Annotated in this window: 110 protein-coding genes and 1 pseudogene (2 of these 111 cut by a window edge); 56 read left to right on the top strand and 55 right to left on the bottom strand. The window is 68.2% G+C overall.

What is annotated here, in order from left to right; genetic code table 11:
* Positions 1-196, top strand: partial view of a GNAT family N-acetyltransferase gene (locus DIE12_RS07355; protein ID WP_124486148.1) — the final stretch only. It extends 365 nt beyond the left edge of the window; 196 of the gene's 561 nt are visible here — the last part of the coding sequence; its start codon lies off the left edge, out of view; the stop codon is at positions 194-196.
* Positions 197-310: 114 nt separating this feature from the next.
* Positions 311-787 carry a DUF523 domain-containing protein gene (locus DIE12_RS07350; RefSeq protein ID WP_409333439.1) on the top strand — a complete coding sequence of 159 codons (477 nt, stop codon included), beginning with the start codon at positions 311-313 and terminating at the stop codon, positions 785-787.
* A 102-nt stretch (positions 788-889) separates the two neighbouring features.
* Here DIE12_RS07350 and pcaF read toward each other — a convergent pair whose 3' ends face one another.
* Entirely contained in the window at positions 890-2,092 is a 1,203-nt protein-coding gene (gene pcaF, locus DIE12_RS07345) for a 3-oxoadipyl-CoA thiolase (protein ID WP_124486146.1), read from the bottom strand.
* Positions 2,093-2,318: 226 nt separating this feature from the next.
* Here pcaF and DIE12_RS07340 point away from each other — a divergent pair, with 226 nt between their 5' ends.
* Entirely contained in the window at positions 2,319-3,107 is a 789-nt protein-coding gene (locus DIE12_RS07340; protein WP_185500311.1) for an IclR family transcriptional regulator, read from the top strand.
* Positions 3,108-3,345: 238 nt separating this feature from the next.
* Here DIE12_RS07340 and DIE12_RS07335 read toward each other — a convergent pair whose 3' ends face one another.
* On the bottom strand, positions 3,346-4,677 hold the full coding sequence (locus DIE12_RS07335) for an MFS transporter (RefSeq protein WP_044845778.1): 1,332 nt from the start codon (positions 4,675-4,677) through the stop codon (positions 3,346-3,348).
* A 63-nt stretch (positions 4,678-4,740) separates the two neighbouring features.
* Positions 4,741-5,931: a M20 aminoacylase family protein gene (locus tag DIE12_RS07330; protein WP_044845779.1), complete on the bottom strand. Its 1,191-nt coding sequence runs from the start codon at positions 5,929-5,931 to the stop codon at positions 4,741-4,743.
* Positions 5,932-6,159: 228 nt separating this feature from the next.
* On the opposite strand from DIE12_RS07330, the gene DIE12_RS07325 reads away from it, so the two are divergent.
* The 3 genes from DIE12_RS07325 (at position 6,160) to DIE12_RS07315 (ending at position 8,515) form a co-directional block, all read left to right on the top strand.
* Positions 6,160-6,798 (top strand): TetR/AcrR family transcriptional regulator, encoded by a 639-nt coding sequence (locus tag DIE12_RS07325; RefSeq protein ID WP_124486144.1) that lies wholly within the window; start codon positions 6,160-6,162, stop codon positions 6,796-6,798.
* 45 nt (positions 6,799-6,843) lie between these two features.
* Positions 6,844-7,827 carry an MDR family oxidoreductase gene (locus DIE12_RS07320; RefSeq protein ID WP_124486143.1) on the top strand — a complete coding sequence of 328 codons (984 nt, stop codon included), beginning with the start codon at positions 6,844-6,846 and terminating at the stop codon, positions 7,825-7,827.
* 109 nt (positions 7,828-7,936) lie between these two features.
* Positions 7,937-8,515 carry a peroxidase-related enzyme gene (locus DIE12_RS07315; protein WP_044845836.1) on the top strand — a complete coding sequence of 193 codons (579 nt, stop codon included), beginning with the start codon at positions 7,937-7,939 and terminating at the stop codon, positions 8,513-8,515.
* A gap of 205 nt (positions 8,516-8,720) precedes the next feature.
* On the opposite strand, the gene DIE12_RS07305 is transcribed toward DIE12_RS07315, so the two are convergent.
* Together DIE12_RS07305 and DIE12_RS07300 are read right to left on the bottom strand one after the other, a co-directional pair.
* On the bottom strand, positions 8,721-9,596 hold the full coding sequence (locus tag DIE12_RS07305; RefSeq protein WP_124486141.1) for an SDR family NAD(P)-dependent oxidoreductase: 876 nt from the start codon (positions 9,594-9,596) through the stop codon (positions 8,721-8,723).
* A 186-nt stretch (positions 9,597-9,782) separates the two neighbouring features.
* A complete protein-coding gene (locus DIE12_RS07300; protein ID WP_124486140.1) occupies positions 9,783-10,361 on the bottom strand; it encodes a TetR/AcrR family transcriptional regulator in 579 nt (192 codons plus the stop codon).
* A gap of 203 nt (positions 10,362-10,564) precedes the next feature.
* Here DIE12_RS07300 and zwf point away from each other — a divergent pair, with 203 nt between their 5' ends.
* The gene (zwf, locus tag DIE12_RS07295; protein WP_124486139.1) at positions 10,565-12,040 is read left to right on the top strand and encodes a glucose-6-phosphate dehydrogenase; all 1,476 of its coding nucleotides are present in this window, start codon (positions 10,565-10,567) and stop codon (positions 12,038-12,040) included.
* A gap of 184 nt (positions 12,041-12,224) precedes the next feature.
* Here zwf and DIE12_RS07290 read toward each other — a convergent pair whose 3' ends face one another.
* A complete protein-coding gene (locus tag DIE12_RS07290; protein WP_124486138.1) occupies positions 12,225-13,169 on the bottom strand; it encodes a LysR family transcriptional regulator in 945 nt (314 codons plus the stop codon).
* A 101-nt stretch (positions 13,170-13,270) separates the two neighbouring features.
* On the opposite strand from DIE12_RS07290, the gene DIE12_RS07285 reads away from it, so the two are divergent.
* The 5 genes from DIE12_RS07285 to DIE12_RS07265 all read left to right on the top strand — a co-directional run bounded on the left by DIE12_RS07285 (position 13,271) and on the right by DIE12_RS07265 (position 17,947).
* Entirely contained in the window at positions 13,271-14,473 is a 1,203-nt protein-coding gene (locus DIE12_RS07285) for an MFS transporter (RefSeq protein ID WP_124486137.1), read from the top strand.
* A 29-nt stretch (positions 14,474-14,502) separates the two neighbouring features.
* On the top strand, positions 14,503-14,826 hold the full coding sequence (locus tag DIE12_RS07280; RefSeq protein ID WP_124486136.1) for a MoaF-related domain-containing protein: 324 nt from the start codon (positions 14,503-14,505) through the stop codon (positions 14,824-14,826).
* Positions 14,827-14,842: 16 nt separating this feature from the next.
* Positions 14,843-15,811 (top strand): LLM class oxidoreductase, encoded by a 969-nt coding sequence (locus DIE12_RS07275; RefSeq protein WP_124486135.1) that lies wholly within the window; start codon positions 14,843-14,845, stop codon positions 15,809-15,811.
* 149 nt (positions 15,812-15,960) lie between these two features.
* The gene (gene dkgB / locus DIE12_RS07270) at positions 15,961-16,767 is read left to right on the top strand and encodes a 2,5-didehydrogluconate reductase DkgB (RefSeq protein ID WP_124486134.1); all 807 of its coding nucleotides are present in this window, start codon (positions 15,961-15,963) and stop codon (positions 16,765-16,767) included.
* Positions 16,768-16,831: 64 nt separating this feature from the next.
* The gene (locus tag DIE12_RS07265) at positions 16,832-17,947 is read left to right on the top strand and encodes an alkene reductase (protein ID WP_124486133.1); all 1,116 of its coding nucleotides are present in this window, start codon (positions 16,832-16,834) and stop codon (positions 17,945-17,947) included.
* 124 nt (positions 17,948-18,071) lie between these two features.
* On the opposite strand, the gene DIE12_RS07260 is transcribed toward DIE12_RS07265, so the two are convergent.
* The gene (locus tag DIE12_RS07260; protein WP_124520235.1) at positions 18,072-18,737 is read right to left on the bottom strand and encodes an O-methyltransferase; all 666 of its coding nucleotides are present in this window, start codon (positions 18,735-18,737) and stop codon (positions 18,072-18,074) included.
* Positions 18,738-18,785: 48 nt separating this feature from the next.
* On the opposite strand from DIE12_RS07260, the gene DIE12_RS07255 reads away from it, so the two are divergent.
* The 7 genes from DIE12_RS07255 to DIE12_RS07225 all read left to right on the top strand — a co-directional run bounded on the left by DIE12_RS07255 (position 18,786) and on the right by DIE12_RS07225 (position 25,765).
* Positions 18,786-19,463, top strand: coding sequence for a TetR family transcriptional regulator (locus DIE12_RS07255; protein WP_124486131.1), 678 nt, complete (start codon positions 18,786-18,788; stop codon positions 19,461-19,463).
* Between the two features lie 538 nt (positions 19,464-20,001).
* On the top strand, positions 20,002-21,390 hold the full coding sequence (locus DIE12_RS07250) for an NCS2 family permease (protein WP_124486130.1): 1,389 nt from the start codon (positions 20,002-20,004) through the stop codon (positions 21,388-21,390).
* A gap of 239 nt (positions 21,391-21,629) precedes the next feature.
* Positions 21,630-22,223 carry a hypothetical protein gene (locus tag DIE12_RS07245; RefSeq protein ID WP_124486129.1) on the top strand — a complete coding sequence of 198 codons (594 nt, stop codon included), beginning with the start codon at positions 21,630-21,632 and terminating at the stop codon, positions 22,221-22,223.
* Positions 22,224-22,253: 30 nt separating this feature from the next.
* Positions 22,254-22,466, top strand: a complete 213-nt coding sequence (locus DIE12_RS07240) for a hypothetical protein (protein ID WP_124486128.1) — start codon at positions 22,254-22,256, stop codon at positions 22,464-22,466.
* A complete protein-coding gene (locus DIE12_RS07235) occupies positions 22,463-23,383 on the top strand; it encodes a LysR substrate-binding domain-containing protein (RefSeq protein WP_044845852.1) in 921 nt (306 codons plus the stop codon). Before DIE12_RS07240 ends, DIE12_RS07235 begins: the two co-directional genes overlap by 4 nt.
* Positions 23,384-23,608: 225 nt before the next feature.
* Complete coding sequence (locus DIE12_RS07230) at positions 23,609-24,391, top strand: ABC transporter substrate-binding protein (protein WP_044845853.1); 783 nt, start codon at positions 23,609-23,611, stop codon at positions 24,389-24,391.
* 258 nt (positions 24,392-24,649) lie between these two features.
* Positions 24,650-25,765, top strand: a complete 1,116-nt coding sequence (locus DIE12_RS07225; protein WP_124486127.1) for a succinylglutamate desuccinylase/aspartoacylase family protein — start codon at positions 24,650-24,652, stop codon at positions 25,763-25,765.
* Positions 25,766-25,913: 148 nt separating this feature from the next.
* On the opposite strand, the gene DIE12_RS07220 is transcribed toward DIE12_RS07225, so the two are convergent.
* On the bottom strand, positions 25,914-26,720 hold the full coding sequence (locus DIE12_RS07220) for a MetQ/NlpA family ABC transporter substrate-binding protein (RefSeq protein WP_044849040.1): 807 nt from the start codon (positions 26,718-26,720) through the stop codon (positions 25,914-25,916).
* A 307-nt stretch (positions 26,721-27,027) separates the two neighbouring features.
* On the opposite strand from DIE12_RS07220, the gene DIE12_RS07215 reads away from it, so the two are divergent.
* The 9 genes from DIE12_RS07215 to DIE12_RS07175 all read left to right on the top strand — a co-directional run bounded on the left by DIE12_RS07215 (position 27,028) and on the right by DIE12_RS07175 (position 36,029).
* Positions 27,028-28,188, top strand: coding sequence for a porin (locus DIE12_RS07215; protein WP_124486126.1), 1,161 nt, complete (start codon positions 27,028-27,030; stop codon positions 28,186-28,188).
* A 223-nt stretch (positions 28,189-28,411) separates the two neighbouring features.
* Entirely contained in the window at positions 28,412-28,672 is a 261-nt protein-coding gene (locus DIE12_RS07210; RefSeq protein WP_044849042.1) for a DUF2866 domain-containing protein, read from the top strand.
* A gap of 135 nt (positions 28,673-28,807) precedes the next feature.
* Complete coding sequence (locus tag DIE12_RS07205; protein ID WP_124486125.1) at positions 28,808-29,191, top strand: DUF6232 family protein; 384 nt, start codon at positions 28,808-28,810, stop codon at positions 29,189-29,191.
* Between the two features lie 71 nt (positions 29,192-29,262).
* Complete coding sequence (locus tag DIE12_RS07200) at positions 29,263-29,490, top strand: hypothetical protein (protein WP_124486124.1); 228 nt, start codon at positions 29,263-29,265, stop codon at positions 29,488-29,490.
* Between the two features lie 267 nt (positions 29,491-29,757).
* Positions 29,758-32,034, top strand: a complete 2,277-nt coding sequence (locus DIE12_RS07195) for a TonB-dependent hemoglobin/transferrin/lactoferrin family receptor (protein ID WP_124551111.1) — start codon at positions 29,758-29,760, stop codon at positions 32,032-32,034.
* Between the two features lie 49 nt (positions 32,035-32,083).
* Positions 32,084-33,175: a hemin-degrading factor gene (locus DIE12_RS07190; RefSeq protein WP_124486122.1), complete on the top strand. Its 1,092-nt coding sequence runs from the start codon at positions 32,084-32,086 to the stop codon at positions 33,173-33,175.
* A complete protein-coding gene (locus DIE12_RS07185; protein ID WP_124486121.1) occupies positions 33,172-34,080 on the top strand; it encodes a hemin ABC transporter substrate-binding protein in 909 nt (302 codons plus the stop codon). The genes DIE12_RS07190 and DIE12_RS07185 overlap by 4 nt, the downstream gene beginning before the upstream one ends.
* Positions 34,081-34,095: 15 nt before the next feature.
* Complete coding sequence (locus DIE12_RS07180) at positions 34,096-35,184, top strand: iron ABC transporter permease (protein WP_124486120.1); 1,089 nt, start codon at positions 34,096-34,098, stop codon at positions 35,182-35,184.
* Entirely contained in the window at positions 35,154-36,029 is an 876-nt protein-coding gene (locus DIE12_RS07175) for a heme ABC transporter ATP-binding protein (protein ID WP_409362220.1), read from the top strand. The genes DIE12_RS07180 and DIE12_RS07175 overlap by 31 nt, the downstream gene beginning before the upstream one ends.
* Positions 36,030-36,065: 36 nt before the next feature.
* Here DIE12_RS07175 and DIE12_RS07170 read toward each other — a convergent pair whose 3' ends face one another.
* Positions 36,066-36,677: a trimeric intracellular cation channel family protein gene (locus tag DIE12_RS07170; protein WP_124486118.1), complete on the bottom strand. Its 612-nt coding sequence runs from the start codon at positions 36,675-36,677 to the stop codon at positions 36,066-36,068.
* An 8-nt stretch (positions 36,678-36,685) separates the two neighbouring features.
* Positions 36,686-38,803 carry a penicillin-binding protein 1A gene (locus DIE12_RS07165; RefSeq protein WP_124486117.1) on the bottom strand — a complete coding sequence of 706 codons (2,118 nt, stop codon included), beginning with the start codon at positions 38,801-38,803 and terminating at the stop codon, positions 36,686-36,688.
* Positions 38,804-39,044: 241 nt separating this feature from the next.
* Between DIE12_RS07165 and DIE12_RS07160 the strand changes: the two genes are divergently transcribed.
* On the top strand, positions 39,045-39,839 hold the full coding sequence (locus tag DIE12_RS07160; RefSeq protein ID WP_124486116.1) for an aminoglycoside phosphotransferase family protein: 795 nt from the start codon (positions 39,045-39,047) through the stop codon (positions 39,837-39,839).
* A 141-nt stretch (positions 39,840-39,980) separates the two neighbouring features.
* Here the strand turns inward: DIE12_RS07160 and DIE12_RS07155 are convergent, their stop codons facing one another.
* Genes DIE12_RS07155 through DIE12_RS07145 form a run of 3 tightly spaced genes read right to left on the bottom strand, consistent with a single transcriptional unit; the run spans position 39,981 to position 42,799 of the window.
* Positions 39,981-40,976 (bottom strand): NAD(P)H-quinone oxidoreductase, encoded by a 996-nt coding sequence (locus DIE12_RS07155; RefSeq protein ID WP_124486115.1) that lies wholly within the window; start codon positions 40,974-40,976, stop codon positions 39,981-39,983.
* The gene (locus DIE12_RS07150) at positions 40,973-41,350 is read right to left on the bottom strand and encodes a carboxymuconolactone decarboxylase family protein (protein WP_124486114.1); all 378 of its coding nucleotides are present in this window, start codon (positions 41,348-41,350) and stop codon (positions 40,973-40,975) included. The genes DIE12_RS07155 and DIE12_RS07150 overlap by 4 nt, the downstream gene beginning before the upstream one ends.
* 12 nt (positions 41,351-41,362) lie before the next feature.
* Entirely contained in the window at positions 41,363-42,799 is a 1,437-nt protein-coding gene (locus DIE12_RS07145) for an NAD-dependent succinate-semialdehyde dehydrogenase (protein WP_124486113.1), read from the bottom strand.
* Between the two features lie 379 nt (positions 42,800-43,178).
* On the opposite strand from DIE12_RS07145, the gene DIE12_RS07140 reads away from it, so the two are divergent.
* Positions 43,179-44,114 carry a LysR family transcriptional regulator gene (locus DIE12_RS07140; protein WP_124486112.1) on the top strand — a complete coding sequence of 312 codons (936 nt, stop codon included), beginning with the start codon at positions 43,179-43,181 and terminating at the stop codon, positions 44,112-44,114.
* Positions 44,115-44,221: 107 nt separating this feature from the next.
* On the opposite strand, the gene DIE12_RS07135 is transcribed toward DIE12_RS07140, so the two are convergent.
* The 6 genes from DIE12_RS07135 to DIE12_RS07115 all read right to left on the bottom strand — a co-directional run bounded on the left by DIE12_RS07135 (position 44,222) and on the right by DIE12_RS07115 (position 48,833).
* A complete protein-coding gene (locus tag DIE12_RS07135) occupies positions 44,222-44,719 on the bottom strand; it encodes a hypothetical protein (RefSeq protein ID WP_124486111.1) in 498 nt (165 codons plus the stop codon).
* 89 nt (positions 44,720-44,808) lie between these two features.
* Positions 44,809-45,645 carry a bifunctional allantoicase/(S)-ureidoglycine aminohydrolase gene (locus DIE12_RS07130; protein ID WP_124486110.1) on the bottom strand — a complete coding sequence of 279 codons (837 nt, stop codon included), beginning with the start codon at positions 45,643-45,645 and terminating at the stop codon, positions 44,809-44,811.
* Between the two features lie 700 nt (positions 45,646-46,345).
* Entirely contained in the window at positions 46,346-46,786 is a 441-nt protein-coding gene (locus DIE12_RS07125; protein ID WP_124486109.1) for a hypothetical protein, read from the bottom strand.
* A 377-nt stretch (positions 46,787-47,163) separates the two neighbouring features.
* On the bottom strand, positions 47,164-47,823 hold the full coding sequence (locus DIE12_RS07120) for an isoprenylcysteine carboxylmethyltransferase family protein (RefSeq protein WP_124486108.1): 660 nt from the start codon (positions 47,821-47,823) through the stop codon (positions 47,164-47,166).
* A gap of 166 nt (positions 47,824-47,989) precedes the next feature.
* A complete protein-coding gene (locus DIE12_RS38010) occupies positions 47,990-48,157 on the bottom strand; it encodes a hypothetical protein (protein ID WP_185500310.1) in 168 nt (55 codons plus the stop codon).
* 256 nt (positions 48,158-48,413) lie between these two features.
* A complete protein-coding gene (locus DIE12_RS07115; protein WP_044848523.1) occupies positions 48,414-48,833 on the bottom strand; it encodes an HIT family protein in 420 nt (139 codons plus the stop codon).
* Positions 48,834-49,122: 289 nt separating this feature from the next.
* Here DIE12_RS07115 and DIE12_RS07110 point away from each other — a divergent pair, with 289 nt between their 5' ends.
* Both DIE12_RS07110 and DIE12_RS07105 read left to right on the top strand, forming a co-directional pair.
* Positions 49,123-50,310 carry a hypothetical protein gene (locus DIE12_RS07110; RefSeq protein ID WP_185500309.1) on the top strand — a complete coding sequence of 396 codons (1,188 nt, stop codon included), beginning with the start codon at positions 49,123-49,125 and terminating at the stop codon, positions 50,308-50,310.
* A gap of 203 nt (positions 50,311-50,513) precedes the next feature.
* Complete coding sequence (locus DIE12_RS07105) at positions 50,514-51,917, top strand: serine hydrolase (protein ID WP_124486107.1); 1,404 nt, start codon at positions 50,514-50,516, stop codon at positions 51,915-51,917.
* A 66-nt stretch (positions 51,918-51,983) separates the two neighbouring features.
* On the opposite strand, the gene DIE12_RS07100 is transcribed toward DIE12_RS07105, so the two are convergent.
* The 4 genes from DIE12_RS07100 to DIE12_RS07085 all read right to left on the bottom strand — a co-directional run bounded on the left by DIE12_RS07100 (position 51,984) and on the right by DIE12_RS07085 (position 55,144).
* Positions 51,984-52,607, bottom strand: coding sequence for a glutathione S-transferase family protein (locus DIE12_RS07100; RefSeq protein ID WP_044848521.1), 624 nt, complete (start codon positions 52,605-52,607; stop codon positions 51,984-51,986).
* 141 nt (positions 52,608-52,748) lie between these two features.
* Positions 52,749-53,219: a DUF2269 domain-containing protein gene (locus DIE12_RS07095; protein WP_124486106.1), complete on the bottom strand. Its 471-nt coding sequence runs from the start codon at positions 53,217-53,219 to the stop codon at positions 52,749-52,751.
* Positions 53,216-54,469 (bottom strand): SDR family oxidoreductase, encoded by a 1,254-nt coding sequence (locus tag DIE12_RS07090; RefSeq protein ID WP_124486105.1) that lies wholly within the window; start codon positions 54,467-54,469, stop codon positions 53,216-53,218. Before DIE12_RS07090 ends, DIE12_RS07095 begins: the two co-directional genes overlap by 4 nt.
* A 141-nt stretch (positions 54,470-54,610) precedes the next feature.
* Complete coding sequence (locus DIE12_RS07085; RefSeq protein WP_006760784.1) at positions 54,611-55,144, bottom strand: GbsR/MarR family transcriptional regulator; 534 nt, start codon at positions 55,142-55,144, stop codon at positions 54,611-54,613.
* Between the two features lie 206 nt (positions 55,145-55,350).
* Between DIE12_RS07085 and fabV the strand changes: the two genes are divergently transcribed.
* Positions 55,351-56,553, top strand: a complete 1,203-nt coding sequence (gene fabV, locus DIE12_RS07080; protein WP_124520236.1) for an enoyl-ACP reductase FabV — start codon at positions 55,351-55,353, stop codon at positions 56,551-56,553.
* A 57-nt stretch (positions 56,554-56,610) separates the two neighbouring features.
* On the opposite strand, the gene DIE12_RS07075 is transcribed toward fabV, so the two are convergent.
* Positions 56,611-57,315 (bottom strand): SDR family oxidoreductase, encoded by a 705-nt coding sequence (locus DIE12_RS07075; protein WP_044848517.1) that lies wholly within the window; start codon positions 57,313-57,315, stop codon positions 56,611-56,613.
* A gap of 337 nt (positions 57,316-57,652) precedes the next feature.
* Here DIE12_RS07075 and DIE12_RS07070 point away from each other — a divergent pair, with 337 nt between their 5' ends.
* Complete coding sequence (locus DIE12_RS07070) at positions 57,653-58,237, top strand: TetR/AcrR family transcriptional regulator (RefSeq protein ID WP_124486103.1); 585 nt, start codon at positions 57,653-57,655, stop codon at positions 58,235-58,237.
* Positions 58,238-58,268: 31 nt separating this feature from the next.
* Here the strand turns inward: DIE12_RS07070 and DIE12_RS07065 are convergent, their stop codons facing one another.
* Both DIE12_RS07065 and DIE12_RS07060 read right to left on the bottom strand, forming a co-directional pair.
* Positions 58,269-58,847 carry a hypothetical protein gene (locus DIE12_RS07065; RefSeq protein ID WP_124486102.1) on the bottom strand — a complete coding sequence of 193 codons (579 nt, stop codon included), beginning with the start codon at positions 58,845-58,847 and terminating at the stop codon, positions 58,269-58,271.
* A gap of 178 nt (positions 58,848-59,025) precedes the next feature.
* The gene (locus DIE12_RS07060; protein WP_044848514.1) at positions 59,026-59,556 is read right to left on the bottom strand and encodes a GNAT family N-acetyltransferase; all 531 of its coding nucleotides are present in this window, start codon (positions 59,554-59,556) and stop codon (positions 59,026-59,028) included.
* A gap of 196 nt (positions 59,557-59,752) precedes the next feature.
* Here DIE12_RS07060 and DIE12_RS07055 point away from each other — a divergent pair, with 196 nt between their 5' ends.
* From DIE12_RS07055 to DIE12_RS07045, 3 genes are all read left to right on the top strand, one after another.
* Entirely contained in the window at positions 59,753-60,130 is a 378-nt protein-coding gene (locus tag DIE12_RS07055) for a helix-turn-helix transcriptional regulator (RefSeq protein WP_124486101.1), read from the top strand.
* Complete coding sequence (locus DIE12_RS07050) at positions 60,093-60,578, top strand: SRPBCC family protein (RefSeq protein ID WP_124486100.1); 486 nt, start codon at positions 60,093-60,095, stop codon at positions 60,576-60,578. Before DIE12_RS07055 ends, DIE12_RS07050 begins: the two co-directional genes overlap by 38 nt.
* 118 nt (positions 60,579-60,696) lie before the next feature.
* Positions 60,697-61,173, top strand: a complete 477-nt coding sequence (locus DIE12_RS07045) for an SRPBCC family protein (protein ID WP_044848511.1) — start codon at positions 60,697-60,699, stop codon at positions 61,171-61,173.
* A 28-nt stretch (positions 61,174-61,201) separates the two neighbouring features.
* On the opposite strand, the gene DIE12_RS07040 is transcribed toward DIE12_RS07045, so the two are convergent.
* The 4 genes from DIE12_RS07040 to DIE12_RS07025 all read right to left on the bottom strand — a co-directional run bounded on the left by DIE12_RS07040 (position 61,202) and on the right by DIE12_RS07025 (position 66,005).
* Positions 61,202-62,332, bottom strand: coding sequence for an amidohydrolase (locus tag DIE12_RS07040; RefSeq protein WP_124492197.1), 1,131 nt, complete (start codon positions 62,330-62,332; stop codon positions 61,202-61,204).
* Position 62,333: 1 nt separating this feature from the next.
* Entirely contained in the window at positions 62,334-63,641 is a 1,308-nt protein-coding gene (locus DIE12_RS07035; protein ID WP_124486098.1) for an MFS transporter, read from the bottom strand.
* Between the two features lie 85 nt (positions 63,642-63,726).
* Positions 63,727-65,022: a CaiB/BaiF CoA-transferase family protein gene (locus DIE12_RS07030; protein WP_124486097.1), complete on the bottom strand. Its 1,296-nt coding sequence runs from the start codon at positions 65,020-65,022 to the stop codon at positions 63,727-63,729.
* Positions 65,019-66,005, bottom strand: a complete 987-nt coding sequence (locus tag DIE12_RS07025; RefSeq protein ID WP_124486096.1) for a hydroxymethylglutaryl-CoA lyase — start codon at positions 66,003-66,005, stop codon at positions 65,019-65,021. The genes DIE12_RS07030 and DIE12_RS07025 overlap by 4 nt, the downstream gene beginning before the upstream one ends.
* A 173-nt stretch (positions 66,006-66,178) precedes the next feature.
* Here DIE12_RS07025 and DIE12_RS07020 point away from each other — a divergent pair, with 173 nt between their 5' ends.
* The 4 genes and pseudogenes from DIE12_RS07020 (at position 66,179) to DIE12_RS07005 (ending at position 69,106) form a co-directional block, all read left to right on the top strand.
* Positions 66,179-67,000, top strand: a complete 822-nt coding sequence (locus tag DIE12_RS07020; RefSeq protein ID WP_124486095.1) for an IclR family transcriptional regulator — start codon at positions 66,179-66,181, stop codon at positions 66,998-67,000.
* Between the two features lie 134 nt (positions 67,001-67,134).
* Positions 67,135-67,773 carry a 2-hydroxychromene-2-carboxylate isomerase gene (locus DIE12_RS07015; protein WP_044848505.1) on the top strand — a complete coding sequence of 213 codons (639 nt, stop codon included), beginning with the start codon at positions 67,135-67,137 and terminating at the stop codon, positions 67,771-67,773.
* A 39-nt stretch (positions 67,774-67,812) separates the two neighbouring features.
* Positions 67,813-67,979, top strand: a pseudogene (locus DIE12_RS39020) (MFS transporter); the annotation flags it as partial.
* Positions 67,980-68,410: 431 nt separating this feature from the next.
* Entirely contained in the window at positions 68,411-69,106 is a 696-nt protein-coding gene (locus tag DIE12_RS07005) for a phosphatase PAP2 family protein (protein ID WP_044848504.1), read from the top strand.
* Positions 69,107-69,242: 136 nt separating this feature from the next.
* Here the strand turns inward: DIE12_RS07005 and DIE12_RS07000 are convergent, their stop codons facing one another.
* Both DIE12_RS07000 and DIE12_RS06995 read right to left on the bottom strand, forming a co-directional pair.
* Positions 69,243-69,902: a glutathione S-transferase family protein gene (locus DIE12_RS07000; protein WP_124486094.1), complete on the bottom strand. Its 660-nt coding sequence runs from the start codon at positions 69,900-69,902 to the stop codon at positions 69,243-69,245.
* 129 nt (positions 69,903-70,031) lie between these two features.
* Positions 70,032-71,102 carry an MBL fold metallo-hydrolase gene (locus DIE12_RS06995; RefSeq protein ID WP_124486093.1) on the bottom strand — a complete coding sequence of 357 codons (1,071 nt, stop codon included), beginning with the start codon at positions 71,100-71,102 and terminating at the stop codon, positions 70,032-70,034.
* Positions 71,103-71,336: 234 nt separating this feature from the next.
* Here DIE12_RS06995 and DIE12_RS06990 point away from each other — a divergent pair, with 234 nt between their 5' ends.
* Together DIE12_RS06990 and DIE12_RS06985 are read left to right on the top strand one after the other, a co-directional pair.
* Positions 71,337-72,242 (top strand): HTH-type transcriptional regulator ArgP, encoded by a 906-nt coding sequence (locus DIE12_RS06990; protein WP_124486092.1) that lies wholly within the window; start codon positions 71,337-71,339, stop codon positions 72,240-72,242.
* A gap of 159 nt (positions 72,243-72,401) precedes the next feature.
* Positions 72,402-72,614: a DUF1059 domain-containing protein gene (locus DIE12_RS06985; protein WP_044848500.1), complete on the top strand. Its 213-nt coding sequence runs from the start codon at positions 72,402-72,404 to the stop codon at positions 72,612-72,614.
* A gap of 112 nt (positions 72,615-72,726) precedes the next feature.
* On the opposite strand, the gene ltaE is transcribed toward DIE12_RS06985, so the two are convergent.
* Positions 72,727-73,740, bottom strand: coding sequence for a low-specificity L-threonine aldolase (ltaE, locus tag DIE12_RS06980; RefSeq protein WP_124486091.1), 1,014 nt, complete (start codon positions 73,738-73,740; stop codon positions 72,727-72,729).
* Positions 73,741-74,287: 547 nt separating this feature from the next.
* On the opposite strand from ltaE, the gene DIE12_RS06975 reads away from it, so the two are divergent.
* From DIE12_RS06975 to DIE12_RS06965, 3 genes are read left to right on the top strand one after another with little or no spacing between them, the layout of a single operon-like run.
* The gene (locus DIE12_RS06975; protein WP_124486090.1) at positions 74,288-75,709 is read left to right on the top strand and encodes a cytochrome ubiquinol oxidase subunit I; all 1,422 of its coding nucleotides are present in this window, start codon (positions 74,288-74,290) and stop codon (positions 75,707-75,709) included.
* Between the two features lie 29 nt (positions 75,710-75,738).
* A complete protein-coding gene (cydB, locus tag DIE12_RS06970) occupies positions 75,739-76,746 on the top strand; it encodes a cytochrome d ubiquinol oxidase subunit II (protein WP_124486089.1) in 1,008 nt (335 codons plus the stop codon).
* Positions 76,718-76,897 carry a hypothetical protein gene (locus tag DIE12_RS06965; RefSeq protein ID WP_044848496.1) on the top strand — a complete coding sequence of 60 codons (180 nt, stop codon included), beginning with the start codon at positions 76,718-76,720 and terminating at the stop codon, positions 76,895-76,897. The genes cydB and DIE12_RS06965 overlap by 29 nt, the downstream gene beginning before the upstream one ends.
* Positions 76,898-77,002: 105 nt before the next feature.
* Here the strand turns inward: DIE12_RS06965 and DIE12_RS06960 are convergent, their stop codons facing one another.
* The 8 genes from DIE12_RS06960 to DIE12_RS06925 form a co-directional block, all read right to left on the bottom strand.
* Positions 77,003-77,290: a helix-turn-helix domain-containing protein gene (locus DIE12_RS06960; RefSeq protein ID WP_044848495.1), complete on the bottom strand. Its 288-nt coding sequence runs from the start codon at positions 77,288-77,290 to the stop codon at positions 77,003-77,005.
* 14 nt (positions 77,291-77,304) lie between these two features.
* On the bottom strand, positions 77,305-78,621 hold the full coding sequence (locus tag DIE12_RS06955) for a type II toxin-antitoxin system HipA family toxin (RefSeq protein WP_124486088.1): 1,317 nt from the start codon (positions 78,619-78,621) through the stop codon (positions 77,305-77,307).
* Between the two features lie 120 nt (positions 78,622-78,741).
* Positions 78,742-78,936, bottom strand: a complete 195-nt coding sequence (locus tag DIE12_RS06950; protein WP_044848494.1) for a YqaE/Pmp3 family membrane protein — start codon at positions 78,934-78,936, stop codon at positions 78,742-78,744.
* Positions 78,937-79,221: 285 nt separating this feature from the next.
* Positions 79,222-79,677, bottom strand: a complete 456-nt coding sequence (locus tag DIE12_RS06945) for a TIGR00725 family protein (RefSeq protein ID WP_124486164.1) — start codon at positions 79,675-79,677, stop codon at positions 79,222-79,224.
* Positions 79,678-79,747: 70 nt separating this feature from the next.
* Entirely contained in the window at positions 79,748-80,578 is an 831-nt protein-coding gene (locus DIE12_RS06940; protein ID WP_124486087.1) for an ABC transporter permease, read from the bottom strand.
* Positions 80,579-80,588: 10 nt separating this feature from the next.
* Positions 80,589-81,677: an extracellular solute-binding protein gene (locus DIE12_RS06935; RefSeq protein ID WP_124486086.1), complete on the bottom strand. Its 1,089-nt coding sequence runs from the start codon at positions 81,675-81,677 to the stop codon at positions 80,589-80,591.
* A 35-nt stretch (positions 81,678-81,712) separates the two neighbouring features.
* Positions 81,713-82,744: an ABC transporter ATP-binding protein gene (locus tag DIE12_RS06930; RefSeq protein WP_124486085.1), complete on the bottom strand. Its 1,032-nt coding sequence runs from the start codon at positions 82,742-82,744 to the stop codon at positions 81,713-81,715.
* 7 nt (positions 82,745-82,751) lie between these two features.
* Complete coding sequence (locus DIE12_RS06925) at positions 82,752-83,603, bottom strand: ABC transporter permease (RefSeq protein ID WP_124486084.1); 852 nt, start codon at positions 83,601-83,603, stop codon at positions 82,752-82,754.
* Positions 83,604-83,765: 162 nt separating this feature from the next.
* Here DIE12_RS06925 and DIE12_RS06920 point away from each other — a divergent pair, with 162 nt between their 5' ends.
* Complete coding sequence (locus DIE12_RS06920; protein ID WP_044845028.1) at positions 83,766-84,662, top strand: LysR family transcriptional regulator; 897 nt, start codon at positions 83,766-83,768, stop codon at positions 84,660-84,662.
* 79 nt (positions 84,663-84,741) lie between these two features.
* On the opposite strand, the gene DIE12_RS06915 is transcribed toward DIE12_RS06920, so the two are convergent.
* Positions 84,742-86,418, bottom strand: coding sequence for an alkaline phosphatase family protein (locus tag DIE12_RS06915; RefSeq protein ID WP_124486083.1), 1,677 nt, complete (start codon positions 86,416-86,418; stop codon positions 84,742-84,744).
* Positions 86,419-86,721: 303 nt separating this feature from the next.
* On the opposite strand from DIE12_RS06915, the gene DIE12_RS06905 reads away from it, so the two are divergent.
* Positions 86,722-86,943, top strand: coding sequence for a hypothetical protein (locus DIE12_RS06905; protein ID WP_185500307.1), 222 nt, complete (start codon positions 86,722-86,724; stop codon positions 86,941-86,943).
* A 65-nt stretch (positions 86,944-87,008) separates the two neighbouring features.
* Here the strand turns inward: DIE12_RS06905 and DIE12_RS06900 are convergent, their stop codons facing one another.
* Together DIE12_RS06900 and DIE12_RS06895 are read right to left on the bottom strand one after the other, a co-directional pair.
* On the bottom strand, positions 87,009-90,839 hold the full coding sequence (locus DIE12_RS06900) for a DUF748 domain-containing protein (protein ID WP_124486081.1): 3,831 nt from the start codon (positions 90,837-90,839) through the stop codon (positions 87,009-87,011).
* A 152-nt stretch (positions 90,840-90,991) separates the two neighbouring features.
* A complete protein-coding gene (locus DIE12_RS06895; protein ID WP_124486080.1) occupies positions 90,992-92,431 on the bottom strand; it encodes a DUF1254 domain-containing protein in 1,440 nt (479 codons plus the stop codon).
* Between the two features lie 379 nt (positions 92,432-92,810).
* On the opposite strand from DIE12_RS06895, the gene DIE12_RS06890 reads away from it, so the two are divergent.
* Positions 92,811-95,663, top strand: a complete 2,853-nt coding sequence (locus DIE12_RS06890; protein ID WP_124486079.1) for a heavy metal translocating P-type ATPase — start codon at positions 92,811-92,813, stop codon at positions 95,661-95,663.
* 198 nt (positions 95,664-95,861) lie between these two features.
* Here DIE12_RS06890 and DIE12_RS06885 read toward each other — a convergent pair whose 3' ends face one another.
* From DIE12_RS06885 to DIE12_RS06875, 4 genes are all read right to left on the bottom strand, one after another.
* The gene (locus DIE12_RS06885; protein WP_124486078.1) at positions 95,862-96,341 is read right to left on the bottom strand and encodes an N-acetyltransferase; all 480 of its coding nucleotides are present in this window, start codon (positions 96,339-96,341) and stop codon (positions 95,862-95,864) included.
* Between the two features lie 207 nt (positions 96,342-96,548).
* Entirely contained in the window at positions 96,549-96,704 is a 156-nt protein-coding gene (locus DIE12_RS38005; RefSeq protein ID WP_167359264.1) for a hypothetical protein, read from the bottom strand.
* A 175-nt stretch (positions 96,705-96,879) separates the two neighbouring features.
* The gene (locus DIE12_RS06880; RefSeq protein WP_124486077.1) at positions 96,880-98,340 is read right to left on the bottom strand and encodes a flagellar hook-length control protein FliK; all 1,461 of its coding nucleotides are present in this window, start codon (positions 98,338-98,340) and stop codon (positions 96,880-96,882) included.
* Positions 98,341-98,444: 104 nt separating this feature from the next.
* On the bottom strand, positions 98,445-99,143 hold the full coding sequence (locus tag DIE12_RS06875) for an MgtC/SapB family protein (RefSeq protein ID WP_124486076.1): 699 nt from the start codon (positions 99,141-99,143) through the stop codon (positions 98,445-98,447).
* A 114-nt stretch (positions 99,144-99,257) separates the two neighbouring features.
* Here DIE12_RS06875 and DIE12_RS06870 point away from each other — a divergent pair, with 114 nt between their 5' ends.
* The gene (locus DIE12_RS06870; protein WP_124486075.1) at positions 99,258-100,367 is read left to right on the top strand and encodes an AGE family epimerase/isomerase; all 1,110 of its coding nucleotides are present in this window, start codon (positions 99,258-99,260) and stop codon (positions 100,365-100,367) included.
* Here DIE12_RS06870 and DIE12_RS06865 read toward each other — a convergent pair.
* Positions 100,340-101,968 carry a methyl-accepting chemotaxis protein gene (locus tag DIE12_RS06865; protein ID WP_124486074.1) on the bottom strand — a complete coding sequence of 543 codons (1,629 nt, stop codon included), beginning with the start codon at positions 101,966-101,968 and terminating at the stop codon, positions 100,340-100,342. The genes DIE12_RS06870 and DIE12_RS06865 overlap by 28 nt on opposite strands.
* Before the next feature lie 269 nt (positions 101,969-102,237).
* On the opposite strand from DIE12_RS06865, the gene DIE12_RS06860 reads away from it, so the two are divergent.
* Positions 102,238-102,681: a PaaI family thioesterase gene (locus DIE12_RS06860; RefSeq protein WP_044845017.1), complete on the top strand. Its 444-nt coding sequence runs from the start codon at positions 102,238-102,240 to the stop codon at positions 102,679-102,681.
* A 31-nt stretch (positions 102,682-102,712) separates the two neighbouring features.
* Here DIE12_RS06860 and DIE12_RS06855 read toward each other — a convergent pair whose 3' ends face one another.
* From DIE12_RS06855 to DIE12_RS06830, 6 genes are all read right to left on the bottom strand, one after another.
* Positions 102,713-103,420 carry a hypothetical protein gene (locus DIE12_RS06855; RefSeq protein ID WP_124486073.1) on the bottom strand — a complete coding sequence of 236 codons (708 nt, stop codon included), beginning with the start codon at positions 103,418-103,420 and terminating at the stop codon, positions 102,713-102,715.
* The gene (locus DIE12_RS06850; RefSeq protein WP_124486072.1) at positions 103,417-104,022 is read right to left on the bottom strand and encodes a hypothetical protein; all 606 of its coding nucleotides are present in this window, start codon (positions 104,020-104,022) and stop codon (positions 103,417-103,419) included. The genes DIE12_RS06855 and DIE12_RS06850 overlap by 4 nt, the downstream gene beginning before the upstream one ends.
* Positions 104,023-104,027: 5 nt before the next feature.
* Complete coding sequence (locus tag DIE12_RS06845) at positions 104,028-104,588, bottom strand: hypothetical protein (RefSeq protein ID WP_124486071.1); 561 nt, start codon at positions 104,586-104,588, stop codon at positions 104,028-104,030.
* Entirely contained in the window at positions 104,585-105,262 is a 678-nt protein-coding gene (locus tag DIE12_RS06840) for a PAAR domain-containing protein (protein WP_124486070.1), read from the bottom strand. Before DIE12_RS06840 ends, DIE12_RS06845 begins: the two co-directional genes overlap by 4 nt.
* A 179-nt stretch (positions 105,263-105,441) precedes the next feature.
* Entirely contained in the window at positions 105,442-106,491 is a 1,050-nt protein-coding gene (locus DIE12_RS06835) for a CaiB/BaiF CoA-transferase family protein (protein WP_124520237.1), read from the bottom strand.
* A gap of 198 nt (positions 106,492-106,689) precedes the next feature.
* Positions 106,690-107,454 (bottom strand): IclR family transcriptional regulator, encoded by a 765-nt coding sequence (locus tag DIE12_RS06830; protein WP_124486068.1) that lies wholly within the window; start codon positions 107,452-107,454, stop codon positions 106,690-106,692.
* A gap of 134 nt (positions 107,455-107,588) precedes the next feature.
* Here DIE12_RS06830 and DIE12_RS06825 point away from each other — a divergent pair, with 134 nt between their 5' ends.
* From DIE12_RS06825 to DIE12_RS06805, 5 genes are all read left to right on the top strand, one after another.
* A complete protein-coding gene (locus DIE12_RS06825) occupies positions 107,589-108,371 on the top strand; it encodes a crotonase/enoyl-CoA hydratase family protein (protein WP_124486067.1) in 783 nt (260 codons plus the stop codon).
* A gap of 70 nt (positions 108,372-108,441) precedes the next feature.
* Positions 108,442-109,659 carry a CaiB/BaiF CoA-transferase family protein gene (locus tag DIE12_RS06820; RefSeq protein WP_124486066.1) on the top strand — a complete coding sequence of 406 codons (1,218 nt, stop codon included), beginning with the start codon at positions 108,442-108,444 and terminating at the stop codon, positions 109,657-109,659.
* Positions 109,656-110,456: an enoyl-CoA hydratase/isomerase family protein gene (locus tag DIE12_RS06815; protein ID WP_124520238.1), complete on the top strand. Its 801-nt coding sequence runs from the start codon at positions 109,656-109,658 to the stop codon at positions 110,454-110,456. Before DIE12_RS06820 ends, DIE12_RS06815 begins: the two co-directional genes overlap by 4 nt.
* A 94-nt stretch (positions 110,457-110,550) precedes the next feature.
* A complete protein-coding gene (locus DIE12_RS06810) occupies positions 110,551-111,603 on the top strand; it encodes a porin (RefSeq protein WP_124520239.1) in 1,053 nt (350 codons plus the stop codon).
* A 10-nt stretch (positions 111,604-111,613) separates the two neighbouring features.
* On the top strand, positions 111,614-112,259 hold the 5' end (the start) of the coding sequence (locus DIE12_RS06805) for an MFS transporter (protein WP_124520240.1). 677 nt of this gene lie beyond the right edge of the window; the window shows 646 of its 1,323 coding nt (coding positions 1-646); the start codon lies at positions 111,614-111,616; its stop codon lies off the right edge, out of view.

The following is a 112,259-nucleotide window of genomic DNA, read 5'->3' as shown; positions in this document are numbered from 1 at the left end:
CGGCGAGCATCTCTATCGCGCGGCCCGCGCGCAGGCACGGACGATGGGCGCCGCACGGCTCTACGTGTCCGCGACGCCGTCGCAGCGCACGATCGACTTCTACCTGCGCCTCGGTTTCACCGTCAGCGCATCGCCCGACCCGGCGTTGTACGCGCTCGAGCCGGAGGACATCCATCTGGAAGCGCCGACGGCCTGACGCGCGCGAACGCCACCCGCGCGCAACATTTCCGCTCGCCCGACAACACCCGCACGGAGAACGACATTGCAGAACCCGCCGCAGCCGCCGGTCACGCCGAAGATCCTCGTCAGCATGTGCGTGCTCGGCCACCCCGTCCGCTACAACGGCTCGGCGAGGACCGCCGCGCATGACACGCTCGCACGATGGCGGCGCGAAGGGCGCCTGGTGCCCGTGTGTCCGGAACTGGCAGGCGGATTGAGCGTGCCGCGTCCGCCCGCCGAGATCGCGGCAGGCGAATCGGGGCAACGCGTGCTGTCGGGTGCCGCGCGCATCGTCGACGTGCACGGCACCGACGTGACGGCCCCGTTCGTCGACGGCGCGCACACCGCGCTCGCGCTGGCACGCGCGCACGACTGCCGCTTCGCGATCCTGGCGGACGGAAGTCCGTCGTGCGGAAGCAGCTTCATTTACGACGGGAGTTTTGCGGGCCGGCGGCATGCCGGCGCCGGTGTGACGGCGGCGTTGCTGCGCCAGCATGGCATCGAGGTGTTCGCGGATACCGAGATCGACGCGCTCGCGGCGCGCATCGCGCGGCTATCACGAGGCTGAATGACGATGTGGCCGACACGACGATCTTCTCGTGCCGGCCACATCGTCCGGAAAGGTACGGCCAAGCGGCGCGCATTCCGCGCGCTTCGCCGCATCGCGCGATCAGACGCGCTCGATCGCGATCGCGATACCCTGGCCGACGCCGATGCACATCGTGCACAGTGCGAAGCGGCCGTTGGTGCGATGCAGCTGGTACATCGCGGTCGTCACGAGACGCGCGCCCGACGCGCCGAGCGGATGGCCGAGCGCGATCGCGCCGCCGTTCGGGTTCACGCGCGGATCGTCGTCGGCGACGCCGAGCATGCGCAGCACCGCGAGACCCTGCGACGCGAACGCCTCGTTCAGCTCGATCACGTCGAACTGATCGATCGTCATCCCGAGCCGCGCGAGCAGCTTCTGCGTGGCCGGCGCCGGGCCGATGCCCATCACGCGCGGCGCGACGCCAGCCGTCGCGATACCGAGCACGCGCGCACGCGGCGTCAGGCCGAAGCGCTTCGCGGCTTCCGCGTTCGCGAGCAGCAGCGCGGCGGCGCCGTCGTTGACGCCCGACGCGTTGCCGGCCGTCACCGAGCCGTCCGGGCGCACGACGCCCTTCAGCTTCGCGAGTGTCTCGAGCGACGTTTCGCGCGGATGCTCGTCACGCGCAAAGACGACCGGATCGCCCTTCTTCTGCGGAATCGTGACCGACACGATTTCCTCGGCAAGCGTGCCGTCCTGCTGCGCACGCGCGGCCTTCTGCTGGCTGCGCAGCGCGAACAGGTCCTGATCGGCGCGGCTGACGTTGTAGTCGACAGCGACGTTTTCGGCCGTCTCCGGCATCGAATCGACGCCATGCAGCTGTTTCATCAGCGGATTGACGAAGCGCCAGCCGATCGTCGTGTCGTAGATGTCGGCCTGGCGCGCGAACGCGCTGGCGGCCTTGCCCATCACGAACGGCGCGCGCGTCATGCTTTCGACGCCGCCGGCCACCATCAGCGCGGCCTCGCCCGACTTGATCGCGCGCGCGGCCACGCCGACCGCGTCCATCCCGGAACCGCACAGGCGGTTGATCGTCGAACCCGGCACGCCCTCCGGCAAACCCGCGAGCAGCGCAGACATGCGCGCGACGTTGCGGTTGTCCTCGCCGGCCTGGTTCGCGCAGCCGTAGATCACGTCGTCGATCGCCGTCCAGTCGACGTCGCGGTTGCGCTCGACGAGCGCCTTGAGCGGCACCGCGCCGAGGTCGTCGGCGCGCACGCCGGAGAGCGCGCCGCCGTAGCGGCCGATCGGGGTACGAATCGCATCACACAGAAAAGCTTCGGTCATCAGTGTCTCCGGTCTCATGCAAGCTGGGAAGTGAGTGAAACGCGCCCCTTGCTTTGCCCGCCGGGATGCGCTTAAATGTTCTATATACGAACATAAGATCGTGTATCGAACGCTCAACGCATCATAGGGAGTGCGGGGACGACCTGTCAAGCGCCCGGTCCGCCGTGCGGTTGGCGTGTCAGGCCCCATGCGCTATCTTCTCGGCTGCACGACAATCCGACCGTTCATGACAACCGAAGACATCCAGACGAAACCGGGCGACTCTTATGTGCAGTCGTTCGCGCGCGGCCTCGCGGTGATCCGCGCATTCGACGCCCAGCGCCCGGAGCAGACGCTCACCGAGGTCGCCTCGGCCACCGGGCTCACGCGCGCCGGCGCACGCCGGATCCTGCTGACGCTGCAGACGCTCGGCTACGTCGAGGCGGACGGCCGGCTGTTCCGGCTCACGCCGAAGATCCTCGAGCTCGGCTTCGCGTATCTCACGTCGATGCCGTTCTGGAATCTCGCCGATCCGGTGATGGAGCAGTTGTCCGCGCAGATCCACGAAAGCTGCTCGGCCGCCGTGCTCGACCGCACCGAGATCGTCTACGTGCTGCGCGTGCCGACCCGCAAGATCATGACGATCAACCTGTCGATCGGCAGCCGCCTGCCCGCGTACTGCACGTCGATGGGCCGCGTGCTGCTGTCCGCGCTCGACGACGCGGCGCTCGACGAAACGCTCGCGCAGAGCGGCATCCGCGCGCATACGCCGCGCACGATCACCGACATCGGCGAACTGAAGGCGACGATCGCACAGGTGCGCCAGCAAGGCTGGGCCGTGGTCGACCAGGAACTCGAAGTGGGCTTGATGTCGATCTCCGCGCCGATCCGCAACCGGCGCGGACAGGTGATCGCCGCGATGAACATCAGCGGCAACGCGCAGCGGCACACCGCGAAGCAGATGGTGAGGGAGTTTCTCGGGCCGCTGCAGCAGGCCGCGCAGACGGTGTCGGAACTGGTCGCGCGGCGCGGGTGAGCGGTGACTTCGCCCGCCGGATCGGCAACACGGTCATTCGCGCATATAAACGCGGATAGCGCGGATATAAAGACGGGCGGCATAAGCCGCCCGCTCAACCCTCAGACTCTGCTTGCAACGTCCTTCTCTCGGAACGCGGAGCTCCCTCCGCATCGCCCAATTAAAGGATGCGGCACAGCCCCGTCAATTTGACGAGAACGAAATTGCACCGCGTCGCTTCGGACAGCGGCATCCCGCATCAGTCCATCGACTCGCGCGCCGTCTCGCGCAGCATCGCGACCGCGATCAGCGACAGCACCACGCACGCGGCCACATAGCCGGCCGGCGCGAGCTTGCTGCCCGTCGTCTTCACCAGCCAGGTCGCGATCAGCTGCGCGGTGCCGCCGAAGATCGTCACCGCGAGCGCATACGCGATCGAGATGCCCGTCGCGCGTACATGGCGCGGCAGCGATTCGCACATCAGCGCCATTTCGGAAGCCGACCCGAGCGAATAGAACAGCAGCATCAGCGCGGTCAGCGGCAGGATCACCGACAGCGTCGGATGATGGTTCATCAGCCAGAACGCCGGGAACAGCAGCAGCACCAGCACGCCGCGCCCGACGAAGATCGGCAGGCGCCGGCTGCCGAGGCGATCCGACAGCCAGCCGAACAGCGGACACGTCACCAGCATCACGCAGCCCGACGCGACGCCGACGAACATCGACAGCTTCATCGGCAGCCCGAGCGTGTGGATCGCATAGGTCGGCATGTAGAAGGTCAGGATGTAGGTCGACACCGTGCCGCCCATCACCGTCAGCATCAGCAGCAGCACCGTGCGCGTGTGCTGCGAGAACAGTTCGCGCAGCACGCCGCGTTCGATCCCGTGGTGGTTGTCGCCGGGCGCATCGTCCGCGAGCCGGCGCCGCAAGTACATGCCCACCGGCGCGATCAGCACGCCCACGAGGAACGGCAGGCGCCAGCCCCAGCCCTCGAGCGCGTCCTTCGTCAGCGTGTTCGACAGCAGCGCCGCGAAGCCCGAACCCATCAGCGCCGCACCGCCCTGCGTCGCGAGCTGCCAGCTCGCGCGGAACGCGCGATGCGACGTGCCGCCCTGCTCGATCAGCGTGGACGTCGCCGCGCCGAACTCGCCGCCCTGCGAGAAGCCCTGCATCAGCCGCGCGAAGACCACCAGCAGCGGCGCGGCCACGCCGACCTGCGCGTAGGTCGGCGCGATCGCGATCAGGCCGGTGCCGAGCGCCATCAGCATGATGGTCAGGTTCAGCGCGGCCTTGCGGCCCTTGCGGTCCGCATAGACGCCGAGCACGACGCTGCCGAGCGGCCGCGTGAAGAAACCGGCGGCGAACGTCGCGACCGACAGCAAGAGCGACGTGGTCGGATCGCTCGACGGGAAGAACAGCTTGCCGATCAGCACCGCGAAAAAGCCGTACACGGTGAAATCGAAGAACTCCAGCCAGTTGCCGATCACGGCCGCCGCGATCGCGCCGCGCTTCGTGACGGCCGGCGCGCCATGCGCATCGGTTGCGGCGGCGCCCGTCGAAGCGGGGTGCAGCGCGAGATGGTCTTTCTGCATCGTTCGTCTCTCCTCTCAATGCGGCCGGAAGCGCCGGCCGCTCGTCGCGTGCCGCCGCCGGGGTTACTGCCCGAGGTAACGCTCCACGAGGCGCGTCCAGAACGCCGCGCCGATCGGCAGGTTGCGATCGTTGAAGTCGTACTTCGGGTTGTGCACCATGCAGCCGTCCTCGCCTTCGCCGTTGCCGAGCCGCACGAACGAGCCGGGCCGCTGCTGCAGCATGAACGCGAAATCCTCGCTGCCCATCAGCAGGTCGGCCTGCTCGACCACATGCGCGTCGCCGACCAGTTCGCGCGCGACCTGCGCGGCGAAATCCGTTTCGGCATCCGTATTGACGACGACCGGATAGCCTTCGATGTACTCGACGTGCGCGGTCGCGCCATAGCTCGCGGCCTGCGACTCGGCGAGCTCGACGATGCGGCGCTTGAGCAGCGCGCGCACGTCGGGGCTGAACGAACGCACGCTGAGTTCGAGACGCGCGCCGTTCGGGATCACGTTGTTCGCGGTGCCCGCGTGCATCGAGCCGACCGTGACGACCGCCGGCTGCGACGGGTCGACGTTGCGCGCGACGATCGTCTGCAGCGCCATCACGATGCTGGCCGCGACGACCACCGGATCGACCGTCAGGTGCGGCCGCGCCGCGTGGCCGCCGACGCCCTCGATCGAGATGATCGCCTTGTCGCCGGCCGACATGAACGGGCCGCGCCGCGTGAGGAACACGCCGGGTGCCGCGCCCGGATGGTTGTGCATGCCGAACACCGCATCGCACGGAAAGCGCTCGAACAGGCCGTCGTCGATCATCTTCTTCGCGCCGCTGTCGACGCCGTGCTCTTCCGCCGGCTGGAAATACAGGTGCACGGTGCCGGAGAAATTGCGCGTCTTCGCGAGGTGCTGCGCGGCACCGAGCAGCATCGTCGTGTGGCCGTCGTGGCCGCACGCGTGCATCTTGCCGTGCGTGCCGCTCGCATAAGGCAGGCCGGTCGCCTCGAGGATCGGCAGCGCGTCCATGTCGGCGCGGATGCCGATGCTGCGCGTGCCGTCGCCCGCGCGCAGCGTGCCGACCACGCCCGTCTTGCCGACCCCGCGCGTCACCTGCCAGCCCCACTGCTCGAGCTTGTCCGCGACGAGCGCCGCCGTTTCGTGCTCCTCGTACGCGAGTTCCGGGTGGCGGTGAATGTGATGGCGGATCTCGCGCAACCCGCCGGCGGCGGGCATCAGATCCTCGATTTCGGTGAATCGGGCGTCGGTGGTCATCAAGCGGCTCCTGCTGATCGTCAGCGTGTCAGCCGCACGCAAACGGTGCGTGCGGGAAAGCGAGCCACTATAGCGAGCCGATATCGGTTCAATAAGATGCGGAATTTTTCACCGCGATAAGCTTTATTAATCAGGGTTAACGCGGGCAAAGGTCGTCGGCACGCGTTCGCCCGGCGCGATCGACATGCCCGCTATTGATTTTTGAGACGAACGGTCTATTATTCGCCCATGGACGTTCGAACCGATCCGCCGCGCCGCCGCGGCAGGCCACCGAAGCAGCACGAAGACCTCGTCGCGACACGTGACATGCTGTTGCGCACCGGGCTGGAGGTGCTCACCGAAAAGGGCTTTTCCGCCACCGGGCTCGACGAGATTCTCGGGCGCGCCGGCGTGCCGAAAGGCTCGTTCTATCACTACTTCGACAGCAAGGAGGCGTTCGGCCTCGAGCTGATCGATCGCTACGCCGAGTTCTTCGCGCGCAAGCTGGACCGTCATTTCAGCGAGACTGAAGCAACGCCGCTGGCGCGCGTGCGCGCGTTCGTCGACGATGCGCGCGACGGCATGGCCCGCTACGAATACAGCCGAGGCTGCCTGATCGGCAACCTCGGCCAGGAAATGGGCGCGCTGCCCGAGCGTTTCCGCGCGCGCCTGCGTGAGACGTTCGAGGATTGGCAGCGCCGTCTGGCCGACTGCCTGGTCGCGGCACAGCACGCCGGCGAACTGGCGGCCTCGGCCGATCCCGCCGAGCTGGCCGCGTTCTTCTGGATCGGCTGGGAAGGCGCCGTGCTGCGCGCGAAACTCGAACGCAGCGACGTGCCGCTCGCACTGTTCGCACAGTTTTTCTTCAATGGATTGCCTCGCCGCTGAGTTTTTTTGCCATTAACTAGACGATCGGTCTAGAAAGGAGGACGGATGTTCCAGGGCATCGTGATCGACAAGGACGAGACAGGCCAGCACGCGCGGCTGCAGACGCTGGACGACGCGCAGCTGCCTGCGGGCAACGTGACGATCCGGGTCGGCTATTCGACGTTGAACTACAAGGACGGGCTCGCGATCACCGGCAAGAGCCCGGTGGTCCGCAAATTTCCGATGGTGCCGGGCATCGACCTCGTCGGCGAGGTCGAACACAGCACGCACCCGGACTACCGGGCAGGCGACCGCGTCGTGCTGAACGGCTGGGGCGTCGGCGAAACGCATTGGGGCGGCCTCGCGCAGAAGGCACGCGTCGACGGCGACTGGCTGGTGCCGCTGCCGTCCGCGTTTTCGCCGCAACAGGCGATGGCCATCGGCACGGCCGGCTACACCGCGATGCTGTGCGTGATGGCGCTGGAACGGCATGGCGTGCGCCCGGACGATGGCGAGATCGTGGTGACCGGCGCGGCCGGCGGCGTCGGCAGCGTCGCCACCGCCCTCCTCGCGCGGCTCGGGTATCGCGTCGTCGCCGTGACCGGCCGCCCGGCCGATGCCGACTATCTGCGCCAGCTCGGCGCGGTTGAGATCCTCGACCGTTCGCAGTTCGGCGCACCCGGCAAGCCGCTCGGCAAGGAACGCTGGGCCGGCGCGGTCGACGTCGCCGGCAGCCATGTGCTCGCCAACGTGTGCGCGACCACGCGCTACCGTGGCGTGGTGACGGCCTGCGGCCTGGCCGCCGGCATGGACTTCCCCGCGACCGTTGCGCCGTTCATCCTGCGCGGCGTGACGCTCGTCGGCATCGACAGCGTGATGTGCCCGCGCGCCGAGCGTCTGGAAGCATGGCGCAGGCTCGCGTCCGATCTCGACGTCGAGAAACTGGGCACCATCAGCCATCAGGTCGGCCTCGCAAATGTCATCCCGCTCGCCGAGGACCTGATCGGCGGCAAGGTGCGCGGCCGCATCGTCGTGGACGTCAACGCATGACGCCGGCGACGGCGACGGCGACGGCGACGGCGACGGCGACGCATCGTTTCATACCCGGCCGGTGGCGCGCGCATCGCGTTCGCCCGTGCCGCTTTATCCAGGAGACCTCATGACCGCTGCAGACCACGCGCCCGTCAGCCGCTTTCCGGTGCCCGCGCTCGAAGACCTGCCCGACGACATTCGCGAACGCATCGCGGCCGTCCAGGAAAAGTCGGGCTTCATCCCGAACGTGTTCCTCACGCTCGCGCATCGCCCGGACGAGTTTCGCGCGTTCATCGCGTATCACGACGCGCTGATGGACAAGCCGGGCAACCTCACCAAGGCCGAACGCGAAATGATCGTCGTGGCCACCAGCAGCGTGAACCAGTGCCAGTACTGCGTGATCGCGCACGGCGCGATCCTGCGCATCCGCGCGAAGGATCCGCTGATCGCCGACCAGGTCGCGACCAACTACCGCAAGGCCGACATCACCGCTCGACAGAAGGCGATGCTCGACTTCGCGATGAAGGTTTCGCAGACTGCACACCAGGTGGGCGAAGCGGACTTCGACACGCTGAAGTCGCATGGCTTCACCGAAGAGGACGCGTGGGACATCGCGGCGATTTCGGCGTTCTTCGGGATGTCGAACCGCATCGCGAACGTGACGAACATGCGGCCGAACGCGGAGTTCTACGCGCTGGGGCGCTGAGGACCGCCGGCAACGGCGATCGCCGTCGAAGACCGGGGCGTGCATGCGCCCGGTCTTCCTCGGGTCGCCGCGCGCAATTGGCGTCGGCGTCGGCGTCGGCGTCGGCGTCGGCGTCGGCGTCGGCATCTGCATCTGCAATCGGCAATCGGCAATCGACGACACGGCGCGACGCTCGCGCGAACCCGCGCCGCCCCGGCTCCCGCGCTTACCCGACCTGCTTCAACGCCTGCAGCCCATCCGGCAGCTTCGCGTCCGGGAACATCGTCGACAGCGTCGTATCGCGCCACCGCGCCGCCTCCTCTGCGCGCTGCGCTTCCGCCTGCTCGCACACGAACAGCGCATCGCCGCCGAGCAGCAAGCGCATCGGCACGTCGTCGCGACGCGACAGCTCGACGATCAGCGCCGCGATCCGCGCGGGATCGCCGACCTCGTGACCGCCGTACGCGCCGAGCAATTCGAGCATTTTCCCGACTGACGGCTGATAGTCGGGCAGCAGGCCGTCGACCGCACGCTTCGCCTCCGAGGCCCATTCGGTGCGCATCCCGCCCGGCTCCAGCGTGCAGACGCGCACGCCGAACGGCGCGACTTCCTTCGACAGCACGTCGCTGAACCCGCCGACCGCCCACTTCGCGGCCTGATACGCGGACAGGCCAACCGTCGCCGTGCGCCCGCCGACCGACGAAACCTGGAAGATGTGGCCCGCGCGCTGCGCGCGCATCGTCGGCAGCACCGCGCGCGTCAGGTTGACCACGCCGAACAGGTTCGTTTCGATCTGGTCGCGGAAGTCGTCGGCACCCATCTGCTCGAACGGTGCCGTATGACCGTAGCCCGCGTTGTTCACCAGCACGTCGATGCGGCCGAACGCGTCGCGGGCCGCCGCCACCGCATGCTCCGCCGCCGCCGCGTCGGTCACGTCGAGTTCCATCGGCAGCAGCCGGTCGCCGTACCGTGCTTCCAGATCCGCGAGCCGCGCGGGATCGCGCGCGCCGGCCACCAGACGATCGCCCGCCGCCAGCACCGCTTCCGCGATCGAGCGCCCCAGGCCGCGTGCGGCCCCCGTTACCAGCCAGACTTTCGACATTTTTCCACTCCTCGACAAAGTTGAAACCAAAAATGAATGATTACTCACTCATTAATATGGGCGACGAGACGATCGTTTTCGCCGCGCGTCGCCCTGCCTGAAACCGCCTTCCGTCGGTGCGGCAGCGCCCGAACCCAAGGCGCCGCCGATCACCCGTCTTCAGATTTCCGTCACGCCGATCGCCACTCACACCGCGTGCAACACGGCCCACAGCGCACGAAACCCGGCCTCGCGGTACGCATCGGCCAACGCCGGGTCGCGCGCGATCGACTCCATCGCCGTTTCCGCGATCGACGTGAACAGCGCCGCGCAGAACGCGTGCGCGTCGTCGGTCTTCAGCCCGCCCGCCGCGGCGACTTGCGCACGCAGCAACGCGCTGATCGCGCCGAAGCCTTCGGTACCGGCCGCGCGATGCGTGTCGTCGATACGGCCGCTCACGCCGAGCTGCTGCAGCGCGCGCCGCCCGTCCGGGTTCGCGACGCCCCACGACACATAGCCGTTCCACGCATGCCGCATCGCCTGTTCGGCCGGCGCGTGCTCCGGAAACCCGGTCATCATCGCGTCGCGCAGGCCGGCCTTCAGGCTCAGGTACAGCGCGTTCAGCAGCGCATCCTTGGTCTCGAAATAGGTGAACACCGTGCCTTCCGCCACGCCGGCGAGCCGCGCGATGCGCGCGGTGGTCGCGCCCGCGCCGTCCTCCGCGAGCGCGCGGGCGGCAGCGGCGAGGATGGCGTCGTGCTTGTCGGGACTGCGCGGTCGGGCCACGTTCGATTCCTTTAATGAGTGAGCGCTCAATCATAATCGCGCCAACGCAGGTCATGCAAGCCCTGTTACATACGCGGGAACCGATCCGCAATCGATCAAAAGCGTGCACTATTAGTGTTTTCACGTACTGGCGCGCCAACCCACCGGCGCCCGGCGCTCGCCGTTCGTTCCACGCTCACACCGCTTCAGACCGCGAACCACTCATGACGAATAAGCCCAATCAGACCGAAGCCGACCAACCCGTCGACATGATCATCTTCGGCGGCGGCGGCGACCTGGCCGCCCGCAAGCTGTTGCCCGCGCTGTACATGGCGCACCTGCACTGCAACCTGCCGCCGGAGACGCGCATCATCGCGGTCGGCCGCCGCGACTGGGGCATCGACGGCTACCGCAAGTTCATGGACGAGCAATCGCGCCCGTTCATCGACGACAAGGCCTTCGACGCCGACGCGTGGAGTCGTTTCCTCGACCTGTTCCAGTACGTGCTGATCGACGTGAGCGCGCCGGAAGACTACGCGCGCCTCGCCGAAGCGGCGCGCAGCGACGCGATCCGCGTGTTCTATCTGTCGACGTCGCCCGAGCTGTTCACGACGATCTGCGACAACCTGTCGGCCGCGCAGCTCGTCGATGCGCGCTCGCGCGTCGTCCTCGAAAAGCCGCTCGGCCACGATCTCGCGTCGGCGAAGGCGATCAACGATGCGGTCGGCAAGCATTTCGCGGAATCGCAGATCTACCGGATCGACCATTACCTCGGCAAGGAAACCGTGCAGAACCTGATGGTGCTGCGCTTCGGCAACCCGATCTTCGGGCCGCTGTGGCAGGCGCCGAGCATCCGCAGCGTGCAGATCACGGTGGCGGAAACGGTCGGCGTCGGCAGCCGCGCGGGCTTCTACGATCACACCGGCGCGCTGCGCGACATGGTGCAGAACCACCTGCTGCAGCTGCTGTGCATCGTCGCGATGGAGCCGCCGGTGTCGCTCGACCCGGACGCGGTGCGCGACGAGAAGCTGAAGGTGCTGCGCTCGCTGCGGCCGATGGCGCTGTCGGACGTCGCACGCGACACGGTGCGCGGCCAGTACACGGCCGGCGCGGTCGACGGCCAGCCGGTCAAGGGCTATCTCGACGAGGAGAACGTGCCGGCGGACAGCCACGCGGAGACCTTCGTCGCGCTGCGTGCGCACATCAACAACTGGCGCTGGGCGAACGTGCCGTTCTTCCTGCGCACCGGCAAGCGGCTGCAGCGCCGCCAGTCGGAAATCGTGATCGAGTTCGCCGACATGCCGTTCTCGATCATCCCGACCGGCCCGCGCCACTACAGCAACCGCCTCGTGATCCAGCTGCAGCCGGAAGAGTCGATCCAGCTGCAGATGCTCGCGAAGGAGCCGGGCAGCGGGATGAAGATGGTGCCCGTGAGCCTGAACCTCGACCTGCAGCAGGCGATTCCGGAACGGCGCGCGGAAGCGTACGAACGGCTGCTGATCGACGTGATCCGCGGGCGCCTCACGCACTTCATGCGCCGCGACGAACTCGAGGCCGCCTGGTCGTGGGTCGAGCCGATACTCAACGGCTGGAAGCAACTCGGCGACCGTCCGCGCCTGTACACCGCAGGCACGTTCGGGCCGGCGGCATCGTCGGCGCTGCTGGCGCGCGACAACATGTCGTGGTCCGAAGAGGCGTAAGAAGCTTAAGAAGCGCAGCACACGATGGCATGCCGGCGACGCGAGCGCCGTTGGCATGCCGGGTCACATCAGGGGCGCCCGCCGCACACCGCCCGCCTCCCGGCCGTAACCTTCGGCCAGAGAAAATCCGCTGAGCCGTCCTGCGCGGGAACGGCACCCGGCGGCGACGACGCAGCCGTCCCGGCTACACCGTCCCCATCCACGCCGCCTTGCGCCGCGTCGGCGCATCGCTGCCGCCGCTCCCGCCGCCCAGCACCTCGATCATGTAATCGACGAACGACGCGATCCGCGACGAAATCGCGGTATTCCGGTAATACACCGCGTTGATCGGCTGCTCGACGTCGAGCGTCTGCCGCGCGAGCACCTGCACGAGCCGCCCGGCCTCGCGATCCTGCGCGGTCATGAAATCCGACAGGCACACGACGCCCGCGCCCTCCAGCGCGAGCTGCCGCAGCGTCTCGCCGCTCGACGACCAGATAGCGGGCTCGATGCGGCTCGGCTCGCCGTCCGCGCCGAGGATCGGCCACACGTTCAGCGATTCGGGCTGCGTGAAGCCGAGCAGCGTGTGCTTGCCGAGATCCTCGACCTTGCGCGGCTGGCCGTGCGCTTCGATATAGGCGGGGCTCGCGAGGATGCGCAGCCGGCTGTTGCCGATCCGCCGGCTGTGCAAGGTCGAATCCTTGAGCCGGCCGATCCGGATCGCGACGTCGGTGCGCCGCTCGAGCAGGTCGATGATCCCTTCGTTGCTGTTCAGCTCCAGGTCGACCTTCGGGAAGCGTTCGCGGTAGCCGCGCACGAGCGGCACGATCACGTGCAGCATGAACGGCGTCGCGGCATCGACGCGCAACCGCCCCGACGGCATTTCGCGCCGCGCGAGCATCTGCTCCTCGGCGTTCTCGACCGATTCGATGATCGCGCGCGCCTCCTGCAGGAACGCGCGCCCCTCTTCGGTCAGTTCGAGCCGGCGCGTGGTCCGGCGCAGCAGCGTGGTCTTCAGCTTCTCCTCGAGCCGCGCGAGCGTGCGGCTCGTGGCCGACACGGTGAGGTCGAGCTGCTGGGCGGCGGCGGTGATCGAACCGGTGTCGACCACGGCGGCAAAGGCCTGGAGTTCGTCGAGGGTGATCTTCATTGTTGATCTGAAATCAAAACAATTTGGTTTATAGACCAGTTTTTCCGCAAAAGTAAAGGCGGCACACTGCGATCCATCCTCACTGGAACCAGGATCCCGCCATGCCACTCGCCCTGCTTGCGCTGACCATCAGCGCCTTTGCCATCGGCACGACCGAATTCGTGATCGTCGGGCTGATCCCGACGATCGGCGCCGATCTCGGCGTCAGCCTGCCGTCGGCCGGCCTGCTCGTCAGCCTCTACGCGCTGAGCGTCGCGATCGGCGCGCCGCTCCTCACCGCGCTCACCGGCCGCGTGCCGCGCAAGATGCTGCTCGCCGCGCTGATGGCGCTCTTCACCGTCGGCAACCTCGTCGCCTGGCAGGCGCCGGGCTACGAATCGCTGATCGTCGCGCGCGTGCTCACCGGCCTCGCACACGGCGTGTTCTTCTCGGTCGGCTCGATCATCGCGACCACGCTCGTGCCGAAGGACAAGGCAGCCAGCGCGATCGCGACGATGTTCAGCGGGATGACCGTCGCGTTCGTCGCCGGCATTCCGCTCGGCACCTTCATCGGCCAGCACTTCGGCTGGCGCGCGACGTTCCTGATCGTCGCGCTGTTCGGCCTCGTCGCGTTCCTCGGCGCGGTGGCGTTCGTGCCGCGCGGTCTTCCGCAAACGCCGCCGGCGCCGCTCGCCCGCCAGTTCCGCGTGCTCGCCCAGCCGCGCCTGCTGCTCGTCTACGCGATGACGGCGGTCGGCTACGGCGGCTCGCTGATCGCGTTCACCTACATGGCACCGCTGCTCGAACAGATCGCCGGCTTCACGCCATCGCAGGTCAGCCTCGTGCTCGTCGGCTACGGCGTGTCGGTCGCGGTCGGCAACGTGTGGGGCGGCAAGCTCGCCGACAGCGTCGGCCCGGTCAAGGCGCTCAAGCGGATCTTCCTGCTGCTCGCGATCGTGCTGCTCGCGCTGACCTTCACGGTGCACGTGAAATGGCTCGCGGTGCTGACGATGCTCGCGTGGGGCGCGGTCGCGTTCGGCAACGTGCCGGGCCTGCAGGTGTACGTCGTCAAGCAGGCGCGCCACTTCGCGCCGGACGCCACCGACGTCGCATCGGGCTTCAACATCGCCGCGTTCAACCTCGGCGTCGCGGGCGGCTCGTCGCTCGGCGGCCTGATCGTCGCGAACGTCGGCCTCGGCCACACGCCGTGGATCGCCGCCGCCGTCACGCTCGGCGCATTCGCGCTGACCGCGCTGAGCGGCCGTCTCGACCGCGGCCAGGGGCTGCCCGAACGCACGGCCGAACCCGTCGAACTCGCCCATTGAACGTCAACCTTTTGCAGGAGCTGCTCAGCATGAACGCATCGACCCAACGCCCGCCGTTCGCCGGCAAGACGTTCGAAGTCCGTTACGAGGGCCTCACCGCGCTCAACGCCTATGACGAAGACGGCCTCCGCATGCGCTACGAAATCACCGAAGGCGCATACGCCGGCGCGAAGGGCGAAGTCGCCTGCACGTGGCAGCACGTCGCCGGCGAGACCTATGCGATCTCGTGGCAGGAAGCCGACCGCGCCACCGTGGTGCACATCGACGACTTCGCGGCCGGCACATCGCGCTCGTTCTTCACCGCGGCGTCGCTCGATTTCTACCGGCTCGAAGGCAGCCTGCGCGCGATCTGAACGGAGACGCCCGATCATGTCCACCTCACTCGACAAGCTCACCGCCGGCGGCTTCAGCATCGGCATCGAACTGCCGCTCGACAACGACTGGTCGCCGGCCGGCGACGCGAAGCGCCAGCATGACGGCCGCCGCCCCGGCGTGCCCGACCTGGAAATGCACGCGGAACTCGCGCAACTGGCCGACACGCTCGGCTTCCGCGCGCTCTGGGTGCGCGACGTGCCGGTGTACGACCCGTCGTTCGGCGACGCCGCGCAGGTGTTCGAGACCTTCTCGTATCTCGGCTACCTCGCCGGCATCACGCGCGACATCCTGCTCGGCACGGCGGCCGTCGTGCTGCCGCTGCGCGAACCGCTGCTGACGCTGAAATCCGCCGCGACGATCCAGGAACTGAGCCGCTCACGCCTGCTGCTCGGCGTCGCGAGCGGCGACCGGCCGGTCGAATATCCGCTGTTCGGCCGCGACTTCGCATCGCGCGGCGCGAATTTCCGCGACCAGATCGCGCTGCTGCGCGACGGCGCGCGCGCTCACCTGCCGCCGGGCCTCGACGTGCTGCCGGCCGCGCGCTCGCCGGTGCCGCTGCTCGTCGCGGGTCTCGCGCAGCAGACGCCCGCCTGGATCGGCGAACACATGGACGGCTGCCTCGCGTATCCGGGCACGCCGGACGATCACCTGAAACGGGTCGCGAACTGGCGCGCGGTGGCCGGCAACAAGCCGTACGTGAGCTTCATCCACCTCGACCTCGCGGATGATCCGCACGAGCCGCTGCAGCGGCACCGCTTCGGCGCGCGCGCCGGGCGCATCGCGCTGACGGAGGAACTCGCGGCGATGCGCGACGCGGGCGTGCAGCACATCGGCCTGCATTTCCGCCGCAACCGCCGTCCGCTCGACGAGACGATGGCCGAGATCGCGTCGGACGTGCTGCCGGCATTCCATGCGAATGCGAACGACGCTGCCGACACGAGCGCGCACACGGCCACGGCCTGACGAAGGCACGCCGGCAGCCGGCTCGACCCACGACCGATATTTGACTTTAAATCAAATATTTTTGACCTCTAAAGGCGTTTATCTCATCAGTATCAAACGCCAGAATGACTTCCATACCGCAATCGGTCCACCTATCCCAGGAGCACAAGATGAGCAACATTCCCGCATTCGGCCTCGGTACGTTCCGCCTGCAAGGCCAGGTTGTGATCGACTCGGTCCGTAACGGCCTCGAAGTCGGCTATCGCGCGATCGACACCGCGCAGATCTACGGCAACGAAGCCGAAGTCGGCGAAGCGATCGCCGCGTCGGGCGTGCGCCGCGAAGACCTGTTCCTCACGACGAAGATCTGGGTCGACAACTATGCACCGGAAAAGCTGGTGGCGAGCCTCGAGGAAAGCCTGCGCAAGCTGCGCACCGACTATGTCGACCTGACGCTGATCCACTGGCCGGCCCCGGACAACGGCGTGTCGCTCGAGGCATTCATGACTGCGCTCGCCGAAGCCAAGGCGAAGGGCCTCACGCGCCAGATCGGCATCTCGAACTTCAACATCGAACTGACGAAGCAAGCGATCGCGGTGGTCGGCAAGGATGCGATCGCGACGAACCAGATCGAACTCAGCCCGTACCTGCAGAACCGCAAGCTGGTCGAGTTCCTGAACGCCGAAGGCATCCACGTGACGTCGTACATGACGCTCGCGTACGGCAAGGTGCTCGGCGACCCGGTGATCGGCGCGATCGCGCGGCGTCACGACGCGACGCCGGCGCAAGTCGCGCTGGCCTGGGCACTGCAACTCGGCTACTCGGTGATCCCGTCGTCGACCAAGCGCGAGAACCTCGCGAGCAACCTGCTCGCGCAGACGCTGCGCCTCACCGACGAAGACATGGCGCAGATCGCCGCGCTCGAGCGCAACGGCCGCGAAGTCGATCCGGCCGGCCTCGCGCCGACGTGGGACTAAGCGCGCCGCACCCTCAATCGACCCGTCCGCGGCCAGCCGGCCGCGGCACCGACAGGAATCCATCATGACCCAGGACCCGCTGTTCCAACCGCTGCAATTCGGCGCGCTGACGCTGCCGAACCGCATCGTGATGCCGCCGATGACGCGCTCGCGCGCGAGCCAGCCCGGCGACGAAGCCAACGAACTGATGGCCGCGTATTACGCGCAGCGCGCGAGTGCGGGCCTGATCGTCAGCGAAGGCACCTACATCGCGCCGCTCGGCAAGGGCTACGCATGGACGCCCGGCATCCACACGCCGTCGCAGGTCGCCGGCTGGCGCAAGGTGACGGACGCCGTCCACGCCACGCACGGCCGCATCTTCGCGCAGCTGTGGCACGTCGGCCGGCTGAGCCACACGAGCCTGCTCGGCGGCCGGCAACCCGTGTCGTCGTCGCCGCTCCAGGCGAAGGGCGTGAACGTGTTCATCGCCGGTGAAGACGGCAGCACGCCGGGCTTCGTGCAGGCCTCCGAGCCGCGCGCGCTGTCCGTCGACGAAATCCGCGAGATCGTCGATCAGTACCGCGCCGCCGCGCGCAACGCGATCGAGGCAGGCTTCGACGGCGTCGAGCTGCATGGCGCGAACGGCTATCTCGTGAACCAGTTCATCGACTCGAACGCGAACACGCGCACCGACGCGTACGGCGGCTCGCTCGAAAACCGGCTGCGCTTCCTGCGCGAAGTCACGCAGGCGCTGATCGAAGGCACCGGCGACGCATCGCGCGTCGGCATCCGCCTCGCGCCGTTGACCACGCTGAACGGCTGCGTCGACGACGATCCGGAAACGACCTACCTCGCCGCCGCGAAGCTGCTCGGCGAACTCGGCGTCGGCTACCTGCACATCGCGGAAGCCGACTGGGACGATGCGCCGCTGATGCCGGTCGAATTCAAGCAGCAGCTGCGTGCCGCGTACCCGGGCGTGCTGATCTACGCCGGCGCATATACCGCAGAGCGCGCCCGCGAAGCGATCGCCGCCGGCTGGGCCGACCTCGTCGCCTTCGGCCGCCCGTTCGTCGCGAACCCCGACCTGCCCGAGCGCCTGCGCACCGGCGCCGCGCTCACGCCGCACGACCGCAATACGCTGTTCGGCGGCGGCGCACAGGGCCTGACCGACTATCCGACGCTCGCGCAAGCCGCGGCGTAAACGATCCGAAGGAATCCTGCATGAAAGCAACGCTCGCCCGGCTCGCGCTCGCCGCGAGCCTGCCGTTCACGGCGGCCCAGGCGGCGCGCGCCGCGCGGCCAGCATGCTTGCAACGTCTCGCCGCTCAGCCGATCCGCATCGACAGCTCGACATCGCCGCCGAACGGCACCGACAGGTAGCCGTTCTCCGGCGCACGCACGTAGGTGAGGTAGTCGGGGCTGTATTCCGCGTTGTCGGCGACGACGAACGCGCCGGGCCGCAGCCGCGGCTCGACCCGCGCGAGGATCTCCGGATACAGCGCCTTCGCGCCGTCGAGCAACACGAGATCGACGGTCTCCGGCAGATCGGCCGCCAGCGTGCGCAGCGCATCGCCCACGCGGATTTCCACCAGATCGGCCAGCCCGGCCGCCGTCAGATTCGCGCGCGCCCGTTCGACCTTCGACGCTTCGAACTCGCTCGTGATCACCCGGCCGCCGCCGTTGTCGCGCAGCGCGGCCGCGAGGTGCAGCGTCGAGATGCCGAACGACGTGCCGAATTCGACGATCGAGCGCGCACCGCAGCCGCGCGCGAGCATGTACAGCAGCGTGCCCGTCTCGCGCGACACCGCGAGCGGATAGTCCTTCAGGCGTGCATAGAAATCGGCGTAACCGGTCTTGCTGCGCATCAGCCGCGCGTGCTCGTCGTGCGACAGGTCGGCGAAGTCCGGGCTCGACGCGGGCGACGATGCCTCGGCTTCGTCGAACAGGCGCGCGAGCAGCGCCGCCAGCGGGTCGTGAATCAGGGTGGTCATGCGAATCTCCGGTGTCAGGTTGAGTGCGTCAGGGCGCCCGACTAGAATATGACGAACTATTCATGTTTTACTATTCGCATTGGCAGACCCGTCATGACCGACCGCCGCAACACCCCGATCGCCTCGCGCAGACTGCCTCGGCAGGCCCGCTCGACCCAGCTCGTCGACGCCGTGCTGCAGGCCGCTATTCAGGTTCTGGCGACCGAAGGCGCGCAGCGCTTCACGATGGCGCGCGTCGCCGAGCGCGCCGGCGTGAGCGTCGGCTCGCTGTACCAGTACTTCCCGAACAAGGCGGCCGTGCTGTTCCGGCTCCAGCACGACGAGTGGCGGCAGACGTCCGGGATGCTCTGCGCGATTCTGCAGGACCCGCAGCAGACGCCGCCCGAGCGCCTGCGCACCGCCGTCCACGCGTTCATCCGTTCTGAATGCGACGAAGCGCCCATGCGCATCGCACTCGATGATGCCGCGCCGCTCTATCGCGACGCCCCCGAGGCGCAGGAAGTGAAGGCCGCGTGCAACCGGATCTTCAGCGCGTTCATGCGCGAAGCGCTGCCCGACGTGCCCGACGCCACGCATGCGCTCGCGTGCGAATTGATCATGACGACGCTCACGACGGGCGGCAAGGCATTCTCCGAAACCGCGCGCACGCCTGCGGAAATCGACGCATATGCGACCGCGATGGCCGACATGTTCTGCACGTACCTCGCGCATCTCGCGCGTGTCTGATGCAGTGGCAGGCCAGGACGAGCGCGGGCGCGGCCCGCGCGCGGCACCGGCATCATCCGGATGCGGGTTGCGCACGGCCGCGTTTTCACATCCGGCGCGGCTGTTTCCGCGCGCCCGCGCAGCCTCTCCGAAAGTCCTTCGTAAGAGTCGATGCATCACCCGCTCCCGCCCCGCCCGCCGACCCTGCATTCAAATAGTCGCCTTAACGGATTCGAACTAGGCGTATACACGCGTTCCGCGACCACGAAGCCCCGTTGCACGCCGATATAAGCGCTGCGACATGCGCTGCATGCTCATCCCCCAATGGGACGTGACGGGCCGTTCGCCTAACCTTCGCTACGGCAAAGCACACGTGACAGGATCGACCGCACCACGCGTCGCACGACGCGGCATACGCGCCCCCTTCGACGCGCGTACGACGACACGACTCACGCGTGAAGCGTCCCCACGACGCCGCCGAACATTCCAACCAGATTCGAGACACCCTGACGACGGTCCGCCACGGGCCGTTTCAGCATGCTGATAAAGGAGCAAGCTCATGAGTGATACCCCGGTGCAGCCGACGGTCGGCGTCGGCGCGGAAGAAACGGACTTCGGCACCAAGGGAGTCATCGACCGGTACTTCGGCATTTCGTCGCGCGGCAGCACGCAGCGTCGCGAAATCGTCGCGGGCGTGACCACTTTCCTCGCGATGGTCTACTCCGTGTTCGTCGTGCCCGGCATGTTCGGCAAGGCCGGCTTCGACACGAGCGCGGTATTCGTCGCGGTCTGCCTCACCACCGCGTTCGGTTCGCTGCTGATGGGCCTGTGGGCGAAGCTGCCGATCGCGATCGGCTGCGCGATTTCGCTGACGGCGTTCACCGCGTTCGGGCTCGTGCTCGGCAAGGGCCTGCCGCCGGCCGTCGCGCTCGGCGCCGTGTTCCTGATGGGTCTCGTGTTCACGGGCATCTCGGTCACCGGCGTGCGTTCGTGGATCCTGCGCAACCTGCCCGCGGGCGTCGCGCACGGCACCGGGATCGGCATCGGCCTGTTCCTGCTGCTGATCGCGTCGAACGACGTCGGCCTCGTGATCAAGAATCCGGGCGCCGGCCTGCCGGTCTCGCTCGGCCAGATCACCGCGTTCCCGGTCATCATGTCGGTCGTCGGCCTCGCCGCGATCTTCGGGCTCGAGAAGCGTCGCGTGCCGGGCGGCATCCTGCTCGTGGTGGTCGCGATTTCGCTGATCGGCCTCGCGTTCGATCCGGCCGTGAAGTACCGCGGCATCTTCGCGCTGCCGTCGCTGAGCGCACCGGGCCACGCGTCGCTGATCGGCGCGATGGACATCAAGGGCGCATTGTCGATGGCCGTGCTGCCGAGCGTGCTGGCGCTCGTGATGACCGCCGTGTTCGACGCGACCGGCACGATCCGCGCGGTCGCGGGCCAGGCCGGCCAGCTCGACGAGAACGGCCGCATCATCAACGGCGGCCGCGCGCTGACCGCCGATTCGGTCAGCTCGATCTTCTCCGGCTTCCTCGGCGGCGCGCCGGCGGCGGCCTACATCGAGTCGAGCGTCGGCGTGGCGGCCGGTGCGAAGACGGGCCTCGCGGCCGCGGTGGTCGGCGTGCTGTTCCTGGTCGTGATGTTCTTCTCGCCGCTCGCGGGCCTCGTGCCGTCGTACGCCACGGCCCCCGCGCTGATGTACGTCGGCCTGCTGATGCTCGGCAGCGTGAGCAAGCTGCACATGGACGACATGGTCGACGCGATGTCGGGCCTCGTGTGCGCGGTGTTCATCGTGCTGACCGCGAACATCGTGACGGGCATCATGCTCGGCTTCTCGACGCTCGTGATCGGCCGCGTCGCCAGCGGCGAATTCCGCAAGCTCAACGTCGGCACCGTGCTCATCGCGGCCGTGCTCGTCACGTTCTATCTCGGCGGCTGGGCGATCTGACCGCGGATCATGCGCGACGTCGCCTGCCGAAGGGCGGCGCGCATCGGGACGGCATCGTCTCCTCCACCATCGTCGTTGATGGTCTCCAGGCTCGGGAACGTACGTTTCCGGGCTTTTTTTCGTCGGTGCGACGGGGGTTCCGGCGGGCCCTCCGGCCGGGACGGGAAACCGCGGCAGCGTGCCGCGCATCGCGAATCCGCACGCGGTGCTACGATCGCGTTTTATCCTCCGGAACGCTCATGAATCCGTTCGGCATCGTCTCCGAATCAGACACGCGGACCGCGGCGCGCAAGCCACCGTTCATCCCGTCGTTCGGTTTCGTCGAAGTTCATGAATCGCGGCCGATCGACGCGCCGCCGTCGCGCATCATCGATGCGGTGGCCACGCTCGACATGCGCGCCGATCCCGTCATCGACGCGCTGCTTGCCGTGCGCGAAGCGCCGGCGGCCATCGCCCGCGCGCTGGGCCAGCGTCCGGCCGGCGCCGCCCGCGAGCGCTTCGGCTTCGATTCGTTCACGCTGCTGCATCGCGACGACACGTCGCTGTCGCTCGGGCTCGTCGGACGCTTCTGGCGTCCGACGCCCGACGTGCGCACGATCGACGACGCCGCGGCGTTCGTGCGGCACGACGATCCGGATGACGCGAAGCTGGTGTTGCGCTTCGAGGTCGTCGGGCTGTCGTCAGGCGCGCGGCTGCTGCGCACCGAAACCTTCGTGCACTGTCCGAGCGCGCGCACGCGCCTGCTGTTCCTGCCGTACTGGCTCGCGATCCGGCTCGGGAGCGGCTGGATCCGCCGCCGCACGCTCGCGGCCGTCGAACTGGCGCTCGCCTGACACGCCGGGACGCCGTCGAACGGAAACGCGATGATGTCGTATCGCGGCATACATCGACGGCATCTCGAACACGCACGCAACATCATCTGCAATCCTGATCGGTTTGCCGCCGGACACGGCGAAACTGTGCCGCGCACCGCCGCGCGATTTTTGTTCCGCCCCGCGCCCGCCGTCACCTCGCGCTACCCTATCGATCTTCGCGCCGGCGCCCCGGCCCGCCGCCAGATCCGAACCGATCGATGACCCGCATCCGCAACCACCTGAACATCGCGCAGCTCCAGGCCTTCGTCTCCGCCGCGCATCACAAGAGCCTGCGCGCCGCCGCGCGCGAGCTCGGCGTCACCCAGCCCGCGATCACGCACACGATCCGCGAACTCGAAACGGCGCTGAACGCGGAACTGCTCGTGCGCAGCGTGCGCGGCGTCGAGCTGACCGCGTGCGGCCACGCGCTGCTGCCGCGCGCCGAGCAGCTGCTCGGCGACATGCGCCGCACCGTCGAGGCCGTCGAGCAGGTGAAAGGGGAAATGTCGGGGCGCGTCGCGGTCGGCACGATGCCGTCGATCGCGCTGACCGCGCTGCCGCACGCGGTCACCGCCTTCCGCCGGTCGATGCCGAACGTGAACCTGCATCTGGAGGAAGTGACGGTGCCCGACGCGCTCGCGCAGCTGCGCAACGGCACGCTCGACATCGCTGCGATGCACCATGTGCCCGCGCTCGACCGCGATTTCACGCAGGTCCCGCTGCTGTCGACCGAGTTCACCGTCGTGATGCGCGAAGGCCACCCGCTCGCGCACGCGCGCCGATTAGAGGAATTGCTCGACGCGGAATGGATCGTCACGGTCGGCGCCGAGCAGTTTCCGCACAGCGTGATGGTCGGGATGTTCGAGGCGCGCGGGCTGCCGCTGCCGAAGCGCCTGCTGCGCTCGCCGATGTCGTTCGCGGTGACGCTCGGGCTCGTCGCGCGCTCCGACGTGATCGGCTGCTTCACGCGCCCGCTGGCCGCGATGGTGGCGCCGCTCGGGATCCGCACGGCCGATCTCGACGAAAGCATGCCGCGCTTCGACCTGTCGATCATCGCGCGCCGCGACCTGCTGCCGACGCCGGCGGTATCGCAATTCGTCACCTGCCTGCAGCGCGCGGTCAACGAAACGCTAGGTTGAATCGTTCCTTCCTCTGAAACGGTCGCGCGCCGCATGCGCAGCCGTCGGGTCCGGTATCGGGGCTTGTCCTAGGCGCCCTGCCGGTATTTTGTCTTGATAATCTTGCGCACGTCGCGCGCCCGCATCGGGCAGCGAAACGGACAGTCCGACGCGAAGCCGCGCCGGGCCGAAGGCTTACGGCGCGGCACAACCGCGCACCCATCGAACAAAACGAGGAGTCACCGAGTGAAAAAGATTCTTGCGGCTGTGACCGTGGCCCTGCTCGCCGTATCGGCCGGCACTGCATACGCGAAGGACTGGACGACCGTACGCTTCGGCGTCGACGCAAGCTACCCGCCTTTCGAATCGAAAGGGGCTGACGGCAAGGTGGTCGGCTTCGACGTCGATCTCGGCAACGAAATCTGCCGCCGCATCAACGCGAAGTGCGTGTGGATCGAGAACGACTTCGACGGGATGATCCCCGCACTGAAGGCTCGCAAGTTCGACGGCGTCCTGTCGTCGATGTCGATGACGCCGGCACGCGAGGAACAGATCGCGTTCTCGTCGAAGCTGTTCAACACGCCGACGCGCCTCGTCGCGAAGAAGGGCGCCGGCCTGATGCCGACGGCCGAATCGCTGAAGGGCAAGTCGGTCGGCGTCGAGCAGGGCACGATCCAGGAAACCTACGCGAAGACGTACTGGGCCTCGAAGGGCGTGAACGTCGTGCCTTACCAGAACCAGGACCAGGTCTACGCCGACCTGATCTCGGGCCGTCTGGACGGCGCGCTGCAGGACGCGGTGCAGGCTGAAATCGGCTTCCTGAAGACGCCGCGCGGCGCGAACTTCGATTTCGCCGGCAAGGACATCGACGATCCGAAGACGCTCGGCAACGGCGCCGGCATCGGCCTGCGCAAGGAAGACACCGACCTGAAGGCGAAGATCGACGGCGCGATCGCCGGCATGCGCAAGGACGGCACGTACGACAAGATCGCGAAGAAGTACTTCGATTTCGACGTGTACGGCAAGTAACACCGCGCAACGCGCGCCTCGCGACCGCGCAGACGGGCTCCGCAAGGAGCCCGTTTTTTTTGCTCGCGCTCGGCGAAAGGCCGCTCGACACGCGTGGACGAAGGGCTGCGGCGCAGTTATTTTTTACGCACCAACCCGATGATTCGTAAAGGAAATCGACATGGCCGGCGCGCGGTTTGATAGGTTCGCGGAAGGCAACGTACAATCGATCTTCCACGCATACCGGATCACTCGCGGCTGCGCCGCCCTCCCCTCATCATGCAAACGCAGACCCATCCGCTGATTTCCCCCGCCGTCGGCACCGAACGCCAGATCACGAGCTTCCACTACGGCCCGCGCGGCGGCAGGAAGGTCTACATCCAGTCGTCGCTGCACGCGGACGAACTGCCCGGCATGCTGGTCGCCGCGCTGCTGCGCCGCAAGATCGCCGCGCTCGAGACGGCCGGCAAGCTGCGCGGCGAAGTGGTCATCGTCCCCGTGCCGAACCCGATCGGCCTGTCGCAGCACGTGTTCGGCGATCACCTCGGCCGCTTCGAGCTCGGCTCGATGCAGAACTTCAACCGCAATTTCTACGATCTCGCGGCGCTCGTGCTGCCGCGCATCGAAGGCCGCCTGACGAACGACGCGCAGCGCAACCTCGCCGCCGTACGCGCCGCGATGCGCGAGGCGCTCGACGAACAGAAGCCGCGCACCGAGCTCGAATCGCAGCGCCTCGCGCTGCAGAAGCTGTCGTTCGACGCCGACATCGTGCTCGACCTGCATTGCGACAGCGACGCGGTGATGCACCTGTATACGAACCCCGATCTGTGGGAAGACGTCGAGCCGCTGTCGCGCTACCTGGACGCGCAGGCGTCGCTGCTCGCGCTGAATTCGGTCGGCAACCCGTTCGACGAGATCCACAGTTTCTGCTGGTCGGATCTGCGCAGCCGGTTCGGCGATCGCTTCCCGATCCCGAACGGCGCGATTTCCGTCACGGTCGAATTGCGCAGCGAGCGCGACGTGTCGTACGAACTCGCGGAGAAGGACTCACAAGCGATCGTCGAATACCTGACCGAGCGCGGCGTCATCGACGGCACGCCCGCGCCGCTGCCGCCGCTCGCGCATCCGGCCACGCCGCTCGCGGGCACCGATCCGCTCGTCGCGCCGGTGTCCGGCGTGATCGTGTTCCGCACGCCGGTCGGCGCATGGATCGAGGCCGGCCAGGATGTGGCCGACATCGTCGATCCGCTGACCGATCGCGTGATCACGCTGAAGAGCAGCGTATCGGGCGTGCTGTACGCGCGCCAGATCGTGCGCTTCGCGACCGCCGGGATGGAAGTCGCGCGGATTGCCGGCGCGAACCCGATCCGCACCGGGTCGCTGCTGTCGGCCTGAGTCGCCTCCGGTCCGGGCCGCCTGAACGGCCGGCCCGCGCGCCGCATCGCGACGCGCACCAACGAAATCGCCCGCTTGCGCGGGCGATTTGCTTTTCGGTCCGGCGGCATGCCCGGCGACGTGGCCGGGGGGCAGCCGGGCGCAGCGTTCAGAACGCCGGCACGATCGCGCCGCCGAACTTCTGGTCGATGAACTTGCGCACGTCGTCCGATTCATAGGCCGCGACGAGCTTCTTCACCCACGGCTTGTCCTTGTCCTGCGCGCGCACCGCGATCAGGTTCGCGTACGGCCCGCGCAGGTCCTCGATCGCGATCGCATCCTTCACCGGCGTGAGCCCGGCCTTCACCGCGTAGTCGGTGTTGATCGATGCGGCGTCGACATCGGGCAGCGCGCGCGGCAACTGCGCGGAGTCGAGTTCGACGATCTTGATCTTCTTCGGGTTCTCGGCGATGTCGAGCGGCGTCGCGTTCACGCCGTTGCTGCCGACGCCCGGCTTCAGCTTGATCACGCCGTACTTCTGCAGCAGCAGCAGCGCGCGGTTGCCGTTGGACGGATCGTTCTGGATCCCGACCTTCGCGCCGGCCGGCAAGTCCTTCAGCGACTTGAGCTTCTTCGAATAGAAGCCCATCGGCGCCGTGTAGGTCAGCCCGACGTTGACGATCTTGTAGCCGCGCTGCTTGATCTGGCTGTCGAGGAACGGCTGGTGCTGGAAGCCGTTCGCATCGAGGTCGCCCGCATCGAGCGCCGCGTTCGGCTGCACGTAGTCGTTGAATTCGATGACCTTGATCGCGAGCCCTTCGCGTGCGGCGACTTTCGTCACCTCGGTCCAGATCTGCGCGTCGGGGCCGCTCATCGTGCCGATCTTCAGCGTCTGGGAATCGGCGTGCGCGCCGGGCGCGGCAAAGGCCAGCGCCGCGGCAAGCGCGCCGAGGCCGGTCAGGATCGAACGTCGCATGGTGTCCTCTTGTCCCGTGTCGTTGTTGAAGCGCGCATCGTGGCACGGGGCCGGACCGGCACCAACCAAGCTTATTTCATGTGCATATTCCTCACTCCGATCGAATCTCAGGCGGAATCGGTATAACTCCCTGCTGTACAACCGGGCAGAATCCAATGTCGCATCGGCACCACAGATTTGTCATATGACAAAGGCTGTCACATTCATTACGTGGCCCGCCGATAAAGTTGCGACCGGTCCGTGAAAGCGCCCATAGAGAGCGCCGGAACCGCAACTGGACACGCCATTTACTCGCTCGGAGAATCCTTTGAACAAGAAACTGTTGACCATCGCCATCCTCGCAGCAACGGCTGGCACGGCGCACGCACAAAGCAGCGTGACCCTGTACGGTGTCATCGATGCCGGTATCAGCTACGTGAACCACAGCAAGACCGCGAACGGCGGCAGCGGCAAGCTGTTCAAGTACGACGACGGCGTGGCCCAGGGCAGCCGTTGGGGCCTGCGCGGCACCGAAGACCTCGGTGGCGGCCTGAAGGCGATCTTCGTGCTCGAAAACGGCTTCAACAGCGGCAACGGCACGATCGGCCAGGGCGGCGCGATCTTCGGCCGTCAAGCATACGTCGGCCTGAGCCAGGCGCAATACGGCACGGTCACGTTCGGCCGTCAGTACTCGTTCTCGACCGACATCCTCGGCTCGAACTACTCGACGGGCGGCAACACGGTCGCGGGTAACTACGCGTACCACGTGAACGACGTCGACCAGCTCACGTCGAGCCGCATCAACAACTCGGTGAAGTTCCAGAGCGCGAACTACGCCGGCTTCACGTTCGGCGCGTTGTACGGCTTCTCGAACTCGACCGACTTCGCAGGCGCACCGTCGACCACGACGGGCACCACGACGACGGCCGGTTCGTCGCGCGCATACAGCTTCGGCCTGAACTACGCGAACGGCCCGTTCGCGCTCGGCGCCGCCTACACGGACATCCGCTTCCCGAGCCAGTCGACGCCGGCATTCTCGACGTCGATCGCGAACATCGCGCTGACGAACATCCGCGACCTGCGCACGTACGGCGTCGGTGGCCGCTACCTCTTCGGGCCGGCAACGGCATGGCTGCTCTGGACGCGCACGCAGTTCACCCCGATCGCGGCTGGCGCATCGGGCACGTTCTACAACGCGTATGAAGCGGGCGTGAAGTACGCGATCACGCCGGCCCTGTCGGCAGCAGTCGGCTACACGTACACGAACGCCACGCAAAGCGGCAACTCGGCACACTGGAACCAGGGCAACATCGGCCTCGACTACGCACTCAGCAAGCGTACGGACGTGTACGCGCTGGTCATCGGCCAGAAGGCGTCGGGCAACAACGTGCAGGCGCAGATCGGCTCGAGCACGAGCTACTTCAGCACGTCGGGCAACGGTGCGACGAACCAGATCGCCGCGCGCGTCGGTATCCGCCACAAGTTCTAAAGCATCCGCTTAACTCGTCCGCTCATCGCGCGGATGACGACGGCACGAAGCGCCCCGCTCCATGCGGGGCGCTTTTTTATGGGCTTTTAAGTTTCGCTTAATTCTGGGCTGAGAGGATGCTCTCACCCCCCCTGTTGGCCGCCTGAGCATCGGCGGCTTCTTTTTTTTGAGACCCACTACGGCACCGCCATCAACTGCCCGCAAGACAGGATCGGAGGCCAAGATGATCGAAGATACCGTTTTCAGCCATCTGCACGCGATTCTGACGCGTCAGCATTCGCTACCGGTCCAGAGCTGCCGCGTGTCGGTGGCGATGCAGCGCCCATGGGGCCGCCCGTACCGGCTCGTCGAATGGACGATGCATCTCGACGCGCCCGCGCGGCGCCAGATCGTGCCGGCCGAATCGACCGACGAAGAGATCGCCGAGGTCGTCGCGTCGCACGTGCCGGGCCGCCTGTACGGCGACGGCCAGCTGCAGTTCTGACTTCCCCCTCGTTACGCCTCGTTACCCGTCCCTGCCCGCAGCGCGGCCGGCCCGCACGCATCGTGCGGCACTCGGTCTCGTTTGACGCGGCAACGAAGTCTGCTACGCTGCGCGTTTTCGTCCACGCACCATACGATGGAAAACGCATTCAACGAACGCGGCGTGATGGTCACGCGCAACGGCCTGTCGGCCGCCGGGCAGGTCTTCCCGCTGCGTGACATCCGCAACGTCGACGTCGTCAAGATCCCGAAGAATCGCCTCGTGCCGTCGCTGATCTCGCTGATCGGCGTGGTCGCCGCCATTGCCGGCGGCATCGGCGGATCGAGCGCCGCGCTGGTCGTCGGCGTGATGCTCGCCGTCGTCGGCTATCTCGCCTGGACCACGCAGGACATCACGTACCGGCTGATGGTCGAGATGCCCGACGGCAAGCGCGAAGCGCTGTCGAGCGTCGACCCCGAATTCGTCGAACGCGTCGCGCAGGTCGTGCGCGATGCACGGACGGCGACGGCCGCCGGCTGATTTCCGCTGCGCGCGCCGACCACCTACTATGAAATGAGCGGCACGCCGCCGCGTCGTTCGAGGAGGTCGGCATGAACCCCCAATCGCTGTCCGGCATGCTGCGCGCGCAGGAACTGCTGCTCGTCACGATGATCCGCGCGCTTCCGCCCGACGCACGCAGCGCGCTCGTCGACCTCTACGCCGAACAGCTCGCGTTCGCCGAACAGGCCGGCTTCGAAGGTCACGGCGATCGCGCGACACACGACGCGTTCATCGCGCATGCGCGCAACCTGCTGATTCGCATCGAATCGCTCGCATAGGGCCTCTGCTCACGCCGATAACGGACCCGCGCCGGCCCGCTTCTCCCGAATTTGCCCCTGCGCGGCGCGTCCGGTCCGCGCCGGCGGCGCACGTCCTCAGACGCCGCTTTCCGTTCTTGTATTGATAATAGTTCTCATTTACACTGAACGAATCATCAATTCCCTTTCAATTCGCCGTTCGCCGCCTGCCGCGCGCGAATGGGCCAGCCAGGTGAACGCGTCACCCAGCCAGCCTTCGGGCTAGTCATCGTCAATGGGAGACCACCTGTGCATTGCTATCCGCTGGCGCGGCGGCCGATCTGTGCCGCGCTGTTCGGCGCGTTCGGCCTGTCCGCCGCCCCGGCTTACGCCGATTCGTCGCCGCAAGGCGCCAACCCTTCATCTGCCGTGCTGACCACCGCCGCCGCATCCACGCGCGGCAATGCGGCGCTGCTCGACCCCGTCACCGTCACGGCCACCCGCACCGCCACCGCCGCGAGCCGCACGGCCGCGTCCGTGTCGGTCATCAGCGACGACGATCTCGACGAGCAGCAGGCGACCAACATCAAGGACGCGCTGCGCTACGAGCCGGGCGTCACGGTGCGCCGCACCGCGTACAGCCCCGGCAGCGCCGCGCTCGGCGGCGGCCGCGACGGCGATTCGAGCATCAACGTCCGCGGCCTCGAAGGCAATCGCGTGCTGCTGATGGAAGACGGCATCCGCCTGCCGAACGCGTTCTCGTTCGGGCCGCTCGAAGCCGGCCGCGGCGACTACGCGGATCTCGACATGCTCAAGCGCATCGAGATCCTGCGCGGGCCGGCATCGGCGCTGTACGGCAGCGACGGGCTGACCGGCGCGGTGAACTTCATCACGAAGGATCCGCGCGACCTGCTGTCGATCTACGGCAAACCCACCTACTTCTCGCTCCGGCCGGGTTACGACTCGGCCGACCGCAGCGTCGGCGCGACGGTGTCGGCCGCGGGCGGCAACGACCGCGTGCAGGGGATGATCATCGCCGACGGCCGGCGCGGCCATGAGGTCGACACGCGCGGCAGCGACAATTCCGCGAGCACGCTGCGCACGACGTCGAACCCGCAGGACGTCTATTCGGAATCGCTGCTCGGCAAGCTCGTGCTGACACCCACCGCGGGCGACACGATCAAATTCACCGCGGAAACCGTGCAGCGCCGCGTGAGCACCGACGTGCTGTCGGCGATCAACCCGCCCGGCACGCTCGGGCTCACGACGCACGACCGGCTCGAGCGCAACCGCTTCAGCATCGACTACGACTTCCGCGACGATGCGTTGCGCTGGTTTCAGAACGCACACGTTCAGTTCTACTACCAGGATGCGATGCAGGATCAATACGCGTTCGAGACGCGCGGCGCGCCGCTGAAATCGCGCTCGCGCGACAACCAGTACAAGGAGCGCACGTTCGGTGGCGCCGCGTTCGCCGAAAGCGGCTTCTCGACGGGCCCGCTCGCGCACAAGCTGCTGTATGGCGTCGACGGCAGCCTGTCGCGCGTGACGAACCTGCGCGACGGCACGGTGCCGGGCGTCGGCGAGGCGTTCCCGAACAAGGCGTTTCCCGATACCGACTACACGCTGTTCGGCGCGTTCGTGCAGGACCAGGTCGGCTATGGCCGCCTGCTCGTCACGCCGGGGCTGCGCTTCGACACGTACCGGTTGAGCCCGACGCGCAACGATCCGCTGTTCACCGGCACCGCGGTGTCGACGAGCGCGAACGAAGTGTCGCCGCGCGTCGCGGTGCTCTACGAGATCACGCCCGCGCTGATTCCGTATGCACAGTACGCGCACGGCTTCCGCGCGCCGACGCCCGACCAGGTGAACAGCAGCTTCTCGAACCCGGTGTACGGCTACACGTCGATCGGCAATCCGAACCTGAAGCCCGAAACCAGCGACACGTTCGAAGCCGGCCTGCGCGGCAAGGCCGGCACCGGCTACGGCGTGGTGCGCTACAGCGCGGCCGCGTTCACGGGCCGCTACCGCAACTTCATCGCGCGCACGACGATCGCGGGCGGCGGCCGGCCAACCGACCCGTTCGTGTTCCAGTACGTGAACTTCGCCGACGCGCGCATCCACGGCCTCGAAGGTCGTGCCGAATGGATCATGCCGAACGGCGTCACGCTGAAGACCGCGATGGCGTTCACCAGGGGCTCGACGCGGAACGACGGCGCGGCGAGCCAGCCGCTGAACACGATCAATCCGTTCTCGGCGGTGTTCGGCGTGCGCTACGAACCCGGCGAACGCTGGTTCGTGCAGACCGACCTGCTGTTCCAGGCCGCGAAACGCGACAAGGACATCGACAAGTCCGACTGCTCGAACAAGGCGTGCTTCGCGCCGCCGTCGTCGTTCGTCGTCGACCTGCGCGGCGGCTACCGCTTCAACAAGCATGTGAGCGCGACGATCGGCATCCGCAACCTGTTCGACCGCAAATACTGGAACTGGTCGGACGTGCGCGGCATCGCCGCCGATTCGCAGGTGCTCGACGCGTATACGTCGTCCGGACGCACCGTCGCCGTCAGCATGAAAGTGGATTTCTGATGCGCGCGATCGCGCGTTCCTGCCCAACCGTTACTTGAAGGAGTCCGACATGATGCATTCCGCCCTTCCCGGCCAGCCGGCCACGCCGGCCCGCGCGCCCGCCGCGTTGCGCGACGCATTCGTCAAGCTCAAGGCCGAGCGCCAGCTGCGCAACCGCGACGTCGCGCAGGCGCTCGGCGTCAGCGAAGGCGAGGCGCTCGCCGCGTTCGTCGGCGAGCACGTGGTGCGGCTCGACGCGCGCTTTCCGGCGATGTTCGAGGAAATGCCGCGCCTCGGCCGCGTGATGGCGCTCACGCGCAACGACACGGCCGTCCACGAGAAGGACGGCGAATATGCGCAGATGAGCCACGACGGCCCGGTCGGCCTCGCGCTCGGCGACATCGACCTGCGCATCTTCTACCGTCACTGGGCGTCCGCGTTCGCGGTGCGCGACGAAACCTCACACGGTCCGCTAAAGAGTTTGCAGTTCTTCGACGCGCAGGGTCATGCGATCCACAAGGTCTACCTGCGCGCGCACAGCGATCACGCGGCGTACGACGCGTTCGTCGAACGCTGGCGCGCGGCGTCGCAGGAGCCGGGGCTCGACGTCGTGCCCGCCGCACCGAAAACGCCCGAGCGGGCCGATACCGGGATCGACGTCGCAGGCTTTCGCGCCGCATGGGACGCGATGACCGACACGCATCAGTTCTTCGGCATCACGCAGCGCTTCGGCGTGAGCCGCATGCAGGCGCTGCGCCTCGCCGAGCCGCGGTACGCGTATCCGGTCGAGGCGACGCGCGCGCTGCGTCACGTGCTCGAACGGGCCGCGGGCAGCGGCCAGCCGATCATGGTGTTCGTCGGCAATGCAGGGATGATCCAGATCCACACGGGCCCCGTCGCGAACGTGCGCGAGGTCGGCGCATGGATCAACGTGCTCGACCCGGGCTTCAACCTGCACGTGCGCGAGGACCTGATCGCCGCCGCGTGGGTCGTGAAGAAGCCGACGAGCGACGGCATCGTCACGTCGCTGGAGTTGTTCGACCGGCAGGGCGACCATGTCGCGCTGCTGTTCGGCGAACGCAAGCCCGGCCGCGTCGAACGCGACGACTGGCGCGCGCTCGTCGCGACGCTGCCGTCGGCGGCGCGCGGAGACGCGCGGTGAGCGCGCGATCGTTCCAGCCGCGACGCCGCGTCGTGCTCGCGGGCGCGATCGCCAGCGCACTCGCGGGCGCGCTGCCCGGCCGAGCGCTCGCGCAAGCCGCGCCGAAGCGCGTGGTCGTGATCGGCGGTGCGCTTGCGGAAACCGCGTTCGCGCTCGGCGGCGCCGACGCGCGCGGTTACCGGCTCGTCGGCACCGACACGACCTGCACGTACCCGGACGCCGCGAAGCGCCTGCCGAAGGTCGGCTACCAGCGCGCGCTGTCGGCCGAGGGGCTGCTGTCGCTACGGCCCGATCTCGTGCTCGCGTCGGCGGAGGCCGGCCCGCCCGCCGCGATCGCGCAGGTGAGAAGCGCGGGCGTCGCGGTCACGACGTTCGACGAGCGGCACGACGTCGATTCGGTGCGCGCGAAGATCACCGGCGTCGCGCAAGCGCTCGACGTACGCGACGCGGGCACCGCGCTGCTGCAACGCTTCGATCGCGACTGGCAGGCCGCGCGCGACGCGGTCGCCGCGCGCGTGCCCGGCGGCGCGCAGCCGCCGCGCGTGCTGTTCGTGCTGAACCATACCGGCAACCAGGCGCTCGTCGCCGGCCAGCGCACGGCCGCCGACGCGATGCTCCGCTACGCGGGCGCGCGCAACGCGATGCAGGGTTTCGATCACTACAAGCCGCTGACGACCGAGGCGCTGGCCGCCGCCGCCCCCGACATCGTGCTGATCTCCGACGAAGGACTCGCGGCGGTCGGCGGGCGCGCCGCGCTGCTCGCCGCGCCCGGCTTCGGCGCGACGCCGGCCGGCCGCGCACGGCGCGTCGTGTCGCTCGATGCGCTGTTCCTGCTCGGCTTCGGTCCGCGCCTGCCGCTCGCCGTCACGACCCTGCACCGGCGCCTGTCGGATGCGCTCGCCTGATTCCGGAGCGTCCCGATGCCTGTTCATGCTTCGCCTTTCCCCGCGCGGTCGCACGTATCGCATGCCAGCGCCGCGCGCGTCGGCGCGTCGCGCCGCCTCGTACCGTTCGCGCTGGCCGCGCTGGCCGCGCTCGTGTGTGTCATGTCCGTCATCGCGCTGTGCGTGGGCGCGTACCGCATTCCGTTGGCGGAGGCCTGGGCCGCGCTGAGCGGCGACCCGGCCGCCCGGCAGGCAGGCGCGGTGCTGTTCGACATCCGCGCGCCGCGCGTCGTGCTCGCGCTGCTGGTCGGCGGCGGCTTCGGCGCGGCCGGCGCCGCGATGCAGGCACTGTTCCGCAATCCGCTCGCCGACCCGGGGCTCGTCGGCGTGTCGAGCGGCGCGGCGCTCGGCGCAACGACGACGATCGTGCTCGGCCCCGCGTTGTTCTCCGCGCACGCGAGCGCGGCCGTGCTGCCCGTCGCCGCGTTCGCCGGCGCGCTCGCGGTCGCGGCGCTCGTCTACCGGCTCGCCGCGTCGCGCGGCCGGCTCGCGCTGCCGCTGCTGCTGCTCGCCGGCATCGCGATCAACGCGCTGGTCGGCGCGGCGATCGGCCTGCTCACGTTCGTCGCCGACGACGCGCAGTTGCGTTCGCTGACGTTCTGGAGCCTCGGCAGCCTCGGCGGCGCGCAATGGTCCGCGCTGGCGGCCGTCGCGCCGTGCGTCGCGATCGGCTGCGTGCTGCTCGCGCGCGACCGTGACGCGCTCAACGCATTGCAGCTCGGCGAAACCGAGGCGCTGCACCTCGGCGTGCCCGTGCAGCGGCTCAAGCGGCGCGTGCTCGTCGCGGTCGCGCTCGCGGTCGGCGCGCTCGTGTCGTGCGCGGGCATCATCGGTTTCATCGGCCTCGTCGCGCCGCACTGCGTGCGCCTCGCGTGCGGCCCCGACCAGCGCGTCGTGCTGCCCGGCGCCGCATTGCTCGGCGCGCTGCTGACGCTCGCCGCCGATCTCGCCGCGCGCACCGTCGCCGCGCCCGCCGAGATTCCGCTCGGCGTGCTCACCGCATTGCTCGGCGCACCGTTCTTTCTCGCGCTGCTGTGGAAAAGCCGCGGCGCGCTCGGCGGCTGATCCTTCATGCACCCATCATGCTGACTGCCCATCATCTCGGCGTCGCCCGCCGGCACCGCACCGTTCTGCACGACCTGTCGCTGTCGATCGAACCCGGCCGCGTGACCGCGCTGCTCGGTCGCAACGGCGCGGGCAAGAGCACGCTGCTGAAGACCCTGGCGGGTGAACTGACCGGCAGCGTCGCGCCGAACGGCGTGCGCGTGACCGGCGACATCACGCTGAACGGCGAACCGCTCGCGCACATCGACGCGGCGCGGCTCGCGTGCCTGCGCGCCGTGCTGCCGCAGGCCGCGCAACCGGCGTTTCCGTTCAGCGTCGACGAAATCGTGCTGCTCGGCCGCTATCCGCATGCGCGGCGCGGCGGCCCGCGGCACGTGATCGCGCATTGCGATCGCGACATCGCATGGCAGGCGCTCGAACGCGCGGGCGCCGACGCGCTCGTCGGCCGCGACGTGACGACGCTGTCGGGCGGCGAGCTCGCACGCGTGCAGTTCGCGCGCGTGCTCGCGCAGTTGTGGCCGGACGACGACGCGCAGCCGAGCCCGCGCTACCTGCTGCTCGACGAGCCGACCGCCGCGCTCGATCTCGCGCACCAGCACCGGCTGCTCGATACCGTGCGCACGGTAGCGCGCGAGTGGCGGCTCGGCGTGCTCGCGATCGTCCACGATCCGAACCTCGCCGCGCGGCACGCGGATACGATCGCGATGCTCGCGGACGGCACGATCGTCGCGCAGGGTGCGCCGCGCGACGTGATGACGCCCGGCCATATCGCGCAGTGCTACGGATTCGCCGTGAGGATGGTGGAAACGGGCGACGGGGCGCCGCCGCTCATGGTGCCGGCGTAGAACACGCGTATCGTCGCGTCCGTGCGGCACCCTCGCTCAACGCTCGACGTCCGCGACACCGAACGTGCGCATCTTCCACCCGAGCCGTACGGCCAGCATCCGCATCGTGAAGCCGGCCGCCAGCGCAACCGCCGTCGCGAACCCGGCATCGACGCCGAGATGCTGGATCCCGACATACAGCGTGCCCGTGAAGAACGCGACGCTCGCATACAGTTCGTCGCGCAGGATCAGCGGCATCTCGTTGCACAGCAGATCGCGCAGCATCCCGCCGCACACGCCGGTGATCGCACCGGCCAGCACGACGATGATCGGCGCGGTGCCCGTCGACGCGCCGATGTCGCAGCCGATGATCGTGAACGCCGCGAGGCCGATCGCGTCGACGGTGACGAACAGCGTCTTCATGCGCGCGACGTGCCGCGCGGCCCACGACGCGACGGTCGCCGCGGCGAGCGTGATCACGAGGTACTCGGGATGCGCGATCCAGCCGAGCGGATAGTGGCCGAGCAGCACGTCGCGCACGGTGCCGCCGCCAAGCGCCGTGACCGCGCCGACGAGCGCGAGCCCGAAGCGGTCCATCCCGCGCCGCATGCCCATCAGCGCGCCCGACATCGCCTCCGCGACGATCGCGATCAGATAAAGCGTATGCATCGCGCGCCTCAGTCTTCGGTACGGAACAGGTCGAGCACGCGTTCGCGTTCGGCCGCGTCGACGGCGGCCGGCATCGGCTCGCCGGACATGCCGCGCCCGTCCGGCGCATCGGACGCCGGCGCACCGCCACAGGCAAAACGGCTGCGGATGAACGGCGGCATGTCGGCGGTGCAAGTGCCGCGCATGTATTCGGCGTACACGAAATCGCCGTCGACGAGCGCGACGTCCTGCGGCGGCGTCGCATCGACCGGCGTACGTCCGTCGACGGCCGTCTTCATGTAGTCGAGCCAGACCGGCAGCGCGAGCGTCGCGCCGGTCGCGCGCCCCATCGGGCGCGGCGTGTCGTAGCCGAGCCACGCGACCGCGACGATGCCCGACGAATAGCCGGCGAACCACGCGTCCTTCGAGCCGTTCGACGTGCCCGTCTTGCCGGCCGTGTCGTCGCGGCGCAGCGCGAGCGCGCCGCGCGCGGTGCCGGCCCGCACGACGTCGCGCAGCATGCTGTCCATCACGAACGCATTGCGCACCGACACGACGCGCGTGCCTTCAGGCGTCGTCGCCTCGTACATCGCGCTGCCATGACGCTGCTTCACCGACAGGATCAGCCGCGGCACCATCCGTATCCCGCCGTTCGCGAACACGCCGTACGCGCTCGCGAGTTCGAGCGGCGTCACGGCGCCCGCGCCGAGCGCGAGCGGCAGCGACGCCGGATTGCGCCGCGCGTCGAAACCGAAGCCCACCGCATGCTGCTGCACGTAGCGCGCGTCGGCCGCCTGCATCAGGTTGACCGCGACGAGGTTCTTCGAGCGCACGAGCCCGCGCCGCACCGGGATGAAGCCCTCGTATCGGTTGCCGAAATTGCGCGGACGCCACGGCCGCGCGCCGGTTTCCGCATGCGTGAGCGTGCGCTGCGTATCGTCGACCAGCACGCCCGGGAAGTAGCCCTTCTCCAGCGCCGCCGAATAGACGAACGGCTTGAAACTCGACCCCGGCTGGCGATACGCCTGCAATGCATGGTCGAACACGTTGCGGCCGAAATCCGCGCCGCCGACGAGCGCGAGCATGTCGCCCGTCGCCGCATCCAGCGACACGAGCGCGCCTTCGAGCCCGTTGCGCACATCGCGCTTGCCGGGCTGGCGGCGCAGCGTACGCCCGAGCGCGGCCTCGGCCGCGCGCTGGTCGCGCATCGAGATCGTCGTCGTCACGTCGAGGCCGAGCGTATAGGCGTCGTCGTGAAAGCGCTCGACCATCATCCGGCGCGCGCGCTCCGCGACGTACGGCGCCGCGACGATGCCGGGCGGCGGCGTGGTCGCCAGCACGATCGGCAGGTCGACCGCCTCGCGATAGGTCGCCTCGTCGAGTTCGCCGAGCGCGTGCATGCGGCCGAGCACGTAGTTGCGCCGCGCGGTCGCGCGCGCCGGATTGACGACCGGGTTGAACGCGGACGGCGCCTTCGGCAATCCGGCGAGCACGGCCGCCTCGCCCGCGCTCAGCGCGTCGAGCGGCTTGCCGAAATACACGTTCGCGGCCGCCGCGAAACCGTACGCGCGCTCGCCGAGATAGATCTGGTTCATGTACAGCTCGAGCAGCTTGTCCTTGCCGTATTCGCGCTCCAGCTTGATGGCCATCAGGATCTCGGCGAGCTTGCGGCTCAGCACCTTGTCGCGTGTCAGGTAGAAATTGCGCGCGACCTGCATCGTGATCGTGCTGCCGCCCTGCCCCGGCTGCCCGGTCACGACGTTCGCGAAGGTCGCGCGCGCGAGGCCGCCGACGTCGATCGCGCCGTGCTGGTAGAACTTCGCGTCCTCGGCCGCGAGCAGCGCGTGGCGCATCAGCGGCGGAATGCGTTCGAGCGGCACGAACTCGCGGCGCTCGACGCCGTACTCGGCCAACAGGTCGCCGTCGCGCGAAAAAATCCGCAGCGGCAGCGCGGGACGGTAGGCGGCCAGATGTTCGACGGACGGCAGTTGCGTCCAGATGCGGTGAATCGTCCATGCGCCGATGCCCGCGCACGCGAGCGTCAGGCCGAGCAGCGCGCCCGCGAGCATGCGCCATGCGCGGCGGCGGCGTGACGGTGCGGACGGTGGCGCGGGGGGCGGCGATGGGTTGGCGGTGGGGTCGGTCATGTCGGGCTCCTTCTTCAGTGCCGCGACGGCCGGCGCGCGAGTGGCGCCGATCGTCGCGAAAGGCGCGCATTGTCGAAGGGATGGCGCGAAACCGGAACATTCTTCAGCCAAAGTTTGGCTGGCTAAATTTTATTTAGGAAAGCCCGGCGGGGGCCGCTCGCGCGGTGCACGCAGGCCTATGGCATGTCGTCACGGCCGAGCGCACCGGGCGCGCGAGCCGGTTCGCTTGTACCATCGTCGGATGTTCGATCGATACCTCGACCTGTGGGGCCTCGTTCCCGACGGCGGCCCGATCCTGACCGCGAGCGGCGGCCTGTTGCCGGTCGTCTGGCGCACACGGCCGGCAATGCTGAAAGTCGCGACCTGCGACGAAGAGCGTCGCGGCAATGCGCTGATGACCTGGTGGAACGGGGATGGCGCCGCGCGCGTGTGGTTGCACGACAGCGACGCGGTACTGCTCGAACGCGCGCAGCCGGCGCCGACGCTCGCCGGCTTGTCCGCCGCGGGACACGATGACGACGCGATCCGGATCGCATGTCGCGTGGTCGCGCGGCTGCATGCGAATCGCGCACCGGCACCGCCCGCGGCCGTGCCGCTGCCCGACTGGTTCCACGCGCTGCTGTCGCACGACACGGACGACGACGTGCTGCGGCGTTCTGCCGAGACGGCGCACCGGCTGCTGGCCGTGCCGCCCGTCGATGACGTCGTGCTGCACGGCGACATCCATCACGGCAACCTGCTGTATTTCGGCGATCGCGGCTGGCTGGCGATCGACCCGAAGGGGCTTCGTGGCGACCGCACGTTCGACTACGCGAACCTGTTCTGCAATCCCGCGCACGACATCGCTGTGGCTCCCGCGCGCTTCGAGCGTCGCGTCGTGCTCGTTGCGGATGCCGCACAGCTCGACCGGCGGTGGTTGCTGCAATGGATTCTCGCGTGGTCGGGGCTGTCGGCCCTGTGGTTGATGGAAGACGGCCTGCCGCCCGATACGCGGCTGCAGGTTGCGCAACTCGCGGCAATCGCGCTCGGTCCGTAGCGGATTTCCGAGGGAAAGCGGCGAAGACCACCGTATCCGGCCAGAAGCGGTCGCTCACGCAAGTTGGCCGAGTGACCGCTTCGCTCCGCTTAACCGCCAAACCGCTTCGTGCACAGGCATGCGACGTGAACAAGCGTCACTTCAGATGTTTTCGGTCATCGTCAGAATGATCTTTCCCACGTTCAGGGCCGACTCCATCCGTCGATGGGCAGCCGCGGCATTGGCGAGAGGAAACACGCTGTCGACGACCGGCTCCAGGCCCGCTCCTCCCGCAAAGCGGTCCAGCCAATGTTCGCGAAACCGCCGAACCATCGCGTGCTTCTCGCGCTGGTCGCGCGACTTCATCACCGTGCCGATGATTTGCAGATGACGGTACAGGATCTGTTCGAGACTCACGCTCACGTCACCGCCGCCGCCGAGTATGCCGACCTGCACCAGCCGGCCGCCGTTTGCCAATGACGCGACATTCCGGGAAAAATACGGCGCGCCCACGAAGTCGATAACCACGTCGACGCCGCGTTTGTCTGTCCTGCTTGCGACGACTTCCGAAAAGTCCTGCGTCTTGTAGTCGATCGCATGGTCCACACCCAGTTGAACGATCCGTTCCAGCTTCGAGGCTTCGGCGGTCGCGAATATCGTCGCGCCGGTTGCGTAGGCCAGTTGGACCGCCGCGGAACCCACCCCGCCCGCCGCTGCGTGAATAAGCACCGATTCGCCACGCTGCAAGCGGCCAAGATGCAACAACGCTTCGTGCGCCGTGACGAAGACTTCCGGTATCGCAGCCGCGTGCACGTAGTCGATCGTTGCCGGAATGGGCATCGCCATTCTCCAGTCAATGCGCGCCAGTTCTGCATAGGCCCCGCCGCCCACGACGCCCATTACACGATCACCGACCTTGTAACCCTGCACGGAAGGTCCCGTCTCGATCACCTCGCCGGCGATTTCGAGCCCCATGATCGTCGAGTCGCCGAAGTTCGGACGGCCGTATCCTCCTCGCCGATGCGTAAGATCCGCGCGATTCACGCCTGCGGCATGGACGCGTACCAGCAGATCGTCGGGGCGAACCTCGGGAGCCTGAACGTCGGCGAGCTGGAGAACCTCGGCCTCGCCGAATTCGTTGAATGTGATGGCTTTCATTTCAAACCGTCCTGCGTCGTGGATGAATGGCCGGCGAAATCGTCGGACCGGGGTTGCGCGCCGAGCGTTGCCTGCGCCGCGGCCGATGCCGAGATTGCCGCAGGAAACCCCGCATAGAACGCGAGGTGAGTGATCGTCGCGGCGAGTTCTTCGCGGGTTACGCCGTTTGCCAACGCGCGGCGCAGGTGCGCCGGCAACTCGTCGAGATGGCCCCCCGCGATCAGCGCGGCGACGGTCACGAGGCTGCGGTCCCGCGGCGAGAGCGCCGGATCGCTCCAGATCCGCGGATAGAGCGTGTCGTCGACGAATGCCGAGAGCTTCGGCGTGAAGGCACGCGCGGCCTCGCGCGGACTGTCGAAATGCGTATGAGACATGGCGATCCCCCTTCAGGCCTGGCTGATGAACTTGCGCGTGAGGTAGTACTCGATGCCCTCGGCGCCGCCTTCCGAGCCGTGGCCGCTTTCCTTCATGCCGCCAAACGGCAGTTCGGTCGAAACGATGCGGTACTGGTTGATGCCGATCATGCCGGCTTCGAGACCGTCTGCTACATCAATGGCCGTGCGCGCACTGCGCGTGAATGCGTAGGCGGAGAGCCCGTATGGCAACCGGTTCGCTTCGGCGAGCCCGTCGGCAAGGGCATCGAAGCGCATCAGCACCGCGATCGGGCCGAACGGTTCTTCGTGCATCACACGCGCGTCCTTCGGTACGTCGGCGAGGACCGTGGGCTCGAAGAAATACCCTTCTCCCGCGATGCGCTTTCCGCCGGCGAGGACCCTTGCGCCACGCTCCACCGCATCGGCGATGAGTTCCTCCATCTTGGCAAGCTGGCGCGGATTTGCCAGCGGCCCGACCTGCGTGCCCGCATCCAAGCCGTTGCCGACCTTGAGCGCGTTGGCTGCGCGCACGAAGTGCCCGACAAACTCGTCGTAGACGTCGCGTTGGATCAGGAAGCGCGTCGATGAGATGCAGATCTGGCCCGTACCGCGAAAGCGATTCGCCGCGCCTTCGACCGCGGCCTTTTCGACATCCGCATCGTTGAATACGAGGACGGGCCCGTGGCCGCCCAGCTCCAGCGTGATGGGTTTGACGCCTTCGGCTGCGCGCGCCGACAGCAGACGGCCGATCGGCACCGAGCCCGTGAACGTCACCTTCCGGATGACCGGGGAAGCGATCAGCTGCTTCGACACCTGGTCGGGCACGCCGAATACGACCTGAAGCACGCCCTTCGGCAAACCGGCGTCGTCCAGTGCGCGTGCCAGCGCGAGCGCCGTTGCGGGGCTTTCCTCGCCGGGTTTGATGATGACACTGCATCCGGCGGCGAGTGCGGCGGAGAGCTTGCGCGCCGGGGTGATCGCGGGAAAATTCCACGGCGTGAATGCGGCGACGGGCCCGATCGCCTGTTTCTTCACGAGCTGTTGCACACCCGGGCGATTGGACGGCACCACACGGCCGTCGATGCGGCGCGCCTCTTCGGCGAACCATTCGAAGTAGTCCGCGGCACGCAGGACTTCGTCACGGCTTTCCGCCAGCGGTTTGCCTTCCTCGAGCGTCATGACGGTGGCGATGTGCTCGGCGCGCTCGCGCATCAGTTCCGCCCCGCGCTTCAGAATGCGCGCGCGTTCGGCTGGCACGGTGTTGCGCCAGACGTCGAACGCCTGTGCAGTGACCTGCAGGGCGCGATCCAGGTCGGCTGCCGTCGCCAGCGGGACGCGGCCGATCTCGATTTGCGTGGCGGGGTTGATCACCGGCGCCGTTTCGCGTTCGCTCGCGCCGATCCATTCGCCGTTGATGAAAAGATGAAGTGCGTCGTAAGTGATGTCCATGGTATTAACCTTTATGGTTAGGATTGCGATTCAATATGTGTTCGCCGCGAGCCGGATTGGGGGACCGTGCCGCCACGCCGTGCCGGGATGATTCGCCGTGTCGGGCTGGGCTCGGGTATGAAACGTCCGTGTTCCGACTGCCTGACTTCGGGACCAAGTCTAGACGTGAAGCGGACGGCAACTTAGGGGGGCCGGAAAGAATGAATCTTGTCTCCGGAGAGAAAATCCCCGATGAACATGAAGGCATATTGAAAGGATGCACAAAAACGACACGCGGTCGCACGCTGACTGCACGAAACAGGCGCGGGCCCTATGATCACAGGCTCGCGCGGGCCGAAACGCAGCGATTCGACGAAAAATTCAAAGCCAGGGATGCGTAATGGACAAGGTTCACACCATGTCGGTGTTTGCGAAAGTGGTCGAGATGGGCAGTTTCACGGCTGTTGCAAACCACCTCGATACGACTGTCGGCAACATTTCCCGAGCGGTCTCGGTACTTGAGGACAATCTCAACACGCGGTTGCTGCAGCGCTCGACGCGACGGCTCGTAGTCACCGATGCGGGGCGACGTTTCTACGAGCGCAGCGTTGCGATCCTGTCGGACATCGAGCGGGCAGAAGCAGAAGCCCGCGATGCGCTGCTGGAGCCGCGTGGTGTATTACGCGTGCACACGGTTCCGGGATTAGGCCGTCAGCTTGTTTCGCAAGCCGTGCTTGCCTATCGAAGCGCATACCCGGAAGTATCGGTCGATCTTATGCTGTCGCAGCGGATGCCGAATCTGCTCGAAGAGCAGCTCGACGTTGCGATCGTGATTGCGCGCACACTGCCGGACTCGGCGTATGTGAGCCAGAAGATCGGCGCCAGCCATTGCATTCTGGCGGCGTCGCCCGATTATCTGGCACGGCATCCGGCTCCCGAGTGTGTGGAAGATCTTGTCGATCACACATGTGTGCTCCTGAGCACGGTCGATTACGCACCGGACGAGTGGCATCTGCAAGGCAGGGCCGGCGAGGCGGTGTATCGTCCAACGGGATCGCACTTCAGTGTCAACGACATGGACGCGATGTCCACGGTGCTGCAGGAGGGCGCGGGAATCGGGCTGATCGCCGCTTTCTCGGCAATCGACGATTTGCGTAAAGGGTCGCTCGTTCGCGTCCTGCCTGAATTCCACACCGCTCAGCGCAACGTGTACGCGGTGTATTCGTCCCGCCAGTTCGTCGACGCGAAGATCAAACGGTTCATCGATACGCTGAAGGTGCGGGTAGGTGACCGGTTGAATGCGTATGCGGAGGAACTCGCCATCACGGTCGTATGACCGACTTTACAGTCGGCATCGTCGGGGAAGGTGTCCGATTTCCCGGCGCCGAGAGTCGTATCCGCGATCCGGATCGCATGCGGGGTGCTTCGTGCGAAGGTGGTCGGTCAACCGTGGAGCGTCGACCGCTGAATCAACCGATTCACGCCCCATACGATCAGACCCGCGATACCAAGGCAAACACCGAGAACGAGAAGGAGCCCGACTCCTTCAACATCATCGGCATGTGCGATCGTGTCGACGCCGAAAAGCGCCATCACCGATTCGATGGTTGACGGAATCGACGTCTCGATTGGAAGTCGGACGAACCAGCGCGCGAGCAGCACGCCGAGAGCTCCCGTTGCAAGAACATTGATGCTGTAGCGGACCGCTTTCATTACCTGACCTCGACGATTCCATATGCCTTGATGGCGGTGCCCGGAATCGGAACCGTTGCGCCGTGCGCGCAAAATCATGGAGCCGTCCCAAGCGCCCGCCAGTCTGTGTGTCGACAATGTAATAGAGGCCACGCGGTAGCGGGCCTGATTTCGGTTTAGCGACCGGTTCTGCTTCCGCTCGATTCCTTGTTCTATCCGGCGCTTCTTCGCGCCCGCAAAACGTGTCAATCTGTTTCCGGACGGGTCACAGGTCACAATGAAAAAAGCCCGCCGGCTTGCACCGGCGGGCTTTCGTATCCGACTTGCGCGGTGGCGCGTTAACGCGCCGGATTCAGCGTCAGGTTCATGTGACGGTTCACGTCTTTATACAGCAGGTAACGGAAGCGGCCGGGGCCACCCGAATAGCAAGCCTGCGGACAGAACGCGCGCAGCCACATGAAGTCGCCCGCTTCCACCTCGACCCAGTCCTGGTTCAGGCGATAGACGGCCTTGCCTTCGAGCACGTACAGGCCGTGCTCCATCACGTGCGTCTCGGCGAACGGAATCACGCCGCCCGGCTCGAAGGTCACGATGTTCACGTGCATGTCGTGACGCATGTCGCTCATGTCGACGAAGCGCGTCGTCACCCACGCGCCGTTGGTGCCCGGCATCGGGATCGGCTCGACGTCCTGCTCGTTGGTCACGAACGCTTCCGGCAGCGGAATGCCGTCGACGACCTGGTAGTGCTTGCGGATCCAGTGGAAACGCACGGCGGCATCGCTGACGTTGTGCAGCGTCCAGTCGGCGCCCGGCGGAATGAACGCGTAGCCGCCCGGCTTCAGCGTGTGCTGCTTGCCCTGCAGCGTCAGCTCGGCCTCGCCCTCGACGACGAACAGCACGGCTTCGGCGTTCTTGTCCTGCTCGGGCTTGTCGCTGCCGCCGCCCGGGTTCACTTCGACGATGTACTGCGAGAAGGTTTCGGCGAAACCCGACAGCGGACGCGCGATCACCCACAGGCGCGTGCTGGTCCAGAACGGCAGCCAGCTCGTGACGATGTCGCGCATCACTCCCTTCGGAATGACCGCGTACGCCTCGGTGAACATCGCGCGATCGGTCAGCAGATCGGTCTGCGGCGGGTGGCCGCCATGCGGCGCGTAATACGTTGTCTTAGACATAAAGCATCCAGGCAATGGGTTGGTCCGGCCCCGGGTCGCAACGGCAGGCGCGGCACGCGCGTGGGGCACGCATGCGGCGGCGGGACATCGTTGCCGGGGTGGCTTGAAAGCGCGGGCGCCTTCGTTCGGTCGGCCAGGCTTCGCGACGGGTCCGCCCGGTTCAGCGGGCGGGGCGCCCCATGCTTGCGGGTCCGGCGGCCGGGCCGCGGACACTCGGGGTGATGCGGCGGGGCACGGGGGACGGCACGGTTCGAGTCCGTACGCGGGCAGCGTTGACGATAGCGAAGTCGATCCTGATCGACCAATTAAATGTTGCGATGCCATCCATTCGATTTCCCACTACCCGCCGCGGTGCGCGACGGCCGGCGAACGCGTGCCGCGGATGCGTCGGCGCATGAGGGAAATCCTGATGACCGGACGCCAACGCGTCGATCAGCAATATCGAAACGGGGTCGGCCGAACCTGCCCGGCTGCATGTCGATGCAACGGGAGAATGCCGTCTACAAGCGGGAAAAGTCAGGCGGGAGAGAAGGCGCCAAGCCGTCGAACGAGGCTGGGCATGAACTGCCGAAGGGGAGAAGCCGCCGGTCTTGCCGGCGACGGCCGCCCGGCTGAAGCTGCCGGGCCGGCCGTCGGATCGGGTGCCGACGCGTCGGGCGCGCCGGTGCGCAAAGCGCGCACCGTGCCGCGCCCGCGGGGATCAGTCCCAGTCGCGGTGATGGCGATGCTTGCGGTGACGATGGCCGCGATCGCCATAGTCGCCGCGGTCGTACGAGTTGCGCGACAGGTTGCCGCCGAGCGCCGCGCCGGCGCCGCCGCCGACGGCTGCGCCCAGCAGGCCGCCCGTGCGGCCGCCCATCGCGTTGCCGGCCGCGGTACCCGCGCCGCCGCCGAGTGCGCCGCCGATGATCGCGCCGGTGCGTTCGCGACGGTTCGACGTCACGGCACCACCCGCGCCGCCGCCGATCGCGCCGCCGATCACGGAGCCCGTGCTGCCGCCGACCGCGCCGCCGACCGCTGCGCCGGCAACCCCGCCGAGCGCGCCGCCAAGCGCGTTGTTCATGTCACCGGCCATTGCCGGCAGTGCGGTCGCGCCGGTCAGCACGGCGACGACGAGAGTGGGGGCGATTTTCTTCCACATTCCCGTATTCTTCCTTGTTCGCAATCTGGTTATTAAAGGTCTGCTCGTTACGACGATCTGAATCGATCGACGTCGATGCCGGCATTGTGCCGAATCCCGGACCAATTCATTTCAATGAGCTTGCGGCGAAGAATAGCACCGGTCGTGTCCCCTTGCCGTCGACATTCTGGTAACAAGTTGTTTACCGCAACAGGACCGGAAAAGGTTGCCGAAAACCGCCTGCAAAGCCCGCCGGCACGGGCTCCGGCCGTGGGCCGGCCGCACTCGAAGGCGGTGCCGGAAGCGCCCGTCGCGCGGGTTCGGACACACGTGGCAACACATCGCGGGTGCGCCACGAGGCGGCCGGGATCGACCGGGCCATCCAGGACGAACGAGGGTCAGTACACGCCCGGCAGCAGCCGCCACGTGTGCGCGCAGTACGCGTCGTATTCGGCACCGAATTGCGCGCGCAGCAACGCTTCCTCGGAACGGATGCGGGCGACCAGCGGGATCATCGTCAACGCGACGAGCAGCAGCCCGATGCCCGAGCGGAACGCGCACGCCCAGCCGGCCGCATTGACGAGCAGGCCGAGATAGCTCGGGTTGCGAATTCTCCGATAGATACCGTCCGTCACCAGCGTGTGGCCCGGCTGGATCGCGACGAGCCCGCTGAAGCGCTTGCCGAGCACGAACACGGGCCAGATGCGCAGCACGCCGCCCGCGACGTACAGCACGACGCCGATCCAGCGCACCGTGTCGCCGCCGAAGGTCCATACGTCGAGCCGGTCGGTCAGCGCGGGCAGGTAAGCGAGCAGGAACCCGCTGGCCGCGAACGCCGCGAGCACCCAGCGGTTGTCGCGGTTCTCGCGTTCGCCGGCGCTCAGGTTGCCTTCGGTGAACAACGCGGCGACGGCCAGCGCGAGCGTCGCGACGGCAATGACGGTCAGTTGCGGATGCGAGAAGAAGGCGGCGAACCCGCCGATGCCGAGCACGGCGAGCCCGAGATAGACGAGCGTGGAGACGCTCGCCACGATTGCGACCTTGCGCGTAACGGCCATGGCTGCCTCGCCGGAGTGGGCTTTCCTGTGAAGTATAGGAACCCGGGCGGGCCATGCGCACGCGCGCCGTCATGCGGCGCGCGAGTCGTCCGTGCGGGAAGCGGCGGCCAAGCGTCGAACGACGGGGCCGCTCGACGTGCGGGCGGCGCCCGCGCCCGCCGCCCGGTCAGCGAATGCGGAAGTTGCCGCCGATGCCGACGCTGACGGGCGGTGCGTAATAGGCGGGCGCATAGCCGTAGTAGGCCGGCGCGGGTGCGTAGTAGCCGTAAGGCGGCGCGACATAGCAGCCGGACAGGCCGCCGATCAGCGCAAAGGTGATGAGGATTTTGTACATGACTCGATTCCCGGCGAAGAGGGCACGTTGCATCTCGCGAAAACCACGCCGTCGCAGCCTGCGACGGCCGGCACGGAAGAGACAACCGGCCCTTCCCGTCGCTCGATGCGGCAATGCGCGGAGTCTAGCGCCGGGGCCACCGGGACACGTTTCGCGAGCGGTTACACGTGTTACGTGGTGTGACCGCTGAAACAGGCGCGCCCGGCGTCGCGGCACGCGCCGGCTGGCGCCGCCCGAACCACGCGCCGTCTGCGCGTTACACGAAACGCGCGCGGATCCGCTCGGCGACCGATTCGAGCGTCGCCGAATCGGCGATGTCGCGCGCGTGCATCCGCAGCTCGACGCCTTCCCAGCGCGGAATCACGTGGAAATGCACGTGCGGGACCGTCTGGCCCGCCGCCGCGCCGTTGAACTGGCCGATGAACACGCCGTCCGGCCCGAGCGCCGCGCGCACGGCCGCCGCGACGCGCTGCGTCATGCGGATGCCGGCCGCGGCCGCGTCGCCGGACAGCTCGAAGATCTGCGCGGCCGGCTCCTTCGGGATCACGAGCACGTGACCGTCGGCCTGCGGCATGAGATCCATGATCGCGAGCGTTGCGTCGTCTTCGGCGACCTTCACGCACGGCAGTTCGCCGCGCAGGATCCGGGCGAACGGGTTGTTGTTGTCGTAGGACATGGGCGTTTTCCGATGTTTGCGATTGCGGTTTGACTGGGAACGATGCCGGACGATTATCGGCCGACGGCGGTCCGGATTTCAACTTGTCAGGCCGTGTCGCCATGGCGGCGAACAATGCGCGCCGACTCGCGTGCAATGCCCGTCGCCGGATGGAATATCCGGCCGTCGCGATCCGTTTATTTCGAGTGCGGACTCGCACGGCAAGACTGCGGATCCGCGCCGGACATCCGCGCGCTGCGCAGGCCGGCAGCCGGGATGACTGCTCGCGATCATCAACCGGAGTCATGCCATGGACCCTCTCCCATCCTGTCGTTCGCCCGCCCCGCCCGTGTTTGACGCCGCGTTTGCCGATCACCCGCCGATCCTCGCCCACGCCTGTCGCACGATGGCGCGCACGCTATGCCGCGCGGCTTGCGGCGCGGGACTGATCGCGTTGTCGTCGGCTTTCGCGTGGGCCGGCGGCGGCAATTCGATCCTGCCGGTCTCGTCGGTCACGGCGTCGACCGTGCCCGCCAACGGCGACGTCAATCCGTACGGCATCGCGTTCGTGCCGCGCGGCGTGCCGAGCTGGAGCACGCTGAAACCGGGCGACGTCGTCGTATCCAACTTCAACGCGGCATCGAACACGCAAGGCACCGGCACGACGGTCGTCAAGCTGTCGCCCGGCAAGACGCCGGCAACGTTCTTCCAGGGCAGCAATGTCGGCCTGACGACCGCGCTCGCGGTGCTGCGCAGCGGCTTCGTGCTGGTCGGCAACGTGCCGGCACCGGACGGCAAGACCGTGGTCCCCCCGGGCTCGCTGCTCGTCATCGGTCCGCAAGGCAATCTCGTCACGCAACTGTCGAGCACCACACTGCTCGACGGACCGTGGGACATGACCGTGATCGACCGCGGCCAGCGCGTGACCGCGTTCGTGTCGAACGTGCTGAACGGGACGGTCGCACGGATCGAGCTGATGATCGGCAGCGACGGCGTCAGGATGCTGCCGGGCTCGCAAATCATCGCATCGGGCTACGTGAACCGGACCGATCCCGCTGCGCTCGTCGTCGGCCCGACCGGCCTCGCGTACGATCCCGACATCGACGTCCTGTATGTCGCCTCGACCGGCGACAACGCGGTGTTCGCGATCCAGAATGCCGCGACGACGCATCGCAACGGCGGCGTCGGACGGATGATCTACTTCGATGCGGCGCACCTGCACGGCCCGCTCGCGCTGGCGCTCGCGCCGAACGGCCATCTCGTGACCGCGAACGGCGACGCGGTCAACCCCGACCCGCTGCAACCGAGCGAGATCGTCGAATTCACGGTGGACGGGCGCTTCGTCGCGCAGATGCAGGTCGATACCGTGCCGGGCGCGGCATTCGGGCTCGCGTTCGGGCGCGGCAGCAAAGGCCAGCCGGAATTCGCGGCCGTCGACGACAACACGAATACCGCGACGGTCTGGACACTGCGTTCGGACAACGGCAACGCACAATGACGCATCACGCGAACGGGCCGCGTGCGGCCCGTTCGAACCTGCGCGATCGACACATGCGATTCGCAGACGCCGGGCACCATGCCGCCTGACCGACGCCGCCCGGCGTCACCCGCCCCCACGATTGCCACCGCTCGCGCGAACCTGCGACACTGCCGGATCGTTGCCATCGTTGCCGGCCGGCACGCCACCGAGGACGCTCGCGCATGACGATCCCCTTCAAATCGCTGATCCTGCGCGGTGCCGCCGTCGCGCTCGTCGCCGCGGCCGGCTACACCGGCTACATGCTGTCGCGGCTCGCGCCCATCGCGACGGGCTATGCCGCGAAGGCGCTGTGTTCGGGCGTGTTCGTGTCGGGCCGTCCGGCCGCGTCGGTGATCGACGTCGACATCATGGCCGGCGTGCATCCGCTGCTGAAGCTGGTGCGTCCGTCGATCGATCCCGAGCATCATCGCGCCGTCGCGACCTTCGCCGGATTCGCGCAACGCGAGGCGGACTTCCGGCCCGGGCTCGGCTGCACGCTCGCGCTCGGACCGTCGCCCGGCGGGCTGCCGGCCGCGCTGCCGCCCGTCCCCGATCCGCCGCCCGCGCACGAAGCGGCGCCGGCCGCACCGCCCGCCGGCATCGACGCACGCAAGCTGCAGGCCGCGCTCGACCGCGCGTTCGACGAACCCGATCCGGCGCGGCCGCGGCGCACCCGCGCGGTCGTCGTGATGTGGCGCGGCCAGGTGATCGCCGAACGCTATGCGCCCGGCTTCGCGGCCGACACGCCGCTGCCCGGCTGGTCGATGACGAAGACCGTGACGGCCGCGCTGGCCGGCATGCTCGTCGCGCAGCACAAGCTGTCGCCGGACGCGTCGGCGCTGCTGCCCGAATGGCGCGACAGCGGCGATCCGCGCGCGGCGATCACGCTCGACGAGCTGCTGCGGATGACGAGCGGCCTGCAATTCAACGAGGACTACGACGACCCGCTGTCCGACGTCGCCGTGATGCTGTTCACGCAGCCGGACACCGCGCGTTTCGCGTCGGCCATGCCGCTCGCCGCGCAGCCCGGCACGCAGTGGTACTACTCGAGCGGCACGAGCGCGATCGTCGCGCGCGTGATGCGCGAGGCGATGGGCGGCACCGAAGGCGACTACCTCGCGTTTCCGCGCTGCGCGCTGTTCGCGCCGCTCGGCATGCGCAGCGCGGTGTTCGAGCCCGATGCGGCCGGCACGCTCGGCAGCGCGTCGTTCATGTATGCAAGCGCGCGCGACTGGGCGCGCTTCGGGGAGCTTCTGCGGCAGGACGGGGTGTGGGACGGGCAGCGGCTGCTGCCGCAAGGCTGGGTGCGCTACCTGACGCGCGCGACGCCGCTGTCGACGCGCCAGGAATTCGGCGCGCATCTGTGGGTGAAGGTGCCGGAGCCGTTCAACGATCGCGATGCGCACGCGAGCCCGCTGCCCGTCGACGCGTTTCATGCGGTCGGCCATGAAGGCCAGTTCGTGAGCGTGGTGCCGAGCCGCGAGCTGGTGGTCGTGCGGCTCGGGCTGTCGCGGCCGGAATCCGCATGGAATCACGAGGCATTTCTCGCGCGCGTGCTCGAGGCCGTACCGGCATCGGGCTCGTGACGGCCGCGGCGCGGCGGCGATGCGGCGGCACATCACGCCGCCGCGCCGCGCACGACATGCGATGCGTTACGGGTTCGCGCTGCCCGCGTACTGCTGGAAACCTTCGCGCGTCGCCAGGCGCTCGATGTAGCGCTTCACTGCCGGGAAATCCGGATGCTCGAACGGCGTGCCGAACCAGCGGTTCACCGACAGGCCGATCGGAATGTCCGCGAGCGTGAAGCGGTCGCCAGCCACGAACGCGCCGGTCGCTTCGAGCTGCGCGTTCAGTATCTGCATGTGCTTCGTCCAGCCCGCGATCGACTGCGCGATCGCCGCCGGGTCCTGGTGATCCGGCGACTTGCGCACGAGGCCGAGGAACGCGCCGACCCACGAGCGGTTCAGGTCCGTGCCCTGCCAGTCGATCCACTGATCGACCCGCGCGCGCGCCTGCGGCTCGGCCGGATAGAGCGCGTCGCCGCCATAGCGGTTCGCGAGATAGCGGATGATCGTGTTCGACTCCCACAACACGAAGTCGTCGTCCTTGATGACCGGCACGAGGCCGTTCGGATTCAGCGCGAGGTAGGCCGGGTCGTTGGTCGTGCGAAAGCCCGCGCCCCAGTCTTCCTGTTCGAACGGCAGGTTCAGTTCGGTGCACAGCCACAGCACCTTGCGGACGTTGATGGACGGGATCTTGCCGAGGATGTGCAGCATGCAGGCTCCTTGTGAGGTCGAATGCGAAGCGTTCGGGAGGCGCGACACGGCCCGGACGCGCTCCCGTCGAAGTTATACACGAGCCCGCGAGAATCGACAGCGCGTCAGGCGAAATCGCCGTTGCAGGCCCCACTGCCTCGCTCACATCGGCTTGAGCACCATCAGGAAATAAACGCTCAGCATCGCGAAGAACGCCGGATAGCCGAGCAGCTCCCAGCGCTTCGCATAGCGCCAGTACCGTTCCGGCAGCGCGGCAGCGCCGTTCGCATGCGCGAGCTTCGCCATCGCGGCCAGTTCGATCTGCAGCCATACGACCGGCAGCCAGCACGCGCCCGCGACCGCATACAGCACGATCGACGCGACCAGCCACGGCGTCGTCCACGGCCAGCCGGCCGTATGCGCGAGCCACAGCCCGGATGCGGGCTGGAACAGCACGGCCGGCGTCGTGAACCACCAGTCCGCGCGCACGACGAGGCGCGACACGGCGGCGATCGCCGGCACCGAGCGCGTGCGGTTCGCGAAGAACAGGTAGAACGCGGTGCCGAAACCCGTGCCGACCATCAGCACCGAGGACAGGATATGCAGCGTCTTGATCACGAGATAGGTGTTCATGCGTGTTCTTCTTCTGAAAAGAGGATCAACAGGATCGCCAGAATCGGCACGTTCTTGAGCACGGGGCCGAACGGCTCGGCGAGCAGGCCGGGCATCGTGACCGCGATGACGGCCGAATACGCGACGATCAGCGCGCCTTGCGCGGCCCACAGCCGGCGGGACGGCGCGACGACGGTCGCCACGCCGAACGCGAAGTCAAGCGCGCAGGCCGCGTAGAGCGCGATCAGCGCGGGCAAGCCAGTCAGGTGCGCGCGGGCGAGCATCGCGAGGCTGTCGTGCCGCGGATGGATGAACGCGCTGACGATGGCCGTCCAGATCCAGACGATCGCGAGCGCGCCCAGCAGCAGCGGCCGCCGCCACATCGCGAGCGCGTCGCGGCGCAGCGCGGGCGCGTCCGCGCCGATGAAATGCCGCAGCCCGCGCGGCGGCCGGCCGAGCACGGCCGCGAGCGCCGCGGGGTCGCCGGTGTTGCCGCCGCGCAGCATCGTCCACGTGTCGCGGGTCAGCATCGCGCCCGGCAGCGCGCCGAGCAGCGCGGCCGCCGCCCCGACCAGCGGGCCCGGCAGCGCGATGCGCGCCGCCGGCGGGAAGCCCAGCGCGGCGCGATAGACGCTCAGCATCTCGCGATACTCGACTTCGTCGCCGCCGACCGCGTCGATGACCGGGTTGCCGGCCGCCGGCGCATCGACGAGCCGCGCGACGAGTTCGGCGAGATCGTCGATGTGCACGGGGCGCAGCCGCTGATGGCCGCCCGTCGGCAATGCCTGCACGGGCAGGCTCGCGAGCATCCGGAAGAACCGTGCCGACGTGCCGGAAGCGCCGTAGACGAGCGCCGGGCGCACGATCCGGTAATCGAGCGGCAGCGTCCGCAGGAAGGTGTCGGCTGCGTATTTGCTGGCGAAATACGACGTGTCGCCGCGCTCGACGCCCAGCGCCGAGATCTGGATCACGCGTCGCACGCGGGCACGACAGCACGCGGTGAAGAGCGCGCAGGGCGCCGCGCGATGCACGGCGTCGAAGGTCGCGTCACGCCGGTCCGCAAGGATCCCGACCGCATTGATCACCACGTCGACGCCGTCGAGCCGGGCGAGCCACGCATCGGGATCGACGTCCTTCGTGAAGTCGATCGCGACGTCGTGCGGACCGACCGCATGCCGCACGCCGCGCAGCACGCGATGGCCGCCGGCTTCGAGCCGCGCGCCCAGCGCCCGCCCGATGAAGCCGTTCGCGCCGCAGAGGAGGATGTTCATGTCGCACTCCGCGGTGCGGCATGCCGGCGGATCGATCGCGATGCCCTGTTCATTTTCGTCCTTTACCTACAGTTATTTCTGTAAAGACAGAAATTTCAATTTCAAAAAAAGCGGGCTGCGTGCCCGCACGTCCGGTACCGCTTACTTCGACGACTTGCGCCTGACCGTCTGGCTGATCTTCGCGCCGATGCCGAGCGCCTTCATCAGCGTGTCGGGCTTGAGCCGCAGCATCTCGTCCGACCAGGTCGTGAGCGTCTCGACGAACTGCAGCGTGTCGCGGATGCGCTGTTCGGTTTCGCGGCTCTCGTCGGCGATCTCCGGGCTCGTCAGGCAATCGCGCAGCACCGTGAGCGTCGGTTCGATCTCGCGCTGCCGCCGCCCTTCGACGATCAGCTTGAACAGTTCCCAGATGTCGGTCGACGTCTCGAAGTGGTCGCGCCGGTCGCCCAGCACGTGCACGACCTTCGCGAGCCGCCATGCCTGCAGTTCCTTCAGGCTCGTGCTGACGTTGGAACGCGCGACGTTGAGCGTCTCGGCGATCTCGTCGGCCGCAACCGGCCGGCCGGCCAGGTACAGCAGCGCGTGAATCTGCGAGACGGTGCGGTTGACGCCCCAGCGCGAGCCCATTTCGCCCCAGTGGAGGATGAATCGTTCGGCAATCGGTGTGAGTTCCATGTCGGGGAATTTAGTTTTTTCAGTTATTTCTGTCAAGAGAGAAATAACGGGCGGCGACGCGAATGGCTGCCTCGACCGTCCCGCCCGCGGGCAACTGCGACCGCGGCCACGGCTCGCCTTTCCCGCCGTTGCGCCCGCTTCCATTACAATGCGCGGGATTTTTCCGATTTCAGGCCGTCCGCGCCTTTCTGACTAGAGGTTCTCCCATGATCATCAAACCGCGCGTGCGTGGCTTCATCTGCGTGACGACTCATCCGGTCGGCTGCGAAGCCAACGTCAAGGAACAGATCGACTACGTGACTTCGCACGGCCCGATCGCCAACGGTCCGAAGAAGGTGCTCGTGATCGGCGCGTCGACGGGCTACGGCCTCGCCGCCCGGATCTCGGCCGCATTCGGCTCGGGCGCGGACACGCTGGGCGTGTTCTTCGAGCGCGCCGGCAGCGAGACGAAGCCGGGCACCGCCGGCTGGTACAACAGCGCCGCGTTCGAGAAATTCGCCGCCGAAAAGGGGCTCTATGCGCGCAGCATCAACGGCGACGCCTTCTCCGACAAGGTCAAGCAGATCACGATCGACACCATCAAGCAGGATCTCGGCAAGGTCGACCTGGTCGTCTACAGCCTCGCGGCACCGCGCCGCACGCACCCGAAGACGGGCGAAACGATCAGCTCGACGCTGAAGCCGGTCGGCAAGTCGGTCACGTTCCGCGGCCTCGACACCGACAAGGAAGTGATCCGCGAAGTGTCGCTCGAGCCGGCGACGCAGGAAGAGATCGACGGCACCGTCGCCGTGATGGGCGGCGAGGACTGGCAGATGTGGATCGACGCGCTCGATGAAGCCGGCGTGCTGGCCGACGGCGCGAAGACGACCGCATTCACGTATCTCGGCGAGCAGATCACGCACGACATCTACTGGAACGGCTCGATCGGCGAAGCGAAGAAGGATCTCGACAAGAAGGTGCTGTCGATCCGCGACAAGCTGGCCGCGCATGGCGGCGACGCGCGCGTGTCGGTGCTGAAGGCTGTCGTCACGCAGGCGAGCTCGGCGATCCCGATGATGCCGCTCTACCTGTCGCTGCTGTTCAGGGTGATGAAGGAAAAGGGCACGCACGAAGGCTGCATCGAGCAGGTGTACGGGCTCCTGAAGGACAGCCTGTACGGCGCGACGCCGCACATCGACGAGGAAGGCCGCCTGCGCGCGGACTACAAGGAGCTCGACCCGCAAGTGCAGGACAAGGTCGTCGCGATGTGGGACAAGGTCACGAACGAGAACCTGTACGAGATGACCGACTTCGCGGGCTACAAGACGGAATTCCTGCGCCTGTTCGGCTTCGAGATCGCGGGCGTCGACTACGACGCGGACGTGAACCCGGACGTGAAGATCCCGGGCGTCATCGACACGACGGTCTGACGAAACGCCCGCCGCCGCGCTCACCGAGCGGGCGGCGGGGTCGCGCTGCCGGCCGCGTCAACGCGGCGCCGGCTCCTCCAGATAGACGCCCGACGACAGCGTGGCCTTCACTTGCCGCGTGAACTCGTCGGTCGACACTTCCTCCTCCCCTGCTTCGATTGCCTCGTAGGCCTGGCGCACGACGTCGGCCGGCGTGGCCTTCGGCACGTCGAGGCCGGCCGTCAGGTCGGTATCGATGAACCCCGCATGCAGCCCGACGACCTGCGTATGCTGTTCGCGCAGCGAATGCCGCAGCCCGTTGGTCAGCGCCCACGCGGCCGACTTCGACACGCCGTAGCCCGACAGGATCGGCCGGTTCACCCAGCTCGCGACCGACAGCACGTTCAGGATCGCGCCGCCGCCGTGGCCGGCCAGCGTTCCCGCGAAGGCGCGCGACATCGCCAGCATCCCGAACACGTTGGTTTCGAAGTGATCGCGCAACGCGTCGAGCGCGCCGTCGTCGGTCAGGCTGCCGAGTCGTGCGATGCCCGCGTTGTTGATCAGCAGCGTGACGTCGCGCGCGATATCGGCGGCCGCGGCAACCGTCGCCGGATCGGTCACGTCGAGCCTCACGGGCACCACGCCCGGCAGCGTCACGCTGGCCGGATCGCGCGCGCCCGCATAGACCTTGCGCGCCCCGCGTTCGAGCGCCTGCTTCGCGAACTCGCGGCCGAGCCCGCGGTTCGCGCCCGTGACGAACACCACTGCACCTTCGATCTTCATGCTCGTTCCTTTCGGAGAAAGGATCCCGCTCGCGTCGGTTCGCCGCGCGCCCGGGATCCGGTGATAAACCACGCCGCCATCGCGGACCGAACCGTTGCTCCGCCGGTGCCGTGCCGGAAGCCGGGCAGTCCGCCGCCCACGCCACGCCGCACCGGGACCGATATCCATCCGTGCCGCGTCGGTCGCTTCGCTTCATTCGCGAAGTCGGCTACACTCGATGTCAATGTCGATCACCATTGTCTTTGCGGTGCATTGTGTCAGCGCGATTTCGACACGTCAATGGCGATCACCATTGTGTTTTTCAATCGACGCAATTGCCGGAATGAGGGAGGGATCGATGGGCGTCTCGAGACAACAGGCCGCCGAAAACCGCAACGCGATCGTCGCGGCCGCCGAGCGGCTGTTCCGGGTGCGCGGTGTCGACGCGGTGGGGTTGACGGAGCTGATGAAGGAAGCCGGCTTCACGCAGGGCGGCTTCTACAACCACTTCAAATCGAAGGATGCGCTGGTCGCCGCGGTGATGGAGAAAGCGATCCAGGACCGCGCGGATTCACCGAACGCCGGCAGCGTCGCGAAGCAGGCGACGGCGTACCTGTCGGCCGCGCATCGCGACAACGTCGAAGCCGGTTGCCCGCTGTCGGGTTTCGCGGGCGATGCGCCCCGGCTGACCGACGCGGCGCGCGCGTGCTACGCGCACGGCGTCGCCGCGTATCTCGACCGGCTGGAACGGATGGTGGCCGCCGAAGGCCCGGCCGCGGCGGACACGCGCCGCGACGCGATCGCCGTCTTCAGCCAGATGGTCGGGGCGCTCGTGCTGTCGCGCGCGATCGCCGGCACCGATCCGGCGCTGGCCGACGAGATCCTCGACGCGGGTCGGCGCACGCTCGGCGCGCAGCCCGACGATCCGGCCGTGCCGGCGTAGCGGCACGACGGGCGCCGGTCGCGCGCGATCGCTATTGCACGGCCCTGGCGGCATCCCACAACGGCCGCTGGCCGAGCGCCGCATGCCACGCCGCGAATTGCGTGCGCCACGACTCGAACGGCTCCGTCAGCGGATGACGCGGATCGTCGCTCAACGCATACGCCATCCCCTCGATCAGCCAGCGCGGCTTGGTGGCGACCGCGAGGTTGCCGAGCACTTCGGCCTGCCGGTGGTGGATCAGCTCGTGGGCAAGAAAGTAGGTCTGCCAGCCGCGCGGCGCGACGACCACGCCGAAATCCCCGAGCGTCAGTGCCGCCCGTTCGCCGAGACCGAACTGGTCGGCGCACGCGCGCGTCGAGCAGAACACGACGCGCGGCGCGTCGCGAAACGGGCCGACGGCCGCGGCCGCGCGCGCGTAGCCGTCGCGATAGAGCTGCTGCGCGATGCCGAGCTTCGCGGCATCGTCGGTGCAGATGTCCGCGCTCGGGCATGACACGCCGGGCAGCAGCGCGGGCGCGACGACGCGCAGCGGCTTGACGAGCGCGTAGGCGGCGATCGGCACCGCGACGAGCAGGCCCGTGAGGGCGAAGGCGATACGGGAGCGTTTCATCGAGGCGGCAATTCCGTTGGCGTGGCGGTGAGGTGTTCCAGCACGAATATATCGGAGCCGCGGCGGCGCCGGCCGGCTTTTCCGGTTCGCCCGGCTTCCGGCGGCGGTACTGCCGCGCCGCTGCGCCGCCGCGCATGCGCGCCGGTCGCGACCCGGATCGCGACCGCATCCGGCCCCGTTACGCGAGCTGCTTGTGAAAATAAGTCGTCGCGCACAACGCGCCGTCGGGCATCAGCGCATAGTTCGGCACGACGCCGACGCGCTGCCAGCCGGCCCGCTCGTACAGGCGCTCGGCATCGCCACCCGTCACGGTGTCGAGCACGAGCACGGTCTTGCCGGCGGCGCGCGCGGCGTCGTCGGCGGCCGCCATCAGCCGCGCGGCGACGCCCTGCCGGCGCGCATGACGCGACACGAGCATCTTCGCGAGGTCCGCTCGATGCGGCTGGTTCTCCGGCTGCGCGGTCACGAGTTGCACGGTGCCGACGATCCGGCCGGCCGCGTCCTCGGCGATCAGCAGGATGCGCTCGCCGCGCGCGACGCCGTCGGCAACTCGCGTCCAGAACGCGACGGCCGTCGAGCGTTCGATCGGCAACATGAAGCTGACGGACGCGCCGCCTTCGACGCAATCGATCAGCACGTCGGCCAGCGCGTCGATGCAGGCGCGGGCTTCGCTCGCGTCGACGCGGCGGACGGTCACAGGTTCTGTCATACCCTCTCCGGTATATCAGGCGGGGCACGCGCTCGGCCGGCGTGCGCCCGGATCGAATGGAATGCCGCCGTGCGGTCGCACCCCGCGCAACATCGGCGGATGCCCGGCAACACGACGCCCGGCCCGGTCGGCGCGTGTTACCACCCCATCATCCTAAGCGACGAAAATTCCCGTTGCATTGCCTATACTTAGCCGCATGGCTAACTTTCAACCCGGCATCACCGACGTATTCCAGGCGCTCGCCGATCCGACGCGCTGCGCGATCGTCAGCGCGCTCGGCAACGGCGTGCGGACCGTTTCGGAACTGGCCGCGCCGTTCGACATGGCGCTGCCGTCGCTGATGAAGCATGTCGCGGTGCTCGAGCGCAGCGGCCTCGTCACGACCCGGAAAACCGGCCGCACGCGCACCTGCGAGCTGGTCGGCGGCAGGCTGGCCGAAGCCGAGCAGTGGCTCGCCGCGCAGCGCGCACTGTGGGAAGCGCGCGCCGATCGCCTGGTGGAATTCGTCGAACGCCGCCACCAGGAGGAGCACGCGCATGTCAACCCGCCACGTCGACCCCGCCGAAGCTCATGACCTCGTCATCACACGCACGCTGCATGCGCCGCGCCAGGCGCTCTGGCGCGCGTGGACCGATCCCGAACTGCTGAAGGAATGGTGGTGCCCGAAACCGTGGACCACCGAAGTCCGTGCGTTCGACCTGCGCCCGGGCGGCGCCTTCCACACGTTCATGCGCGGCCCCGACGGCGGCACGAGCGACAACCCCGGGTGCTTCCTCGACATCGTGCCGGAAGCGCGCATCGCGTTCACGTCGATGCTCGCGGGCGGCTGGCGGCCGCAGGTGCCGTGGCTGGGCTTCACGGCGATCATCACGATGGCGGATGACGCCGCCGGTTGCCGCTACGAGGCACGCGTGATGCATCCCGACGCCGCGACGCGCGAGCGCCACGAGGCCCTGGGCTTCTTCGAGGGCTGGAACACCTGCATCACGCAGCTCGACGAATTTGCGTCCGCATTGCGCTGAATACGCACATGCGCGGGCCATTGCATGCCGCCGCGCGCGCGCCTAGGATTCCTGAATGAAGCGTGACGACACGCCGGCATCCGGCGTGCACCGTCGCGCGCGCTCCGCGGGAGGCCACATGCTGCAGATGCACACGCATTCGACCCGGGTCAGCCGGCACCTGAACGCACCGCGCGGGCGCGTCTACCGCGCGCTGCTCGATCCGCACGCCGTCGAACAATGGAAGGTGCCGGACGGGATGACGTGCCGCGTGCTCGCCTACGACGCGCGCGAAGGCGGCGCGCTGCGCGTGTCGCTGAGCTACGACGAACCGTCGGACGGCACCGGCAAGACCACCGCGCACACCGACACCTATCACGGCCGCTTCGTGACGCTCGTGCCCGACGAACGGATCGTCGAAATCGACGTGTTCGAAACCGACGATCCGATGCTGCGCGGCGCGATGACGATCACGATCACGCTGTCCGACGAAGCTGGCGGCACACGCGTCGACGCGGTGCACGACGGTGTGCCGCCCGGCGTGCCGGCAGCCGACAACGAGACCGGCTGGCGCATGGCGCTCGCCCGGCTGGCGGCGCTGGTCGAGACGGGCTAGCAGCGCGACGCGACGTGCTCGGTATGCGTCAACCGAGCCGGTACGCGTGCGAGACGGTCCCGCGGAACAGCGCATCGCGCTCGTCCGGGCTCGCGTGTGCGGTCAGCCGCTTGAACGCGTTCCAGCCGTTCACGTACGAATACGAGCCCTTGTCGACCGGAAAATTGCTCTCGAACATGCAGCGCTTCGCGCCGAACGCCTCGATGCACGTGAGCATCCACGGCTTCCACGCGGCGGCGAGCTGTTCGGACGACGGCGGCCGCGCGCCCTTCTCGAAATCGAACCCGTTGATCCGCATGCCGAGGCCACCGACCTTCACGAATACGTTCGGCAGCCGCGCGAGTTCGCGCATCGATGCCGACCAGCGCTGGAAGACTTCCGGCCGCTGGTCCACGTAGCTCGCGATCCGCACGACGCCGCCGCAGTGATTGACGACGATCCGCGTGTCGGGGTTCGCCTTCGCCAGATCGAACAGCTCGGGCAATTGAGGAAAGAACAGCCACGCGTCGTACGACAGTCCGAGCGGCGCGAGCTGCGCGACGCCAGCCCGGTACGCGGGGTCGAGCAACAGCCCGCGCGGCACCGCCGACAGCGGATTGGCGAGCGTCGGATCGGCATCCCAGGTACTCAGGTGTCGAACGCCGCGAAAGCGTCCGCGCCCCGCGTCGACATGCGCTTCGAGCACGTCGCGCACGCGCTCGCCGAGCCGCAGGTCCGCGTGCCCGACGATGCCTTTCGCGACGGCCGGGCCGCTGCGTTGCAGCGGCTCCGTCACGCCGGCGACGTAGGCCGTCTCGCCGACCGGCTTCAGTTCGGCCGGGCCCGCGTCGCGATAGCGCGTCAGCGCCTGCATGTAGACGGATGCCTGGACGTTGTGGCCGGATCGCGCGTCCTGCAGATAGTCGTCGAGCATGTAGATCCAGCCCGGCCGCTCGTAGAAGTGATGATGCGCATCGACGATCGGCAGATCCGGATCGAGTGCGGGTTCGAGCGCAGATGCGAGCCAGTCGCTTCGCACCGCGAGATAGTTGCCTTGGGTCGTCATGCGGGAGGGTCCGTTTTCAGCCGGCGCGCGCGTATCGGCCCATGCAGGGAGCGCGAGCGATGCGGCGGCCGCACCGAGCAACCGGCGTCGTTTGATCGAAATGGTCGCGTCCATGTCATTCGCTCCGGTCGAATGCGTACAGCGACAGCGTGAGCAGCGTCGTGATCGCCAGCACGATCGCGAGGCCGAGCATCCCGGCCGTGAAGGTGCCGAAGCCGTCCTTCAGGTAGCCGACGAGATAAGGGCCCGCGAATCCGCCGAGCGCGCCGATCGAATTGATCAGCGCGAGCCCGCCGGCCGCCGCCTGGCCGGACAGGAAGCGTGAAGGCAGCGTATAGAAGATCGTGCGACCGGCAATCGTGCCGATCAGCGCGAGCGTGATGCCGACGAGTGCGGGCCCGAGCGTCAGGAAGTGGGTCGACACGCCGAGCGCCACCGCGCCGATGGCCAGCCCGATCGCCAGGTTCGCGACCGGGCCGCCGCGCCGGTCCACCCGCTTCGCCCACCACAGCAGCGCGATGGTCGCGAAGAAGTACGGCACAGCGGAAAGCCAGCCCGTCTGCATCGTCGACATGCCGTGTGCCTTGAGCATCTGCGGCAACCAGATGCCGATCCCGTAAGAACCCATCGTGAAGCCGAACGAGATCAGCGCGAGCACGTACACGCGCACGTCGCGCAGCGCGACGCCGAAGTGCTTCTTGCGGCCGGCGGCCGCGCCTTCGCGCTCGAACGCGCGCTGCAGCGCGGCACGCTCGTCGCTCGACAGCCACGCGGCATCCGCGGGCGAATCGGACAGCAGCTTCAGCACGAGAAAGCCGAGCGCGCACGCGGGCAGCCCTTCGACGATGAACATCCACTTCCAGCCCGCAAGGCCGAGCACGCCGTCGAGCTGCAGCAGCCACGTCGACAACGGGCCGCCGATCAGCGACGACAGCGGTGTCGACACGGTGAACCACGCCAGCACCCGCGTGCGGTAACTCGCCGGAAACCACACCGCGAGGAAAAAGATCACGCCCGGAAAGAAGCCCGCTTCGCCGATGCCGAGCAGCAGCCGGATCGCATAGAAACTCGTCGGCCCGGTCGCGAGCGCGGTCGCCGCCGCCATCAGCCCCCACGTGATCATGATGCGCGCGAGCCAGCGCCGCGCGCCGAAGCGGTACAGCGCGAGATTGCTCGGCACCTCGAACACGCAGTAGCCCGCGAACATGATCCCCGCGCCCCAGCCGAACTGCGTCGCGGTCAAGCCGAGATCGCGGTTCATGGTCAGCGCCGCGAACCCGACGCTCGTGCGGTCGAGGTAGTTGAAGAAGTACGCGAGCGCGAGCAGCGGAATGAAACGCCACGCGGCCTTGCGCACGGCCCGTTGCTCGATCGACGCGTCGGTTTCGCGATCGGCGGCCAGCGCCGGGGAAGCGGATGTCATGGTTGTCTCCGTGGATACGGCGCTCCTCGCCCGCGCGATCGCACGGGCACGACGCCTGTTGTTCGTTCGATGGATCGCGGCGGCGCTACGCGCTCGCCACTTCGTTCGCCGAAGGCACATCGGCCGCCACGCCCGGCGGTTGGACGTCCGCACCATGTCCGTGCGACCCGGCGACGACGCCGGCAGCGATCAGCGCCCGGGCCTCGTCCGGCGTATAGCCGAGCTCGCCGAGCAACGCGCACGTGTCCTGACCGAGCGCGGGCGGCGCTGCGCGCAGCCGCAGGCGCTCGCCCGCGAGCGTGAGCGGCAGCAGCGCGGTGCGCGTGTCGACCGGCCGGCCGGCGCTGCTCGCGTCGGCCGGCAGCGTCACGGCTTCGAGCCCGCCCGTCGCGAGCAGATGCGGATCGTCGAACAGGTCCTGCGGCTTCGTGATCGGCGCATACGGCAGGCCGATCGATTCGAAGATCGCGCCGATCTCCGCGGCCGAATGCGCGGCGAGCCGCGCACGCAGTTCGGGCAGCAGCCACTCGCGGGCCTGCACGCGCAAGTTGTTGGTTGCAAGACGCGCATCGTCCTTCAGCGCGGCAAGGCCGAATGCATCGCAGAACAGCGCCCATTGCGTGTCCGATACGACCGCGAGAAAGATCTGCTCGCCATCCTTCACCGAAAACACGTCATAGACCGCCCACGCGGAAATGCGGCTCGGCATCGGCGACGCGGCCTGCCCCGTCACCGCGAACTGCATCATGTGCTGCGCGACGAGGAACACGTTGTTCTCGAACAGCGAACTCTGCACCTGCTGGCCGCGGCCGGTGCGTTCGCGCTGCGCGAGCGCGGCCATCGCGCCGATCGCGCCGAACATCCCGCCCATGATGTCGTTCACGCTCGAGCCCGCACGCAACGGCCGGCCTTCGGGGCCCGTCATGTACGCGAGACCGCCCATCATCTGCACCACTTCGTCGAGCGCGGTGCGATGTTCGTACGGCCCCGGCAGGAAACCCTTGTGCGACACGTACACCAGGCGCGGATTCAGCGCGGACAACGCGGCATGGCCGAGCCCGAGCCGATCCATCGTGCCGCTCTTGAAGTTCTCGCTGAACACGTCCGCCGTCGCGACGAGCCGCCGCACGATCTCGAGCCCGCGCGGATCCTTCACGTCGACCGCGAGGCTCTTCTTGTTGCGGTTGAACATCCCGAAGAAGCCCGCGCCGGAACCGCGCAGCGCACGCGTGCTGTCGCCCGCGATCGGTTCGATCTTGATGACTTCCGCGCCGAGATCGGCGAGCAGCATGCCGCAGGTCGGGCCCATCACCATGTGCGTCATCTCGATCACGCGCACGCCTTCGTACGGCAGCGCCGCAGCCGGTTGGCGATCGTTCATTGCGCGACTCCCGTCAGGCAACCTTCCGGCTGGGCCGCCGACGGCGCACGGCCGTCCGCGTAACGGAATCCCTTCGGCAGCCCCGCGTCCGGCACGTGGCCGTACAGCGGCTCGGCAGGCAGCGCCGCGTGCAGGATTGCGCGCGCGGCGAGCAGCGCATCGGCGTCGATGCCCGTGTCGATCCCCATCGACTCCAGCAGGAACACGAGATCCTCCGTGACGATGTTGCCGGTCGCGCCCGGTGCATACGGGCAGCCGCCAAGACCGCCCTGGCTCGCGTCGATCGTCGTCACGCCAGCGTCGAGCGCCGCGACGACGTTGGCGAGCCCCTGCCCCCGGGTGTTGTGGAAGTGCGCGCCGCCCGCCTTGTCGCCGACTTCGCGTTGCAGGCGCGTGAACAGCCGGCGCACCTGCACCGGATTCGCATAGCCGCTCGTATCGGACAGACCGATCTCGTCGACCCCGCATTCGGCCATCGCGACCGCCATCGCGATCGTCTCGTCGTCGGAGACAGCGCCGGCGATCGTGCAGCCGAACGCGACCGACACGCCGGCCTCGATCTGCACCGACGGAAACCGCGCGTCGCGCAGCGCGACGATCGCGCGCACCTCGTCGATCATCTGCGCCGGCGTCTTGCGGATGTTCGCCAGCGAGTGCGCCTCGGTCACCGAGACCGGCAACGTCAGCTTGTGGACGCCCGCCTCGAACGCGCTTTCGGCGCCGCGCAGGTTCGGCGCGAGCGCGGCGACGTGCAGCCCGGGAATCGCCAGCGCATGCGCGACGACTTCCCGCACGTCGGCCATCTGCGGCAACAGCCGCGCGGGCACGAACGACCCGACCTCGATCTCGCGCAGGCCGGCCGCGGCGAGTGCGGTGATCCAGCGCCGCTTGTCGGCCGTCTGCATCACGGCCTTGATGCTCTGCAGGCCGTCTCGCGGCCCGACCTCGCTGACCAGCACCTCTGGATACCCGGAAACGCTCATTCGACACCTCATAGTTCTATCTAAAAGAACATCGTTCTGTTTGACGGAACTTTAGAGGCACGTCGAATCGGCTGTAAGCGGGGTATACCCGTGAAATTGCGATTTTCTGGAACTTGTGTTCTATCAGGCAGAACGATATAGTGGATCGACCGTCACCCAAGGACCTGCAAGCCGTGCCTCCGACCTCGCTCCCCGCAGAACCCACCGGCACCGCCCCCGACTCGTCGGCCGACGCCTCCAGCGGCGTCGCCGTCCTCGATCGCGCGTTCGCGATCCTCCATGCCTTCGGGCAAACCGACGACCGGCTGTCGCTCGCGGAACTGTCGCGCCGCACCGGGCTGTACAAGAGCACGATCCTGCGCCTGCTCGCCGCGCTCGAGCACGGCGGCTTCATGCGCAAGCTCGACGACGGCCAGTACGCGGTCGGACACGAGCCGCTGCGGCTCGCCGCGCTGTACCAGCGTTCGTTCCGGGTCGGCCCGGTCGTCGAGCCGCTGCTCGAGACGCTGAGCCGCGAACTCGGCGAAACGGCGTCGTTCTACGTGCGCCACGGCGAGATGCGCTCGGTGCTCTATCGTGTCGAACCCACGCGCACGGTGCGCGTGTCGATCCGGGTCGGCGAGGAGTTTCCGGTTCACCAGGGAGCGTCCGGGAAGGTGCTGCTCGCGTTCACCGACCCGCACGATGCGCGCTGGAACGACATACGCGAACAGTTGTGGGCCGCGTCGTACGGCGAGCGCGACCCGGAGACGGCTTCGGCGTCCGTGCCGGTGTTCGGCGCGGCCGGCGATTGCGTCGGCGCGCTCACGGTGTCCGGGCCGAAATCGCGGCTGGCCGCCGCGCCGGCGATGGCCGCGGCGCTCGCGCTGCTGTTGCCGCTCGCGCAGAAGGCGACCGTCGCGCTCGGTGGCGCCGGCGCGCGCTACGACGCGCAGGCCGTGCGCGACAGTCTCGCGCGCTTCACCGCGGCCGCGGACGAACCCGCGCAGCCCTAGCCGGCACGCGCGTCCGGCGACGCGGCAGCGCAAACGCCGGCCGCATGCGACACTGGCCGCTGCCGCATGCAGCGCGCCGCCCGCCGGCGCGGCACATGCCACTGCCGTCCGGACACGCACAAGGGAACCCCACGATGAACGCCCCGCGCACCGCCACCTGGTATTTCGATTTCGTCTCGCCGTTCGCCTACCTGCAGCAGGAACGGTTCGACGAGTTGCCGCCGGCTGCCGCCTACGAGCCGAAACCGATCGTGCTCGGCGCCGTGCTCACGCACTGGGGCCAGAAAGCGCCGGCCGAGATCGCGGCAAAGCGCATCTTCACCTATCGCCACGCGCAGTACCGCGCGGACAAGCTCGGCATTCCATTCCGGATGCCGCCCGCGCATCCGTTCAACCCGATCCGGCCGCTGCGTCTCGCGATCGCGATGGGCAACACGCCCGATGCGATCCGGCGGATCTTCCGGCACATCTGGCGCGACGGCCAGGACGTATCGACGCCAGAGGGTTTCGCCGCGCTGTGCGAGGCGGTGGGCTTTCCGGAAGGCGTGACGGCCGTCGACGCGCAAGCGGTGAAGGACGCGCTGCGCGCGAACACCGATCAGGCGATCGCGCATAGCGTGTTCGGCGTGCCGACCTTCGAACTCGATGGCGACCTGTTCTGGGGCGACGATGCGACCGACATGTTCGTCGATTGCGCGACGTCCCGCGCGTGGCTCGACTCGCCCGAAGTGCGCCGCATCAGCGCGCTGCCCGAAGGCATCCGGCGCGGCTGACGGCGCGCCTCGGCGCTGGCGGCTCACGTGTCGCGTCGTTCGACGCGCAGCCGCCTCGACGCGGTGCTGTTCTCGGCATGTTCATCGGGATGACGAGCGGCGCCGCGCTCGGCGGTTCGTTGCTCGCGCAACTTGACCGGCATGCGGTGATCGCGCCGGCGCCGACAACGTCGCCACCGGCACTGGCCGTGCGCACGTGGCGCCGTCGATTTTCGGCAGTGCGATTGCACGGCAGGCGGGTCCGCAGGGCTTGCCCGCCTTTTCTTTTATTTTCGATCGGTGCTGTGCGGCCCCGCGCGGCACGGCCGATTCGTGCGAGAGACAGCCGGCATTCGTTCATCCGATGCAATACTCGGAACGCGTCGCCGGATTGCGCAGTTCAACCGATTATTTTTTCGCCCGCGCCCGGCGCACGCGCGCAATCATCGGATCATTTCTCACGGCCGCACCGCACGGCCCTCCCGAATCCGGCCCCATCGGCAAAGTAGGTTTTCTCAGGGGATTCCCGGTATTTTTTCCCATTTTCTTCGAAATTACCGGTGACATACTTGCCCCCCATTGCGCTCCGGTGCGAGCGCGCTTCCTGATCCCTGCCGGTCGCATGTCCTGTGCTGCGTGTCCGCCGGGGTCGCAGAACATGAACAATTTCGACACCACGATCCAGATCTTCCTCACCCACATTACGTTCGGACCGCTGATGAATCATGCGATCCGCGTGATCGCCGGCCTCTATACGTTCAAGGGCTTCGTCCTGATCCCCGTGCTGTGCTGGCTGTGGTTCCAGCCGGGACCGCAGCGCGAACGGCAACGCGAGCTGGTCATCGCGACGGTCGCGAGCGGGCTCGTCGCGCTCGCGTTCGGCCGGTTGCTCGCGAAAGTCCTGCCGTTCCGCGTGCGGCCGATCTACAACCCCGACCTGCACCTGCACTTCCCGTCCGAGGAATTGCGTGCGGCCACGCTGCAGGCCTGGAGTTCGTTTCCGAGCGATCACGCGATGCTGTGGATGGCGATCGCGACGGGCATCTTCATCATCGCGCGACGCGCCGGCGTGTTCTCGCTGCTGTACGCGGTCGTGTTCATCTGCGTGCCGCGCGCGTATCTCGGCTATCACTACCCCACCGACCTGATCGCCGGTGCCGCGATCGGCATCGCGCTCGCGTGGCTGCTGACGCGCGATGCGATTCGATCGCGCTTCGCGCCGCAGGTGCTGGAGGCGATCCGGCGCTTCCCCGCGCCGGCCTATACGCTCGCGTTCCTGCTGTGCTTCGAGCTGATCACGCAGTTCGACGAACTGCTGACGCTTGCGCAGTCGGTCAAGCATACGGCGATGTAACGGGACGGCGCCGCCATGCATCCGCTGCTGTCGACACGACGCCCGGGCACACGCTGCCGGCCCTGCGCGGCGGCATCGCGCCCGGCGCGCGCCGCCGTCCGGATCGTCGCCGCCGCGGCGACGGCGGCCGCGCACGTCAGTCGCGGTCGGGCGCCCCGAGCGGGAAGAACGAGCGATACGGCCGCGCTTCGTCGACCGCACGCGCGAACGACGGCCGCGCAAGCAGCCGCCGGCGATATGCGATCACGTTCGCGAACGACGGATCGATCCGGTGCGTCCAGTCCGCGTAGAACAGGAACGGTGCCGCGCCGCAGTCGGCGAGGCTGAAGCGGTCGCCGGCCGCCCATTCGCGATCGGCCATCGTGCGATCCAGCCATGCGTACGACGTTTCGAGCATCGCGCGCGCATCGGCGACACCCCGCGCATCGCGCTCGTGTTCCGGCCGCAACGCATCGAACACGACCTTCTGCTGCGGGGTCGCGACATAGTTGTCGAAGAAACGATCCATCATCCGCACTTCCAGCGCCGCGCGCCGGTCGTCGGGCACCAGCCGCGCGGGGCCCGGGTGGTAGAGATCGAGATACTCGACGATGATCGTCGCCTCGATCACGGTACGGCCCGCGTCGACGAGCACCGGGAAGCGCTTCAGCGGCCACAGCGCGGCCAGTTCCTGCATCGGCTTCGGATCGTCGTGCGCGAGCACGCGATAGTCGAACGGCGTGCCGTTCTCGTACAGCGCGGTCAGCACCTTCTGGCAATAGGACGAAAAGGGATGGGCGTAAAGCGTCGGCGTCATCGCGGGTCTCTCGGGGTTTCGGCGCCGCGTCATGCGGCGCCACGTGATCGGATACCTTGACGACGAACGGCGCCGGGCCGAATCGACACCGGGCCGAACATTTTTTTTCCGTTGCGCGGCATCGCGCCGCTACGACCGGCCATCCATCACGACGCGGCCTTCGCCGCGCCAGCGCAGCATCCCGCCGCCGAGGTTCGCGACGGCATCGAAGCCGGCCTTCAGCAGGATCACGGTCGCCTGCGCGGAGCGGCCGCCCGCGCGGCACACGGTCACGATCGGCCGGTCGCGCGCGAGTTCGCCGGTGCGCGCGGCCAGTTCGCCGAGCGGAATCGGCGTCGCGCCCGGCAGGTGGCCGAGCGGGCCGGTGAATTCGTCCGGCTCGCGCACGTCGACGACCTGCACCGCCGGCAGGTGATCCTCGAGCCACTGCGGATCGATTTCCCAGAATCCGGCGAACGTATAGACGAGCGGCGCCCAGTCGGGCGCCGCCTGCACGTCGGGCGCATTCGCGGCGAGTCCGCACTGCAGGTTCGCGGGCACCGCGACGTCGATCTGGCGCGGATGCGCGAGCCCGAGGTTGCGCATGTAGCCCGCGAAATCGTCCTCGCTGAGATCGCCGCCGAGGCGCGGATTGAAACGCCGCTCCTCGCCGACGCTCGTGACCGTGAGCCCGCGATAGTCGTGCGCGGGATACAGCAGGCATGCGGCCGGCAGCGTGAAAAGCCGGCCGTGCACCGCGCGATACAGCGCGCGCGGGTCACCCTGCTGGAAGTCGGTACGGCCGGTGCCGCGAATCAGCAGGCAGTCGCCGGTAAACGCCATCGATTCATCGTCGAGCACGAGGCTGATGCAGCCGCTCGTGTGGCCCGGCGTCGCGCGCACGGTCAGGTAGCGCGGGCCGAATGCGCAGCGATCGCCGTCGTTCAGGTAGCGGTCGGCGCCCTGCGCGCCGCTCGCGGCCGAAATCGCGATCGCGCTGCCGGTGCGCTGCTTCAGCAGCCACGCACCCGTCACGTGATCGGCGTGCACGTGCGTATCGACGGTCGCGACGAGCCGCAGCCCGAGCTCGTCGAGCAGCGCCGCATCGCGGCGCACCTGCTCGAACACCGGGTCGATCAGCAACGCTTCGCGCGATGGGCGGTCGGCGAGCAGGTACGTGTAGGTCGACGATTGCGGGTCGAAGAGTTGCCGGAAGATCATCGCGAAGTCGCTCCGTCGGCTGGGCGTGTCGGTCGGGTGAAGGGTGCGGGTCGTGCAACCCGCACCGCGTGTGGCGCCGGCTCGCGACGCACACGTTCATACAGCGTAGTTCAAAACACGCGCGCCACCGGCGTCGTTGCACGCGGCGAGACGTCACGCCGCATCCGGTCCGTCGCGCGTGCTGCCTTACACTACCGCCTGTTCTCGTCTTACGTTCACAAGAATTGCGTCGACATGTCTCTGACGATCGATCCGAAGCAAGCCGCCGCGCTGCTGGCCGTCGCCGATACCGGCAGCTTCGAGCAGGCCGCCGTGCGCCTGCACGTGACCGCGTCCGCCGTCACGCAGCGGGTCCGCGCGCTGGAGGCGAGCCTCGGCGCGCCGCTCGTGCTGCGCACGCGGCCGTGCCGGCCGACGGCGGCCGGGCAGCGCGTGCTGCAGCACCTGCGCCGCGTCGCGCTGCTGCAGGCCGACCTGCAAAGCACGCTCGCGACCGAGCGCGAATCGCCGATCTCGGTCACGATCGCGCTGAACTCCGACAGCCTCGGCACCTGGTTCCTGCCCGCATTGACGTCGGTGCTCGCGGGCGAGCGCATCCTGTTCGAGCTGATCGTCGAGGACCAGGACCACACGTTCGCGCTGCTCGAAAGCGGGATGGCCGTCGGCTGCGTGACGACCGAGCCGAAGCCGATGCGCGGCTGCGTCGCGACGCCGCTCGGCACGATGCGCTACCGGCTGCTCGCGGCCGCCGCGTTCGCGCTGCGCTGGTTTCCGCGCGGCCTGAACCGCACGGGCGCGCGCCATGCGCCGGTCGTCGCGTATTCGCGGCGCGACACGCTGCAGTCCTCGTTCCTGAAGGAGAAGTTCGGGTTGCCCGAAGGCGCGTATCCGTGCCACTACGTGCCGGGCACGCACGCGCATTTCGCGGCGGTGCGGCACGGGCTCGGCTACGCGATGGTGCCGGAGCCGCTGCTCGGCGGCACACCGCTCGACGCGCAGGGGCTCGTCGATCTCGCGCCGCTGCATCCGACCGACATCACGCTGTACTGGCACGCATGGACCGTGCAATCGCCGACGATGGCGTCGCTGTCCGCACGGGTGGTCGAAGCGGCGCGCCGGTTGCTCGCGCCGCTGCCGTGACGAACGGGTGATCGACACCGCCGGCGCGGCACGTCGCGCGGCATGCGTGGCCAAGAGAAACGCCGCCGCGCCGCCTATACTTTTTCCATCGGCCCCGCGAACGCGCCGCGCGGCCGATCACGCACATCCGGCCGTTCCCTTTTCCGTGAGGAGAACATCATGCCCCGCCGCTATATCGATTGCCGCGAGTTTCCCAGCGCGATGAATTGCTCGGTCGCAATTTCCGCCGACTCCGACGACGAACTGCTGGAGGCCGCCGTGCAACACGCGGTCTCGGTGCACCAGCACACCGACAGCGCCGAACTGCGCACGCAACTGAAAACACTGTTCCGCGACGGCACGCCGCCCGCCGACATGCTCCGGCAAGCGTAACCGCCGGCACGCCAGATATCGACAGACGGGCTGCATCGCCGCCCCCGTCGCTTCCTTGCTCCTGCTTCGCGCCACGACGCGCCGGCGCCCCCGCCGGCCGGCGCACTCGGCTTTACGTACGCCGCTGCGCGAAATACGCGCCGACCGCATCGATGAAGGTATCGATGTCCGCGCGCGACACGTCGCAGTGCGTGACGAAGCGCGACGCGTACAGCATCTGCGTGAGGATCCCGCGCGCCTTGAGCCATGCCTCGAGCGGCGCGCAATCGGCTTCGGGGAATTGCGCGAACACCATGTTCGTCGCATGCGACAGCACCTTCACCGGCTCGATGCGCGCGAGGCCTGCCGCGAGATGCGCGGCGTTCGCGTGATCGTCGGCCAGCCGCTCGACATTGTGGTCGAGCGCATACAGGCAGGCCGCCGCGAGAATGCCCGACTGCCGCATTCCGCCGCCCAGCACCTTGCGCCAGCGCTGCGCGCGCTCGACGAGCGCACGATTGCCGACCAGCACCGAACCGACCGGCGCGCCGAGCCCTTTCGAGAAGCAGATCGACACGGTATCGAACGGCGCGCACAGTTCCGCGATCGGACGGCCCGACGCGACGGCCGCATTGCACGCGCGCGCGCCGTCGAGGTGCGTGGCCAGCCCGCGGCTGCGCGCGAGCGCGACGGCTTCCTGCACATAGCCGTCCGGCAACACCTGGCCGCCGATCGTGTTTTCGAGCGCGAGCAGGCGCGTGCGGGCGAAGTGATTGTCGAGCGGCTTGATCGCCGCGGCGATCTTCGCGAGCGGCAGCGTGCCGTCGGGCGCGTTCTCGATCGGCTGCGGCTGGATGCTGCCGAGCACGGCCGCGCCGCCGCCTTCGTACTTGTAGGTGTGCGCGAGCTGGCCGACGATGTATTCGTCGCCGCGTTCGCAATGGGCCATCAGCGCGGCGAGGTTGCTCTGCGTGCCGCTCGGGAAGAACAGGCCGGCTTCCTTGCCGGCCCGCTCGGCCGCGACCGCCTGCAGGCGCAGCACGGTCGGGTCGTCGCCCCATACATCGTCGCCGACTTCGGCGGCAGTCATCGCGGCCAGCATCGCCTGGCTCGGACGTGTCACGGTATCGCTGCGTAAATCGATCATCTTCGTGCCCTGAGTGAACGCGGACCGGTACCGATGCGCCCGGCCCTGCCGAAACGAGACTCAGAGTGTACGCAATTCGCGCAGCGCTTGCCGATGCTTCGCGCCGGGCGAAAGCCACGTGACCGGGCGCCGCCGGTGCACGATCCGGATACAACCGGCACGACGCGACGCAGTCCACGCCGGCGCGGCATCGTCAACAACGCGGCGGCGGCCGGACACCCGGCATAGGCATCGGCATCGGCATAGGCCGCGCGTGCCAACGCGCGGCACCTTCGCGCACGCCGCATCGTTCCCGTGATGCGACGCGCCATATTGCCGCACGTGCGGCAGACCGCCACGCCACGACCGCCTGCGGCGCGCGCCGCGATCTTGATACGAATCAACGATTTATCTCGAAACCGCGCGCGCCGGGCTGGACATCTGCGACGAGTTGGCGCATTTCGCGGCGCAACATCGCGGCACATACTCCAGCCAACCCCGATGCCCCCTCCGGCCGGGGTCCGCCGGCACCCCGCCGGCGGGTATCGTCAAGCCTCGGTCAACTGGTATGGACACCGCATTTTCGGCCCTCGATCTGGCCCGCCTGCAATTCGCGTTCACCGTCTCCTTTCACATCGTCTTCCCGGCGCTGAGCATCGGCCTCGCCAGCTTCATCGCCGTGCTCGAATATCGCTGGCTGAAGACCGGCAAGCCGTACTACAAGACACTCTGCCTGTTCTGGTCGAAGATCTTCGCGGTCGCGTTCGGGATGGGCGTGGTTTCCGGCGTCGTGATGAGCTATCAGTTCGGCACCAACTGGTCGGGCTTCTCGAGCTTCGCCGGCTCGGTCACCGGCCCGCTGCTGATGTACGAGGTGATGACGGCGTTCTTCCTCGAAGCCGGCTTCCTCGGCATCATGCTGTTCGGCTGGAACCGCGTCAGCCCGCGCGCGCACTTCGGCGCGACGCTGATGGTCGCGATCGGCACGCTGATCTCGACGTTCTGGATCCTCGCGTCGAACAGCTGGATGCAGACGCCGCAGGGTTTCGAGATCGTCGACGGCCGCATCGTGCCGACCGACTGGTTCGCGATCGTCTTCAACCCGTCGTTCCCGTACCGCCTGTTCCACATGGCGATCGCCGCGTTCATCGTCGCCGCGCTGGTGGTGGCGGCGACGGGCGCGTGGCACCTGCTGAAGGGCCGCCGCGACAAGGGCGTGAAGAAGATGTTCTCGATGGCGCTGTGGCTGCTGCTGGTGCTCGCGCCGCTGCAGGCCGTGATCGGCGACCAGCACGGCATCAACACGCTGAAGCACCAGCCCGCGAAGATCGCCGCGATCGAAGGGCTGTGGGAAACCGAAAAGGGCGGCACGGCGCTCAACCTGTTCGGCATTCCGGACATGAAGGCCGAAACGACCCGCTACGCGGTCCAGGTGCCGCACCTCGGCAGCCTGATCCTCACGCACAGCTGGGACGGCGAGATCCGCGGACTGAAGGAATTCCGCCCCGAGGATCGTCCGAACTCGACGGTCGTGTTCTGGAGCTTCCGGATCATGGTCGGCCTCGGCTTCGCGATGATCGGCCTCGCCGCGCTCGCGTGGCTGCTGCGCCGCCGCGGCAGCCTGTATGAATCGAAGTGGTTCCAGCGCCTCGCGCTCGTGATGGGCCCGACCGGCTTCGTGTCGCTGCTCGCGGGCTGGGTGACGACCGAAGCGGGCCGCCAGCCGTGGGTCGTGTATGGCGTGATGCGCACCGCGCAGGCCGTGTCGCCGCTGTCGGTGCAGCAGGTCAGCCTGTCGATGATGACGTTCGTGATCGTCTACTTCCTCGTGTTCGGCACCGGCGTGTACTACATGCTGAAGCTGATGAAGGCCGGCCCCGCGCTGCCCGACGTCAAGCACGACGCGCGGCACGGCGAGCCCGACACGCGCCCCGATCACACCGCGCGCCGCCCGATGTCGGCCGTCGACGAGCTGATCGAGACCGTCTGAGCCCCCCACTTTCGCAAACGAGAAAACCTATGGACGTCACCGTAATCTGGGCCGCGATCATCGCATTGGGGCTCTTCATGTACGTCGTGCTCGACGGCTTCGACCTCGGCATCGGCATCGTCTTCCCGTTCTTCCCGGACGAGAAGGAACGCGACCTGATGATGAACACCGTCGCGCCCGTGTGGGACGGCAACGAGACGTGGCTCGTGCTCGGCGGCGCCGGGCTGTTCGCGGTGTTCCCGATCGTCTATTCGACGGTGCTGTCGGCGCTGTACCTGCCGCTGATCTTCATGCTGGTGTGTCTGATCTTCCGCGGCGTGTCGTTCGAGATCCGCGCGAAGGCGCGGCGCACGAAGCAGCTGTGGGATCTCGCGTTCATCGGCGGCTCGGCCGGCGCGACGCTGTTCCAGGGGATCGCGCTCGGCGCGTTCCTGCAGGGCATCGACGTGAAGGACGGCGTGTACGCCGGCGGCGCGTTCGACTGGCTCACGCCGTTCAGCCTGCTGACGGGCCTCGGGTTGATCGTCACGTACGCGCTGCTCGGCTGCTGCTGGCTCGTCGCGAAGACGGAAGGCGACCTGCAGCGGCGCCTGCATCGCGTCGTGTGGCCGCTGACCGTCGTGCTGCTCGGCTTCATCGCGGTCGTCAGCCTGTGGACGCCGCTGCAGGATCCGGCGGTCGCGCAGCGCTGGTTCGATTCGGGGCTGTTCTGGCGCCTGCTGCCGGTGCCGTTCCTGGTCGCCGGGTGCGCGGTGTGGATGCGTCGCGCGGTACGCAACCGGCACGACATGACGCCGTTCGTGCTCGCGCTGGCACTCGTGCTGCTCGGCTACGTCGGCCTGCTCGTCACGATGTTCCCGTATGCGATTCCTCAGACGATGACGATCTGGGAAGCGGCGGCGCCGCGGTCGAGCCAGACCTTCACGCTGGTCGGCGCAGCGGTTATCCTCCCGATCATCATCGCCTACACGACGATGGGTTACTGGGTATTCCGAGGCAAGGTGCGCCATGAAGACCAGCATTACTACCACCACTGATCCCGCCGCCCGCCGGCCCGACGCGCCGCGGCCGCGGATGCGCGGCTGGATGTGGTTCGTCGTCCTGTGGGCGGGCGGCGTGCTCGGCGCCGTCACGCTCGGCTATGCGTTCAAGATCTTCATGAACCTGACGCTGTTCGCGGTGAAGTAAAAGGCAGCGCGCCGGCCGGGCGATCGCGTCACGCGCGCGGCCCGGGCGCGGCGCGCATCGATCGCCCGATGGATGCGTGATCCGCTGCCTCTTCCTCCGCGTGCGTTATTGCGGCGCCCGCCGCACGACGCCGAGCTTCAATCCCAGCATGCCGAATATGCGGTTCATCGTCTGAACCGTCCCGTCGCTGCGGCCCTGCTCGATATCCTGAATCGTCTTTGTCGACACACCGGCGAGCTTCGCCATTTCGGCGCTCGTCAGCCGCATCGTCTGCTTCAGATGACGCACGGATTCGCGCAGCGACCACTCGGGATGCGCGAGAACGTCCTCGATCGCTTGCCGGCGCAACGCGAGCTGATCGGGAAGCGACATCGCGTTATAGCGTTTGTCCATCGTGTCGCCCTCGCCTAGCGCAGTGCATCCAGTTCGCGGGCGAGCCGCTCGATGCCCGGTTTCAGGAAAGCATGCACATCGTGCTCCAGTCCGAGATCGACACCCCGATCGGCGATCTCCTGCAAGCGCGGCGCCATTGCGTGCAGCCGTGCCCGCAATGCGTCGCGATCCAGCGCGGCATGCGCCTCCCCCGCCTGCGGCTCGCTCGACCGGACGACCGCATCGAGTACCCGCGCCCAGTCTGGCTGACCACCGTCATTTCCTTCCCAGCGGATGCGCCGTGCGATGCCGTCGGGGTGCAGATACATCGGTGCGAAGTCGTAAAGCGGCGTCAACGCAACGCGTCCATCGAAGTCGCGTTGCAATGCCGAGTTCCGTGCATGATTGTCTTTGTTCCCCAACGCGAGATTCGCGACGTCGCGGCACAGATACTCGGCCACCTCGGCTTGAGGATCCGTGCATCGGCGCACGAGATGCCCGCACACCTCGTCGTGACTCGGCACGACGCCGAAGCCGGCTTTTCCGGTCAGCGACGCAATACTTTCCTGAGCGAACCGGACAACGCTGCCACCAACGCGCGCGCGATCGAACCGCGGAATGAATAGCGACCGATCGCGCAGCGTCAGCGGCGCATGCACGCGCAATCCAAGACGCTGGGCCAATGCCATGTAGGGCGCTTCGTGACGAAGGATTTGTGCAAGACGCTCGTTCGTGCCACGTCCGAACTTGACGATGTAGTGCGCGACCGCGCGCGCATCGGGCAGCGTGTGATCGAGATAGAGCAGTCCGTCGTCGGCACGGGTCAGCAGCAGCTTCGGCCACTCGCCCTGCACACCCGAGGAGCCCGCGACGAAGAATCCATGTTCGGCAAGGTATTCGCTGAATGCGTCTCCGCGTGCGACAACGTCATCGTCGGTAAATCCTTGCCGCGGCCCCTGGCGCTCGGCGAGCCACTGCGCGGCTTCCTTGATCCGCAGATTGCCGATCGAGTTACCGGCTCCCGCGAGCAGCAACGGCCAGTCGGCACGCTCCTCGGCTGTTTCCGGCAGATCGAGGCGGCGCAACAACTCCTGACGGCCGAAGCCTTGCGGCAGCAAATCGATCAGGAAAGTCGGCCAATGGGGCGTCACCAGTGGCTCGAGATCGACCGGAAAACCGCATGCCATCGCGTGCGCATCGCGGGCGAATTGATGTCGAACGATCCATTCGACGTCGTAACCCGTACAGGCACGACTGCGCCAGCCCTCGTCAGGCTCGCCGAAAAGGGTGACGACGCCGATGTCGTGCCAAATACCATCGGCGTGGAGCTGGATCGTGCAGGAAGCGTTCATTTCAGCAGAAATCTATACAAATCATGCTGTTCATCGTAGCTGAATTATATAAATTTCTACCGAAATAGGAATCGAGCCCCTTGAACTCCGGAAGCAGCGGTCGAGGGAAACTGCCGCCGCTTACCGCCGCTCGCGCAGCGCCGCCTCGATCTTGCGATCGGTCTTGTACTGGCTCAGCGCATACACCGACCAGATCGCGGCCGGCAGCCAGCCGATGATCGTGAGCTGCAGGATCAGGCAGATCACGCCGGCGATCGGGCGGCCGATCGTGAAAAACTGGAACCACGGCAGCAAGAGGGCAAGCAGCAGACGCATCGGATTTCCTTTTTCGCATCGTTGAAGAACAGCGTACGCGGCCAATATGGCGCGTCACGCACCCCATTTCAAGCCGGCGCGCGCCCGGCACGCAGCCGACGCCCCGCGCCGGAACGTCCGCACCGCCCCGCCTTCTTCACCCGCCGGCCGCAAAAAAAAACGGCCCTCGCATCGCGCGAGAGCCGTATCGGAATCGCTGGAGAAGGTACTGCGCCGCGCCCGGAACATGTGCCGCATGCCGATCCGCACGCGCGTCCGCGTGTTCCCGTCAGCCGGGATGCCGACCTACGCCGAACCGGACAGCCATCGCGCAACCTGCGCGACGAGCGGATCCGCTTCGTCGAAACGCTCGACACCCGCCACCTGCGGCGCGTCGCAGATCGCGAACACCGGCTTGCCCCATTGCAGCCCCAGCGCGATTTCGGACAGCGTGCCGAGGCCGCCGCCGACCGCGATCAGGCACAGCGACGCGCGAGCGATCAGCGCGTTGCGCGTGATGCCGAGCCCGGTCGGCAGCACGACCGACAGGTACGGATTCGCGTCCCGCGCATCGTCCTCGGGCAGCAGCCCGATCGCGCATCCGCCTGCGGCCCGCGCGCCGCGCGCGGCCGCCTCCATCACGCCCTGCTTGCCGCCGCCGACGATCGCGATGCCCGTCGCCGCGATCGCGTGCGCGATCCGCTCGGCGACGGCGAGCTGCGCGTCGGTCGCGTCGCGCGGCCCGATCACGCCGACCGGCATCCGGTGCCGGCGTGCGCCGCGCTGTCGCTGTGCGAGCTGCGCCAGCGCGCCGCGCGTGTCGTCCGACCATTCAATGACGTCGTTGCCGTGCAAGTCCTTCCCCCAGTGCAAGAACGCAGGTGCAAAGCGCCGTCAGCACGATCGACAGTACGGCGGCCTGCGAGAAATCGGTCTGTCCGTCGGACAGCTTCAGGTACATCAGCAGCGGCAGGATGTTGACCTGCGTGCCGGCCAGCGCGAGCGCCGTGCCGTACGTGCCGAGCGCGATCGCACCGACGAGGCACCACGCCGACGCGATCGACGGCCACAGCTCGCGCCACGCGACGTCGAACCACGCGCGCCACGGCCGGGCGCCGAGCGTCAGCGCCGCCTCGAGCGGCCGCCGGTCGAGATTCGCGAGCGCCGGGTAGAGCATCAGCGCGACGCGCGGGATCAGGTAGTACGCGTAGGCGAACGCGAGCCCCGGCATCGTGTAGATCGCGCCGCCGACCACGGTCGGGTCCGCGCCGAGCGACGCCAGCAGCATCGTCACGAAGCCGGCGCGGCCGAACACGAGGATGAAGCCGTACGCGATCACGAGGCCGGAGAAGGCAAGCGGCACGCCGAGCAGCGCGAGCGACCAGCGGCGCCGCGCCGGCGACTGCCCGGCCAGCACGAACGCGACCGGCACGCCGACGGCGACCGACAGCGTGCCGGCGCCGATCGCGAGCGCCAGCGAGCGCACGATCGCGTCGGCGACGAGCGGATCGCCGAACACCGCGGCGAACGCACGGCCGCCGCCGTCGAACGCGGCGCCGACGAGCGCGGCGAGCGGCAGCACGAAGCACACCGCGAACAGCCCGGCCGCCGGCACCGCGCCGTAGCGGCGCAGGACGCCGCGCTGCATGGACGAAACCCGCATCGCGCGCCCCTTACTTGCCGAGCGTGGCCTGCGACCAGAGCTGGTCGACTTCGGCCTTGTGCGCCGCGGCCTTCGCGACGTCGAGCGGACGCACCTGCGGCGCGTTCGGCAGCTTCGCGGCGACATCCTGCGCCACCGGCGTGCCGGGTACGGCCGGACGCACGAAGCCCTGCGCGAACAACCCCTGCCCGACGTCGCTCATCACGAGGTTGAGCCACAGCTGCGCGGCGGCCGGATTCGGGCCGTTCTTCACGAGACTCATCGCGTACGGCGCCGACACGCTGCCGTCCTGCGGAATCACGACTTCGGCCGCGTCACCCATGCCGTCCGCGTACTTGGCCTTGAGCCCGTCGTTCTCGTAGCCGATCAGGACCGGAATCTCGCCCTTGACGAATTTCGCGTACGGCGTCGTCCCCTCGACGCGCAGCACGTTGCCCGCCTGCTTCAGCTTGCCGAAGAAATCCGCGCCCGGCTTCGGGTTGTCGACGCTGCCGCCGTTCGCATAGGCGGCGGCGAACACGGCGACCTGCCCCTGCCCGGTCGAGCGCGGATCGAGATAGACGACCGCATTGCGATATTCGGGCTTCAGCAGGTCCGACCAGCGCTGCGGCACGTTCTTCACGAGCTTCTTGTTGACGAGCAGCGCGATGTTCAGCGAATGCACCGCGAACCAGCGGCCGTCGGCCGCGCGGAACACCGTGGGCAGCTTGTCGAAATTGACCGGCTTGAACGGCGCGACGACGTCCTTGGCCGTCGCATCGAGCGCCGACGCCGCGAAGTAGTACGCCGTGTCGGCCTGCGGGCGGCGTCGCGACTTGTCGAGCGCGACGACCGTGGCCGCCGAGCCGATGTCGTTGTACGTGATCTCGACCTTCGGGTAGCGCTTGCGGAATTCGGCGAACAGCGACTTCCAGTTCGCCCATTCCGGGCCCGTGTCGAACGACACGACGAGCCCTTCGTCGGCGGCCTTCTCGTACAGCGCGTCTTCGCCGGGATACAGCGGCGCGGCATGGGCCAGCGCCGGCGCGAGGGTCGCGAACGCGCAGAGCGCCAGCAGGCGGCGGCGCGTCGCATGAAGGAAATGGCGGCGTGCAGACATCGTGATTCTCCGTTGAATGAATGGGTCGCCCGCGCTCACGCGGCGGGCAGCACGAGCAGATGGCGCGGCTCGATCGACACGCAGCGCGCGGGCAGCTCGCGCCCTTCGCCGAGCAGTGCGTCGGTCGCGCCGGCCGGTACGAAGTCGAAGCGCTGGGTCGCGCCGAAGTAGCGCACCTCGCCGACCCGGCCGTCGATGCGGTTCGCGACGGACTCGGGCGGATCGGGCTGCAGGTGTTCCGGCCGGATCAGCACCTCGACCGGGTCGCCCGGCCGGTGCGCACCCGTATCCGCGCGCAGCGTCGTGAACCGCACGTCGACCGCGCCATGCGCGAGCACGCGGCCGCGCAGCAGCGTCGAATGGCCGACGAACCGCGCGACCTGCGCGGTCGCCGGACGCTCGTACAGGTCGCGCGGGGTGCCGGCCTGCAGCATGCGTCCGCCGTCGACGATCGCCACGCGATCGGCCATGCTGAGCGCTTCGTCCTGGTCGTGCGTGACGAGCAGCGTCGTCGCGCCGCATGCGCGCTGCAGCGCGCGGATCTCGTCGCGCAGCTGGTGGCGAATGCCGGCGTCGAGCGCCGCGAGCGGCTCGTCGAGCAGCAGCAGCTTCGGTTCGATCACGAGCGCGCGAGCCAGCGCGACGCGCTGCTGCTGCCCCCCGGACAGCAGCGCCGTGCTGCGCCCGGCCTGCGCGGCGAGGCCGACGCGTTCGAGCATCTCGAGCGCGCGGCGACGGCGCGGCGCCGCGGCCATGCCGCGCATCTTCAGGCCGTAGGCGACGTTGTCGACGACCGACAGGTTCGGAAACAGCGCGTAGTGCTGGAACACCATTCCGACCTCGCGCTGCCACACCGGCACGCCGGCCATGTCGCGGCCGCCGATCGCGATACGGCCGTCGTACCCGTCGAGCAGGCCGGCGGCGAGGCGCAGCAGCGTCGATTTGCCGGAGCCGCTGCGGCCCATCACGGCGAGCAGTTCGCCCTGGGCCGCGGACAGCGTGACCGCGTCGACGCCGTGACGGGCGCCCGGATACTGGAAGCTGACGTTTTCGAAATCGAGACTCATGACGGTTTCACTTCAGGCGTGGCACGGTGAGGACGGAGGCGAGCGTCGCGAGCACGGCAAGGACGAGCAGCACGACGGTGGCCGCGCAGGCCATCCCGGACGCGCCGTAGAACGCCTGCAGCAGCACGATCGGATAGTTGCGGTAACGGAAGCCCGCGATCAGGTTCGAGATCTGGAATTCGCCGATCGACAGCGCGGCGACCATCACGAGACCGGAAAACAGGCTGTGCCGCAGGTTCGGCAGCACGACCGTGAAGAACTGGCGCAGCGGCGTCGCGCCGAGCGTCGCCGCGCACGCCTCGAGATGCGCGAGCCCCAGGTGGCGCAAGTCGCTCAGCAGCGTCTGCAGCAGGTACGGCAGCGTCAGCACCGCGTGCGCGGCGATCATCAGCGGCAGCGTGCCGAGCCACGGCAGCGCATCGCCGCTGAAGATCGCGATGTAGCCGAACCCGAGTGTCAGCGCCGGCACCGCGATCGGCATCAGCATCACGATGCGCGCCGCGAAGCCGCGGCCGGCCAGTGCGCGGTGATGCAGCGCATAGGCGAGCGGCAGCGCCAGCACGGCATTGATCGCGCAGCAGGTGAGCGCGACGACGAGGCTCGTGCCGAATGCGCGGGTGAAGCTGCGATTCGCGGCCAGGTCCGCGAACCAGTGCGACGTGATGCCGGTCGGCAGCAGCGTGTTCGTCCACGACTGGCCGACCGAGCCGATCAGCAGCAGCACGATCGGCAACGCGAGGTACAGCCCGAAGACCGCGACGAGCGCCTGCAGCAGCAGGCGTCCCGCGATCGCGCGCGGCCGTTTGTTACGACGAATCGGAATAGCTTCGGCAAGGGCCGGAGCGGCTGGCGGATGCATGGCGAATCTCGCTGACGGACACGGAACGAGTCACGCAACGCCCGCCGGGCAGGGCCGGCACGCGTTGTCATGAAGGCCGCAGTGTGCGGATCCGACATGGCATCGTCATGAAAAAAACGTACAACGCCCGCATCGATCTGTGCGCGCAAGGAATAGTTCGCCGTGAAGCACCTGTTTCCCAACGTCGCGGAGCTGCACGCGTTCGCGACTTCCGTGAAGTACCTGAACTTCTCGTATGCGGCGCGCGAGCTCGGCCTGACGCCGAGCGCGGTCAGCCGGCAGATCGCGAATCTCGAGACGCTGTTCGGGGTGAAGCTGTTCGTGCGCGAGGGGCGCAATCTCGCGCTCACGCGGGCCGGGCAGGTTTATCACGCACGCGTGATCGGCCCGCTGCGCGAGATCGGCAACGCGTCGATCGAATTGCTGAGCGCGCGCGAGGACAGCGACCTGCTGACGATCGCAAGCGTGCCGACCTTCACGACGAAGTGGCTGGTGCCGCGCCTCGCGCGCTTTCTGGCCGGCGCGCCGGACGTCACGCTGAGTTTTCGCCGCCATCTCGCGCACGGCGACGTGTTTCCGTTCGGACTCGACGCGGCGATACGCTATGGCGACGGCGCATGGGAAGGCGTCCGCTGCGATTACCTGGACGGCCGCACGTTCGTGCCGGTCTGTTCCCGCGAATTCGCGGCGCGACATGCGCTGCGCACGCCCGCCGACACGGCCGCCGCGCCGCGGCTCGTGCATGAGCAGGCGGAAATCGCGTGGTCGCTCTGGGCGGAGCGCCACCGCGTCGCCCGGATGAACGCGCTGGCCGGGCCGCGCTTCGAACAGTATTCGGTGCTGATCCAGGCCGCGCAAGCCGGGCTCGGGCTCGCGCTCGTGCCGCGCTTCCTGATCGTCGACACGCTCGCGAGCGGCGCGCTCGTCGAACCGTTCGACGCGCCCGTCGACGTCGATGCGCAGGGGCACTACCTGTGCTATGCGCCGGAGCGCCTGGAGACGAGTGCCGCGTTGCGGCGCTTCAGGGAATGGATCCTCGGCGCATGCGCGGAGCGCTGAGCGTGCCCGGCATGGCCGGGCACGCCCGGACGGCACGGCGGCGCCGGTAACACGGCGCCGTGCCGCCCGTGCCGTTGCGTCAGTGGTCGATGCCGAGCCCCGGCAGCACGTGCGTGTTCTCGGCCACGACCGCGTGCAGCAGCTTCGGTTCGGCGCCGAGCAGCCCGAGGATCGTCGGCGCGACCTGCTTCGTGCCGACCACATCGCTCACGGTACGCGCACGATGGAGGCCCGGGTACGACACGAGCAGGCCGAGGTGGCTGTCGTCAGGCGCGTTGCCGCCGTGTTCCTCGTCCTTCTTCGTGCTCGACGTGTAGATCACGCCCGGATTCGGCTGGACGATGATGTCCGGCGTGCGGCCGTTGGCCGGATCGCCGAACCGGTCGGCCAGCGCCGCGCCGTACAGGATGGATGCCTGCGGGCCGTCGGCGCAGATCCCCGGCGCGTTGCAGCCGAGGTTCGCCTTCAGCGTCTGCACCACGGCCGTGCGCTGGCTGCGGTCGCGCAGCCAGATCAGGCCGACGTCGTCGGTCTGCACGAAGCCCGTGCCGACCAGGCCCGAGCCGTCGTTCAGGTTGCCCGTCGTCGTGTTGTTCTGGCCGAAGTTGCCGTTCGGGTCGACGTAGTTGTTCGCTTCGAGCAGCTTCGTCAGCGTGTCGCCGTTCTTCACGAGCTTCGTGTGATCGGTCGGCGACTGGCCGTGCTTCGCCGTGACGATCACGGCCGTCGACGTGTACAGGTTGCGCTGCTTCAGCTCGGCGACGATGCGGCCGATCGAGTTGTCGACGTACGTGATCGCGTTCGCGACCTGGCCGTTCGGCGTGAAGTTCGCGTCGAGGTAGCCGCCGCCCTTCGCGACCGGCGCCTTCTGCGCGACGCTCAGCGTCTGGAAGTTGGCGCCGAACAGCGTCGGCACCGGCGCGTTCTTCGTGCCCGTCGAATCGCGGCCGTCGATCTGGTTGACCAGCGCCTGCACGTGCAGGTTGTCGAAGCGCGCCGTGTGCGAATAGACGTCGGTATAGGCCGTGTTCGTCGCCGGGTCGATCGAGTTGATCTCGGTGCGCATCAGATCGTCGACGCCGGTGCCCGACGGGCCGTTCAGCCAGTCGTAGCCCCACGCGTGCTTGTCCGCCCACGCGGTGTAGGCGTTCGGCACGCCGGCCTTGACGGCCTCGAACACCGTGTTGGTCTTCACGTAGTTGTGCGGATAGACCGGCACGCACTGGCCGTCGACCTTCGCATGCGGAATCGCCTGCGGATTGAATGCGCCGCCGCCGTCGAGGTGCACGAGCGCGCCGCCGTTGAACGCATCGATGCCGGTCGTCTCGTCGAACACGACGTTCCAGCCCTGCTTGCCCGAGCAGGTCGTGTCGCTCGGCGCGTACAGGTTGCGGTCGTACGACACGTCGTAGAACAGGCCGGCCGTCTTCGGCGAGCCGCCCGTCACGAGCGCGGCGAGCCCCGGGAACGAGTCCGACAGGCCGGGCGTGTAGGCGTTCGTGTACGTGACGCCGCTTTGTGCGAGCACGGCGAGGTTCGGACACGTGTTCGCGCCGATGCAGCGTGCGAGATCCTGCTCGTGCAGCCCGTCGACGCTGATCAGCAGCACGTGCTTCACGACACGCCGGCCGTGGCCGGCGTCATCGCCCTGGCTGTTGCCGTCCTGCTGCGCCGCGTAGGCGCCGGCGCTTGCGAGCGCCAGCGCGCCCGCCACCATCACCGCCATTTTTCGTTGCTTAGCGAACCTGGAAATCATCACCCCACCTCATCGATTGACGTTGAACTGCGTGACCTGCCATCAGGCGCGCAAAATATCGCCGCGCCGTGGGGCGCTCGCGTGAAGCGGGGCTTTCTGTTTTCTGTCAAACGTAACCAATCGCAAGTGACACGACGCGGTCGCAAAACGAGGCGACCCGGCGCACGCCGCGACGTGTGCGCGCGAGGTTCGCACCGGGTCGGTGCATCGGGCGCGCCGTCGCCCGCCGCGCGAATTTTTTTCACGCTTGGCGTATGACTATTGGCGTGTGATAAAGGGTTTTCCCTGACCCGGAGCACGAGTATGTCGACCCTGGAAGCTCTCCGGTTCGTGCTGGACGATGCACGCACCCCCGAAATCATTCGCCACCACGTCGTCGACGCGCTGCAGTACGCGTTGCGCAACTACGGCCAGGTGTTCACCGCGAAGGAAGTCGAATGGCTCACGCATTGGGACGATGCGCGCCTGCCGCTGGCCGCGAGGAAGGAACTGGACAAGCGCGAACCGGCGATCGAGGTGCGCTGACGGGAAGCGCGCCGCCGCGCCCGATTGCCGATCGGACGCGGCGGCGGCGGATGAGGGCGTAACGCTTACTGCAGGCCGAAGTCGACGCGCGTCGTCGCGCCCTTGTCCTCGATGCCCTTCGCATCGAGCTTCGGCGCCACGACGAACATGCGGCTCGCATCGATCTTGCCGTCGAGGTACTGGCGCACGGCCTGCGCGCGCTGCTGCGCGAGCGCGCGCAGCGCGTTGTCGTCGGCCGGCGCGTGATCGGCGAGCGCCTGCTTCATGTCCGCATCGGGCAGCGTCTTCTGCAGGCCGATCAGGTTGCGCGGCTTCTTGAAGTCGGCGTCCTTGTAGGCGCGCGTCAGGTACTTGGTGTACTCGGCCGGCTCGACCTTCACCGACATCGGATCGATGCTCTCGCCCTGGCCGACCACGTCCTTCAGCTTCTGCTGGCGGACCAGCCGTTCGACGTACGCGTCGCGCAGCCCCGGCGTATCCTTCGCCGGATCGACGCGGCCGATCAGGTCCAGCCGGATCGACGGCTTCTCGGTCAGCATCTTCACGACGGTATCGAGCTTCTTCTGCTGCGCGTCGGTCAGCTCGTACGCGCCCGGCGCGAACTCGACGTAGCCGAGATCCTCGCCGCCGCTGCCGCCGAACGCATTCGCGAGCAGCGTGAACGGCGACGTGACGGCCTTCGCGATCAGGTTCAGCACCGCGCGCCAGATCAGCCCGCCGACGCTGAACTCCGGATTCGACAGCGAGCCCGACACCGGCAGGTTCACGTCGATCTGGCCGCGCGTGTTCTTCAGGAGCGAGATCGCGAGCTTCACCGGCAACTTGGTCGCCGTGTCGTTTTCGACGTGATCGCCGAACGTGAGCTGATCGATGAAGATGTGGTTGTTCGCCTGAAGCTGGTCGTTCGCGAGCTGGTAGTGCAGGTCGACGTTGAGCTTGCCCTTCGTGATCGGGTAGCCGGCGTACTTCGCCGAATACGGCGTCAGGTTGGTCAGTTCGATGTCGTGCGCGGTCGCCGTGAGATCCAGCGCGGGCTTGTCGATCAGCGGGTTCACCGAGCCCTTGATCGAGATCGGTCCGTTGCCCGCGAGGTTCGCGGCGACGTCGACCGGCGCGGACGTCGTCGAGTCAGTGCCGAACGCGCCGACCGTCCCCTTGATCGCGACCAGGTTCGCCGTGTAGTTCGGCTTGATGAAGTTGTCGGTGTAGGTCACGCGGCCGTCCTGCAGCAGGAGCTCGCCGAAATGCATGCGCACCGGATTCTGCGGCGGCGGCGCGGCCTTCACGACGACCGTCGCCGATGCGGCGGCCGGCGCCGACGCCTGCTGCGCGGCCGCGGCCGACGAGGCCTGCGCGGCGGCGGCCGGCGGCGTCATGCCCGGCGACAGCGGCACCGGTTCGGGCTTGCTCGCGTCGCGCGTCAGCGACTGCGCGGGGCCCGTCTCCTTCGCGACGACGTCCTTCAGGTTCAGCCGACCCTGCGCATCGAGCAGCACGCGGCCGTAGAAGTTCGAGAACGTCACGCGCGCGGCGTCGACGTCGGTGCCCTTCTCGTCGTGGTTCACCTTCAGGTTCGACAGCGCGAGCGAGCGCCAGCCGGCGAACGGGTCGGACGTCGCCTTGTCGAGCATCCGCACGTCGACCAGCGCGACATCGCCGCGATAGGTCGCGCGCGGCGTGTCCTTCACCTGCGCGAACGTCAGGTTGCCCTGCGCGTTGAGCAGCGCGCTCGCGATGGTCGCGTTCAGCGCGCTGCCGAAGTACGGCTCGAACGCGGCCGCGTCGAGGCGGTTGCCGTTGATCTTCAGGCCGAGCTTCAGCGGCTGCGCGGTCACGTCGCCCGACACGTTCACCGAGCCCTTGCGGTTCAGCGTCGCCTTCAGCTGCACCGGCAGCGGCTTCGTCAGGTCGTCGCTGATCTTCTGCACCGACAGGTCGAGCGGCTTGATCGCGAGCTTCACCGGGCGCGGCGTCGACAGGTCCGTGAAGTTCGCGGACGATTCCTTCACGTTCAGCGCGTCGATCCGGTAATGCCACGACGGCGCGGCCGCCGCGGCCTTGCGCGCGACCGTGCGCCTGGGCACCGCCGCCTGCGCGGGTTCGGCCAGCGCCGCCAGGTCGATCTTGCCGTCCTTCAGGCGCTTCACGTCGAGCGCGAGCCCGGTCGCGTCGACGCTCGCGATTTCCGCGCTGCGCGCGGCGACGTCGACCTTCGTGATCTTCGCGCTCGCGTCGGGCAGCACGATCGCGGGCGCCTTCGCGTCCGGCGTCGCGAGCTTCAGCGACTTCAGGCTCACCGTGCTGTCGGCGACCTGCGCGTCGAGCGGCGTCTTGCCCCAGTCGGCCTTCGCGTTGACGCTCGCGCCGAGCGTGCCGTCGAGCACGCGCGCGCGGGTCGCCTCGCCGAGATACGGCTGCAGCGCCGGCAGCGCGAGCGCATCGACCGTCAGCTTCGTGTCGGCCTGCTTCGCCGCCAGGCTGAACGCGCCTTCGGCCTTCAGGTCGCCGCCGCGCGACAACGACGTCGACAACGTGTATTTCGCGGGCGTCTTGCCCTGCAGCGTGAAGCCGTCGAGCGTCGCGGCCAGCTTCGTCAGCGACAGCGCGGTCGGCGTCGCCGGCACGCGGTCGTCGACGTTGATCGTGCCGCCGTCGATCGCGAAATGACGGATCGTCAGATCGAGCGGCGGCGCTTCCTTCGCGACGGCTTCGGCCTTCGCGCCGCTCGCGGCGGCGACGGCGGCGGCTTCGCTCGATGCGGCGGCACCCGATGCGGCAGCGGCCGGCTTGCCGGCGGCCGGCTTGCCGGCGGCCGCCTTCGGCGCGGCAGACGGCTGGCCGGCGAGCTTCTCGACGTTCAGCACGCCCTGCTTGTCGCGCGCCAGGTCGACGACCGGCTGGTCGAGCCGGATCTCGTCGAAATGCAGCACGTTGCGCAGCGGCTCGAGGCCGGCGGCCGCGACGTGCACGCCGCGCGCGGCGAACAGCGGCGCGGACGCGCGGTCGGTCACCTTCGCGTCGTTGAGATCGACGGTGCCCGACACGCGCAGCGCGGGTGTGTCGCCGCTCATCACGAAGTGCAGCTTCAGGTCGCTGCTCAGGAGGCCGCTCGTGACGATCACCGGCAGCTTCGCCGGCGCGTACGAAATCAGCTTCGGCACGTCGAGCCGGTCGAACGTCAGCGCGACTTCCGACTCGCGCGACTGCGCAAACGGCTTCGTCCTGCCGTCGATCGCGATCGGGCTGCCGTCGAACCGCGCGCGCAGCTTCGGCTGCACGAAGATGTCGGTCTTCGACGGCAGCGTCGCGATGAACGGGATGCCGAGCATCCAGTTGTCGACCACGTGCTTTTCGTTCAGCAGGCGGTCGTCGAAGTCGATCCGGCCGTCGTTGACCTGGATGTTCGACACCGAGAAAAGTGTCGGCTTGCTTTCGGGTTTGGACGGCGTCGAGAACTTCTCGATCAGGTCGGTGAAGTTGAAGCGCTGCGCGTCGTAACGGACGATATGGAAGCGCGGCGAGTCGACGCGCACTTCGTTGACGATCGGCGCGCCGCGGAACAGCGACGACCACGACGGCCTGACGACGAGCTTGCCGATGTCGATGAAGTCGCCCTGGCCGCCGCGCTCGCCGACGTGCACGCCGTCGGCTTCGAGGTTCAGCGTGTACGGGTTCAGCGCGACGCGCTGGACCGTGGACGGCCGGCCGAGCTGCTGGCTCAGTTGCTGTTCGGCGATGTGGCGGATCAGCGGCGGCGCCGCGAAGAACCCGAGCAGTCCGAATAAAACGAGGAAGATCAACACGCCAAGGCCGATACGCCGGGTCCGGCGCGAGCGTGCAACGCCGCCGAGGGCATGGAGGGTCGAGGGTACGGTTTCTTTGTCTGCGCTTGCCATGCTTGGATGCCTCGGGAATGGATGCCTGGCCGCGCCGGAAAACCGGCACGGCCGTGCACGCTATCCCGAAAGTATAGGCTCAGGTGGTAACGGAACGACGTTCGGGCGCGGCCGCCGCGCCCGCGGATCGGACAGCGGCGGCGCCCGTCGGTTCATTTCCGGACGACGACGGGCGGCATCCACGAGCCGTCGCTCGCTTGCGGCTTCGGCGCGTACAGCCGCAGCGCGAGCGCGAAATCGGTGCGCGGCGCCGGCAGCCAGTTGGCCGCATGCGTGCCGCCCGGCGATGCCGACACGACCACGTCGATCGAGCCGTCGTGGTTGCGACGCAGCCGGTCGCGGTCGCCGAGCGAGCGGCGCGCCGAGCCGACGTCGGGCAGCGCACCGTTCGTCGCGTACGGCGTGAGCGTCCAGAACCCGCGCACCGGCGGCAGCGCGCCCGGCGCGAAGTGCAGCACGTAGCGGTTCGCGCCGTTCAGCGCATGGCCGTCGCTGTCGACGCGCACGAACGCGAGCGTCTCGTCGTCGCGCGTCGCGGTGCCGAACTGCGTGTAGGCCGCGTACGCGCGCAGCGTGTAATCCTGACCGTACTTGCCGGCCGTGTCGCCGATCCAGCTCCAGCCGTTCGCGTTGAGCAGGTTCGACGGCGGCGTCGCGAGCCGCGCGCGCGCCTCGGCGACCCCGGCCGTCGCGGCGTTCAGGCGATCGCCCGTCCACAGCACCGGGTAGCCGGCCGTCACGCCGATGTCGTTCAGCTGCTCTTGCGCGTGCGCATCGTCGGCCGGCGCCGGGTTGTCCTGCAGCGCCCGCGCAAAGCGCGTGAAGAACGCCTTCGGGTCGAGCGCGGCCACCTGCTCGGCCGGCGTGCCGCCGCTCGCCGCTTCCGACGGCGCGCTGCCCGCATGGACCGCGACCGACGCGCCGCGCGCACTGCCCGTATAGACGGACAGCGGCACCACGCGGATCGTCCGCTGCAGTTTCTTCACGTTCGTGAGGTCGCGCCCGCCACTCGTCTGCAGCCGCACTTCGAGCCACGCGTTCGCCGACGGCACGTCGATCCGCAATGCGCCCTTCGGCAGCGTGCCCTGCCAGTCCTTCGCGGCGAAGGCAATCGTTTGCGCTCGCACGGCGCCGCGAGCGCCACGCGCCGCCACGCTCGACGCCGACCACAGCACGTTCGTCCACATGTCGAGCGCGCGGGCATCCCAGTAACGGCCGCGGGTGTCCGGCAGCGTCACGATCACCGGCTCGGCGCCGACGTCGAGCCAGCCGGTCGAGTCGAGCGTGTCGACGCCCGGCAGCGGCGGGTTGAGCGCGCCGACGGGCGGCAGCGCCTGCGCGTGACGCAGCGTGTTGAGCGGCGCCTGGCCCGGCTGCGCGCCGTCGCCGCCCGTCGCGGCTTCCTTCGCGACGTCCATCAGCACGAGCGGATACGCGTATACATAAGAGTCGGCCACTTCGGCGCGCATCCAGCCGGTTTTCCGCTGGATCGCATCCGGTTGCGACGCGCATCCTGCCAGCAGCATCGCCAGGGCCAGCGACGCGCCTGCCGCGCGCCGCAGAGAAATTGATTCTCGTAGGTTTTCAATCATTGAGTACTGGCCGAATATCGTTCTTGTCAGTCAACGCCTTGTTCGACTCACGATCGGCGAAGGCAAGGCACCCCAGCCTGCCCGGTCGCCGCTTCGCCGGGCGGACGCTGATGTCAGGCCGGTATCATAGCGCCTGAGGGCATCCCCCAATATGCCGAATAACGGGCGCAGCAGTAGCCGGCCTGTCGTCAGCCTGAATCTCCGCTGATCCGGCCCCTTGTACGAAGCGGTCCGCCGCCTGCGCTGGCCGGGCATGACAGGCGAGAATGCGTTGGCCGTCGACACGATCCTGTATTGCATCCCCCCTTGACCTTCCCATCATGGGAATGTTGATACTGACATCACTCGCGGCTCGATCCGCGCTCCTGGGGAATCCGACATGACTGAACCACTCGCCTCCGCAGCCCTGCAAACGGTCGAACTGACCGTCGACGGCATGCATTGCGGCGGCTGCACCGGCCGTGTGCAACGTGCGCTGGCTGCGGTGCCGGGCGTCGTCGAGGCCGCGGTCGATCTCGACGCGCATGCGGCCACGGTCACCGCGCATGATGCGGTCACGCCGGCGCAGCTCGTCGACGCGGTCGGCGCCGCCGGCTATCGCGCTGCCGTGCGCGAAGCGACGAGCGCAGCCCCGGCGGCCTCGCCCGCGGGGCACGCGACGCGCGTCGCAGCACCGCCGGTAACGGCAACGGCATCGCCCGCCACCGCCACCACCACCACCACCACGATCGAACTCGATATCGACGGCATGACCTGCGCGTCGTGCGTGTCGCGCGTGGAGAAAGCGCTCGCGAAAGTGCCGGGCGTCACGCGCGCAACGGTCAACCTCGCGACCGAACGCGCGACGGTCGACGCCGCAGCGGACGTTTCCGCGTCGCAACTGGCGGATGCCGTCAGGCAGGCCGGCTATGGTGCGACCCCGCTCGCGCCGGATACCGCCGCCCTCCCTTCCCCGTCCGCGTCTCCGGCATCCGCCAGCCTCGAACTCGCCATCGACGGGATGACCTGCGCGTCATGCGTGTCGCGCGTCGAAAAGGCGCTGGAGAAGGTGCCGGGCGTCACGCATGCGTCGGTCAATCTCGCGACCGAACGCGCATCGGTGCATGGCACCGGCGCGCTCGACGCCGCCACGCTGATCGCGGCGGTCACGACGGCCGGCTATCGGGCGTCGCTCGCCGCCTCGCCGGACGCGGGCGCCTCGACCGACGCCACCGCCCGCGCCGGCAGCGGCGCCGCCGCGCAAGCCGCCGACGCCCGCAAGCAACGCGAAGCGATCCGCGAGCGCAATCTCGTGATCGGCTCGGCCGTGCTGAGCGCGCCGCTCGTCGTGCCGATGCTCGTCGCGCCGTTCGGTTTCGACGCGATGCTGCCCGGCTGGCTGCAGCTCGTGCTCGCGTCGATCGTCCAGTTCGGCTTCGGCGCGCGCTTCTACCGCGCTGCCTGGCATGCGGTGAAGGCACGCACGGGCAACATGGACCTGCTCGTCGCACTCGGCACGTCGGCCGCATTCGGCCTGAGCCTGTGGATGCTGCTGCGCGACCCCGCGCACCCCGGCCACCTGTATTTCGAGGCATCGGCCGTCATCGTCACGCTGGTGCGCTTCGGCAAATGGCTCGAAGCGCGCGCGAAACGCCAGACGACGGAGGCGATCCGCGCACTGAACGCACTGCGCCCGGACCGTGCGCGCGTCGTCGAGCACGGCGTCGAACGCGACGTGCCGCTCGCGCAGGTGCGCGTCGGCACGACCGTCAGCATCCGTCCCGGCGAGCGTGTGCCCGTCGACGGCCGGATCGTGTCGGGTCGCTCGCACGTCGACGAATCGCTGGTCACCGGTGAAAGCCTGCCGGTGCCGAAGGACGACGGCGACTCGGTCACGGCCGGGTCGATCAACGGCGAAGGCGCGCTCGTCGTCGAAACCACCGCGATCGGCGCGGAAACGACGCTCGCACGCATCATCCGCCTCGTCGAATCCGCCCAGGCGGAGAAAGCGCCGATCCAGCGGCTCGTCGATCGCGTCAGCGAAGTGTTCGTGCCGGCGATCCTCGGCATCGCCGTGCTGACGCTGATCGGCTGGCTGATCGCCGGCGCTGGCACCGAAACGGCGATCCTCAACGCGGTCGCGGTGCTCGTCATCGCGTGCCCGTGCGCGCTCGGCCTCGCGACGCCCGCGGCGATCATGGCCGGCACCGGCGTCGCGGCCCGCCGCGGCGTGCTGATCAAGGACGCCCAGGCGCTCGAACTCGCGCAGCGGACCACCGTGATCGCGTTCGACAAGACCGGCACGCTGACCGAAGGCAAACCGTCCGTGACGGCGTTCGACGCCGTCGGCATCCCGCGCGAGCAGGCGCTCGCGCTCGCGGCCGCGGTCCAGCGGCAAAGCGATCACCCGCTCGCACGCGCGGTGGTCGCCGCACACGATGCGGACGTCTTGGCCCGCGGCGGCGGCGCGGGTTCGGCCGAGATCGTCGCGGCCGATGCGCGCGCGGTGGCCGGACGCGGCGTCGAAGCGCGTGTCGACGGGCAGCTTCTCGCACTCGGCAGCACCCGCTGGCGCGACGAACTCGGCATCGTCGTGCCGCCCGAACTCGACGCGCGTGCCGCGGAACTCGAACGCGCGGGCAACACGATTTCGTGGCTGATGCGCGCCGATGCGCCGCGTGCGCTGCTCGCGCTGATCGCGTTCGGCGACACCGTGAAGCCCGGCGCGCGCGACGCGGTCGCGGCCCTGTCGGCACGGGGCGTCGCGAGCGTGCTCGTGACGGGCGACAACCGCGGCAGCGCCACGGCCGTCGCGGCGACGCTCGGGATCGGCGAAGTGCATGCGCAGGTGCTGCCCGACGACAAGGCACGCGTGGTGGCCGAACTGAAGCGTACGCGCGGCGGAATCGTCGCGATGGTCGGCGACGGGATCAACGACGCGCCCGCGCTCGCCGCGGCCGACGTCGGCATCGCGATGGCCACCGGCACCGACGTCGCGATGCACACGGCCGGCATCACGCTGATGCGCGGCGACCCGGCGCTCGTCGCCGATGCGATCGACATCTCGAAGCGGACGTACCGGAAGATCCAGCAGAACCTGTTCTGGGCGTTCGTCTACAACCTGATCGGCGTGCCGCTCGCGGCGCTCGGCTGGTTGAATCCGGTGATCGCGGGGGCAGCGATGGCGTTTTCCAGCGTCAGCGTCGTGACGAATGCGTTGCTGCTGAGGAGATGGAAAGGGCGGGCGCGATGATGCTGGCCGCGACGCGCGCCGGATGGTCCGATGGACCTCCAGCGCTCGTCGCATAAGGAATCGGGAATGGTTGCAGCGTGCCGACTGGTCATCTGCGCAAGCTCTGGCACGGAGCGCCGGCCCTGCGTCGGGCAGATAAAACCGGAAGAAGGAAGGCGACGAAACAGGAACGGGCGACGCCGAAGCACGCCGGCCGCTTCAGCCAGAGACGACCGGCTTGATCAGCGTCGTCGTGATCGGCGCGAAGCCGCACGCCCGATACAGCGCACGGGCAGCCGTGTTGTGATTGAACACCGACAGCCCGATCTCGGTGACGCCATGGCGGCGCGCCTCGGCCTCCAGCGCATCGAGCGCGCGTGTGGCCCAGCCCTGGCGGCGCCGGGACGGGACGATGTCGAGGTCGTAGATGAACAGCGTGCGGTTCGGCCCTTCGGGCACGATCGCGTACCAGAGATCGCCGACCGTGTCGCCGCTGGCAGCGTCGATCAGTTGGACGAGTGTCTGGCCGGAAGTGAGCAGGCCGTCGGGCAGCAGCGTATCGAAGCAGGCGCGGGCGCGGCTCGCCGCGTCGTCGGCCGCATTCTGCCCGGACGACACGAGATCGCGCGCGTAGCCGTCGATGGCGCGCGTGCGGTATGCGTGGAATTCACCGGCCGTCATCGGCCGCATCTGCAGCATGGCCCGGGTGTCGCGAGGGAAGTCGGACTTCCAGTGTAGCGGGACGGTCACACCGGCGCGCGATGCGACGGCGGAAAGCGAGCAGGCAGTTGCAGCGAGCGCTGCGCCGGATCAGCGAATCAGCGAATCAGCGAATCAGCGAATCAGCGAATCAGCGAATCAGCGAATCAGCGAATCAGCGAATCAGCGGATCAGCGGATCAGCGGATCAGCGACGGTACAGGACGATCGGCACGAGGTTCGCACGACGCACGCGCTCGGCTTCGGCGCGACGCGCAGCGTACGAATATTCCGCATCGAGCGGCAGGTGCGGAGAGACGAACAGGTCGTCGATCTTTTGCAGCAGGGCAAGAATGAAGCTCATGTGAGACTCCTGACAGATGGCTCTAGGGTTTCCCCTTAGACTGACATCATTCTAAGGGTTTTCCCTGAAGTCTGCCAGCGCGCCGCATCAGTTTGCCGCACCCGTGCAACCGCCAACGGTCGGTCTCCCGCGACGCGCCTTGCCAGGCCGGGGTTTGCAGGTAGGGTCGGACGATTTAGTGCGTTCGACGCACGCGCTTCGCGGCCGCCGCCTCGCGGTTCGCATTGCGTTGCAGCCGGTCGACCTGTGACAGCATCGCTTCGTGGTGTTCCGCGAGCGTCATCAGCGTTGCCTGCTGCGTCGACAGATCGGCAGCCAGCCGGTCGATCCGCTGTTGCCGGGCATCCAGTTCCTGCTTCAGGTGCGCAATCTGCCGTGTTTGCAGCACCAGTGCGGTGAGCCCCGCGAACACGACGATCGCCAGTGCCAGCAGCAGCCGGTTGACGCGACGCATCTCGCGATCGGCCGCCTGCTTCATGCCGGCCGTGTCGGCCTGCAGGGTGGCGAGCCGATCCGACAGCGGGCGCAGATGCGTGTCGGGATCGAAGGCTGGCCCGCTCGACGCGGCCGGTTGCGCGCGATCCGCCGACGGCTTCGTCACGAACGACGCCGCGGACGCCACCGGCTGCACGACCGGCGAGGCCGGCGCTGCGGCTGCTCGCGCAGCATCAAGGGTACTCGCGGCAATCGCGGCAGCGACCGGCCCGGCCGGTTCGGCGGTCGCTTGCGGTTCGGCGCTCGCCTGCGTTTCGGCCGTCGCTTGCGGTTCGGCGGACGGCGGAGTGTGCTGCGCCGGAGGCACCTCCGCCCCGGCGCCGACAGCCGCTGCTCCCGGCACACTACGCACCGCTGGCGCTGCCGCTTCGCGCGTGCCGGCAGTCGCACGTCGCTTGCCGCCGGAGGATGCGCGACGCCCCTTCGTGGTCTCGCCGGGCGCCCGCGCCGCGTCATCGTGTGTGACCGGCACGGCGGCACCTTCGGCCTCCCCGCCCGCTTTCACGAGACGATCGGCGATGGCCGCATCGACCGCACCACCCACCGCATCGGCATTCGCGGTCGAACGATCGGCGCTCGTCCCGGCCGCGCCGCCGGCTTCCGACACGCTGCCGGCCTTCATCTGGCCGCCGCCCGTTGCCGGCTCACCAGCTGCGCGCGCGCCGCCACCATCGGACAGCCGCGCCCCGCCGGGCTTCGTCGTGTCGGCAGCGGGCGCGGGCACGACATCGGCACCGACCGCATCGCCGTTTCCACGCGTCGAAGCAGGCTCCGTCGTCGTCGCGACGTCGGGAGCCGGATCGACCGCATCGGCAGCGGCGCCCGGCGTCGCGAAGCCGTCCAGCGTCGCCTGCCGAGCGACGTCCTCGCCGTCCACAACGGCGGCCATCGGCTCGGCGTCCGCCACCGCGTCGTCACGCGAGACGGCCGGCGCACGCGCAGCCGGCTCGCGCACCGGATCGCCGAACAGGTCGAGCGTGTGTTCGTCCCGCGGCGCATCGCCGCCCGCGTTGCCGGACCGCGCGGTTGCCTTGGCGGCGGTGTCTGCCGCGGCCGCGACGGAACGCGGGCGCGAACGGGCCGATGAACGGTCGGAGCGGGAATGGGAACGGGAGCGAGGCACGGAAACGGATTCGGTCATGGAGTCGGATTGCAGGCCCGCGAGCGCGGAACCGAAGGTCGAACGGAATCAGTGACCGGCCATTGTCGCATGACCGATCGCCGATCCGGCCGATCGGATGCCGTCTATTCGTCGCCCGGCACGCCGCCGCCTTGCTCGAATCGCGTCACGCACGACAGCCCGCGCAGCTTGTCGCAGATCGCGCGGTATTCGAGATCCGACACGCGCCCGAGCGCGATGCGCACCTCATCGTGCTCGCCCGTGTCGTCGGCGCGCTGCACGATGAATTGCTTCACGCGCGCGCTGTCGGGGCCGAGCGCCGCGTGCAGCGAATCGAACGTCAGCGCGCCGCTCACCACCGTCAGCGCGAGCTGGCGCCGCTGCCGCACCGTGAAGTAGCGCCGCTCGAGCGGCTTGATGCCGGCCAGGATGATCAGGATGATGAGCGTCGCGGCAATCGCCGCGACGTACAGGCCACCGCCCACCGCGAGGCCGATCGCGGCGACCGACCACAGGCTCGCGGCCGTCGTCAGCCCGCGCACGATCTCGCCGCGCAGCAGGATCGAGCCCGCGCCGAGAAAACCGATCCCCGATACCACCTGCGCGGCGATCCGCGACGGATCGAGCACGACGTGGTCGCTGCTGCCCAGCACATCGGCGAAACCGAATGCCGATACGATCATGATGAGCGTCGAGCCGACACAGACCAGCATGTGCGTGCGCAGGCCGGCCGCCCAGGAAAGGCGCTCGCGCTCGATGCCGATGACGCTGCCGAGCGCAGCCGCGAGAACCAGCCGCATCACGAGTTCCAGGTTGCCGAGCATCCGATTTCTCTCCTTTTTTGGCGTCGGCCGCGCGGAATGTTTTATCCTTGGCCCCGGCCGCGCCGATCCTCCGGGCCGCGCCGACACGTTTCGATCCAAGCGCATAACCCCGTCATGTCCGTTTCCGACTCCGCTTCCGCCCAGGCCGCCCAGCTGCGCCGTCATTTCGCGCACGTCGTCTTGCCGATCTGGCAGGGTTCAGGGTTCGACCACACGCTGCGGCTACCGTTCGAGGCCGTCGACCCGGCCAGCCATGCACCGCTGCCCGTCACCCGTTATCGCGCCATGGCCTGCGCGCGGCAGCTGTTCGTGTTCGCGCAGGCCGGCAACATCGCGCACGCGGCCACGCTGTTCGATTCGCTGTGCGGCCGCTTCCGCGACCCGCGCCACGGCGGCTGGTTCTACAGCGTCGACGCGCAAGGCGCGCCGCTCGACACGACCAAGGACCTCTATACGCACGCGTTCGTCGTGTTCGCGTGTGCCGCGTGGCATGCGGCGTCGGGCGACGCCGCGGCACGCGCGGCCGCCGAGGACACCGCCGCGCTGATCCAGGACCGCTTCGCGCTGCAGCCGGGCGACGCGCTGCTCGACGCCGCGCGTCACGCCGATTTCTCGTCGTCGGGCAGCGGCGCGCTGCAAAACCCGCTGATGCACCTGACCGAAGCGTGGCTCGCGGCCGCCGATGCGTTCGGCGACGCGGCGTTCGACGATGCGCTCGCGCGCACCGCGCAGGCCGTCGAACGCACGTTCGTCGATACCGCGACCGGCTGCGTCGCCGAGCTGCCGCTCGGGGCGGCCGACAACCGCTTCGAGCCCGGCCATCAGTTCGAGTGGTTCTATCTGGTCGACGCGGCCGGCGCGCGCCTCGCGCAAACCGGGCTGCCCGGCGCACTCGCGCGCGCGTTCGCGTTCGCCGAGCAGCACGGGGTCGATCCGCAGACGGGCGCCGTGTGCGCGGCGGTCGACGCACGAGGCGCATGCCTCGACGGCACGCAGCGGATCTGGGCGCAGACCGAATACCTGCGCGCGCTCGCGACGCACGGCGGCACGCCGGCGTCCGCGCCGCTCGCGCGGCAGATCGAGCGCTTCGCCGCGCGCTTCCTGCATCCGCGCGGCTGGTTCGAGTGCAAGACGGCCGACGGGCAGGTGTCGCGCGCCGACATGCCGTCGACGACGCCCTACCACCTCGCGACCGCTTACGCGGCGCTGCCCGCCGTTTCGTAACCGGCGTCGGCCGGCGACGGCGACCCGCGCTCGTCGCGAACCCCGCGAGCCGCGCGCGCGTCGCCCAGTTCGAACACCGACACCGCCTGCATCAGGTGCGCGGTCTGGTCGTTCAGCGACGCGGCCGCCGCCGCGACTTCCTCCACCAGTGCCGCGTTCTGCTGCGTCAGCTGGTCCATCTGCGTGACGGCCTGGTTGACCTGCTCGATGCCGACGGTCTGCTCGACCGACGCGGCCGTGATCTCCGACATCGTCTGCACGACCCGCGTGATCGACGCCGAAACCGTCCGCATCGCGTCGCCGGCCCGTTCGACGAGTTCCGAGCCGCCGTCGATCTGCGCGACCGACTCCTCGATCAGCGCCTTGATCTCCTTCGCCGATTGCGCGCTGCGCTGCGCGAGCGAGCGCACTTCGCCCGCGACCACCGCGAAGCCGCGGCCCTGCTCGCCGGCCCGCGCGGCTTCGACCGCCGCGTTCAGCGCGAGGATGTTGGTCTGGAAGGCGATGCCGTCGATCACCGAAATGATCTCCGCGATCCGCCCGGAGCTCTGGGCGATGCCGCGCATCCGGTCGATCACGCTGTCGACCACGCCGCCGCCGTGGCGCGTCGCGTCGAGCGCCGCGTCGGCCAGCGCGCTGGCCGCACGTGCGCTGTCGGTGTTCTGGCGCACCGTCGCGGTCAGTTGCTCCATGCTCGCGGCGGTTTCCTCGAGCGACGCGGCCTGCGTGCCCGTGCGCGCGGACAGGTCCGCGTTGCCGCCGGCGATCTCGCCCGCGCCGAGGTGGATCGCGTCGGACGCGTGACGCACGGTGCGCACGGTGTCCGCGATGCTCGCCTGCATCGCGGCGAGGCCGCGCAGCATCCGGTCGATCTCGAACACGCCGCCTGCCCGCACGGCCTCGTCGAGCCGGCCCTGCGCGATCCGCTCGAAATGGCGGCCGGCTTCGTCCAGCGGCGCGACCACCGCGCGCCGCGCGGCCGCATAGATGGCCGCGCTTGCCGCGAGCATCGCCACGAGCAGCACGATGCCGACCCACTTGAACCACTGCATCCCGCTGTCGATCGTGGCGAGCGCGTCGCGGCTCGACGCGCCGCCGTAGTCGGCGAAGCGGTGCAGTTCGGCGAGATACGCGTCCTGGAAGCCTTGGGTCGGCTGGTCGAGGAACGCCTGGATGTTGTCGGCATCGAGGAACTGCACGAGTTCGCCCAGCGCGCCGCGCAGCGCGCGATAGCGCTCGGCGAGCGCGGCGACGCGCGCGCGGTTCGTCGCGTCGACGGCCTGTGCGGCCGTCAGCGCGGCGAACGCCTTGTCCGCTTCGCCGAGCGAAGCGCTGGCATGACGGATGATCTCGTCGGGCTTCGGGCCGCCGCGCACCATCCGCGTGCCGGCGCGCGACAGGTTCACGCGGGCGTCGAGCAGGCGCTCGGTCGCCTGGCTGGCCGCGTCGACCTGCGCGATCGCGACGTTCGACAGATCGTCGACGCCGCTGCGCGTCGACGCGAGCGCCCAGAAGCCGAGCGCCTCGATCGCGAACAGAAAGAGGCAAAACACGGTCAACACGCCGAGCAGACCCGACGCGAGCTTGATTTTTCCGAACATGGGGGAGATTCCTGGAGAGCCGACGATGAAGCAATGCCCCGGCATTAGCGGCATTTCTTCGTCGGACTTTAGGAACATCCGGCGAGAGGCGCCCGGCCAGTCACCGCCATTCCCGTCGAATCGCCGGCAAACGAGGACAATGCGCGCGTTCGACGCAATCATCACGTCGCATCGCGCCGGCATCTGCGCGAAATGCGGACGAATTTCCTTGCTTATCCGCGGCCCCCTTCCTAGAGTTCAGCGCAAGCGGACACGCATTGGGGAAGTCGATGACGGACATCACGGACCACGCGCGCGGCGCATTGCGCGCGCAACCGTTCAGCATGCTGCTGGGCACGGAGCTGATGCATATCGGCGACAACGAAGTGTCGCTGTGCCTGCCCGTGCGGGAAGAACTGCGGCAGCAGCACGGCTTCGTGCACGGCGGCGTGATCGGCTATCTCGCCGACAACGCGCTGACGTTCGCCGGCGCGCTGGTGCTCGGACCGCGCGTCATCACCGCCGAATACAAGATCAACTACCTGCGGCCGGCCGTGAACGGCACGCTCGTTGCGCGCGCGAAGGTCGTCTACGCGGGCCGGCACCAGGCGACCTGCCAGTGTCATGTGTTCGTCATCGACGGGGACCACGAGCGGCTCGTCGCGATCGCGCAAGGCACGATCAACCGCGTCGGAGACGGCAAGATGCCGGATGCGCGGGAGGAGACGGCGTAAGGCAGATTCGTCGGCGAATCGTTCGGCTGTCTTATTGCTCGCCCTGAACCGAAAATTGAAATGGAATCTCGGGACGCGTAAATCGAAGCCACACTTCGTTCAGGGCCGGAACAAAGCGCCGCTTTTCAAACGTGTAGTACGAAATTAATAGGCCGAGACGGGTCTCTTGTGCATCATCGAACAGATAGCTGTTCTTCGGAAATGCAAGCAATCCGGCCTTTGTTGCCAATACGGCCCGACAGGACGAAAGCAGACTCGGCAAATGAAGAAATGCCGCGCTTTTTCTAAACTCGAACGGGTTGGTCAGCAAGTAGATTTGGCGATGGCGGCCAGATTCACCAGACCCGCTGCTGTTTCCCTCCACACAGAGAGCCGACGGACGATGGTCCGCGGCTCCAGTAAAAAATATGCTCGCGCTTCCGGGGTAGATATCCACCGGATGTTCACCAGGGAAAGTCGTTGCGTTCGAAAAGCGATAGATCCTGCCGCCAATCGATATCTGGCGCTCCGCTACTGTGACGTGTACCGTCTTCCCGTCCAAGTCGATTTGAAAATCCTGGTATACGCCTCCATTGCCGCGATCGGAATATAGAAAGCTTGCGCGTTGCTGGACTGGACTGCCAAACAATGCACTCGATTGGGCCGCATAGAACTCGTCATAGCTGTCGTAGATCGTAGCGCCATGAGCGCTCCTTGCGAAGGCAACCAGGATTGCCACCAAGGTCATTGCGGGTTTCATCGGTATGCTTTTCCTCCGCTCGCCTTCAGATAGTCGGGATTGTGCTTCCAAAATACCGTATCCCCGTGCGCGGCTGTCGAAACCCACACCGAATCGTAACGCCCGCGCTCACCCCCATCGACGATCTTCCCGGTCCTTTTATTGCGGATTTTCCATCGAACGATGACCTCGCGCCGCTTCTCCGGCACGCCAAAAATGTTGTCCGATTGCGAACCCCATTTGAAGCCATCACGAACCTTGGGATGGTTTCCGTAATTGGTTTTGAAGTCCAGGCCGTCCCACCAAAATGCCCCATTCGAGGGGTCCGGCCGCTCGTTGGCCAATGCTTTTTGAGCCCAGTCAACAGCCAGCGCCATGCCAGGATTCAACGCAATTTCGCTGTCAGGCGTGCGCATCAATTTGTTGAATCTTGCGTTGGAGCCATCCCATGCATACGAGTAATTCGGGTCCGCCGCACGCAGTTCCGACACCATTTTTCCTCCCCACGCTCGGCACCGATTTGCGACGGCAAACGCAATCCCTCCGATTTCCTGCGAATCGTTCGCCGTGGACGCCTCCCCATACGCAATCGCGGCAAGTAATCGCACGTTCCCATCACTCATGCCTCTCATCGTACGTCACCCTCGCGCCATGCCACGAAGATGAGATTCGGATGCGCCTTCACCGAGAAAGCGCGAGTTTCCCCTTCCGTTAGCGCCGCGTCGCAGACAAGGGATTGCTCGTCACTCGAGAGCCTGTAGATCATTCCCTCGACAGGGGTATCGGTCATCGCATCACGGATTTCGAAGTAGCACTCGAGATCGTCATCTACGTCCACGTGCGCCCGACTATGTGTGCGAGCGTGTGGAGTAACAAGAGTCGCCGCTTCCTCTGCCGTAAAAGACATGCTCATGCCGCGCTCCGCATAAAAAACGGGCGGCGGATTGCAACCACAGACGTTGATGTCACCGCTCAACGCCCAAGGCTTGCCATTCGGCCCGGTACCTAGCCAGCGAGGACCTGCCGGCGCAATAAATCCTTCCTGCTTGCAGGCTGCGCAGTACGTTTTCATGTAGAGCGTCGCGATATGCACGCGTGGCGGCGGATTGGAACACGTGACGTGCTCCAATCCTTCCGTAATGCTCGCACTGCCACCCTGATCGCCCTTCGCAAGGAAATAGCGGATCACGCGACGTCTCCTGGGCGTGCCGTAGTCGAACGCTTCACCAGCGTGAAGGTAAAGGCGGATACGAGACCCTCGCGCTCCGGGCTGTCCGTAATGATGTCGCCGTTATCGAGTTCGCTTCCGACAAAAGCCAGCGGCTCGAAGTCACGGTTATCCGCCAGGGCAAGACCGCTTACGATTCGCGCGGTCGAACCGTCCGCATAGTGGACCTGATTACCCACGATACCAGCCTTGCCAAGCCGGACACCGGTGTTCCAGGCACCGGTAGCGTTGCGCAGCACGCCACCTCGCGCAGTCGTTGCGCCTCGCACCGCGAGCCGGTGGCGCGGCGGCTCAGGCGAAGGCACATAAGCCGCATCGAACAAGCCTTCGACCGTCTCACCCGCCGGAACATGAATGCCCCATAACCGCTGAAGTGTTTCGACGATACGATCGCCATTGCTCAATCGGCTACCTACCAGTGCAAATGGCCTTTCTCGGCAAACCGCATAATTGCCCGCACCGTCGGTAATGACTGCCTCACTGCCATCCTCGTACGTGACGACATCGCCAACCCGGGCAACAGCAAGCCCAGCGACAGCAAGGCCGCTGCTAGCTTGGGTCACACGACCACCGCGCTCAGTGAGCGCTCCGATGGTGGCGAAAAGATAAGTCGGCGCGCTCTGCTCGTTCTTCATCTGGATGTCCTTTCTCGACGAATGGATAAGGATTGTTCGACGCAAAAATTTGCGTGATCGAGAAAGGAAAAACAATCAGACGAATTCGAAACTCCTACCGACAACGAGGATTATTTTTTTCTGTCTCAATACCTCGATGCGGTCGGCATTATCCGAGATATATCCGACTTGGGATGCGCTTAAGCTTCATCGCCCGTCAACGGCAGAAAACGTGGCGCCACGCGCGCCCGAACGTTGCCGCTCGCATCGGTACGATAGATCCCGCGCGCCGCATTGTGCGGATGCTCCAGCGCGTCGGCCACGCTCAGCACCGGCGCAAAGCATGCGTCCGTCCCTTCGAGCAGCGCGCGCCAGTGCGCGGACGGCTGCTGTGCGAACACCTCCGCGAAACGCACCTTCAGCGCCGGCCAGCGCGCGCGATCGTACTGCGACGCCGGATCGACGTCGCTCAACCCGAGCCGCTCGACCAGCAACGCATAGAACGGCGGCTCGAGCGCGCCGATCGTCACGCATTCGCCGTCCTCGCAGCGATACACGTCGTAGAACGGCGCATCGTGGAAGAGGCTCGGCTGCGCGCCATCGAGCTGCCCGTTCGCGCGTGCCCACAACGCGAGCGAGCCGAGCATCAACACGATGTCGACGATCGCGCCGTCGACCACGCGCCCCGGGCCGCCGCCGCGCACGTCGAACAGCGCGCAGACGATCCCGAACGCGAGCCCGAGCGCGCCGCCCGCATCGCCGACGACGGTCGGCGGCACGCCGGGCCGGCCGTCGCGCGGTGCCGACAGCGACAGCAGCCCCGTCAGCGCGACGTAGTTCAGGTCGTGCCCGGCGGCCGTCGCGAGCGGTCCGTCCTGGCCCCAGCCCGTCATGCGCCCATACACGAGCTTCGGGTTGTGGCGCGCGCAATCGTCGGGCCCGAGGCCGAGGCGTTCCATCACGCCGGGACGCAGGCCCTCGATCAGCGCGTCGGCCTGCGCGATCAGCGCGAGCGCCGCGTCGCGGCCCGTCGGCGTCTTCAGATCGAGTTCGACGATCGTCTTGCCTTCGCGCAGCAGGTCGCCGTCGCGGCCCTGCAGCGCGTCCGGTGCGCTGGTGCGGCCGGCCGGACGCGCGATCAGCGTGATGCGCGCGCCCATCCCGGCGAGCATCCAGCCCGCGAGCGGGCCGGGGCCGAGGCCTTCGAATTCGACGATGTGGACGCCGGAAAGCGGCGCGTTCAATGACATGGCGACCTCGCGGAAATGCAACCGGACAGGGGCGAAACGAAACGGCGCTCCGATTTTATGCGAACGTGCGCGGCGCCGACGGCAAGACGGCCGATACGCGAGGTTCGCGTCGACACCGGATGACCACCCACCGCCGTCCGCCCGATGCCGGCGGAGACCGCCGCAGGCGGACGCGTCGCCGCACAAGCGACCGCGCGACTAGCCGACCGCTTCGTCCATGCGCTCGGCCAGCGCATCGCGCATCGCGAGCACGATCGCGCCGCGATGTTCTTCGATCCGCTCGACCGGCCCGGCGACGCCGATCGCGAGCGGCATGCCGTTCCAGCCGTCGGCGATCACCATCGAGATCATCGCCGCGCCTTGCGTCACCGTATGCGCCGAATACGAATAGCCGAGCCGGCGCGTCTCTTCGACCTTGTCCAGCACGACGTCCTCGTCGATCGTCCTGCCCGACCTTCCGATGCGCCGGATGCTGCGCGCCACGAGCCGGCGAATCGTGCTGTCCGGCTGCAGGCTCAGCAGCGCCCAGCCGAGCCCCGACATGCAGATCTCGCGACGCGTGCCGATCGGCGCATAGAACTGGACCGGAATCCGGTGCGCGCCCGCGACGGCGTCGATGTACTGCACGTACAGGTCGCTCTGCACCGCGATCACGACGGCCTCCCGCGTGCCGGCCGCCAGCCGTTTCGCCACGGCGTGCCAGTACCGCCGGCTGCCTGCCGCCGAATCGACGAGCGCTTCGCCGAGATTGACGAGCCGCGCCGTCGGCGCATACGCGTGCGTCCGTTCGTCATACGACAGGTAGCCGAGCATCTTCATGCTGGTCAGCAACGCCGCCGCGCTCGACCCGGGATAGCGGCAGCGCGTGGCGATCTCGCGCACGCTCAGCGGCCGCTGCAGTTCGCTGAACAGCTCCAGTACCTCGAACACCCGCGCCGCGCTCTTGACCACGTTTCCGTTCATCCCGCCCCTCCGCGCCCGTCACGGCGGCCCCTTCCACATATGTGGAACGGAATTTCCCGCCGCCAACCGTCGTGACGATACTAGGCTTCGGCCCGCGGCGTGAAGCCCCGCGGTACAGAACATACGGAGACGCCATGTCAGCCTTTCTGATCCGTGAACGGCAGGGACCGATCCTGACCGTCACGATGAACCGCCCCGAAACGCGCAACGCCATTTCGGATACCGATGCGATCGATGCACTGGTCGCGTGCTGCGACGAAGCGAACCGCGACGAGTCGATTCGCGTGCTGGTCCTGACCGGCGCCGGCGCCGTGTTTTCGTCGGGCGGCAACGTGAAGGCGATGCGTGCGCTCGCCGAGTCGGGCCTGCATGACCTCGCGGCGATCCGCACCCGCTATCGCCGCGGCATCCAGCGCCTCGCGCACGCGTTCCAGCAGCTCGAAGTGCCGGCCATCGCGGCGATCAACGGCCCGGCCATCGGCGCCGGTACCGACCTTGCTTGCATGTGCGACATCCGCATCGCCGCCGACAGCGCGCGCTTCGCGGAAAGCTTCATCGCGCTCGGCCTCGTGCCGGGCGACGGCGGCGCGTGGTTCCTGCCGCAGATCGTCGGCGCGGCCGTCGCCGCCGAGATGTCGTTCACGGGCGACGCAGTGGACGCGCAAACGGCGCTGCGCCACGGGCTGGTGTCGCGCGTCGTCCCCGACGGCGAACTGCTGGCCGACACGCACGCGCTCGCCGCGCGCATCGCGCGCCATCCGGGCACCGCACTGCGCCTGACCAAGCGGCTGCTGCGCGAAGGCCGGCACGCAAGTCTCGACACGCTGCTCGACCTGTCCGCGTCGTACCAGGCGTTCGCCCATGCAACGCCGGAACACCGCGCGGCCGTCGAAGCGCTGTTCGCCGCGCGCGACTGAACCCGCGGCGCTTCGCCCGGCACCCAGCAGGCGAACGCCAGCATCGCCGACCATCGAAGGAAACATCGTCATGATCATCAGCAACGAAGGCGCGCTCGCGGGCGTGCGCGTAGTGGACCTGAGCCGCGTCTACGCGGGCCCGTTCTGCACGCAGACGCTCGCCGACCACGGCGCGGACGTCATCAAGATCGAACCGCCGCAAGGCGACGAAACACGCGACTGGGGGCCCGCGATGCCGAGCGGCCTCTCCAGTTACTACTGGGGGCTCAACCGCAACAAGCGCAACCTCGCGCTCGACCTGTCGCATCCCGACGGCCGCGACGTGCTGTTCCGCCTGCTCGAGACGGCCGACGTGCTGGTCGACAACTTCAAGCAGGGCACACTCGAACGCTGGGGCATCGGTTACGACGATTGCCTGCGCGAACGCTTTCCGCGCGTCGTCCATTGCTCGATCTCCGGCTACGGCACCGACGGCCCGCTCGCGCGGTTTCCGGGCTACGACGCCGTCGCGCAAGGGCTCGCCGGCTTCATGTCGATCAACGGCGAGCCGGGCGGCATGCCGCTGAAGGTACCGTTTCCGGTCGTCGACTACGCGGCCGGGCTGAGCGCCGTGTCGAGCATCCTGCTCGCGCTGGTGGAACGCACGCGCTCCGGGCTCGGGCAGCACGTCGACATCGACCTGTTCAGCACCGCGCTGTCGATGCTGCATCCGCTCAGCACGACCTGGATGGCGACGGGCGACGTGCCCGTCGCGACGGGGAACGTCTACGCCGCGATCGCGCCGTACGGCGTCTATCCTTGCAAAGACAAGCCGGTGGCGACGGGCGCGGGCAACAACCGCACGTTCGCGAAGCTGGTCGAAGCGCTCGGCGTGCCCGAGCTCGCGCGCGATCCGCGCTTCGCGACCAACGCGGAGCGCGTCGCGCACCGCGACGCGCTCGACTCGCTGATCGGGCAGCTGACCGCCGAGCTGCCCGCCGACGAGGTCGTCGACCGGCTGATGCGCGCCGGCGTCGCGACGGGACCGGTCAACACCATCGCCGACGGGTTCGGCCATCCGCAAGCGGTCCGCAACGCGATGTTCGTCAAGAACGACACCTACACCGGCGCGGGCATCCCGGCCAGGCTGTCGCGCACGCCCGGCTCGATCCGCCGGCCGCCGCGGCCGTTCGCGGCCGACACCGACGCGGTGCTCGACGCGCTCGGCCTCGACGCGGCCCGCCGCGACGCGCTGCGCAAGGCCGGCGTCGTTCACGACGAGCGCGCCACCACCGGGAGCGCGTCATGACCACGCCGCGCACGTTCTCCTCCCTGACCGGCGACGACGCCCCGTCGATCCTGCGCAGCGACGACGACAGCATCGCGTGGCTGACGATTCATCGCCCGCATGTCGCCAATGCACTGTCCGCCGACGCGATCCGGCGCCTGTGCGACGAGCTCGTCACGCTCGACGACAACCCCGCGGTGCGCGCGATCGTGATCCGCGGCGCGGGCGAGCGGGCCTTCAGCGCGGGCATCGATCTCGGCGATCCCGAGATGCGCGGCATGCGGCCGATGCGCGGACTTGCACGCAACGTGCACGAGCTGATCCTCGAACTGCGCAAGCCGACCATCGCTGCCATCAACGGCTACGCGGTCGGCGGCGGCTTCGAAATCGCGCTCGCGTGCGACCTGCGGATCGCCGCCGATCACGCGTATTTCGCGCTGCCCGAAGCGCGAGTCGGCATGGGCGCGAACTTCGCAAGCGTGCTGCTGCCGCGCATCCTGCCGCGCGCGATCGCGATGGAGCTCCTGTTCACGGGCCGCCGCTTCGACGCCGACGAAGCGCTGCGCGTCGGGTTGCTAAGCCGGGTCGTCCCCGGCGCCGCGCTCGACGATACCGTGCGCGAACTGGCGCAGGCGATCGCCGCGAACGCGCCGCTCACGATCCGGCGCATCAAGGAAACGGCGACCCGCAGCTGGGGCCTGCCGGTTGCCGCGGCGCTGCGGCTCGACGTCGGTCCCGACGTCTATACAAGCGAGGACCGGGTCGAAGGCGCCCTCGCGTTCCTCGAGAAGCGCAAGCCGGTGTTCAAGGGACGCTGAGCCCGGCGGCGCGCGGCCCCGTCCGCCGCGCGCCGTCGATCGCCGCCCCGCACGCGGGCGCGGCGCATAACAAACATGGAACGGAGACACATTCATGCAATGTAAAGCACTCCTGATCGGCGCCTGCGTGCTGTGCACGCCGCATGCGCACGCGTCGTCGGTGACACTGTACGGAATCGTCGACAGCTACGTCGAATTCGATCGGATCGGCAGCCGGTCGAGCTTCCGGCAGAGCGGCGGCGGCGGGTCGACGAGCCGCGTCGGTCTGACGGGCGTCGAGGATCTCGGCGGCGGCACCTCGACGAAATTCGTGCTGGAAAGCGGCTTCTTGCCGGCCGACGGTTCGCTCCAGGGCGGCACGCTGTTCTACCGGCAGGCGTACGTGGCGCTGCAGGACACGCGCTACGGCGACCTGCGGCTTGGCCGGCAATACACGCCGTCGTTCTACATCGTGTACGAGGGCGACCCGTTCGGCCTGAACGAACGCATGTCGCCGCTCGCGCTGCTCGCGACGTCGACGGACTCGATCACGACCGCCACGACGCCGCCGATTCCGCGCTTCAACCAGGCGGCGTCGTATCTCGGCCCGGACTGGAACGGCCTGCGCGTGATGGCCACCTACGGCTTTCCGACGCCGAACGCACTGTCCACGCAGGCCGGCCGCAACTACGGCGCGGGGCTCCAGTACCGGATCGGCGGCCTCTACGTCGGCGCCGGCTTCCAGGACGACATGTCGGACGGCAACCTCGCACCCGTCGTCCAGCCGACGACCACCCGCCACTACGTATTCGCCGCCAACTACGCGTTCGCGCGGGTCAAGCTGTACGGCGCGTTCCTCCACGGCGCCAGCACGGCGCCCGGCTCGCCCGCGTTCTCGACGGCGAGCGTCGGCGCGACGGTCGACGTCGGCGCGCTCGACCGCCTGCTGGTGTCGGCCGTGCGCCGGGACGTGAAGGGCTCGGCAAACGACGCGACCGCGTTCGGCCTCGGCTACGACCATCCGCTGTCGAAGCGGACCTCGCTCTATGCCCGCTACCTGTACATGAAGAACGGCGGCCGCGCGCGCAACACCGTCGTCGCCGGCGTGCAACCGCAACCGGGCGGCACCGAGCAGGTGCTGGCGCTCGGCATCACTCGCCGCTTCTGACGGAGTGCCCATGACCTCGACCCTGTCCACCCCGGCCGGCGTGCGCGACGACGCGATGCCGGCGCTCTACCGCCGGATCTCGCGGCGCCTGCTGCCGTTCCTGATTCTCTGCTACACGCTGTCGTTCATCGACCGCATCAACATCGGCTTCGCGCACGCGCAGATGGCCGCCGAGCTGCGCTTCTCCGACGCCGTCTACGGGCTCGGTGCGGGCATCTTCTTCATCGGTTACATGGCGTTCGAGATTCCGAGCAACGCGCTGCTCGCGCGGATCGGCGCGCGCCGGACCATCGCGCGGATCATGGTGATGTGGGGGCTCGGCTCGGCCGCGACGATGTTCGTCGCGACGCCTGCGCAGTTCTACGTGTGCCGGTTCCTGCTCGGCGCGTTCGAGGCCGGCTTCTTCCCCGGCATCCTGTTCCATCTCGGCGCGTGGTATCCGCCGAAGCAGCGTGCGAAGGCGTTCGCGCTCTTCATGAGCGCGCTGTATCTGGCGGGGCTGATCGCCGGCCCCGTGTCGGGCGTGATTCTCACGGTCTTCGACGGCGTCGCCGGCCTGAGCGGCTGGCAATGGCTGTTCGTCGTCGAAGGGCTGCCGAGCAGCGCGCTCGGCTTCGTCGCGCTGCGCTTCCTCGACGACCGGCCGGAAGACGCGC

It is taken from the genome of Burkholderia sp. Bp9015, assembly GCF_003853505.1.
Classification (GTDB): domain Bacteria; phylum Pseudomonadota; class Gammaproteobacteria; order Burkholderiales; family Burkholderiaceae; genus Burkholderia.
Note: the sequence above shows the minus strand (reverse complement) of the source record. Positions and strands in the feature narration are given on the sequence as shown.

Bases quoted from the DNA above. Each gene is read 5' to 3' on its own strand.
- DIE12_RS07350 (WP_409333439.1), top strand. From the start codon at position 311: ATGTGCGTGCTCGGCCACCCCGTCCGCTACAACGGCTCGGCGAGGACC.
- pcaF (WP_124486146.1), bottom strand. From the start codon at position 2,092: ATGACCGAAGCTTTTCTGTGTGATGCGATTCGTACCCCGATCGGCCGC.
- DIE12_RS07340 (WP_185500311.1), top strand. From the start codon at position 2,319: ATGACAACCGAAGACATCCAGACGAAACCGGGCGACTCTTATGTGCAG.
- DIE12_RS07335 (WP_044845778.1), bottom strand. From the start codon at position 4,677: ATGCAGAAAGACCATCTCGCGCTGCACCCCGCTTCGACGGGCGCCGCC.
- DIE12_RS07330 (WP_044845779.1), bottom strand. From the start codon at position 5,931: ATGACCACCGACGCCCGATTCACCGAAATCGAGGATCTGATGCCCGCC.
- DIE12_RS07325 (WP_124486144.1), top strand. From the start codon at position 6,160: ATGGACGTTCGAACCGATCCGCCGCGCCGCCGCGGCAGGCCACCGAAG.
- DIE12_RS07320 (WP_124486143.1), top strand. From the start codon at position 6,844: ATGTTCCAGGGCATCGTGATCGACAAGGACGAGACAGGCCAGCACGCG.
- DIE12_RS07315 (WP_044845836.1), top strand. From the start codon at position 7,937: ATGACCGCTGCAGACCACGCGCCCGTCAGCCGCTTTCCGGTGCCCGCG.
- DIE12_RS07305 (WP_124486141.1), bottom strand. From the start codon at position 9,596: ATGTCGAAAGTCTGGCTGGTAACGGGGGCCGCACGCGGCCTGGGGCGC.
- zwf (WP_124486139.1), top strand. From the start codon at position 10,565: ATGACGAATAAGCCCAATCAGACCGAAGCCGACCAACCCGTCGACATG.
- DIE12_RS07290 (WP_124486138.1), bottom strand. From the start codon at position 13,169: ATGAAGATCACCCTCGACGAACTCCAGGCCTTTGCCGCCGTGGTCGAC.
- DIE12_RS07285 (WP_124486137.1), top strand. From the start codon at position 13,271: ATGCCACTCGCCCTGCTTGCGCTGACCATCAGCGCCTTTGCCATCGGC.
- DIE12_RS07280 (WP_124486136.1), top strand. From the start codon at position 14,503: ATGAACGCATCGACCCAACGCCCGCCGTTCGCCGGCAAGACGTTCGAA.
- DIE12_RS07275 (WP_124486135.1), top strand. From the start codon at position 14,843: ATGTCCACCTCACTCGACAAGCTCACCGCCGGCGGCTTCAGCATCGGC.
- dkgB (WP_124486134.1), top strand. From the start codon at position 15,961: ATGAGCAACATTCCCGCATTCGGCCTCGGTACGTTCCGCCTGCAAGGC.
- DIE12_RS07265 (WP_124486133.1), top strand. From the start codon at position 16,832: ATGACCCAGGACCCGCTGTTCCAACCGCTGCAATTCGGCGCGCTGACG.
- DIE12_RS07260 (WP_124520235.1), bottom strand. From the start codon at position 18,737: ATGACCACCCTGATTCACGACCCGCTGGCGGCGCTGCTCGCGCGCCTG.
- DIE12_RS07255 (WP_124486131.1), top strand. From the start codon at position 18,786: ATGACGAACTATTCATGTTTTACTATTCGCATTGGCAGACCCGTCATG.
- DIE12_RS07250 (WP_124486130.1), top strand. From the start codon at position 20,002: ATGAGTGATACCCCGGTGCAGCCGACGGTCGGCGTCGGCGCGGAAGAA.
- DIE12_RS07245 (WP_124486129.1), top strand. From the start codon at position 21,630: ATGAATCCGTTCGGCATCGTCTCCGAATCAGACACGCGGACCGCGGCG.
- DIE12_RS07240 (WP_124486128.1), top strand. From the start codon at position 22,254: ATGATGTCGTATCGCGGCATACATCGACGGCATCTCGAACACGCACGC.
- DIE12_RS07235 (WP_044845852.1), top strand. From the start codon at position 22,463: ATGACCCGCATCCGCAACCACCTGAACATCGCGCAGCTCCAGGCCTTC.
- DIE12_RS07225 (WP_124486127.1), top strand. From the start codon at position 24,650: ATGCAAACGCAGACCCATCCGCTGATTTCCCCCGCCGTCGGCACCGAA.
- DIE12_RS07220 (WP_044849040.1), bottom strand. From the start codon at position 26,720: ATGCGACGTTCGATCCTGACCGGCCTCGGCGCGCTTGCCGCGGCGCTG.
- DIE12_RS07210 (WP_044849042.1), top strand. From the start codon at position 28,412: ATGATCGAAGATACCGTTTTCAGCCATCTGCACGCGATTCTGACGCGT.
- DIE12_RS07205 (WP_124486125.1), top strand. From the start codon at position 28,808: ATGGAAAACGCATTCAACGAACGCGGCGTGATGGTCACGCGCAACGGC.
- DIE12_RS07200 (WP_124486124.1), top strand. From the start codon at position 29,263: ATGAACCCCCAATCGCTGTCCGGCATGCTGCGCGCGCAGGAACTGCTG.
- DIE12_RS07190 (WP_124486122.1), top strand. From the start codon at position 32,084: ATGATGCATTCCGCCCTTCCCGGCCAGCCGGCCACGCCGGCCCGCGCG.
- DIE12_RS07180 (WP_124486120.1), top strand. From the start codon at position 34,096: ATGCCTGTTCATGCTTCGCCTTTCCCCGCGCGGTCGCACGTATCGCAT.
- DIE12_RS07170 (WP_124486118.1), bottom strand. From the start codon at position 36,677: ATGCATACGCTTTATCTGATCGCGATCGTCGCGGAGGCGATGTCGGGC.
- DIE12_RS07165 (WP_124486117.1), bottom strand. From the start codon at position 38,803: ATGACCGACCCCACCGCCAACCCATCGCCGCCCCCCGCGCCACCGTCC.
- DIE12_RS07160 (WP_124486116.1), top strand. From the start codon at position 39,045: ATGTTCGATCGATACCTCGACCTGTGGGGCCTCGTTCCCGACGGCGGC.
- DIE12_RS07155 (WP_124486115.1), bottom strand. From the start codon at position 40,976: ATGAAAGCCATCACATTCAACGAATTCGGCGAGGCCGAGGTTCTCCAG.
- DIE12_RS07150 (WP_124486114.1), bottom strand. From the start codon at position 41,350: ATGTCTCATACGCATTTCGACAGTCCGCGCGAGGCCGCGCGTGCCTTC.
- DIE12_RS07145 (WP_124486113.1), bottom strand. From the start codon at position 42,799: ATGGACATCACTTACGACGCACTTCATCTTTTCATCAACGGCGAATGG.
- DIE12_RS07140 (WP_124486112.1), top strand. From the start codon at position 43,179: ATGGACAAGGTTCACACCATGTCGGTGTTTGCGAAAGTGGTCGAGATG.
- DIE12_RS07130 (WP_124486110.1), bottom strand. From the start codon at position 45,645: ATGTCTAAGACAACGTATTACGCGCCGCATGGCGGCCACCCGCCGCAG.
- DIE12_RS07125 (WP_124486109.1), bottom strand. From the start codon at position 46,786: ATGTGGAAGAAAATCGCCCCCACTCTCGTCGTCGCCGTGCTGACCGGC.
- DIE12_RS07120 (WP_124486108.1), bottom strand. From the start codon at position 47,823: ATGGCCGTTACGCGCAAGGTCGCAATCGTGGCGAGCGTCTCCACGCTC.
- DIE12_RS38010 (WP_185500310.1), bottom strand. From the start codon at position 48,157: ATGTACAAAATCCTCATCACCTTTGCGCTGATCGGCGGCCTGTCCGGC.
- DIE12_RS07115 (WP_044848523.1), bottom strand. From the start codon at position 48,833: ATGTCCTACGACAACAACAACCCGTTCGCCCGGATCCTGCGCGGCGAA.
- DIE12_RS07110 (WP_185500309.1), top strand. From the start codon at position 49,123: ATGGACCCTCTCCCATCCTGTCGTTCGCCCGCCCCGCCCGTGTTTGAC.
- DIE12_RS07105 (WP_124486107.1), top strand. From the start codon at position 50,514: ATGACGATCCCCTTCAAATCGCTGATCCTGCGCGGTGCCGCCGTCGCG.
- DIE12_RS07100 (WP_044848521.1), bottom strand. From the start codon at position 52,607: ATGCTGCACATCCTCGGCAAGATCCCGTCCATCAACGTCCGCAAGGTG.
- DIE12_RS07095 (WP_124486106.1), bottom strand. From the start codon at position 53,219: ATGAACACCTATCTCGTGATCAAGACGCTGCATATCCTGTCCTCGGTG.
- DIE12_RS07090 (WP_124486105.1), bottom strand. From the start codon at position 54,469: ATGAACATCCTCCTCTGCGGCGCGAACGGCTTCATCGGGCGGGCGCTG.
- DIE12_RS07085 (WP_006760784.1), bottom strand. From the start codon at position 55,144: ATGGAACTCACACCGATTGCCGAACGATTCATCCTCCACTGGGGCGAA.
- fabV (WP_124520236.1), top strand. From the start codon at position 55,351: ATGATCATCAAACCGCGCGTGCGTGGCTTCATCTGCGTGACGACTCAT.
- DIE12_RS07075 (WP_044848517.1), bottom strand. From the start codon at position 57,315: ATGAAGATCGAAGGTGCAGTGGTGTTCGTCACGGGCGCGAACCGCGGG.
- DIE12_RS07070 (WP_124486103.1), top strand. From the start codon at position 57,653: ATGGGCGTCTCGAGACAACAGGCCGCCGAAAACCGCAACGCGATCGTC.
- DIE12_RS07065 (WP_124486102.1), bottom strand. From the start codon at position 58,847: ATGAAACGCTCCCGTATCGCCTTCGCCCTCACGGGCCTGCTCGTCGCG.
- DIE12_RS07060 (WP_044848514.1), bottom strand. From the start codon at position 59,556: ATGACAGAACCTGTGACCGTCCGCCGCGTCGACGCGAGCGAAGCCCGC.
- DIE12_RS07055 (WP_124486101.1), top strand. From the start codon at position 59,753: ATGGCTAACTTTCAACCCGGCATCACCGACGTATTCCAGGCGCTCGCC.
- DIE12_RS07050 (WP_124486100.1), top strand. From the start codon at position 60,093: ATGTCAACCCGCCACGTCGACCCCGCCGAAGCTCATGACCTCGTCATC.
- DIE12_RS07045 (WP_044848511.1), top strand. From the start codon at position 60,697: ATGCTGCAGATGCACACGCATTCGACCCGGGTCAGCCGGCACCTGAAC.
- DIE12_RS07040 (WP_124492197.1), bottom strand. From the start codon at position 62,332: ATGGACGCGACCATTTCGATCAAACGACGCCGGTTGCTCGGTGCGGCC.
- DIE12_RS07035 (WP_124486098.1), bottom strand. From the start codon at position 63,641: ATGACATCCGCTTCCCCGGCGCTGGCCGCCGATCGCGAAACCGACGCG.
- DIE12_RS07030 (WP_124486097.1), bottom strand. From the start codon at position 65,022: ATGAACGATCGCCAACCGGCTGCGGCGCTGCCGTACGAAGGCGTGCGC.
- DIE12_RS07025 (WP_124486096.1), bottom strand. From the start codon at position 66,005: ATGAGCGTTTCCGGGTATCCAGAGGTGCTGGTCAGCGAGGTCGGGCCG.
- DIE12_RS07015 (WP_044848505.1), top strand. From the start codon at position 67,135: ATGAACGCCCCGCGCACCGCCACCTGGTATTTCGATTTCGTCTCGCCG.
- DIE12_RS07005 (WP_044848504.1), top strand. From the start codon at position 68,411: ATGAACAATTTCGACACCACGATCCAGATCTTCCTCACCCACATTACG.
- DIE12_RS07000 (WP_124486094.1), bottom strand. From the start codon at position 69,902: ATGACGCCGACGCTTTACGCCCATCCCTTTTCGTCCTATTGCCAGAAG.
- DIE12_RS06995 (WP_124486093.1), bottom strand. From the start codon at position 71,102: ATGATCTTCCGGCAACTCTTCGACCCGCAATCGTCGACCTACACGTAC.
- DIE12_RS06990 (WP_124486092.1), top strand. From the start codon at position 71,337: ATGTCTCTGACGATCGATCCGAAGCAAGCCGCCGCGCTGCTGGCCGTC.
- DIE12_RS06985 (WP_044848500.1), top strand. From the start codon at position 72,402: ATGCCCCGCCGCTATATCGATTGCCGCGAGTTTCCCAGCGCGATGAAT.
- ltaE (WP_124486091.1), bottom strand. From the start codon at position 73,740: ATGATCGATTTACGCAGCGATACCGTGACACGTCCGAGCCAGGCGATG.
- DIE12_RS06975 (WP_124486090.1), top strand. From the start codon at position 74,288: ATGGACACCGCATTTTCGGCCCTCGATCTGGCCCGCCTGCAATTCGCG.
- cydB (WP_124486089.1), top strand. From the start codon at position 75,739: ATGGACGTCACCGTAATCTGGGCCGCGATCATCGCATTGGGGCTCTTC.
- DIE12_RS06965 (WP_044848496.1), top strand. From the start codon at position 76,718: ATGAAGACCAGCATTACTACCACCACTGATCCCGCCGCCCGCCGGCCC.
- DIE12_RS06960 (WP_044848495.1), bottom strand. From the start codon at position 77,290: ATGGACAAACGCTATAACGCGATGTCGCTTCCCGATCAGCTCGCGTTG.
- DIE12_RS06955 (WP_124486088.1), bottom strand. From the start codon at position 78,621: ATGAACGCTTCCTGCACGATCCAGCTCCACGCCGATGGTATTTGGCAC.
- DIE12_RS06950 (WP_044848494.1), bottom strand. From the start codon at position 78,936: ATGCGTCTGCTGCTTGCCCTCTTGCTGCCGTGGTTCCAGTTTTTCACG.
- DIE12_RS06945 (WP_124486164.1), bottom strand. From the start codon at position 79,677: ATGCCGGTCGGCGTGATCGGGCCGCGCGACGCGACCGACGCGCAGCTC.
- DIE12_RS06940 (WP_124486087.1), bottom strand. From the start codon at position 80,578: ATGCGGGTTTCGTCCATGCAGCGCGGCGTCCTGCGCCGCTACGGCGCG.
- DIE12_RS06935 (WP_124486086.1), bottom strand. From the start codon at position 81,677: ATGTCTGCACGCCGCCATTTCCTTCATGCGACGCGCCGCCGCCTGCTG.
- DIE12_RS06930 (WP_124486085.1), bottom strand. From the start codon at position 82,744: ATGAGTCTCGATTTCGAAAACGTCAGCTTCCAGTATCCGGGCGCCCGT.
- DIE12_RS06925 (WP_124486084.1), bottom strand. From the start codon at position 83,603: ATGCATCCGCCAGCCGCTCCGGCCCTTGCCGAAGCTATTCCGATTCGT.
- DIE12_RS06915 (WP_124486083.1), bottom strand. From the start codon at position 86,418: ATGATTTCCAGGTTCGCTAAGCAACGAAAAATGGCGGTGATGGTGGCG.
- DIE12_RS06905 (WP_185500307.1), top strand. From the start codon at position 86,722: ATGTCGACCCTGGAAGCTCTCCGGTTCGTGCTGGACGATGCACGCACC.
- DIE12_RS06900 (WP_124486081.1), bottom strand. From the start codon at position 90,839: ATGGCAAGCGCAGACAAAGAAACCGTACCCTCGACCCTCCATGCCCTC.
- DIE12_RS06895 (WP_124486080.1), bottom strand. From the start codon at position 92,431: ATGATTGAAAACCTACGAGAATCAATTTCTCTGCGGCGCGCGGCAGGC.
- DIE12_RS06890 (WP_124486079.1), top strand. From the start codon at position 92,811: ATGACTGAACCACTCGCCTCCGCAGCCCTGCAAACGGTCGAACTGACC.
- DIE12_RS06885 (WP_124486078.1), bottom strand. From the start codon at position 96,341: ATGCTGCAGATGCGGCCGATGACGGCCGGTGAATTCCACGCATACCGC.
- DIE12_RS38005 (WP_167359264.1), bottom strand. From the start codon at position 96,704: ATGAGCTTCATTCTTGCCCTGCTGCAAAAGATCGACGACCTGTTCGTC.
- DIE12_RS06880 (WP_124486077.1), bottom strand. From the start codon at position 98,340: ATGACCGAATCCGTTTCCGTGCCTCGCTCCCGTTCCCATTCCCGCTCC.
- DIE12_RS06875 (WP_124486076.1), bottom strand. From the start codon at position 99,143: ATGCTCGGCAACCTGGAACTCGTGATGCGGCTGGTTCTCGCGGCTGCG.
- DIE12_RS06870 (WP_124486075.1), top strand. From the start codon at position 99,258: ATGTCCGTTTCCGACTCCGCTTCCGCCCAGGCCGCCCAGCTGCGCCGT.
- DIE12_RS06865 (WP_124486074.1), bottom strand. From the start codon at position 101,968: ATGTTCGGAAAAATCAAGCTCGCGTCGGGTCTGCTCGGCGTGTTGACC.
- DIE12_RS06860 (WP_044845017.1), top strand. From the start codon at position 102,238: ATGACGGACATCACGGACCACGCGCGCGGCGCATTGCGCGCGCAACCG.
- DIE12_RS06855 (WP_124486073.1), bottom strand. From the start codon at position 103,420: ATGAAACCCGCAATGACCTTGGTGGCAATCCTGGTTGCCTTCGCAAGG.
- DIE12_RS06850 (WP_124486072.1), bottom strand. From the start codon at position 104,022: ATGAGTGATGGGAACGTGCGATTACTTGCCGCGATTGCGTATGGGGAG.
- DIE12_RS06840 (WP_124486070.1), bottom strand. From the start codon at position 105,262: ATGAAGAACGAGCAGAGCGCGCCGACTTATCTTTTCGCCACCATCGGA.
- DIE12_RS06835 (WP_124520237.1), bottom strand. From the start codon at position 106,491: ATGTCATTGAACGCGCCGCTTTCCGGCGTCCACATCGTCGAATTCGAA.
- DIE12_RS06830 (WP_124486068.1), bottom strand. From the start codon at position 107,454: ATGAACGGAAACGTGGTCAAGAGCGCGGCGCGGGTGTTCGAGGTACTG.
- DIE12_RS06825 (WP_124486067.1), top strand. From the start codon at position 107,589: ATGTCAGCCTTTCTGATCCGTGAACGGCAGGGACCGATCCTGACCGTC.
- DIE12_RS06820 (WP_124486066.1), top strand. From the start codon at position 108,442: ATGATCATCAGCAACGAAGGCGCGCTCGCGGGCGTGCGCGTAGTGGAC.
- DIE12_RS06815 (WP_124520238.1), top strand. From the start codon at position 109,656: ATGACCACGCCGCGCACGTTCTCCTCCCTGACCGGCGACGACGCCCCG.
- DIE12_RS06810 (WP_124520239.1), top strand. From the start codon at position 110,551: ATGCAATGTAAAGCACTCCTGATCGGCGCCTGCGTGCTGTGCACGCCG.